This is a genomic window from Aquiflexum lacus, from assembly GCF_015476655.1.
In the GTDB taxonomy this organism is placed as follows: Bacteria; Bacteroidota; Bacteroidia; order Cytophagales; family Cyclobacteriaceae; genus Aquiflexum; species Aquiflexum lacus.
Window position 1 is genome coordinate 1 of record NZ_JABFHF010000008.1, and the last position, 115,343, is coordinate 115,343.

The window sequence follows — 115,343 nt, forward strand, 5'->3', positions numbered from 1 at the left end:
CTTCCGCAGGTGATCTGGTCATCGGGGCCATCGGAACAGTACAGCGGTTCAAAGGAGCCATTGACGACCTCAGGCTTTACGGCAGGGCACTGGACGTATCGGAAATAACCGATCTTTATAGTAATGAGACAAATGTCTTGAGAAAATCAGAAGGTTCTGCCAAAGGGCAAATCACTGACGAAGCTCAGTTGTCGGTAGAAGATCCTGAAATTGATACCCTATTCGGCTTCAAAATATATCCGAACCCGGTCGAAGACCGACTCCATATTCAGTTGAACAGCAGGGAGGAAACCACTGTTGAGGTTGTGGTGTATGATATGATGGGCAGGCAGTATCTCAATAGGTCGGTAGTGCCGGATAACGGAGAGATTGTTCTCGATCTTGCACCTTTAAGGATGTCTGCTGGCACATATCTATTAATCTTGGATGAGGGACAGGGAAGATTAAAGCAGATCAAGTTTATCAAGAAATAATTTTCTTATTAAATTGATTTTGAAAACCACCAAAAAGATTTCCTTTTTTTGGTGGTTTTCTTGACTAAATTAATAAAAAAATGCATTTTCTATTAAAAGTTCATAGCTAATCTAAAAATGAATGTATTATTTACTTTTATCTTTTGGTCTCTATTTGGTCTTTTTTCAAATTTTAATTCAAATAGTGGATTCTTTAAAGAGGACTTAATTCCTGCGTTCCCAGGAGCAGAAGGATTTGGAAAATATACTTCTGGAGGCCGTGGAGGTCGGATCTTAAAAGTCACTAACTTAAATGATAGTGGCCCCGGTAGCTTCAGGGAAGCTATAAATACAAAAGGTCCAAGGACAATTTTATTCGATGTTTCAGGGACAATTGAACTTAAAAGTACAATTAGAATAAGACAACCATATCTTACCATCGCAGGTCAAACAGCACCAGGTAATGGAATTACTATTTCTAATTTTCAAGTCTTTTTAGAGACTAATGAAATAATTATTCGTTTTTTAAGATTTCGCCTAGGTGAAAATAATTCAGAAAAGGCTTTCGATGCCATGGATGCTAAATATTGTAGAAACATTATTATTGATCATTGTTCATTCTCGTGGGGACTGGATGAAACAGCAAGCTTTCTCTTTAATAAAAACTTCACTTTGCAATGGAGCATTATTTCAGAAGCTCTAAACGTTTCTTTATGGACAAATATAGAAAGAGGAGACAGGGGCTATGGTTCACTAGCTGGAGGAAACAATGTGTCATTCCATCATAACCTCTATGCCCATAACAATCATAGAAATCCCAGATTCGCAGATCCTGGTGTATTAAGATCAGGTCAATCGCTGGAAGATTTTTTTGGAATAATTGATTTTAGAAATAACATAATTTACAATTGGGGCGGAAGCCCAACGCAAGGTGGCGCTGAAAGTAAAATAAATTTTATCAATAATTATTTCAAAAATGGACCTGCAACAAATTGTAAGTTTGGAAACCACCTTTTTTTTCTTGCAGAAAGGACAGCATCTTTTGGATATGGTTATTTCTTTATTAATGGAAATATAGTAGAGGGATATGAGGATGTTAACAAAGACAATTGGAAAGGGGTAATCGCCAGACAAGGTACCATTGAAGATTGGAAGAGAATGCAAATGAATGTCCCATTCGATTCAGATGTTTATCAGTTTGAAAATTCAGCCGAAGAGTCATTCCGATTAGTATTGGAAAAAAGTGGATCAAGCCTGTCAAGGGATATTATTGATAAAAGAATTGTTGAGGAAACAAAATCAGGCACCTATACTTTCAAAGGTTCAAGAGGAAGCTTAAACGGAATTATCGATAGTCAAAATGATGTTGGCGGCTGGCCACAACTAAAATCCCTTCCAGCAACAAAAGATTCCGACAAAGATGGCATTCCAGATATTTGGGAAATTGAAAATGGACTCGATCCCAATCTCAGGGATGACCGTTTTTTTGATCTGCATCCCCATTATACCAATTTAGAAGTTTATCTCAATAGTTTGGTGGATCATATTATCAAATAGAGTATTGAAAAGGCAAGATCCCAAACAAAATGAATTTTCTATATTTTAAAGGAGATTCAAATTTTGTAAACTCCGTGATGCAAGCTTATTTGGTTCTTTTGAGTTTCCTTCTGACGTTGTATTGACAGAGATTAGAGATAACTACAAGGCTTGCCTTCAACTTTTAGACTTCAGAATTGAATTTATAATCTCTATTTTGACAACTTGAACCCTAATTGAGAATATGGGGATTCCTTATTACATAACAATGACAAAATTTCGACGCGTCATGCAGAACGGACAGAAAGCCTTTCCTGCCCAATCCCAATAAATATTGTCATATCGGGATTCGGGGCATCTCCTGAGGTATTTGGAGATTCTTCTCCGCGATTATTGGGATTAGAAAAGTACGGCTATGATTGACCCAGAACCCGACGTCATTTCCCATTCTGTAAATTTTAATTTTCACTACCCGGAATGAAGGAGTTAGGAATATGCTATATTCGATTGAAAACTACTTATTCAGGTTATTTTTTATTTACATAAATTTGTCTGACTTGCCTTGAATTTTGGTTTGTATAACAAAGTTTTGGAATAAGAAAAAACAATCCTCAAAATTGAATTGATTTAAAAAATCATCACCCATACCTGAGCGCTTAATCACCCAATTCAAGCTTTCAGAAAAATCAATTGCGCTGACTTTTCAAGTCACACTGAAACCTGCATCCCATATTTGATAATATGAGGTAAAACACCTGTACCTATGAGATTGACATTAGTGATTTTAATTTGGTTCGCGAACTTCATATCAATAACAAATTCCTTTGGGCAAAATCAAACTATACCTGCATTTCCAGGTGCTGAGGGATTTGGAAAATATACTACAGGAGGTCGAGGTGGAAAAGTTCTGAAAGTTACGAACTTAAACGATAGCGGAATGGGAAGTCTTAGGGAAGCAATAGGAACTGAAGGACCTAGGATTATTATTTTCGAAGTTTCTGGAAATATTGAACTCAAAAGCCAATTGAGAGTTACAAAGCCAAACCTTACTATTGCAGGTCAAACAGCACCTGGAGACGGAATCACAATCACAAATTATAAGGTAGTCCTTGAAACAAACAATATCATATTAAGATATTTGAGATTCAGACTTGGAGAAAATAATTTAGAAGATGCATATGATGCAATTGACGGAAAATATTGTGAAAATTTAATTATTGATCATTGTTCATTCTCGTGGGGACTGGATGAAACAGCAAGCTTTCTCTTTAATAAAAACTTCACTTTGCAATGGAGCATTATTTCAGAAGCTCTAAACGTTTCTTTATGGACAAATATAGAAAGAGGAGACAGGGGCTATGGTTCACTAGCTGGAGGAAACAATGTGTCATTCCATCATAACCTCTATGCCCATAACAATCATAGAAATCCCAGATTCGCAGATCCTGGTGTATTAAGATCAGGTCAATCGCTGGAAGATTTTTTTGGAATAATTGATTTTAGAAATAACATAATTTACAATTGGGGCGGAAGCCCAACGCAAGGTGGCGCTGAAAGTAAAATAAATTTTATCAATAATTATTTCAAAAATGGACCTGCAACAAATTGTAAGTTTGGAAACCACCTTTTTTTTCTTGCAGAAAGGACAGCATCTTTTGGATATGGTTATTTCTTTATTAATGGAAATATAGTAGAGGGATATGAGGATGTTAACAAAGACAATTGGAAAGGGGTAATCGCCAGACAAGGTACCATTGAAGATTGGAAGAGAATGCAAATGAATGTCCCATTCGATTCAGATGTTTATCAGTTTGAAAATTCAGCCGAAGAGTCATTCCGATTAGTATTGGAAAAAAGTGGATCAAGCCTGTCAAGGGATATTATTGATAAAAGAATTGTTGAGGAAACAAAATCAGGCACCTATACTTTCAAAGGTTCAAGAGGAAGCTTAAACGGAATTATCGATAGTCAAAATGATGTTGGCGGCTGGCCACAACTAAAATCCCTTCCAGCAACAAAAGATTCCGATAGAGACGGTATGCCCGATGAATGGGAAATTGCCAATGGTTTGGACCCCAATACAGCGGATGACAGTCTCTATTCCTTAAGTCAGGAATATACCAATATTGAAGTCTATATCAATAGTTTGGTAGCGCATATCGTTGATTTGGAAACAACATCCATCGTGGATGTTTCCGGGATTGTCTTAGACCCAAAAGAACTCTCTTTGCAAACAGGTAAGACACATCAAATCAAAGCAAACATCTCACCTTCCAATGCTACAGATAAAACTGTAACCTGGACTTCTTCCAATCCTGATATTGCCACTGTAAATTCAAATGGATTGATAACTGGAATCAGACCCGGAACTTCAACCATCACTGCAAAAACGAAAGATGGTGATTTTACGAGTAGTTCCACGATAACTGTCATTGAATCGGACAAGGCATTGGCAATTGAAAGTTTTACCTTGGTTGATGGCGGAAAAAATACAGCATTACAACCCCTGAGCCAAGGAGACAAGTTAGATTATGATCAGGTAAAAAACATCAGTTTGAATTTTAGGGCAAATCCAAATACTACCGATATTGGCAGTGTTTGGATTTCTTTGGAAGGACCTGTCAATTCCTCAAGGACTGATAATGGTTTTACTTTTGATTTATTGAATAATTCAGGTCTGACTTTACCGCTAGGGAACTATAAACTGACAGCCATCCCCTATTCAGAACAAAACAAAGGCGGGATAAAAGGTACAGAAAAGGTTATTGAATTTTCAATTGTAGAACAGGTAGAAGATCAGACTATAAAAGTGGAAAGTTTTACAGTTATTGATGCTTCTGACAATAGCGATTTTTTTGAATTGTATGAGGGGATGAAAATTGATTCAGAATTGATTCAGGGTTTGAACCTGAATTTTCGGGCAAATACAAATCCCCTTACGTTGGGCAGTGTTCATTTGTCAATAGTTGGACCAATTAATCATTCAAAAACCGAAAATGAATCACCCTATGCCCTATTTGGGGATAGTAATGGGGATTATTTTGGCAAGTCATTACCCATTGGTGAATATACCCTAGCAGCTACTCCCTATACAGCGTCCAATAAAAGTGGGACAGTAGGTGAAACACTGTCCATAAAATTCTCTGTAACTGAACCTGAACAAATAATTGTTCCTGAAAAACCGATACTAATATCCCCGATTGATAAATCAAAAGATTTGGCAAATACCATAGATCTTCAATGGAATGTAATTGATAATGCAGAATCCTATCGCATCCAAATTTCTCAGGTTTCTGACTTTAGTACTATTTTTATCAATCAGGATGGATTAGGTTCCAATCAGATTCAAATCAAAAATTTAAAGGCCGGAACCCAATATTATTGGAGGGTAAGGGCTTCCAATGAAGCCGGCAACAGCACATGGTCGGCCATTTGGTCTTTTGAAACTAAGGCGATTACCAATATCGTGTTGGTGACAGGTATTTCACTAACGCCTTCAGAGACTACCCTCGAAATCGGAAGGCAATTGCAGCTTAAAGCATTTATCTCCCCCGCTGATGCAAGCAACAAAAATATTTTATGGACCACTTCAGACCCAAATGTGGCAACTGTTGATAATCAGGGCATGGTCAGTGCTTTACAAACAGGAAAGGTCAGCATAACTGCAAAGACGGAAGAAGGTGGACATGATGGCATTGCTGCCATTGACATTTACGACCCTAGAGAAAATTATAAGGCTGAAAGCTTCTATTTGGTTGACGCAGCATCAAACACCGAAAAGGAAGAAATTGTAGATGGAAGCACATTGGAATATGAGAAAATTAAAGACTTACTTTTAAATTTCAGGGTCAAGATCAACCCCAATGAAGTTGGGAGCGTATTTATTTCCTTGGAAGGGCCTATCAATTCCTCAAGAGTTGATAATGGATATACTTATGACCTCTTAGGTTCCAATGGTCTTGCTTTATCACTTGGTCAATATACCTTGACTGCTATCCCCTATTCAGAAAGAAACAGAGAGGGTGTAGCAGGAATTAAGACCTCCATTTCCTTCTCGGTAGAACCGCCTAAAAGTATTCCTGTCAGTGGTATTACAATCAACCCCGAAAATGTTACTTTGGAAAAAGGAGAATCTTTACAGTTTACTGCGACAATATCTCCTACTGATGCTGATAATAAAAATGTAATTTGGTCCTCTTCAGATCCACTCTTAGCCTCAATCAATGAGGATGGCCTTGTCACTGCCATCAAACTCGGCACAGTCACTATAACTGCTAAATCCCAAGATGGTGATATCAAGGCAACTGCCAGTCTTGTGGTGACTGATGCTGAACAAAATCTCGGTATAGCGGGCTTTACCTTGATCAATGCAGATACCGATAAAGATATGTTTACTTTAACAAATGGTTCTGAATTGGACATCAATCAGATGGGGGATATTAATTTGACCATCAGAGTCAATACCAATCCGCCAACAGTTGGAAGTGTTCATATTGTCTTAACAGGTCCGATCAATGATACAAGAATTGAACATGGACTTCCCTATGAATTGTTTGGTTATGATAACGGAAATTATTTTGGAAAGAAGTTTCCCTTAGGAGAATATACCCTTCAGGCAACACCTTACTCCGATAAAGATCTGACTGGAACAGAAGGGATAAACGAAACAATTAAATTTTCGGTTGTTGAACCAAAACTTGAAAATGCTCCAGTTACACCTATATTGACAAGTCCGATCAATCTCTCAAAGGATTTAGAAAATAACCTGAATTTTCAATGGAGTGAAATTGAAAATGCTCAAAGCTACGCCATACAGATTTCTGAAGACCCTGAATTTACCAGTCTATTTTTAAACCAAGAAGCGGTGACGACCAATCAGGTTGATGTGGACGGTCTTATTTCAGGAACCGAATATTTCTGGAGAGTTAGCGCCTCTAATCCGACAGGAGTAAGTGAATGGTCAGAAACCTGGTCCTTAACCATTAAAAAAGAACCCGTTGATGAGATCATTAAAGTGACAGGGATTTCTGTCAGTCCTGCCACTGTCAATCTACTAATCGGCGAATCCTTTCAATTGAACGGTAAAATTGAACCCACAAACGCGTCAAACAAAACAGTGATTTGGCTCTCTTCTGATACTGAAATTGCAACAGTTACACCAAATGGATTGGTGACTGCAATTGCGACAGGAAATGTAAGCATATCCGTCATTACAGAAGATGGATATTATTCAGACAACGCGATCATCAATGTTTCCGATCCGAATCAGGCTTTAGGCATCTCAGGCTTCACACTGATCAATGCAACCTCCAATACCGATATATTGACCCTTACTAACGGTGCGGTACTCGATATCAAAGAGATACGGGATTTGGATCTGAACATCCGTATCAATACCAACCCTTCCACCGTTGGCAGTGTGGTCATGTCTTTATCAGGTCCTTTAAATGAAAATAAAACTGAAAATTCCGCTCCCTATGCCCTATTTGGCCATAGTAATGGCAATTACAATGGTGAAAAATTTATTTTGGGGAAATATATTTTAACGGCTACCCCTTATTCCGGTCCGGATCAGACTTTGGTGAAGGGAAATCCAAGTACCATAGAATTTACGGTTATTGAGAGAGCTGCTGAACAATTACCTGATCAACCTATTTTAATTAGCCCTGATAATTCCGTAACCGGATTGGAAAATTCCCTAATCATGCAGTGGCAGGAAACAAAGCACGCGACAAGCTATACCATTCAAGTCTCTGAAAAATCTGATTTCAGTGATTTATTCCTGGAAAAAGGTCAACTTACCGAGACACAAAATCAGGTTGATGGATTAAGTTCCAGCACACAATATTATTGGAGGGTCAAAGCCCATAATAGTACAGGTGAAAGCAGCTGGTCAGATACCTGGTCTTTTACTACAAAAGAAAAAATAAAAGCCCCGAATGCTCCTGATCTATTGGGACCTGAAAATTTAAGCCAGAATTTGACCGGCACCATCACGCTGAAGTGGACCAAACCGGAAAATGCAGAGGTATATCGAGTTCAAATCGCCAAAGACCAGGATTTTGTCAGAAAACAATTTGATTTATATAATGTACCCACTGAATCCTTTGATATCGATAATCTTGAGGCAGGAACCACTTTCTATTGGCGGGTCAATGCCTCAAATGAAGGTGGAAGCAGTGCGTTTTCTGAAACATGGAAATTTGAAACTTTAAATGGTCCCGATGCTCCTAATTTAATTGGCCCAACAAATGGTCAATCAGATATGGATACCAATGTACAGTTGGAATGGGAGACTGTAGTTGGGGCGGATTCATACAGACTGCAAGTGTCCGATTCTAAAGATTTTTCTCAGCGAATCGTAGATCAGGCCAATATCAGCGAAAACCTGTTCGGGCTTGAAAAGTTGGAAGAGGGTAAAACCTACTATTGGAGAGTGAGGTCCATCAATAAAGCAGGTAACAGTGACTATTCCGAGGTTTGGAGCTTTACCACCAAAGTCTCCCTATTGGCACCAACAGCTCCGCAATTGGTAAGTCCTATACAATCCGCCATATTGAATGCGGCACGGGTGGATTTTGAATGGAAATCAGTGAATACTGCTGAAAAATATCAGATTCAGGTTTCTAAATATTCCAATTTCAGTCAAGCGATTGTGTTCAATAACAATGCGGTGACCACTACTACCATCAACATCACAACACTGGAACCTGATCAGGTTTATTTCTGGAGAGTGAGGGCGATCAATGCTGCAGGTTCAAGTCCCTACTCCGCTGTATGGCTTTTCAAAACAGAACCTTTGCCCAACTTAGATAACCCCCTATTGATCAGTCCGGCGGATGGCATGCTGATTGATACCATTTCTGTAGCATTTGAATGGGATATGGTAAGTGAAGCAGAAGATTATCAGTTGGAAGTGTCCAAAGACAGTACCTTCCAAGAAGCTCTCATGCAATTCAAAAACCTGAAGCAAACCGAATTTACTTTGGATAGTCTGGAACGGGGTGAAAAATACTTTTGGAGGGTACAGGCTTTTGGAAAAAGGCCGAGTAGTCAATCTGAAACCTGGAGTTTTGAGATCGTGGAGGACCAAAGTATTCTCAATCCATCACCTATTGAGGTAAAAACCTATCCAAATCCGTTTGAAGATGTATTGCATCTGGATTTTTCTAAAAAAATTGAAGGTGAGGTAAATATTACAATTTCGGATAATAAAGGCAATATTGTATTTGAGGCACAAGTGATGAACATCAATGAGAGCTTGACCTTGGAAATCCCTCATGGCTGGAAAAAAGGATTATATATTCTGAAAATTCATGCCTTTGGGTTATTGGAAACTAAAAAGATTATTAAGAATTGATGGGAGCGTTCAGGGAGACGGAAGTAGGGAGATTGGAAGGAGGAAGGATAAAGGTTGACTCCTTCATCCCGAGTGGAGAAAATTGGCATTTACTGAATGGAAAATGACATTAAATCGGGCTGCAGACCTCTCTCCACGATAGCTATCGGGATCGAGGTGACAAGGAAAAGTTATCTATAGTCTTGAATGCATTTTACAGTTCAAAGGTATAAATCTCCAATTCTGTCATTGGTAATTTGCGGATCGCTGGCCTATTGTTGTCCGAACCTTGTAGCTTTGTGACGCTGAGTAATAGCGTTTGTAACGCTACTGGTTTAAGGAGGAAACAAAGGTTGCTGAAAAACACCATACTAATAAACTTGCCCTCCATTTCAAGAAGAAGATCAATATTTCGATTGAAACTCTCCTTGCCATACAGGAAAGAGTAATAGACATGGAGTCAAAACCTCATGAAATGCAAAAAACAAACTTAGAATTTTAATATAAAAACTACCCAATCTCAATTATAATTCACCTCTCTTCACATATTATTTAAAATTCCCAAAAAAATAATGTCTGAATCACAAATAGGCAAAGTATTTGCTTATAAAAAAAAATCCTGAAAAAAGGATTGAAAATCAATTTATAAGCCTTAGTTATTTCTAACATGTTAAATTTGAATAAGTCCTTATTTAGGACCGTTAACCTCATTTTAATATTTTTTATTTCTCTTATCTTCAATTTAAAAGCCCAAAACTATCCTTTATCGGACTTTGACCCGAATCATCAGCAGGTAATTGCCTTCCCTGGTGCAGAAGGTTTTGGAAAATATGCCACTGGTGGAAGGGGAGGACAGGTACTTAAAGTGACCAATTTAAATGACGATGGCCCGGGAAGTCTCCGGGCTGCAGTCCAAACACCTGGAGCTAGGACTATTATTTTTGAAGTTTCTGGGAATATTAATTTAACTAGGCCAATTTCAGTTAAATACCCAAATGTAACAATTGCAGGCCAGACCGCACCAGGAGATGGTATTACCATAACTAATTATAAATTTATAATTAATTCAAATAATACGATATTAAGGTATATTCGATTCAGGTTGGGCGATAAATTTTTTATTGAAGATAATGATGCTCTGGAAGTGAGAAAATGCGAAAACGTAATCATTGATCACTGTTCACTATCTTGGGGTACAGATGAAACAGGATCTTTTTATGGAGTGAAAAATTTTACTCTTCAATGGTCTATTTTATCAGAAGGTCTAAATAAAACTAAGGCATATGGCGGAATATGGGGGGGGAACAAAGCGTCATATCACCATAATCTGTTCGCCCATTTTTCTGATAGAAATCCCCTCTTTGATCATCCTGGTTTATTTCAAAACCAGGAAGAAATTGACGAATATAGAGGAATTGTGGATTTCCAAAATAATGTGATTTATAATTGGGGAAATCGTGGTAGTATAGGTGGATCTGGAGGAACATTTAATTATCAAAATAATTACCTCAAGCCAGGACCAGCCACTATTGATAAGGTTGCATTTTTAAGACCAAGTAGTAATTCTCCAGATAAATATGGTAAATTCTTCATTTTAGGAAATTATTTTGATGGAAACAGTAAGATTACCAATGATAATTGGGATGGTGTTAGATTAGAAAATGGACAATTGACTGAATCTTATTTACATACTCTTAAATTATCTTCTCCACTTCCCAATCAAGTTTATGAGCAAGTTCATTCAGCCGAAAGTGCTTATGAAAAAGTATTAGAATCATCAGGTGCAAACTTAGTTAGAGATATAGTTGATCTTAGAATAATCAATGAGACTTTAGTTGGAACCTATACTTTTAATGGTTCTAATGGTTCGAAATATGGAATTATTGACAGTCAAAAGGATGTTGGGGGATGGCCTATACTAAAAAGCCTTGCTGCACCTTCTGACACAGACGGTGATGGTATTCCCAATAATTGGGAAATTGCCAATGGCTTGGACCCTAATATCCCAAATGACAAAGAATTCAATTTAAGCCCTTACTATACAGATATAGAAGTCTATGTTAATAGTATAGTTCAGGATTTAATAAACAAACAAAACCCCGGAGTTCCTATTAAAGTTAGTCCTACATTACCTAAAAACAATGAAACAGTTAGTCCTGTGGATATTTCCTTTGCTTGGCAACCATTAAGCAACGCTCAAGCTTATCGATTGCAGATTTCCAAAAACTCTGATTTCAGTAGCAATGTGATTACCATTAACAATATTAAAAACTATAGTTTGGTCTATCCTGAATTGGATGCCAATAGCACGTTTTTTTGGCGGATAAGGGCCAGCAATACCTCCGGGAATGGTCAATATTCCGCAGTACTTAGCTTCAAGACGGGCAACACGAACACAGTTCCAGGAAGGACCATTTTACTTTCCCCAGAAACACAAAAAGAGGGAGTTGGCCTCAGTCCGATTTTCAAATGGGCAAAAGTCCCCAATGCAGATTCCTATCGCTTGCAGGTATCAATAGCCTCCGACTTTTCTTCCTATGTCATCAACCAAAGTAATATTGAATTAACAGAATACCAGTCTATAAAATTACAAGAAAACAAAACTTATTATTGGCGTGTGAGGGCTTCAAATGCCATAGGAAATGGCAGCAATTCACTTTCAGGTAGTTTTAAAACCCTTAGCAATTCCAATACTCCAAAAGCTATAATCCCAGTTAGTCCGTTGAATAATGTATTAATCAGTCCGTTATTGATTCATTTAAATTGGGTTGAAGAGCCAAGTGCGGAAACCTATCAAATTCAGGTAGCGACAGACTCTAATTTTAACAATAGAATATACACAAATAGCGACTTAACAGAATCCCCTTTAGTCATTCCAAATTTGGATTCAAATAAAACATATTATTGGCGTATAAGGGGTAGGAACCGTTCTGGCGCAGGAATATATTCCTCGATCAACACTTTTAAAACCTCAAGCTATCCTTCTCCACCCGAGCAGGTTGAAATTATAAGTCCTGAAAATGATATTAATGTATTCGATACTAAAATATCTTTCCTTTGGAAAGAAGAACCGATTGCACAAAGTTACCGATTGCAACTCTCTACCTCTTCCAATTTCAATTCTTTTGTTAGCAATATTGGCAACCTTAAAAATACTACCTACACAATATCCAACCTTTCCTCTAACACACAATATTTCTGGAGAGTAATTGCTTCCAATGAGGCAGGGGATGCCCCTGCCTCCGAAATCCGAAAAGTCAGGACGGCTACATATTCAGGTCCGCCTCCTGCTACCAATTTGATTAGTCCAGTCAATCAGGCCGTTGTAGGGGCAACATCAATTGTATTTGATTGGGAAAATCAGCCAAATACAGAAACTTATCGATTGGAAATTTCTGAAAAAAGTGATTTTTCTTCATATGCCTTTCTTAATACTTCCATAAGGGGAACTTCTTTTGAGGTGAGAAATTTAAATGCGAACAAAACATATTTCTGGAGAGTAAGGACTGCAAATCCTGATGGCAGAGGAGAGCGAACTGAAACTTGGAGTTTCAAGACAATTGAAAAAGATCTAGACCTTTACCCACCTAGCCTTCTCAATCCTCAAAAAGCCAGTAATTTCTCCAATAATGAAATTTCATTTTCTTGGGAGTCTGTTGGAAATGCAACTGAATATCATCTTCAGATTTCAGAATTGACAAACTTTTCTACTATTTCTTATCAAAATGAAAATATTACAGGAACGAAAATATCGCTTAATTCGCTTTCAACTGAAAAAGCTTATTTTTGGAGAGTTCGAGCTAAATCCGATAATATTTTTTCCGCTTGGTCGGATTCATGGAATTTCAGTATCGGATCTGATAATATTTTGCTTAAAAGTGGCTTGGTAGGCTATTGGCCAATGGAAGAAGGAGGTGGAAACCAAATGATTGATCAGTCGGGAAATAAAAATAATGCCACGATTCAAAATACATCCGATGTCATTTGGGTCAATGGAAAGTCAGGAAAAGCGATTAGTTTAAATGGAAACACAGGAAGATTTGGTGTGATTCAGCATAATTCGACCTTTAACATACCAAGTGCTATTACCTTGGCTGGATGGGTAAAGCCAAAGGAGATAAAAAGAGGCACGATATTTTATAAAAGTGCAGGAAATGGTTTTGAATTTTGGTTTGACAATGACGGATATATTGAATTTAGACTTAACCGTAGTAACAATGGCACAAAGTATAGACTTAGAAGCAATTTTAATTATAGTGAATATACTGGGAAATGGATACATGTAGCAGCTACTTTTGATGGCAGCAACAGTAAAATTTTCATTAATGGAATGGAAGATGCCTCTGAAACTTATCAACCATTTAACATTGGCACCACTTCAGGAGTGTTGGTGATAGGTGCATCGGGAAGTATACAAAGGTGGACTGGAGAAATGGACGACCTTAGGTTATACAATAGGTCCTTGACCGAAAACGAAATCCTTAAATTAACTGGAGAAACTACGCCTTCTGTGCCATCAGCCCCATCTACACCATCCGAGAATCTCCTAGCATATTATAAAATGGATGAAGGGGGAGGAAATAAGATAATAGATCACTCGGGCTATAGCCATGATGCCATTATCCAAAACACTGGAGGAGTAGAATGGAAAACCGGAAAGTCAGGTCAAGCCATCAGTTTGAACGGTTTTTCTGGAAGATATGGATTAACCCCTCACAATAATAGTTTAGAATTGCCAAATCAACTCACTTTAACGGCATGGGTTAAACCAAGTATGGTAAATCGAGGGACAATTTTTCACAAATCTGATGGCAATGGTTTTGAACTATGGTTAGATAAGGATGGGAAAATTGAATTTCGCTTAAATAGAGGTAATAATGCTTCAGATTATCGTTTGAGGTCAAATTTTGATTATAGTAGTTGGGTTGGAAAATGGATTCATGTGGCCGCAACTTTTGATGGGAAGAACAGCAAAATCTTTATTAATGGGCAAGAAGATATTTCTGAAAGTTATGAACCATTTGGCATAGGCACTTCTTCTGGTGATTTAGTTATAGGTGCTCTGGGAACTATCCAAAGATGGCAGGGAGAATTGGATGAATTGCGCATTTATGACGTGGCTTTAAATTTATCTGATATCCAAGAAATTATGGATATTGATTCGAATCCAAGTCCAGTACCAATTGATGATAGCATAGTTGGATATTGGACAATGGAAGAGGGTTCAGGATCTAATTTGCTTGACCAAACTAAAAATTCGAACCACGCTAAATTGCAGACTATAGAAGGAATTGAATGGATTGACGGAGTATTAGGTAAAGCAATTGATTTTAAGGGTCAAAGTGGGGAATTTGCCATTGCACCACATAATTCAAGTCTAGAATTTGGTTTTGGCTTAAGTATTTCTGCTTGGGTTAAACCTAGTGTTGTAGGCAGGAATACAATTATGAGTAAATCGGCTGGTAAAGGATTTGAGCTTTGGCTAGACAAAGATGGTTTTATTGAATTCAGACTCAACAGATCTTTAGATGGGCCAAAATATAAATTGAAATCCTCTTTCAACTATCAAAATTTTATAAATAGTTGGTTTCATGTCGCTGCAACCTTTGATGGAAATACAGCCAGAATTTTCATAAATGGGCTTGAAGATGCTTCTAGTAACTTTGGTAAAGTAGACTTTGGAACACAATCCGGAGAATTGGTAATCGGTGCTATGGGTACTATTCAAAGATTTTCAGGAGGAATGGATGAATTAATTTTATTTAAAAAAGCCTTGCAAAGTAGCGAAATCTTGGACTTAGCCCAGGTAGGTACAGCATTCCGCATAATAGGAACACCTTCTAAAAATGTCAATGAATTGGAATTGTCAGTTGACCCTAATAAAGAAGTAAATACCGATCTAACAAAAAAGGAAGTCGAAGAGAAAGCCAAGCTTTACCCCAATCCCGTTACTAATGAATTAAATGTAGCGTCACTTTGGGTGGAAGAAGGAAAAGTTCAGGTTTATATTTACGATATAAAAGGATCTAATCTATTGGAAGGTGAGGCCCTAATTTGGCGACATTCTGTTAACATAGAAATTGAAGCTTTAAACTTGAAGCCAGGTAATTATCTGTTGGTTCTTCAGGATAATTTGTCAAGACAAGTTTTCCGATTTATAAAAAAGTAATAGGTTTATTCACTTTATTTTGCAGATCGAGTTTTGTAAAGTAGAAGTTCTTATAGTGTTAAAACTCCATATTTTGGGCAATGTACTGAAAATAGTTAGTGACTTTCATTTGAAAATTGGTTAATATGTACCGCTGTCTTGAAGAGGAATCGGGCTCTCGTGGAGACCAACTTTCAAGCAATAATGGCATTGCATAGAAGAAAAAAGCGGGGCTTGTTTTTAGATCGTCCCTACTTTTTTTTTTATGGTTATGGCTTGGAACAATCATTTTTTATAAATGAAAACTCCAAAAAGAACAATGTCTCACTGAGCATACATGGAAAAAACCCTTATACTGTAATTCTGAATATTGAACATCCGTGATTTTTCATTGCATTTAGTTGGACTATCATCAAAAGACAGGATCGGGAACTTGGCTCACTTTGCAATTATTCACCTAACAAGGTACTCCGATAAAACCTTTCTTTGTGAAATATGAACTGGTCTACATTTCTTGTAGGAATTAATGATTCATTCAAATACGGAAGCGATGTCAAGACTTAGGTCATATAGATATCTTGATTTCAGACTTTATTTCATTCAGTAGAATGAAAGACATTCTCAAAAACTGTTTTATTTAATAGTTTAATAATTGGTGTAACATTTACAATAATACTGCAAAATATTTTCGCAAATTTTATTGAATTTCACAAAGAGATCAAAGCTGTTGTAAATGGGAGTTATTATATAGAACCTGATGAAATTGGGGAAAAGGGTTTTTGGATTATACATTGGGTTTGGACCTATAAGACAGAATCAGCATAATTTTAGACTGAAAAAAATAATTCAAAAACATTTCGGAGTATTATTATCTTTGTTTAGGTAAAAAAATAAATCATATTTTATGTCAAAAATAATTTGGGTTTGTTCCAAAACAAAATTGGAGAGCCAGGTAGAATTTAAATTAAAATCAATCATAGAGTTTATCACACCAGATAACATAAATCCAAATAATCCTCACATTAAAGTTGATGACAGCGTAGCTTATGGCATTTTAAACCCAAAAAGTAACATTAAATATCACATGAACAGCGTTGCTTTGGGAGCAATAAGTTGGCCTGATACAAATTGGCATCAGCCCTTAAATAAGAAACCAGATGGGTCCTATGCTATTTTTAGAGATAATAAAAATTATTCTGAAATAATTACGGATGCTACAGGTTCTAGAACTATTTGGTATTACTTTAATGAAGATAATTTAGTTGTTGGAACTTCTCAGTTTTCGATTATTAAATATTTGGGAGATTTTGAATTTAATCAAAATGTAATTCCTTGGATGTTGAGTACAGGTACCTTAGGTCCAGATTATTCATGGGATAAAAGAATTAATAAAATACCCCCGGATTCTTCTCTTATACTTGATAAAAGAACATGGGAAATTGAATTAAAATCAAATCCAATTGAATTTAAAGTTGAAGACCAATCTGAAGAATTCTTTGAAAAAGAATTAATAAAGAGTTTAGATGATACAATAAAATCTTTTCATATTGATTACAATAAGTGGGTATTACCATTATCAGGAGGATACGACAGCAGAGGAATTCTATATTTATTAATAAAAAATGGAATCCAATCAATCAAAACAGTTACTTGGGGACTTCCTGATTCATCTTTTGATCCAAAGTCAGATGCCTTTGTAGCAAAAAAATTAGCTGAAAAATATCAGGTTGATAATCAATTTTATCCGGTCTCTTTTTCAAATGAACCTATAGAAAAAATCGTTACAAGATTTATTAGAAATGGAGAAGGAAGAATTGATCACCTAGGAGGATATTTAGATGGTTTTAAAATTTGGAAGGACTTACACGAAAAGGGTTATGAAGGAACAGTTAGAGGAGATCAAAATTTCGGATGGAAAAAGGTGTCGTCTGAAAAAGATGTAATAGAACTTGCAGGAATCCTCTTTTTAGAGGACTTTTCAAATATTTCAAAATATGATTTTAAAAACCAAAACATACAACAAAATCTTCCAATTTATTTAATTAAGAGAAAAGGCGAAACTTTATCACAATATAAAGATAGAATCATTATAGAGTTTAGACTACAGTCCATGAAATCTGCTTTATCTGATTTAAAATTTGCATATTTAGAACAAATAACCCCTTTGTTAACAAAAAATATCCTAGATAAAGTTAAAAAACATCCAGATCACTTGAGAGAAGGAAAATATTTATGGAAAAAAATTATAAATAAATTTGATAAAAAAATAGATATTTCAAATTTTGATTCGATTGCAACTTTCAGTGATATTTACAGGTCCAAAAGTATGGTAAAGTTCTTAAGGAATAAACTTTTAGAGTATAAAGATAATGAATTGTTTGAAATTAAATTTATTGAAAAAGTTAACAACAATCTAAAAGAAAATAACGAGCCCATTAATTTTAAAGAAAAAATTACACTAAAAAAAATTATCAAAAGGTTAATACCTTCTTCTTTCTTATCTCTTGGTAAAGAGAAATTTAAAATCAAAAAACAAATAGACTATAATAGAATTGCAATGAGAATAGTTATAATTATTACCATAAATAAATTATTCAAAAATTAAATTTAATTTTTGAATTTGCAATCATATTATTTTAATCTTTAAGGTGCTGCGGCATGACTGAAATGAGTTTCTTAACCAACCCGAAATTAATATGTCACTGGTGTTGAGATAGGCCTTCAAGAACATGAGTGCGAACACACCTTTGCCACCAAACCAGCTAGGGGTACCTGTTCCCGAGCGTTCTTCGGGAAGGCAGGAAACCAGGTCATCCCAAGGGATGGAATCATGTATCTGGCAACCAACAATGAATTCTTGAAAAAATGATACCTTGCCTATCGAAAAGGCAGGTTTTGGAAAAAATCCGTCGAAGTCTTTGAAAAGAGGAGACTGAATAATAGCTTTAAATTTTATTTAAGTCTGAAGCCTTAAAATAGAAAAAAGAAAACCCCGGAAAAAGCTCAAAACAGCCAAATCCGGAGTTTTTGTATTATGTTTTTGTAAGTTATTAACTGACAATTAGAATCTTAAGGGATTCGCAAGAAGCCCGCTTTAATTTGATCGAAATTCTGAATAGTTATATGCAATAGTATCAATTCAAAGGGAGATTATTCGAAATTTATTCAATACTCCTCTTTATATTTTAATTTAAGACCTAAACTAAACATTGATTTTTTCGAAGGTTTACTTTTTTCAGCCTTTTTCATGAATTTAATAAATGATTTTCTTTAATGTAATTAGAATTATGTCTAGGATGGTAAAAGAATTTTTTATTTTTTGAAAAAGGAATAAATAAAACAAAATAAATAATTAGGGAACTTGCTGTGTTTGTAAACCTGCCACTTCCAAAGAAAACTGCAAAAACCAAAAAAACAAATAGAAATTGAATAAAATCTTTTTTAGCCTTTAACCTAAACCAAACAGTTATAAACGCATATCCAACCATCATTGTATAAAGCAGCAAACCTAGTAAGCCGCTTGAATGTATAAGGACCATTAAATCGGTATGTAAAGGACGGTGACCAAAAATTCCCTTTCCATAGTTTTGACCTCCAAATTGAAAAAGTTTATACCCAAACCAAGGTGAATAGTCATAATGAACAAATAAATCTTTATACACAAGACCTAATTCTTGGTATCTTAATTCACTTTCAATATCTCTATTTTCAAGGTTTCTTAATTCATATCTTTCCCAAAAAACATCTAAAAATCCCGTAGAAAATACAACTAAAATTAGGACAACACTTAGGGATAAAATTAATATAAACATTTTCCTTATATTTTGGAAAGACATAAATTCATAGATACAAATTATAGATCCCAAAATAGAAAGAGCCATTACAGTCCTTCTAAAAGTAAGAATAGTGATAAATATGGTAATTAAATACACTAAAAGATAAAACAAATTTTTATCTCTTAGTGCTTTTCTGAAAACTATAAAAATAGCGAGCGGTAAAACATGAAAATCCGAATGAACAATATTTCCGTATAAAACACCACTGTTTATACCATACATTTGGTTAGGGTTATAATTGTAAAAAGTTGAAAAAAGGGAATTTGTACAAAAGATTAGTAAAACTAATATTGAAGCATTTGCAAGTTCATCGAAAACAACACTTTCAGAGTAATTTTTATAAATCTCAGGAATAATTCCAATCATTAAGAATAGCGTAATAGAACCAAAAAGATAAGGTCTAATCTTCTCAAAATCATCAGTATTTAAAAGTAATATAATGAAATAGAAAGAAATTAGAATTGTAAAGAAATTTTTCTTGACAAAGGTCAAATTATAAAACATGAAATAAAAAACAGTGAGAGTTATTATTAAATAGTTTACAGAAGCCGGTAAGGTCGAGGTGATTACGCTCCTAGAAAACAAAAATGGCAAAAAATAAACAACAGAAAGTTGTTTTTTCTTAACTATCATGAATAGAAAAAAAAAGACAATTAAAATTTCTATAGCCAAGAAGTATAATTTCATAAAAACATTGATTTATTCTTTAATTTTGAAAAATTTTAATTTTGATACAGAATCCCAAAGTATTACTCTTTGATACTTTCTAAGACCAAAGATCCAATAGACTAAAAATAAAATGACACAAGATAATCCTCCAAATAAGACCAAATATATCCATGAATTTATTTCTATATAATCTTGAATGTATGCACCAACACCAAAAGCAATTACGATAAAAAGTGATTGTCTTACGTTATCTAATTTAATTAAAGGTGAATTATCATTAATTTTTCTTTTCAATATTATTGGATAACCAATAGATAAAACCATTCGACCAATTAGAAAGCTAATACAAAATCCAACAATACCATAATCTCTAACTAATACAAACGCTAATAAAATAGAAATTCCTGAAGCAAAAAGAGTTATAAAAACTTTTCTTTTTAAATCTAAAGTAACATTTATTATTACGCTAGAAGTATAAAAAAATATATATTGAACAGTTAAAAACAGTATTAATAGATTCTCAAGATTCCCAGCATAATTTTCAGATCCTACCCAAAGAAATAAAAATGATCTATTGAATAAAATTATTGAACCTCCTATAGCAAATGTAAACAAATATATTATCGAATTAATTAACTTCGTCGAGTCAATGATTTTTTGATATTCCTCTTTTCCATAAAAACTCCCCAGTCCTGGAATCACACCCGATATAACATTATCAACTATTCCTTTCATTGCACTTGATGTAAACATTGTAAGTACGTAAAATGTGACAATCTCAGGTCCTGCTAAAAATCCAAGAATAACTTTTTCACTATGTAGAAGAGCCATGTTAGCAATTTTCGAAAGAAAAAACCAACCGCTTAACTTTCCGTATGATCTGATTTTTAAAAAACTAGTTTCCCCAAATCCAAACCAAGGGACATTCTTCTTTACTATCCAATAAAATGCTAGACTTGTAAATATACCTGAAATGACTTGCACAATTGCTAGTTCTATTAATCCATATCCTAATAATATTATGGATACTTTTAATCCACCACTAAAAACAATAATAAAAGACCTGACCCCAATTCCTTTAAAACCTAAGTTCATTCCTCTTAGGATTGATTCGAACAAATCATTAGCTTTGTAACTTATCATACCAAGAATCATGATTGAGGCTGTAATCCTAACAAGTTGGTGATATTGTTCATCAATTTTTGCTATAGATGGAGCATACCAAGCCAATGCTCCACCTGCAACCAGTACAATTGGTAGGACCAATAACATAATTGCCAAGCCTGTTGTAACTTCACTCCTTAACTCCTCTTCAGAGGCAATATTTCGTTTCCGCGCTATAGTCCATTTTAATACCTGGGATCTTGTGTCTGCAATATTAGCATATCCTGTCAATTCCAATAAAATTTGATAAACTCCATAAAAAGTACTACCTAAGCCTTTTACAATAAATGGACTAACAAAAAATCCAGTCAATTGCCTGGCACCATGATCCAGAATACTAGTCACAGAATTTAAATAGGCTCTCTGTTTATGATTTTCTTTTTTTACATTCATTTAATTCTTATCAAAACAAAAATTCACTTATTTATTATGGAGTAATTTTAAAGAGGAAACAGTAGTCTATAAAAATTCAACCTACATAGCTGCCTTATCTCTTCCTAAAAAGCCGAACTTTTTTTTCTTTTTACTTTCCTCATAGTAGCCATAATCAAATCCTTTATAAGTCAATTCCTTGGCGGGAACATCATTTAATATGGCATAAACATTGTGAATACCTCTCTTCTTTTTCATGGCATTTAATTCCTCAATAAAAGAGTTTTCACTAAAGTTATACCTTAATACATAGGCAATTAAGTCAACATGCTTAATTACTTCCAATGACTGAGAGATCAAACCAACTGGAGGGGTGTCTAAAATAATCACATCATACATCTTTTTTAACTCCTCTAATAAAACAACGAATCTCTGTGAAGCCAATAGGTCTGATGGATTTGGAGGCACAGCGCCTGCTAAAACTACATCGAATGATGCGAATTTGGAAGATTGAATAATATCAAAAGCTGAATTTACCTGTTGACTTAAATAATTAGAAAGTCCCACTTTCTTTTCCAATTTGAAATCCTTAAAGGAATAGGGTTTAAACATATCACAACTGATAAGAATGGTCTTTTTATTGTTCATCGAATAGATAGAAGCCAAATTAATCGCTGTAAATGTTTTTCCTTCACCTGAAAGGGTTGAAGAAACTGCTATGGTCAACTGCCTTTCCAAAGGAACAACAAAAGAAATATTTGTCTTCAATGCCCTAAAAGACTCAGCAATTGCGGATCTGGGTTCATTGATTACAACTAGAGCATTATCCAATTTGCTTTGAGGTATTTTGGCGATTAGGGGCATTGATAGTACCTCCTCCAATTCTTTCGGGTCTTTAATGCGATTATCGGTTAACACAATAACAGTAATAATAGCAACCGGTAATATAAATCCCAGGGCAAAGAATATCACATAAACAACTGTTTGTTTAACTTTAATGGGAGTTGCTCCCGACCTGGCATATTCTACTATTTTATTGGAAGAAAAACTGGAAGCCATAGTGATAGCTGCTTCTGCCCTACGCTGCTGCAAGTAGTTGTAAATGGATTCATTTAGATTTCTACCTCTTTCTATTCTGACCAAACTCTGTTCCGTTGAAGGCAATTGACTAAATTGTCTTTCAATGCTATTAATCCTTGTCTCAAAGTCATTAATACGCATTTGAGCATTATTGGAAAGGTTTTTTAGATATTCCAAAATAGAAGAGGACGTGTCTTGGATTTTTCTAGAAAGTTCCCTGACCCTAGGTGAGGCTTCTGTTTGTGAAACCAACAAATTAGAGCGATCAGATTGCAAACTTATTAAATTACTGATTAAATCATTCAGTGTTGGATCTGATATACCTAATCCGGCAGGAGCGATAATCTGTTCAAAATTGCCTCTTTGTAAATAATTTTTCAATTCCTCAAAATAATCTTTATTAAAACGCTCCTTTGATAGCTCTGCTTCCAAACTGGTGATTTGTTGAAATACCGTATTGCTTTCAGCAGCTACATCGTATGTCCTATTGCTGCTACGGAATGCTTGCAGGTTATCCTCAAAGTAACTTAGGGTGTCATAAACTCCTGCAATTTGGGAATCAATAAAATCAACGGTCCTTCTAGACATCCTGTTCTTTTCCTCTAATTCCATATCTAAAAACACTTCCATCAAAGTGTTAAGATAATCGGCACCTTTTTGAGGATGAGATGTATTAAGAGCTAAGCCCAAAACAGTTGAATTATTTTCAGTAGGAAAAACCTGAAAGTTATCTCCCGTATACTCCGATAAAAGTGACCCTTTTGGTCTTAATAAAATCAAACTTTCACCCACAGGAATATTTTTAATCAAAGTAACCTTGATTTTTAACCAGGGAAGTTGTGAGAAGTCTTTAAAATTTCCTTTATAGGTAGTATCTCCATCCATCTCAATTTCTTCATAAGAAGAACCGGGAACATAATGCATATAATTTTTTTCGGGAAAACTCACTGAATATGTACTATCATTTTCCCAACTGATCTTGATTTTTCCTTCCAAAATTTGTGAGTGTTCCCAATCCACCTGCACATGGATTGGAGCGCTTTTATATAATTCTGTGTCAGTAAATAATCCCGGCTCAAAGTAATCCACATTTAAATCTAACCTTGATAAAGCTCTTTCGGCAACAGGTCGAGACTTTAAAAATATTGCTTGATTAACAACCCACTGATCTGACTTCCCAGAAATAGATTTGGTTAGGCCTGTTAAATTTAAAATACCATTGTTATTTTCATCTTCTTTAATAAAAAACTTGGCACTTACCTGATAAAAAGGAGGCGTTGTTTTATTTACAAAAAAAGCAATTCCCACAAAAATAATAATTGAAACTAAAATATAAGGCCAAAATTTGAAGTATTTGAACAAAAATTTTATAGGATCAAATTGTGTTTCCTTTTCTTGAGGATTAAAATCCATATTGTTTGGCGTGATTTCCATACTCTTATCTATTAATTTGTAGTGGTGTACACTAATAATGCCAAGGTGGCCAATGAGGTCAATACTTGAAGGGTCTGAAGAAAAGTCACCCCTGTTCCCAATTCCCTTACCTTCATAGGTTCTACATAAATCATATCATTGGGCCTGATAAAATAGAATTCCGATGCCATGATACCATTGTCGTTTAGATTGACCCTATACGCTTTCGAGCCATCCGGATATTGTCTAATCAACATGATATTATCCCTCTTTGCTTGTATAGTCAAATCACCGGCATTGGCTATTGCTTCAAAAATGGTAACTCTGTTTTGGAGGATGGTATATTTTCCCGGCCTGACAAATTCTCCCAAAGCACTGTACCTTATACCACCAAGCCTTACTCGAACAAAATACTCATTGTCTCTGACAATTTTTTTCAATTCATTTTCTATGGCAACTTTTGCATCATCAGTATTTAATCCCACAATCTTAATCTTTCCAATAACAGGGAGTTCAACTATGCCTGCATCATTTAGGGTATATCCTGATAAATAAAATATATCACCCCCATTCATCATTCCTCCTCCCATCATCATTCTATTTTGGTTTCCTCCAGTATTGATATCAAATAAAGTATTCAATAGTGGGTCTGAGGTGGTAATGTTAATTTCAACAACGTCATTATACTGCAATAGATATTCTTCTGTCTTATTGGGAACCAATTCACCCACTTGAGTGATTGGATTTTCTTCCGGAAAGTCTTGCATGTATATAACTCTTTTGTTAGATATGCAGCTACTGAAAATTCCGAGAACAGTAAGTATGCTAAAGGCATAAAACAGGGATTGTTTTTGTATCATATTAAAATTCTAATAAAAGGAGATAGATGACAAGCTTAAATACGGCGCTAAATTACATATTTTTCACATAAAAAAAAACGCATTTCAAATTATTTTTTTTGGATTTTAAATATTTTATGCTTTTTAATTAAATTAATGGCAAAATTAAAGCAATTAATCTGATAGAAACAAGATTTTTATGTTTGATGTTCGTGGGATTGAAGGATGAATGAGGAAAGGACAAGGTTGGATGTCCGATGACGCCTGCCGATAGTCAGCTGTTCGGGATTTGCAATCCCGAATTTACCTGCCTTTGGTAGGCCCAGATAAGCAGGATTTACAATCCCCAAAAGAATCTCTAAATCCACCTAACCCGCTTTTTCTAAACTCCATTAAATTCCCCAATTCAATCTCTCATATTTTTGTAACAAAACCCTTGTTCCATTGGAAGACATCCACACCGTTTCAATTTCAAATATCAAATAGACTTATGTCCCAGATTTCGATAAAGAAGATCAGTCTCCGAAAATAAACTCTGTGACCAAAATTGCCTGAATCGCCGCTTTTCCCAAATCCTTCCCAACAACCATCGATTCTCACCTCCCCAATACTTAGGGCAATCTTTGTTACTTGGTACTTGGTACTTAGTACTTTGTACCCAAAATCTCGCTTCTCTCCTCCCCGATACTCAGGAGAATCTTTGTTACTTGGTACTTTGTACTTAGTACTTTGTACCTAAAATATCATCCCTCAACGCACCAACAATGGCCTTGATGCAGTAATTACATTTCCCATACTATCCGTAGCATAGAGGTACAATCTGGAAGGATTTGAAGGCAACTTGATTTCAACAAATTTTCCGTTCACTTTGGTATTCGTTATAGGGCTGCTTTTTTGCCAATCTTGGTCATATACTTCCCAACTATAGGTTAAATCTCCTTCATATTTATTGGTAATGGCAGCCGATAACCATAAGCTTTCTCCAGGATTTAAAAAGTTCCAATGCCCAACGATGGTGATATCGGGAAAGGATCTGGTTAATTCCTTCTTTTCTAACCAGGCATTTTGCAGGTAATAGTAAGCGGGTTTTAACCTACCCTTGTAATCGGTAATCCCAAACCAAGTGGCGGTCCCTTCATAGCGATCCATCCAACTGAAGGCTATCCCGCCCAAGTTTTTACCCTGATGTTGGGCAATATATTCTAACCACTGCTTCTTATACCACTCGGCCTTATTTAAAGCTGAATTTTCAATCAACAAGCTATCATTCCAATAATCTCCCAATTCTTTGTTCCAATACCCCTTTGGACCAAATTCGGTCACTGCATAAGGTTTACCAGGATATGCAAACCCCATGATTGAATCAAGTTGACTGATATTCTCCTCATAATAAGAGTTCACTCCTATCACATCAATATGCGGGGCATAAGCCCTATACTGATAAATGGTACCTATCAACCTTTCATTGTCATGCTCCTCCGAAGAAAATACCGGTCTTTCCGGATCAATTTCTTTGATCTTTACCGCCAAATCATCCAAAAATTCCAAATAACTTCGTCTGACTAAACTTAAGTATGGTTGGGCATAGTGTTTTTTTAAAAGCCCCCATGTTTCATTACCAATATTCCAGGCAATGATGCATTCATCATTTTTGTATTTTCGGACTTGGGACAGCACTTTCTTTTCATAAGCTTTGAGCGCCTTCTTATCTTTCAAAAAATCGGTTTTGGGATCAAACCAAAAACCGAACATTACTTTTAAATCGTAGTTTTTAGCCGCTCTCAGGATATTTCTATCGTATATGCTCGGTTCATACCTTCTGATGGTATTGGCCCCCATTTCTTTGATCAAAGAAAAATCTGTATCCAATTGCTTTATGGATAATGGATTAAAACCTTCTTCCCAATCGTGTCCTGTGTTGTAACAAATGCCTTTGATATAAAAAGGCTGACCCTCTACCAAAAGCTGATGTTTACCCTCCTCTTTTTTTAACATTTTTGGATTTGGTTCACCAAGGGTTTTGATGTTTGATGCGGTTTCATAATTCCTCTGCTCCAATAAATCAAATCCTGCAATTTCATCACTTATATTCCTCAGATCAAAAGTCCAATCAATAAAAGTTTCATTTGCGGCCGGCCGCCAGTCTGTAATCCAGTTCTTATCCAGATCACTGTAAAATAGTACAATGGATCTTATTTCAGGATGCTGATTTTGGATATCCTGAACGGATTCGCTTACCCATTTACCCCCATCTTCCCCATAAGAGGTAGATCCAAATTCAGCCAGCATCACCGGAAGATCAAATCCTTTTTGCTCGATTTGTTCTTTGAAGGGAAGATAGATTTCTTCAAAAGATTTTGAAGTTTTTTGCGCTGAGGCCAATCCATAATTCAATGCGGTCAATCCAATCCAATCCACATATTGGTTGATCGAACTGTCATTGCCATAAGGAAAATAAGATTCAAAGCCCTCGGTGGACCAAGGGCTCCATACCCAGGAAACATTGTGTGCCCCTACCCTTTCAAAACGGAGGTGTATATATTTCCAGGCTGCTACAAATTCTTCCGGGGTATTTCCACCGGACCTGGACCATGAATACATGGGATTTTCCATTTCATGGGCAAACCTTAAAAAAACTGGTGAATTAAGATCTCTAAAATTCATGGCCATCTGATCAATATAATCATCAAAATATCCATCTAAAATATATTGAAACACCTTACGGTTAAGTCTTAAGTCTTCAATATCAGTATAAGCCTCAAATAAATTGGACCAAGGTTCCCAGGTAACCATGGGGATGGCCCCATGGCTGATGATTTTTTTCCATTTATCAACCGAGGCCGGTTCATCTCCCCAAGAAACATAGGAAGAAATGATGGCCCATTGGTGACCTGATTTCTTTTCAAGATCATTGATCGAGGCAATTTCCGGTTCGATATCAAATTGAGGAAAGTATATTCCTGTGTAGAAGCCCCCCAACTCTTTTTCAAGAGGAGATTTTAATTTTGGATTAAGATAATCATCACTTCCAATTTTAAATGAGCTAATGACAAAAAAGGAAGTCGAAAACAACATGATGATGGCGACAACATGAAAGGATATCCTACTTACTCTGAGGTAAGACAGGTTTTTCTTTTGGATTGTCATCGCCTCCCTAAACTTATTCAGAGAACTTTTAGATCGGTACACCCAAGTAGACTGACCAATGGCAAAAGCGGTAATTAAAACCACTGCATTGATAGAAGCAAAAAGTGCCATCAACATGCTATAAGGTTGCCAATCATTGGATAATCCATAGATTACGGCAATTACTGAAATTGATGCAACCAGAAGATTGGGTAAGCCCAATAAAAATTCTCTTTTGGTAGAATGTTCTTTGGGGGTAGGGATGTAAGGAACTTTGATATTTAACAAAGTGTATACAAACCCAACTATAAATATCCACCAGGTACCAACCCTTAATATCCCTCCCATCAAATGTATGCCTTTTTCCTCTTGATGATTGAGCCATCCTTGAGCAAAATACCTGTAGATTAAGTTCAGTAGCAGAAAAGGTGTAAAAAATGCAAAAAACAGTTTGGGCTCCATCAACCAAGGATATTCCCCTGTAAACAAGGAATAAGCAGGAACTATAAAATCGATTATTCCGATTAGCCCAAACAAATAATAAACCGGCAATAGTCCATAGTGCAACTTTTGTCTCCAAGTGAATTTCGAAAAAAGCTTAGGATAAAGATTGAACCATAAATCAAATGTCCCCCTACTCCACTTGATTTGCTGCTTGTAATAGGCTGAAATACTACTAGGGACCTGCCCTCGCGACAAGATCACCGGTTCATATACAGACTTCCAGCCTTTGGCATGGAGCAACATGGAAGTATGCATGTCTTCAGTAAGGCCCGGTGCATGTCCTCCGATGGAATCCAGCGCTGCCCTTCTAAAGGTACAGTTAGCCCCAATGGCTTGCGCAGTACCATATTCTCCCATAGCCTGCATGTAAGGCCCATAAAACGTATAGGTCTGTTCAGCAGCTCCTTGGGCGATAAATGACTCTTTCTGATTGCCATAGGATTGGACTACCTGTACATAGCCTATATCAGGATTATCGAAATGATGCAGCACATGGTCTAAAAATTCCGGATAAGGTGCGTGATCTGGGTCTAAAATCACACAAATTTCTCCTGTGGCATGTTTCAGGGCATTGTTGATATTACCTGCCTTGGCGTTTTCATGGGTATCGCGGGTGACATGTACTACACCTAGATCAGCACATAGTTTTTTCACATATGCATCATCTCCTTCATCACAGAGGTAGGTGGTATGCGGATATTTTACTGCCACCAAAGCCCTTAAGGTATTCTCCAACATTTTATAAGGCTCTCCGGGGAAAAAGGTGGTGAGCATATCCACTGTGTAAGGTTTTAAAGGTGGCTTTGGCTTTTCTGATTCATCTCGGGGTTTTGGTAATCCGGCATAGTGATACCATTCAAATCCCACCTTTAGCAATTTGAAAAATAAGGAAATAGTAAGCAGGTAATATAGGACCTTATACCCTATTCCAACTTCCGTAAAAAAGCAATGTAAAAATATAATAAGTGATATAATACCAAGTATTAGAATGAATTTACCTTGCAGAAGTTTTTTGTTCATAAAAATAAATAGGGGTGATGATCAGCACGAAATACTTTATTTTATTTTTAAAATGCAATTTTATTTATATAAAAAATAATTTTGCTGAGAAATAATAATTATTTATCTAAATTTGGGCGACTCAACATCAAAAGTAGCAAAAGATGCTTCATTATTCAAAAGAATTAAAAACAACCTTATTTTTGATCTCTATAAGTCTGCTATTTTCTTGCAGTAAGATAGGACCTGAAAATCATAACTCCACCGTAGCAGTAAGGTATCAGGATGGAAGGGCAATGCTTTACAGGCATGGTGAACCATATTTTATAAAGGGAGCAGGCGGAACAGAACATTTAGATAAGTTAGCTGAATATGGTGGAAATTCCATTAGGACTTGGAGCTTGCATGATGCTGACAGTATATTGGATGCCGCCCATCAATTAGGGCTGACAGTAACGCTAGGACTTGAAATAGGTCGACCTTATTGGGGAAATGACTTTAGTTATTGGAAATTTTGGGAAGTTGATCAAAAAATAGAAGAGCTAAGGCCTGTTATAGAAAAATATAAAGACCATCCTGCCTTACTGATGTGGGGAGTAGGCAATGAAGTAAAAGAATATGGTGGGGGGAAAAGAGTCATGGTCTTTTACATTATCGATAAGGTCGCTAAAATGATTAAAAAAGTCGACTCCAATCATCCCACTATGACTGCCGTGGATGGTGCCATCTATAAAGACCGATTGGCTCTATATAAATTCATTATGCCAAACATTGACATTTTAGGATTCAATGCCTTCAATTCAATCAAAAGGATGTCTGATAATGTCAATGGAAAATTTGGGTGGCGCAAAGCATACATAATATCTGAATGGGGACCATCAGGTCATTGGGAAATAACGGATACCGAATGGGGGGCACCAAAAGAGTTGAATATGTCCCGGAAACAGGAGCTCATGGAAATAAACTGGAATACTATTCACCAAGACTCGGCCTTATTATTAGGAAGTTACGCCTTTTATTGGGGATTTAAACATGAGGCAACCCATACTTGGTTTAGTCTTTTTTCCGAAGATGGTGCAGAGTCCTCATTAGCCCATTTTCTAAAATATGCATGGTCTGGAAAAAAGGCTGACAATTTAGCACCTATAGTTGATAATCTATTTATTGAGACAAGCCATGGTTTGGCTAATGACAATGTGTACCTAACTGCCAATCAAGAATATATAGCAAGCGCGAGCACTAAGGACCCCGAAGGAGATTCTTTAACCTACCGTTGGGAAATCCGGCCTGAAGATACTTATTTCCTAAATCATCAAAATTTTAATTATAATATGGAGCATCTAATCCTGTCAGATAAAGGGGACAAAATTCAGTTTATCACCCCAATTGATGAGGGACCATATAGGATTTTTGTTTTTACTTTTGACCCACATGGCAATGTCGGGTCCCATAATATTCCATTTTATGTGGTTAGGAGGTGATTTTTGGTCACAGCGCTTTTTGAGATTTGTTATGGGATTTTAGGTCATTGGTATTAATCAACATTTTGGAAATATTCAGAAAAGGGAATGACATCAAGTTTCTCCTACCTACGGCATTCAGGCGTCATTCCGAGTTGAGAAAATTGGCATTTACTGAATGGAAAATAACATTAAATCGGGTTGCAGACCTCTCCTAACCTCGAGGTGACAAGGGAAAGTTATCTATAGTCTTGAATGCATTTTACAGTTCAAAGGTATAAATTTCCAATTCTGTAATTGGTAGGCACAAGGAATCCCTAGAGGTCCTATTTATGTTCAAATTTATTATTTCCTGAACCTCGGGAGATGCCCCGAATCCCGATATTTATCGGGACGGGACAGGCTTTCTCTACGTTCAGCATGACGCTCCGAAATTTTGTCATTGGCAGAAACTCTGACTTAATTTTTAAAAAAATCTCAAACCCCTTTATCAATAAGTTTCTGTAATGTATCTCCGAACTTTTCGACAAGTTCAGGATCATCAATCATTGAATTGTGATCTCCGCCGACTTCCACGGGAATCACTTGCCGGGCATATGGCTTCCATCCGTAGAACTCCTTATCCTTAACCAAAAAAGTTTTGATTTTAGCCTTGAATAAGATAATATCCCCATCGTAAGGTGACAGAATATACTCATCCATGGCTTTGTGGTTAATCTTTCTGATTTTTTCAATTGTCAGGAATAGGTCTGAGGCCTCCTTATCTTTTTCAATTCCAAACCATTTTTTCAGGAAATTACCTTTCCTGGTAAAAGAATTCGCCTTCATTCTTTTAAAAGCATCCGGATGTTGCATGGCCAAACTTACATCAACAACTCGTTTTTCAATTTCTTGCCCTACCTTCATTTTAACCTTTCCCCATTCTGTCAATTTTGTTTCAGATTGGTAAGCCGGAACGTCAAAAAGAATTATTTTTCCCACCAATTGTCCAAGCCCTTTGAGTTGCTTGGCCATTTCAAATGTCACATAGGCACCGAAAGACTGTCCTCCCAAATGAAAAGTTCCAAAAGGATGTACTTTTTTGATCTCCTGAATGTAATAGGAAGCCATTTCTTCAATACTGTTCAAGGGTTCATCCACGCCGTTTAATCCCTTAGATCGTATTCCGAAAACCGGTTGGTCCTTGTCCAGATACTTGGCCAAGCCATAAAATGAAGTAACATTTGCCCCTGCACCATGAATCAGAAAAATAGGTGGTTTTTTGCCTTCGGGTTTGATCGGGACAATTACTTGCCATGAAACTTGGGAATTCATCTCCGGCTCCAATAATTTACAGAAATCTTTCAGTGTTGGGTATTGGAATACACTGTTTACGGGTAGTTTTTGACCGGTTTCATTCTCTATTCCCACCATTAACTCTACTGCCATTAATGAATGCCCCCCTAAAGCGAAAAAATCAGATTCCAACCCTATATCCCTATTACCCAATACTTTTTGCCAAATACGGGATACTATTTTCTGAGTTTCTGTAACCGGATCAGTGAGTTGGCTTTGGGATTTCAAGTTTTTCCTATCAGGTTTGGGAAGGCTTTTCCTATCCACCTTGTTATTGTTGGTAAATGGAAGCTTATCCATAAAAACCCACTCGGTAGGCACCATGTATTCAGGTAAAGCTTGTTTGAGTTCATCTTTACACTTTTCAATCAGTTCTTCTTCTGAATACCCTATCAAGTCTTTTTTTCTTACCAAATAAGCCACCAATCTGGTATCCCCTGCTTCCGGTTCCCAAGTATTGACAGCTGCTTGTTGAATACCCTTAATCAGATTGAGTTTTGTTTCAATTTCACCCAATTCAATCCTATAGCCTCTTATCTTGACCTGAAAATCCAGCCTTCCCAAACAAACAATTTCTCCATTTAACTGGAATCTACCCAAGTCACCTGTCCTATAAAATCTTGTATTTATTTCACCGGAAAAATGGTCAGGAAGAAATTTATCTTTGGTGAGATCATCCCTTTTATGGTAACCATTGGCTACGCCAAGACCTCCAATACAAATCTCTCCTACCCTTCCAACAGGACAGGGCATTTGATTTTCGTCCAAAATATAGATTTGTGTGTTGGCAATAGGTCTTCCAATTGTAATCTGAGCAGCATTTCCGATTTTTTTGACTGTGGACCAAATGGTAGTTTCAGTAGGACCATACATATTCCAAAAGGGCCCAACCAAATCCAATAATTTTTCTGCAAGGTCCTGATTCAAGGCTTCTCCACCACAAAGTACTTTTAGATCCATGGGTTTAACCCATCCTGAAGTAATCAACATCCTCCATGTGGCCGGGGTTGCCTGCATGATGTCAATCTTTTGGCTTTCCATTTTCCTCAACAAGATCCTGCCGTCACGGGATTCCTCACTATTGGCTAAAACAACTGTACCTCCCGCTATCAAAGGCAAATAAAGTTCAAGTCCTGCAATATCAAATGATATGGTTGTAATCGCCAATAATTTTTCTCCGGCCATCATCCCCGGAGAATTCTTCATACTGACCAAGAAATTTAACAAGTTCAAATGGCTGATTCTGACTCCCTTTGGCTTACCCGTTGAACCAGAAGTATAGAGTATATAAGCCAAATCATTGGGATCAGGAGTTTCAATCTCGTGTAACTGATCCTCTCCTTGCAAACTTAAATCATCCAAGGTCAATTGCGCTATATCAGTACCCAACCATGAACTGTATTTCCTTACCGTTACCAGTAAACTTGCTCCCGAATCTTCCAACATATAGGTTAAGCGGTCAATTGGGAATTTCGGATCCAAAGGTAAGTAACAAGCTCCTGACTCCATGATTCCGAGCAGGGCTGGCAATAACATTTCATTTCGGTCAAGCATCATCCCTACCACATCCCCTTTACCAAGACCTTGGTTCCGGAGATTTTTTGCAATCACATTTGAATAAAGCCTCAGATCTCTAAAGGTGAACTCCTTATCACCTGCAATGAATGAAATCATTGAAGGAATTGATTTGGCTTGTTCATAAAAAATCTCTAAGAAGGAATATTGAACCGGAAGCTTCATAAAAGTTGCATTCCATTCCTTGAGTTGTTGAAAAACCAAACTTTCATTCAAAATCAGGTTTCTAATAGGCTTATCCGGATTATGCACTACCTGGGAGAGCATATCCTCTAATCCACGCATCCAGTAAGAAATGGTATCTTTATGAAAAAGGTTTGTATTGTAAGACCATTCTACCATCAAATTTTCTCCATGATTGGTCAAGTTCAAAAAGATCTCGAAGTTTTCAAATTTCCTTGGGTTGCTAATCAAGCTGTGCTCAAGGCCAGAAAAATTCACCTGATCGTCCATCCCCACATCAATATTGAATACTAATGGTACCAATGGAATTCTTGAGGCATCTCTCTCGAGGTTCAGTTTTTTGATCAGGTTACCAAAAGTATATTTTTGATGATCATAATCATCCAAAAGTTCGAGCCTCCTTTTGCCAAGGTATTCTTCAAAAGAAAGATTTTGGTCCACTTTTGCTCTGATTGGCAAAAGATTCACGCAATGCCCCATTAATACCAAATGATCCGTGGCCGCTTGGCCTGCGGCGGGCAAACCCAAAACTAAATCATCCTGACCTGTAATCTTGGAAAGAAAAATTTCGAAAGCGGCCATTATGGTACTGACTAGACTGCTTTTGAATTTTTTCCCGAGCACTTTAATACTTTTGACAAGCTCTGAAGGCAATTCGAAATCAATCCTTTTGCTTTTGAAGGTACGTTGATTAGGACGTGGCTTGTCTGTCGGCAATTCCAATTGCTCGGGGATTAGCTTGTACTTTTCCAGCCAATATTTTTCGGTGAATTGATATTCTTTGGAATGTGAAAAAAGCTCCATTTCATCTGCATACTGGCCAAATTGAAAAGCCTCAGGAAGTTCAATGGGTTTATTATTTTCTAAAGCATTATAAATACTCGCTATTTCCTCCAACATTATTCCAAAAGACCATCCATCTACAACCAAGTGATGCGCAGTTATGGTAAATAAAAAAGACTCGTGAGATAATTCAATCAATGAGAAACGGACCAAGGGACCATTTTTGAAGTCAAAAACAAAGCTTGCTTCTTGATCCAGAAATTCTTCCACAGCACTTTTTTTCTCCCCTTCAGTCAAGATTGAAAAGTTTTTTTGGATTTTAAATGACTCCAGGAGATTATATACCATGAAAAAATTCCCATCAGCCGAAAAAGACATCCTAAGAGATTCATGTCTATCCACTAAATAATCACAGGCTTCCCAAAGGCACTTTTTGTTTACACCTCCAGAAAACCTCAAGGATAAACTCAGGTTATAAGATAGATTAGCCTCATCTCCACCAAAAATACAAGAAAGCCAAATCTCTTTTTGCGCATCTGTCAATCTTGCAACCTTGATTATTTCTTTTTCCCCGAAAGGATCATAGTCCACTGACTCAAAATCAAAATCCCGGTCCATCTTAAATTGAGCTTAGGACCTTAATGAATTTTCCGGGATTATTTTCATCCCTTATAAACCAGGCAGGATTTCCCATGGGGTCTTTACCAAGTTTGGCGCCTGGCACCGGTGGTTCATTGTAGGTTGGTTTTTGTACCAGATCAGGGGATTGTAAGGAGCCTCCAAAAAAACCTACTTTCATCAATTCATCAATGGACTCTTTGAAAGCAGTGATGATGCTATCTACATCCTCTTCAGTAATCTTGTTAGTCAAGTAACATGGGAATCCATCATAAATATGAATGCCTTTTTCCCTCATTAAAATAAAAATCAAGTCTGTATAGGGTAATTCCTGATGGTATTTAAGTTTCCACATGGAACCAAAATGGGCAATATAGAAAGGCAGGTTTCTTGCTCTGAAGTAACTGCCCAAGGAGTTTGCAATTCTATCAGTTTTCTGTTTCAAATCGGCGTGCAATGCTCCGTTGTCATTTTTGAGGTATTCCAAAGAAGCTTTGGCTGCTGCTAAAGCTAAGGGGTGACGGACGAAGGTTCCCGCAAAATAAGTAACGCCCACCTCAGGCATGGAATCATCCCCATATTGCCAATATCCTCCATCCAAGGCATCCAAAAAAGTAGCAGAACCTGCAATAGCACCAATCGGCATACCACCACCAATTACTTTTCCATAAGTTCCAATATCAGCTTTGATATCAAAAAGCCCTTGAGCCCCTTGTAGATGGGTTCTAAAACCGGTTATAACTTCATCAAAAATCAATGCAGTCCCACTTTCCAGGGTGATTTCCCTCACTTTCTTCAAAAACTCTACGGGCTGAAATTCAGGTCTGCGACTTTGAACAGGCTCTACCAATACGGCAGCCAATTCGTCCTTTCGCTGTCTTATTATTTCCAAGGACTCCGCTGTGCCATATTCCAAGACCAGAAGATTCTCTACTTGAGAGGGCATAATGCCTGCCGCAGCAGGGTAGCTTTTTTTGTTGCTGCCTCTGACAATGACCTCATCAAATGTGCCATGGTAAGAATTGTTGAAGGATACCACCAAAGACCTTCCTGTAACTGTTCTGGCCATACGCAAGGCTGCCATAACAGCTTCTGAACCTGTATTACAAAGTGCAGCCCTTTCGTGCCCTGTAAATTCACAGATCAATTCACTTACCTCACCTGCCAAGACATGTTGTGGACCGATTTCAAAGCCTTTTTCCATTTGCTCCAGGACTGCTTTTTGAACAAAATCCGGTCTATGGCCAAATAGGATAGCTCCAAACCCATTCAAAACATCCAAATATTCATTGCCATCGATATCCCAGATTTTACTGCCTTCCGAACGGTCAACTACCAGAGAATAGGTGATTTCTTTAGTATTTGGTTTGAAGCCGGAAACCACCCTGGGGTCAGCCATATGAGCTCTATGTTTCTGGGTGTATTCTTTACTGCTTCTCGTCTTTTCATTGAACCGCTTGATAAGCTGTTGAATAAATGCATCCTGTACAGGGCTTGTCGCTGCTGAAACCTTATCTATTTTAGCCATGGCACCAAAGGTTTTTGGCGCATTTGGGGGGATTATAGCTGTTTCCTTTTTGACAGGGCTTTCAGCCATTTCCTGTTTTTGTTCGGAAACAGCAACATTCAACCTGGAATTATTTGTAGTCAATCTTCCACTCATCAAATTGATTTGTTGTGTCATCAATTCCAATTGTTTGGAAAGAACCTGCATGATTTCAATATTGTTCCCTGTCAAAGGCATTTGTTCCAATTGAGGAAACTGCGGGATTTGATTGTAATCACGAGAAGAAGGGGTCTCTATCTTTTGTGGAGTAGATGGTGGAATGCTTTCCGCGAACATTTCTTGTGGTAACTGATCGTCAAGATGCCCAACCAATGCCCTGACATCGCCTAAGGCATCACTTAATTGCCTAAAAGTAACATTGACCTTGAATTCCTGCTTGATGCTGGAAGCCAATTGGGTAAGGAGCAAGGAATCAAAGCCAAGCTCCATAAAAGAAGCTGACTCATCAGAAACAGACAAGCCTGTTCTGTCCTGTATCAATGCAGTAAGTTTTTCTTTGATTATAGACTTTCTGTCCATGATGGGGTGATTCAATTTGTTCTCAAAAATTTGGGCACTATTTGATACGGAAAAATTATCCCTCTTGTTAGCTATTTTCTCTGTTGAACTCGGGGCCTCTATCCATATTTTTTCTTTTTTAAAAGCATAAGTGGGTATTTCTGCTTTTATCGGATTCAAAGGCATTAGGTTTTCCCAATGGATTTTTTTCCCATTTTGCCACAATTGGCCTGCCTGGGTAAGTAAAAACTTAAAGTCAGAAACCTTGGGATTTTTAATTAAACTATTGTTAAAATCTTTTCCTTTTGACTTTTCATTTTGCCTTATCAGTGAAGTAAGGACATTCCCCGGCCCAACTTCAAGGAAAGACAATGGCAAATCCAACTCCAATAATGTTTGACAGGCATCTCCAAATCTAACCGAATTCCGCAGCTGATTGGTCCAATACTCAGCGCTTTGTGCCTGATCATCGGTCATAAAATCTCCGGTAACGGTGGAGACGATGGGAATCCTTGGCTTGGATTTTGGAACTGTCGCGACAAAATCTGCAAAATCCTCCAGAATGGGATCCATCATGTAGGAATGGAAGGCATGACTTGTCTGTAATATTTTGGAGGGGATATCTTTGGTTTCCAACAGATCCGCAAAATCAGCTATATCTTCTCTTTTACCGGCTACCACACATTGGTTTTCTCCATTCACACCTGCGAGTGAAAGAGAATCGGGTAAAAGGAACTTGATTTCTTCCTCCTTGCACCTGACTGACAACATATGCCCACCAGGCAAACTACTGATCATTTTGCCTCTTTTGGCTACAAGTTTCAGTGCATCTTCCAAGCTAAATACTCCGGATAAATGTGCAGCCACAAATTCTCCAATACTATGTCCACAAAGAATAATCGGTTTGATCCCAAGTGCAACCCAACATTGGGATAAAGCATATTCCACTGCAAAAATAGCTGGTTGGGTATATTGCGTATCCTTTAACAAGAGTTCTGCTTCCTCATTTTCCTTTTCCGGGAATATGATGTCCAGTATTTGGATCCCAGCAAATTCTTCTAAAATCAATGCACAGGTATCCAGCGATTTTTTGAAGACCTCCACATGGTGATAAAGCTCTTTGCCCATATTCAAAAATTGAGCTCCCTGACCAGGAAATAGGAAAACTGTTTCACTGATCACCTCAGGCTGTTTTTTCGCTGAAACAGGCTGGGCAAGTTTTTCTAAAAGTTCCATGCTATCAGAGGCAACTACAAACTTCCTAAATGGATATCCCATGCGCCTGTGCAGTAATTCAGCACTGATTGCTCCCAAATCCAAGAGGGGATTTTCTCTAACAAAATCAGAAAGTTTCAAGGCATAGTCTGCCAGACTTTCCTCTGATTTAGCTGACCAAGGGAACAAATAGGCTGGATAGGAATAAGTTTTCTCTACCTCTGAGGAAGTAGCTGTAATTGGGGCCTCTTCAAGTATAACATGTACATTGGTGCCTCCAACTCCAAATGAACTTACCCCTGCCATCCTTATTTGGTCCGTTTCCCAATCTGAAAGTCCGCTTGGTAAATAAAATGGTGTGCGCTCAAAATCAATGGCAGGATTCAGCTTTTGGAATCCTGCCTGTGGGAAGAATTGTTTTTCCTTTAAGGTTAAAATTGCCCTGAAAAGCCCGGCGATTCCAGCTGCCGCATTGAGGTGGCCAATATTACTTTTGGAGGAACCTATGACACAGGAATTTGATTTGGAACATTCAGAAAATGCCAGTTTCAAGCCTTCAATTTCCATAGGATCACCTAGAGGCGTAGCTGTGGCATGGGCTTCCAAATAGCCAATTTGATCAGGAGAAACGCCCGCATCTTGGATAGCTGCATAAATCGCACCTGCCTGTCCTTCGGCACTTGGAGCTGAAAAACTCCCTTTTGCCCCGCCATCATTGTTGATACCAATTCCTTTGATTACCGCATGGATTTGATCTCCATCTGCAATTGCCTGATCCAAGTCTTTCAGTAACACCATGCCCACACCATCCGAAAATACGGTACCTGTGGCAGCCTCATCAAAAGATTTGACATGACCATCTTTGCTGTAGACAGATCCTTCATCATGCAAATGCCCACTGTAAACCGGGGATTTGATGCTTGAAGCACCGGCTATTGCCATGGAACATTTTCCAGACCTAATTGCTTCTACAGCCTGCGCAACTGCCAACAATGCAGTGGAACAAGCCGAATGAACGCTTACAGCAGGGCCGGTCAGGTTCAGGTGATAAGCAGTTCTTGAAGCTAAATAATCCTTTTCATTCAAGGAATTGATCATAAATTCCCCGTATGATTCTATCTTAGCTTTGTTTGGAATAAGATTGTGGACAAAATAAGTATTTGGGCTGCAGCCGGCATAAACACCAATGGGTAGAGGTTCATCTATAGTCCTGTAACCTGCTGCTTCCAGGAGTTCGTAGGCGCATTCCAGGAATTTTCGTTGTTGTGGATCTGCGATTGCAGCCAATTTGGGATTCAGACCAAAAAAATTAGCATCAAAGGTATCATATCCTTCAATGATTCCACGGGCTGCGACATATTGGGGATTGTTTTTGAAGCTATCGGTAATACTGGCATCAATCTCTTCCTTACTAAAAAAGCGAATGGTTTCTTTTCCTGTCCTGAGGATTTCCAAAAAGTCTTGTATAGAATTGGCACCGGGAAATTTCAGAGACATCCCTATAATGGCTACTCCCCTACTCTCCTTGTCAGATTTTTTGACTTTCTGAACAATCAATCGAGGTTTTTTGGCTTGTTCAAAATATTGTGCAACCAAAGCAACTGAAGGAAACTGGTACAATTTAATGATTGGCAATTCCAAACCGAATCGTTGTTTTAATGCTGCAATTGTTTTTTGGGCTTTAAGTGAATTCCCCCCCATTTCAAAAAAATTATCATGGATACTGACCTTGTCATAATTCAATACCGATGTAAAAACGGTATTGATATGCTGTTCCAATTCAGAAGAGGGCGGAATATAGGTGTCCGCCCATTCGGGTCTCTCATGAAGGGGTTTGGGCAATGCTTTTTTGTCAACTTTTCCTGAGGAAGTTTTTGGGAATTCATCGACAGCAATAATATAATCCGGGATCATGTAGTCCAGAATTTTTGATTTTAGTGCAGTTTTAATTGTTGAAACATCTGCATTTTTTTGATCTGCAAATAAAACATATCCTGAAAGGAATTTCGCTCCTGAATCGTCCTGATCCAATTTTACAATAGCGTGTTTCACGTTTGGCAGGTTAATTAAGGCGGATTCAATCTCACCCAATTCAACCCTATTGCCCCGGATTTTGATTTGGTCATCCTCCCGGCCTTGAAAATAATACTGACCGTTTTCTTTGCATACAACCAAATCCCCTGTCTTATATAGTCTGAGTTGTTTTCCATCCGGAGATGTCCATGAGATGAAGCGCGATGCTGTCAAATCGGGCCTGTTGAGATATCCTTTTGCAAGACAGTTTCCTGCAATATGTAATTCCCCGATCTGACCTGATGGTATTTGTTCAAGCGAATTATTCAAAAGGTAAAACTCACATGCCGCCAAGGGCGATCCAATAGAGGGGATTTCCTCCCAAGAATCGGGATTACCTGTAAAATCAATATCAGAAGCCCACATGGAAGCCTCTGTAGGACCATAGTTGTTTTTCAAAACCGCCCCCGGAAGCTCTTTGAAGAATTCCCTAACATGAGGACTTATCTGCAATTGCTCCCCACCTGTATTCAGTTCAATAAGGCTTTTCGGATAAATTCCGGAAATTACTGAAGCATTTGTCAGATATTGGAGCGATACATTGGGTAGAAAAATAGTATTGATTTCATGGCTTTGGATATAATTGAGCAGGTAGTAGGCATCGAGCCTCTGCATTTCTTCTACCAAGTGCAACTCCCCGCCCGAAGAAAGGGAAACAAAAATCTCCTTCACCGATATATCAAATCCCAAATGACAAAACTGCAAGGTTTTGACACCCAATCCGGCAGCCCGAGAAGTTTTCAATTTGTATTCAATCAATTCAACTGCCCCTTGGGTGGTAACCATCACCCCTTTTGGTTTGCCTGTAGATCCGGAGGTAAAAAATACCGCATAAACTTCCTGCGGTTCAAGAGGTAAATCAATCTCCTCTTGCTTGCTTTGTGCATCAAATCCAATTCTTTTTAACTCAAGTTTACTCCAACATTCTTCCTCCTCCTTACCTGCCACGACATACTTGAGTGAGGAAATTTCAATCATATTTTTATGCCTTTCTTCAGGATAGGTTGGATCTATTGGCATGTAAGTCTTACCCGCTTTCAAAATCGCCAAAACGCCTAAGATCATTTCAATGCTGCGCGAAGTGCTGATTCCAATTATCTCTTCATTGGGAGCAATTTCCTTGATTGCTTTTGCCAAAACAGTAGCACGATCGTTCAAGTCACCATAGGAAATTGATTTTTCATTAAAAACCACAGCCGTTAAAGTTGGGTGATTTACGGCTACCTCAAGGAAACGATCTAAAATTCTCTTTTTCAACATGAAGATTTAGATATTAGTCAAGGAAAATTAAAACACTAAGAATTTAAATCGGATTTTTGTATGAAACAAATTTAATTTTTGAATTATTAAAAACAAATTATTTTATTTAAAATGTTTTTTTATGTATGTGAACATAAAATAAAATGAATTTTATTAATAAATATAAGTTTTTTAAAAATAACCACGAACTTATTATTAAAAATCAAAAGTAAATAAAGCCTGAATTACTATAATTATTTTCATAAAAAACAATAATTCCAATATTATTTCACTTTGCTTGAAACTCACCTATACCTCCATATCGTCCACAAAATCTTACATCCAGCTCCAAAAACTCCTTTTACTGTCCCACTGACTTTAGAAACACCTATTCTTTTTCTATAATCTACAGGAACTTCTGTTGTTTTCAATCCAGACTTTGCAGCTTTGATCTGCATCTCGATGGTCCAACCAAAATTTTCATCTACCATTCCAAGGGCCTTCAATTTATCCCACTTGATTGACCTGAAAGGGCCTAGGTCTGTGTAGTCCACCTTATATATCCATCTCATCAATGTGGTTGAAAGCCAATTTCCAAATACTTGGGGGAATGTCATGGAGCCTTTCTCTCTTTTACCCAAGGCCCTTGAACCAATCACCATATCAATGCCATCTTGGATTATTGGCCGGATGACTTCATTCATTTGTTCGGGATAGTCAGAATAGTCCGCATCGAGAAACACCAGGATATCGGGTTGCTGCTTTAAGCTTTTGATGTATTTCATTCCTGTTAGGCAGGCTTTGCCATAGCCTTTCTGCGGTTCATCCAACACAATTGCCCCTGCTGCTTCAGCCACCATTTTGGTGTCATCATGGGAGTTGTTATTCACCACAATAATGTTCCTGACAAAAGCCGGAATATCTTTGATTACTTTGCCTACGGAGTTTTCTTCATTGAAGGCGGGGATAAGGACGTCTATGGTGAAGTTGGAGGGGTTATCTGTTGATTGAGGCATTAAAGGGTTTTTCAAAGGTTTTTGATTCAGGTGTAAATTTATCAAAGATCAATGGGTTTTTGGTTAAAATTATGTCTTCTAACTCATCCCACTTTTTCATTTTTTTTATCAACGATTCTGGCAATTATGTCCGAAGAGTCTATTTATAACTCCGACCTTCTTTTTCGAAATATGGAGAGTAAGTTTTTTGAGAAGAATCTTAGTCAAAGCTATTTTAAGTGAGTGACGTCCAATTCATGTTTTTGTCTTTTTCTCTATTACTTTTTGTGCACGAATCCCGATAATTATTAGTGTTTTTCAGGGTGGAATTAAGTGAGTGAAGTCTTATTCATTTTTTTTATCTTTTTCTCTCTTACTTTTTTGCTTGACCAAAAAAGTAACAAAAAAGTCAAGACAATGGGATCCTATCCACCCACAAGGCCCAGCCGGCCCGGCCCATTGTCTTCCTACCCGCTACCCTACCGAATTAAGGTAGGTTTTGAAATCAAGATTTTTCTGGACAAGCCCTGTAGAGCCTGTACGAAGAATAGGGAGGGCTGAATATGATTAGCATCTGGAAAAGCTTTGCTTTTTGGTTCTTTAAACCTTCACTCTCCTAATCAACCTTTTTGAGATTGCCACGTCGCACGAAAGTATTTTTCTAACAATAAATCAAATTAGGAGTGCCCGACTACCCAAGGCAGGCAGGTGCAATTAACGACAACCAATCGTTTTAACCTCTACGTTCTCGCTTCTCCTCGGATCTTGAGTCTTGGTTCCCCGATACTCGGGGCAGGCTTTGTTTCTTGTTTCTTGGCTCTCTGTTCTTGGCTCTTGCATTTCAATTCCTGGCTTCCTTGTCTCACTTCTCTTCCTCCATAGCACAAATAAACCTCATCCGCCTAAAGAGATTGCCGCGTCGCACGAAGGATTATTTTAAAGTTTAACAGTGAATGTAGTGCTACCTACCAAAATCGGCAGGCAGGCTCGCAATGACGTGTCGATCTTGGTTTCCCGATGCTCGGGACAGGCTTTGATCCTTGTCTCTTGTCTCTTGTTTCTTGGCTCTTGGCTCTTGGTTCTTGGTTCTTGGTTCTCGGCTCTAATCTCTCGCATCTCGCTTCTCCCTACTACCCCACCCTACTTCCCCTAAAAGACTCCCAACTCACTAACCCATACCCTACCGCCAACATGGAATGAAATACCAACATTTCATAGGTACCTGTCTGAATGGACAAAATTACCATGGCTATAAATACCAAGGCCAATACCCCTTCCAAATAGGTGGTTAAGGGTATTTTCCATGAATTGTAGATGTTTTTGCTCCAGTTTTTATTTTCCTTCGAGAGGTTATACTTTGGCGTTCTGATAAAGGGTGATTTCTTGCCGGTCAAACCTTCCCAAACTGCCTGGGAATTGTGTAATGCCAAACCCATGCTTACCGATAGAAACAAGGGCAACTCCCAAAGAAACCTTCCTATGCCCCGCCAACTGTAATTCACCAAACTCAAATTGGCAACAAAGTAAACCAAAGCAATAATCACAAAACCAACCAAAAATACCGCAGCCCCCTGAAAATAACTTTCAGGAATCATGCCTTGATAAAAGGCCCACCAAACCGGGATACTGCTGAGACTTACCAATAAAACGGCAATGAAAATTACCGCATTCAACAAATGGGCTGTAGCATGAAATTTGACTTTGAACCCAAAGGGCTTTTGTAGGACATCTCCCAAATGTTTGGCAGCACATTCTGCCCCGCCTTTGGTCCATCTGAATTGTTGGGATTTGATGGCTGACATTACCGGGGGCAACTCAGCGGGTGATTTAATATCAGGTCTGTATACAAACTCCCAACCTTTTTGTTGGGCCCTGTAACTCAAATCCAAATCCTCGGTAAGCGTATCATCCTGCCAATTGCCAGCATCAAGGATGCAGCTTTTTTTCCAGATTCCCCCCGTCCCATTAAAATTGATAAAGGCTTCTTGTTGATTCCTTCCCATCTGTTCCACCATAAAATGTGCATCCAAAGCAAATGCCTGAAGTCTGGTCAAAATGGAATAATCCTCATTCAAGTGCGTCCACCTTGTCTGCACCATACCTACTTTTTCATTGGAAAAATGACCAATTGTCTTGGTCAAAAAATCAGGATCAGGTACAAAATCCGCATCGAAAATTGCAATGAATTCTCCCTTCGCCTCTTTCAGACCTTCGCGCAAAGCTCCGGCCTTGAAACCTGTTCTAAGCTTTCGGTGAATATATTGGAAATCAATTTCGGGATATTTTTGAATGCTGTCTTTAATTATCTCAGCAGTTTCGTCTGTACTGTCATCCAACAATTGAATCTCTAGCTTTTCTTTTGGATAATTGAATTTTGCTACCGCATCGATCAAGCGTTCGACCACGTACAGTTCATTATAGACAGGCAACTGAACAGTGACAATTGGTAATTCTTCCGGAATTTGATCTGTCTCTTGATTCGCTTTATTTTTAAATCTAAAAAAGTGATATAACAAATGTGCTTGGGCAAAGCTGTAGAAAAGGACAAACAGCATGGCCAGGACATATATAGTTAGAAAGAAATAAATGAGATACATTGACCTTTTTATCAGTTTTGTTGGTGATATATGTTGGAAACTGCTATTCTATGAGCGATCCTAAATCCTCTTACAAAAAGGACGGGAGACGGAAGACCGAAGTCGGAAGTCTGGAGAACCGTCAAATTCAGCATCTTCCGAGAATTGTATAGGATTGCCATTTTTATGTCAGTTTTGCAAAGACGTCTTAAAATTAAATGAGATTTTTTTTGGTTTATCTTAAATCTAATTTGCTACGTTTTAGAATCCTGTTATAAACTTATGAAAACCTTGATTCTAATTTGAACCAAAGTCCCATAGGGACGGAATATGGGTAGAATCAAACGATCAATCGGGCCTCTTTTGTGCCTTTAGGCCTGCCTGTCCGGTAGGCAGGTACAACATATATTACGTACCCGCCTGCGGATGGGCAGGCCTAAAGGCACGACCTACCATAACCGATTTTTTTCCTACCCATATTTCGCCCCTAAAGAGGCATTAAGGCCAACCTTAGCCGAATTTTTTTCACATTATAGAATTATATAATCAATATGAAAAGGTATCTTTCTTCTCTTCTCTATTGTTGAATGTAGAGTTAATCCACTTAATGTTTTGCAATTAAGATTTCAGGCTAATGGATTTGTTTCCAATGATGATCGGCAATTCATTGAGTCTTCCCGCTTCTTCTCCATTTTCTAGTTTAAGCACTCCTCGGGGGCATACTGCAGAGCAGACACCGCAGCCCACACAGGAAGCCCTTACGATATTTTGTCCCCGCTGTGCATACCAACGGACATCAATGCCCATTTCACAATAGGTGGAACAATTGCCACAGGAAATACACTGACCCCCATTGGTTGTAATCCTAAACCGGGACTTGAATCTTTGCACAATCCCCAAATAGGCTGCCAAAGGACATCCAAATCTACACCATACCCGGTTACCCATAAATGGATAAAATCCTGTTCCGATAACCCCCGCAAAAGCCGAGCCTATCATAAAACCATAAATCGAGTGCAGCTGATCTGTGGCCTGACCCAAAAGCCCAAATTCCATAAAGTAATTCACTATGGTCACCGCTGTCATGACAACCGCAAAAACCAAAACCCCGTGGACCATGTACCTTTCAATTTTCCAGGCTTTGAGGGATTTGTCGGACAGTTGCCGGTAAGGATCACCTAATGTTTCTGCCAGTCCGCCACAACCACAAACCCAGGAACAATACCATCTTTTCCCGTAAAAATAAGTGAATAAAGGGACACCCAATACAATCAAAATGATCCCCCATACCAACATAAACATGCCCAAAGCGCCTGAACTTACCATTCCATCTATCCTATATTCATAAAAGAATGAATAATCCAAAGGCCAGATATTCTTAAAATCATGCCAGGGCATATTCAATAATACCAGAATCTCCGGAATCAAAAAGGCAAATGCCAGTTGGAAAAACATCACAGAGACAGTCCTGATGGTTTGATAGGCATTTCCCTTATACTTTCTGAACATCCTGATACCCATCACTAAAATGGCAAGGGTATAGATAAATCCATATAAAAACCATTGACTTGCCGGGTTGCTTGAAAGTGCCATGCTGAGTGGATCAACCATCAAAACCAGATTGGTCAGGTATTCCGGAAACCAATACAAAATGATATAAAATAAGATCAACCAAGTTCCGGTGATGATTCCCAAGATCCCTCTTGATTTCATAGAGGAGAAATAAATCCCATCGTTTTTTATCCCATCTGTTTCTCCCTTGTGCAAAGGCAAAATATACAACAAAGCACCCAAAACTGCCAGTCCAATCGTTATGGCCAAATAAAAATAAGGTGACTCAGAAACAGGGCCTTGTGCCGCTGCTTTGGTTATTGGAAACACGTAATTATCCCATATCACATTATCCCAATCCTCTTCAGATTTAAGTTGATCATTGTAGGCATTGAAATTTGTATTAAAGTCAGCTATAAAAGCAAAATTGGAACCGTACTCCTTTCCAAACATGGGGGAAAGAATTTCGGTCATATTTTCAGCATGAATGTCCTTGACTTGTTCGATTACAATTTCTTTTTCCAGTTGGTAGGTACCAATAAAAGGCAGCAAACTAAAGCCTACTAATCCAATAATGAAAAGCGCTAACCCAATTTTTTGAATAGTTTTCATGCCCGTGAACCGATTAGTTTTTTCAAAAATGACGTTTTGCCAACTTTTAATTGCTTTCCTGTTTCCTGATTGTATTTTTTGAGAACATCCCGGTGAAATGCCTCAAAAAACTCAGGGTTGAAATTGGCTTTATTCAGGTTGACCATTACTTTTTCCAGCTTCCAACCATCCGTGATGGCTTTGTCGAAAAATTCATGTCTTAACCTCCAACCAAAAGCGTTCACTCCAACAATGGCCATGTCACTTTTTTGATAAAGAATCCGGAGACAAGCTTTGCCTCCCTGATGTTCCCAATAAAAACTCCCGATATACTCATCCCAAAAGGGCGGGACATGTCCATAAGTTTGGTATTCTATATCCAGGAATTTTGCAGAATTGAACCATATTCCGGGCTGATATGACACTGACTTTTGGTGGGTAAGGTTATGGGCCAAAGTTTCCCCGTGCATCCTACCCGTGTACCAAACTTGCTCAATATTTTTCCGATCGGAAGCAAGTGCTTCTTGAAATTCCGCACAATCCCCAATGGCATAGATATCAGGGATATTGGTTTCAAAATAGGCATTGACCAAAATACCACGCTGTATTTGTAGGGAAGGTTCATTTTCCTCCACAGGATTATTTTTCAGGAAATCCACATTGGGACTTACCCCGGCAGTCAGTCCTACAAATTGGCAAACAATGACTTCTCCGGTTTTTGTACTTATGGCCTTTACCCTACCACTTTCATCTGGTATAATTTCATGCAATTCGGTTTCCAGCCTGAGGTCTATATGGTGTTCTTTGATGTGTCTGTTGATCATTTGGGATTCCTCAAAGGGCAGTATATTGTCCCAAAAATTCTTTTCCCTGACCAAAAAAGTGACAGGAATATCCCTGCTTTTCAGCATCTCAGCCATTTCTATCCCAATCAAACCACCACCTACAATAACTGCCCTATTGATATTTTGAGTGTGTTTTTCCATGGATTCCAGATCCTGATAGGAATACAAGCCCTGCACACCTATCGAGTCCTGTCCGGGCCAGCCAAACTTATTGGGTTTGGAGCCTGTTGCCAAAATCAACACATCATAGTCCAGTGTTTTGCCATTTTGAAAATTCAGTTTCTTATTTCCAAAATCGACTTTTTCCACCCAACCCTTTACAAGGTCCAATCTGTTCTTTTCCCAAAACCAATCCTCATAGGGTTTGGTATGTTCATATTTCATGTGGCCCATGTATATGTACATCAGGGCTGTTCTGGAAAAGAAATGTTCTGTTTCACCCGACACAATGGTGATGGAAACACCCTCATCGTTTTTTCGGATGTACCTGGCACAGGTTACTCCTGAAATGCCATTTCCTATAATGACTATATGTTTGTGGGATTTATTCATTCAGGGACCAGTTGTATTCAAGGTAAGAAACTTTCGCTTTGGGATTGATTTTCACGGTTGAATATTGGTTAATGTAGTCAATTAAACTTCCATTTTTAGTGAAATCTCCTTGGAACCAAGAAAAAATCTTGGAAATTTCAAGTTGATCCTTACTGATTCTATTTCTTTTGGGGTCATTGATAAAGCCTTTGGCAACTTTATCCAATTGTGAATTTATCCGGTTGGGAAAAAATGCCTCATTCAAAAGCGGAGGACATGAAAAAGAGGCACAGTTGATCGCAAAATGGATGCGCGGCTCATCAAACTCCTTTCTCAGGATTTTATGTTCAATCTCATCAAGGTTTGCATCATCTCCCCCAATCTTGAAAAATTTAATGTGCCAAACTGTATTTACCAAAGGTATTTTTATTTTGGGATGCAGGTCCTGAATGCTTGCTACAGGATAATTGTCAATAATGAGCTTAACCGTAAAAGCATTATAAGCATTGATCCAATAAGCCAATTGCTCATTTTTTGTCCATTTTTGTTTGTCGGGAGCATTGTTGCTCAAAAGATCCAAATATTCGTCCAACTTCTCTTTGTCCTCAATAAAACCTTTATAGTTGACTACCCCTTCCTTGCTGACATGTTTTTTCAATAATTCATCGAAGATCAGATGAGATGGTGGAGTTGAATCTTTTTGGCCCAAATCAGACGCCTGACAGGACAAAAATGAAAAGATAAATAATAAATGAATTAATATTTTCATGAAGGAAGCTAAAATGGTTTTGAGAAATTACGGTATCTACCAAGTATCAGATTTCAAAATTAACCCATCTGAATAACAAATCCTGTCGCTTACATGACAATTCAATACACCTTTTTCCCTTTTTCAAGCCAAATCCCCCAAATGCGGCTGAATGCATGCACCTCTTCTGTCTCCTCCTCATTATTGTAAACAGGATTATCCTCATTTACCCAATGAAAAATTCCACCATACAAATTATAAACTTCCTGATAACCAGCAGATTTGAGTTTTTTTCCAATATCCTGACTTCTGGCACCGATAGAGCAGTAAACTACAATAGTCTCATCTTTAGGGATATCCTTTAAGCTTTCCATCGAAAAAGTCTCATAACCGACCCATGTCGCTCCTTTCAACTGACTGACTTCAAATTCTTCTTTCTCCCGGGTATCAAGTAAAATTGCACTTTCTAAAATCTTTTCCTGATCCGGGTAAACGACTGGAAAATCTTTGTCATAATATCCTTTAAGCAGGGTTTTGTAGGCAAGGCTTTGCCCAAAGGACAAAGAGCTAATTGCAAGAAATAAAATAATTAGGGTTAGACGAAGGTTCATGGCTTGACAACAATAACAGATTCAAAATGATTTCTGATATTTTAAATTCAGAAGGATCGGTGCCGTGTAAAATAGAAAATCATAAAAATTATACTTTGGGCGTCATTGAATAGAACGCTCCTGAGCTCAGTGAGCATTCAGGAAGTCCTGATGCTGATTTTCAGGATAAACGCAGATAAATAAATCTGTGCAAATCAGCTCTATCAGCATTCAATAATAAACCTAATCATCCATAAAAATCCGAAAGCCTCGCAAGTCCTTTTTTATCCAACACAATGATTTTTTTACCTTCAAATTCAATCAATTGATCTTTTTTGAATTCAGATAATAACCTGATGACGGTTTCTGTAGCAGTTCCCACCAATCCGGCAATTTCTTCTCTAGTGAGAATAATATCAATTTTCTCTCCCTCAGATCCATCAATACCATAAGTTTCACTCAACTTCAATAAAGTAAATGCAAGCCGCTCTCTGATTGATTTTTGGGTGGCATCGGTGAGTTTTTCCTCCATCACCCCCAAGTCATGGCAAAGTGCCTTGGTCACCCTCCTATGAAAGCCGGTATCTTCCGCCAGAACTTTAAGAAAAGATTCCCGGGGAACAAAACAAATCTTTGCATCTTCCACAATTGTCGCAGAATTGGAGTAAGACTCTTCTCCCAAAAGAGAAGAATATCCCAAGAAGTCTCCTTTCTTGGCCAACCTCACTATCTGTTCTTTACCATTTGAGGCAGTTTTATACACCTTGACAATACCGTCATTGATGCAAAAAACCCCAAGTGGTTTGGTGCCTTCATAAAAAAGAATCTGTCCTTTTTTATGGGTTATAAAGTTCTTGCTATCAGACAGGTGACAAAGATGTTGCTCAGAAAGATCAGAGAAAAGTGAGAACTTTCTGCTCATGCAAAGCTCACAGGGTGTGCTTTTTTGTTTGACTTTCATTGTTCAATTAATTATTGTTTTCGTCTCAAACTTATTGGTTAAAGATAACATAAAACATGACAGAAATCACAATTATCATAATTGAAATTGGGGTAGATCTGATAGTTGTTCATATTTTTGTTCATTTCTGATAAATGCCAAAAATATATGTTGCTTCCCGTTACTGATACCCATGTATGGTGCCCCAACGGTTTTATTGTACACTGCAACCTGTTCTACGGTCTTTTGGGATAATTTGACATCAGTGGCCTTACATTCAATCAATAGAAAGGGATTGCCACTCCTGTCAAGGATTAGGATATCGAATCTTTTTAAGAGGTTATTGTATTGTATACTTTTTTCAAGTGCAAAGAGGCTCTTTGGATATTGTTTGTATTCCACCAAAAAACTGATCATGTGTTGCCTGACCCATTCTTCAGGTGTCAATATCAAAAACTTCTTCCTCATTGCATCGAAAATGCTCAAGGTACCTTTGTGCTCCCTGATATTGAATTTGAATTCAGGGAAATTAAGTGGTTGCTGCATAAATGCATACTTTTCCGATACCATGGCGCAAATATGGTGGGATTTTGGAAATAACCGAAAATCTCCCTTCCAGAAAAATTTAGAAATTTCTTAATTTTAGTGCGTTCACTAATTAAACCCCTGAAGAGTTTGAATTTTTGTGAGAGTTTCGTACAAATAGTTCCACTGAGCAAACATCAAAACTCCAAATAAGGCTTTAACCTCTCCAACCATTCTTCATTAAAGATTTTAATTTTGAGAAGATCTTCGGCTTGAGAATAGGGACCGTGTTGTTCCCTGTAGGCCACTATCACCTTTGACGCACCATAAGTCAAATAAGGGTGTTTCGCCAAAGAAGCAGCATCTAATTGGTTAATTTTAAGTTTATTTTTTATCCCTGGCTCAAAATCAAAATACTCAAAAATATTCTCCATTACCTCCGGTGTCATCCCATAAACATCAAGCAACTGCTCCTTATCGTGTAACCCACCAATGTTTTCCCTGAACTTGACAACCCGGGCTGCCATGGTCTGCCCAATGCCCGGTACAATCTGCAGGACAACTGAATCAGCTTCATAGAAATCGAGTTTATTAAACTGTGGAGACCTGACTCTTTGGTATTGTCCTGCTCTTCGAACGGTATCTTGTCCGGATTTCATTTCAGAAATAAATGAAAAAGATTCATAGGGCTTCCATCCAGCTTGTATCAGACTGTCTGCTTTTTGAATATAGCGCTCATATCGCTCTTTATTTTGGTGGTGGAGGAACTGATTGTACACTGATGGAATTAGATACAAAAGGAATATGGCAGGAAATACCAAAAGCAACCCTCTGGATTCCCTCTGCGAAAACCCAAAATAGGATCTTAGAAAAAATAAAAACTTTGTTTTCATAAAAATCAAACATCTAAGATATAATCATTGACCGTATCTATTAGGGATAATTTAATACAATTGGTTTTAATTTCCAATTATTCCGAATATTGTTCATAAAATGAAGTATCGGAAGCCTTTGTTATTTAGACAGGTTTTAAATTACTCCGAGTATTGGTTAATTATTTATTTACTACTTAAACTGAATTAAATTTGTCACCGAATGAAGCCTGAAATGCAAAACAAGTTTAGAGCCTTAAGTTTATCCCATAAGAGTGCTCCTGTTGAAATACGGGAAGTCATTGCTCTTGATGAAGGTTCTATTCATTCCCTTCTGGTAAAAATGAAGGATTTTTTCAGTATTTCAGATACATTGATTCTTTCCACCTGCAACAGGACAGAAGTATACTATTCCCATGAATTGGACCTGAGTACTGAAATCATCAAGTTAATCGGTTTGGAAAAGGGACTTCCCAATGTGGTTGATTATTTGGAATACTTCAAAATATTCAACAACGACAGAGAAGGAATAGATCATTTGTTTAAAGTATCGATGGGCTTGGAGGCACAGGTAGTGGGAGACATGCAGATTTCAAATCAGGTAAAAAGGGCTTATCAGGCTTCTGCTGATTTGGATATGGCAGGTCCATTTCTCCATCGCTTAATGCATACTGTTTTTTTTACCAATAAAAGAGTGGTTCAAGAAACCGCATTCCGTGACGGTGCCGCTTCCATGTCTTACGCAGCTGTAGAGTTGATTGAGGAATTGACTTCCAATACTTATCAGCCAAGGATACTTTTGATCGGTGTGGGTGAAATAGGAGAAGATGTAGCCAAGAATATGGTGCACATTCCTGAAGCTAAAGTCACCATTACAAACAGGACATTTGAAAGGGCCGAAGCCCTTGCCCAAGAATTGGGTTTTGAAGTAATACCTTTTGAGGATTGTATTGAAGCAATGAAAGAAGCTGACGTAATCGTCTCTTCAATTATGAAATCGGAGCCTTTTATCACCAAGGCCTTGGTAAAGCAAATGGAAATCCCAAGCTACAAACTTTTTATTGACCTTTCGGTTCCAAGAAGTGTTGAAACATCTATCGAGGGTGTTCCCGGGGCAATATTATATAATGTTGACAATATCAGAAGTAAAGCGTCTGCCACTTTGGAGAAAAGATTAGCGGCCATACCGGAAGTAGAAAATATCATTGGGCAAAGTATTGATGATTTTTACAATTGGAAAAAAGAAATGATGGTATCCCCTACCATCAATAAATTGAAGAATGCCTTAGAACAGATTCGTCAAGAGGAAATGGAGCGTTTTTTAAAAAATGCTGACCAATCTCAGATTGCTGTTATTGATAAAATAACGAAGAGCATGATGCAGAAAATCCTCAAAGTACCTGTCGTACAATTACGGGCAGCCTGCCAAAAAGATGAGGCAGACAAAATGATAGATATCATTTCTGATCTATTTGATCTTGAGAAGGTCAATGAGAAGAAATCATAATCTTTTTAATGGTTATCCGCTTCTTTGCCAGTTACCCATAATTCTATTACAAATAGAATGGAAGACTGAAATTGGCATCAATTCAATATCAACCTGCCATTACCCTAGATTATTATCATTCCTTGTAACCTTCAAAAAGACCACAATTAATTTGTCCCACAACAAATATGGATAAGGTATTGAATTCCCACACCAATCCTTTTAAATTACGCTTTGAAGTTATCAAATATGAATAATCGCCAATATTGGGTAGCAGCCTGTGCCTCTACCCTATTGTTATTTTTGACGCTTACCAGTAGCTCTGCCCAAACTTATGAGATTTATGATCAGAATCTCAAACTTAAATCCCGTGTGGAATATGATGAAATCAGCATTTTAGGGGAATCGGTAAGAATAAGTTCATCAAACAAAGAATTAAAGCTACTCAGCAAAGAGTTAAAACCTTTTGTGAACCTGAAGGCAGAAACCGTGATAGGATACCATCAACCTTGGATCATCATTGAAGGTCCGAATGGGAAGGGTGTTTTTCATGAATACGGAGAAGAGGTTTTTTTGGCGGAGTATGATGATATTCAGACTTTTTACACACTTGTCTTGGCCAAAAAAGGAGAGCAATATTGGATTTATGATCATTCCACAAGAAACACAGCCCTCATTGGAAGTTTTGATCATGCTATCATGGCACGAAATGGTCAGGTAATTGCCAAAACAGAACAAGGGGATTATCTTCCTTTGTCAAAAAATCCGGAACATTTGTATTCGGAAATAAAGGAAATCAATGAGAATTTTCTGTTATCTAAAGAAAGCTCGGGTTATGGTCTGATCAATAGAGAAGGAGAGTATGTTTTGCAGCCTATCATCGACCACATTGCTCATATTGAGGATAATTATTTTTATGCTTTTGACGGAAACCAATATATGTTGATCAGAGGGCGGGAAGAAAAGGTTGACATTACCTATACTTCCTACCATAAGATTACGCTGGAAGACGGCTTGATGCTTGAATACATCCATGGGAAACTCAGAAGGGTAATGAAAAATGATGGGATTCTACTGGATCAGACTGGAATGGACAAGGTATTCAGGGTGGGTCAGAAGTATTACAATGTACTTTTAAAAGATAATCGGATTGGCTTATTGGGCTCAAATGGCTGGATTATCAACCCTGTTGACGGGAATTTAGAAACCATCCTTCCCGGCAACGAGTCTCTGTTTCCTGCAAAGGAATCCAACTTATTTGGTTTTATCAATCAATCCGGGGCATGGGTTATAGAAAATAGATATGAGGAAGTGAGAAATTTCACGGAAGGTTTGGCAGCTGTTAAAATTAACGGTGCATGGGAATTTTTAAATAAAGATGGAATCAACATTACCGCTTCTGCATTCGATCAAGTATCTGATTTTAATAACAGCTTGGCCTTAGTGAAGAAGAACGGAAAACATAACCTGATTGACCAAAGTGGAAATATCCTTTTAAACGAAGGATACGATAGAATCACAAGGGCTTTTGAAAATTACTACATATCAGAAAACAACAATCTATTTGGTTTGATTGCCCCAAATGGGAAGGAAATTGTTGAACCAAAATTCCAGGAACTTAGAAGGGAAGACCTAAATAAGATTCTTGTTAGAATAGGGAATAAATACGGTATCATTGATGAACGGGGAGATTACCTTCTCCCAATCTATTATAAAAATATTCTTTTTGATTTAGGTGGCAACCAAATATTGGCGGAAGATCAATATCAGTTTCTCCCTTCAGAACCTGAATCAAAGGGTCCTGCACCTAAAAAGAAAAAAGGAGAATGATTAAAATGCGCATTCGCTTCTTTGGCCAGTAACCCAATATTCTTCTACAAACAGTTCGCCTGCCTCTCCGAGAAACGGGGAAGTCCGAAGTAGGCAGTCGGATGGAATGGAAATTTCGGGTTCCTGACAAAAATTGTTTTGAATTACCATTTTACTGGAAACATTTCGTATATGCTTGATGACCAAAACATATAAATAGAAAAATCCCCGGCTCATTACCAGGGATTTTTCTAGATTATAATATTAATTACCTTATTACTTCTTATCTCCTAACTTTCCTTTTCCTCCTTCTGTCCCACTTCCTGAATCAGTGCCTGCAATAGATGATCTCATATCGGTGTCTGATTGGATATTTTCCATCCTGTAATAATCCATCACACCAAGTTTACCACTTCTGAAGGCTTCAGAAATTGCTTTTGGAATTTCTGCCTCGGCAGCAATCACCGTAGCCCTCATTTCGACAGTTCTTGCTTTCATTTCCTGTTCCAAGGCCACCGCCATTGCTCTTCTTTCCTCGGCTTTAGCTTCTGCAACTTTTAGATCAGCAGAAGCCTGATCAATCTGTAGTTTTGCACCGATGTTTGTTCCTACATCTATATCTGCAATATCTATGGACAAGATTTCAAATGCTGTTCCTGCATCCAATCCCCTTTCCAAGACTAATTTTGAGATTTTATCAGGATTTTCAAGCACACTTTTGTGGTTTTGCGCTGAACCTATAGAGGTGACTATACCTTCACCTACCCGAGCCAAAATGGTCTCTTCTCCTGCACCACCGACCAATTGGGCTATGTTGGCCCTTACGGTGACCCTTGCTTTGGCAATCAGTTGAATCCCATCGGCTGCAACGGCCGCTACATTCGGTGTATTGATCACCTTAGGATTTACAGAAATCTGTACCGCTTCAAACACATCCCTACCAGCCAAATCTATTGCCGTTGCCTGCTTAAAGCTCAGGGTAATATTGGCTTTGTCTGCTGAAATCAAAGCCCTGATGACATTGGGAACATTACCACCCGCTAAATAATGCGTTTCAAGGTCATTGGTTGTGAGATTTAGACCTGCTTTGGTCGCTGTAATCAGAGAATTGACAATAACACTTGGTGGAACTTTTCTGATCCTCATCCCTATCAATTCCCCTATACCGACTTTTACGTTGGAGAAAATTGCTGTTATCCATAAATTAACTGGGACAAAGTATAGAAAGACAAAAAGCAGGATCAGCGCGGCAAATGCTGAGAATAAAATAAAGGCCGAATTGGTCATATCCATGATTTAATTATTTACGATGATTGTATTGTTTTCCAATTTAGTAATTATAACTTTTGAACCGACAGAAATTAATCCCGAATTGGATTTCACTTCATAAATCCGCTCTAAGAACTCTGCTTTGCCAATCGGTTTTAGATCCGAAACTGCTTTCCCTTCCATGCCGATTTCCAGTCCTAAAAGCCTGTCATCAAAGGCCCTGCTCGTGATAGATTCTTTTAAGGCAAATCTCTTCCATACCCCTGAGCGAAAACCATAAAATAAAACTGAGAAATTCAATAACAATGTAAGTCCCAAAATTACCCAAGCTATCTGTGGATCAAAGGAGATAAAAGCATAATAAATACCTCCTATCGTAGCAATCAGACCAATTATGCCTACCAAGGTTGTTCCAGGAACAAAAATAATTTCTGCAACCACCAAAATTAGTCCAATTGCCAAAAGGCTGGTTAGAATAAACCAAGTCATAAGAATATTTTTTATGAAAATAGTTAGTTTTTCTCAGGTAGAAAAATCAGTGGGATGAATATTTTATTTAATCTGATTATATGCCTTGCTACCAGTTGATTTAGGACGGAAGAAGAAAAATCGTCCGATGACCGATGCTGGGGAAATGGTTAAAGTCTCACACCGACATTCTGAGTCCCCAACATTTTGAAAAGGAATGACATCAAGTCGGGCTACAGACCTCTCCTTACGTCGAGGTGACAAGGCAAAGTTCTATATAGTCTTGAATGTATTTTACAGTTCAAAGGTATATATCCAAATATGTCAATGGTAGTTTTTAAAATTTGGCATTTACAGAAAGGAAATGACATCAAAATGGGCAGTAGACCTCTCCTGACGTCGAGGTGACAAGGCAAAGTTTTATTATAGATTTAATGCTATCTGTAGTTCTAAACACTCGATTTCAAAATCTGTCAATGGTAACGAGCATACAAAAGCCTTCCCCAAACTTGGGGAAGGCTTTTGTTAAAAATGATTTTTAAATATCAATATGCGCGGGCAAAATAAACTCTTCCATGGGAAGGGTTACCACTGAAGATACACTTGCCTGATTCTTCCTTACGGTTCAATGGAATACAGCGGATAGTTGCTTTTGTCAATTCTTTGATTTTTTCCTCTGTTTCATTGGTGCCATCCCAATGCGCAGCAAGGAACCCACCCTTCTCTTCAATCAGTTTTTCAAATTCATCCCAAGAATTTACCTCAGTAGTCATTTCCTCTCTAAAATTCAATGCTTTATTATAGATGGCATCTTGAATGGTATCCATCAAGTCACTGATATAATCTTCGATTTGAATTTCACCGAGATGAATGGTTTCTTTTGTCAAAGTATCCCTTCGGGCAATTTCCACAGAATTATTTGCCAGATCCCTAGGCCCCATGGCAATCCTGACAGGAACTCCTTTGAGTTCATATTCCGCGAATTTCCACCCCGGCTTGTGGGTATCTCTATTATCAAATTTCACAGAAATTCCTTTGGACCTCAACTTAGCCATGATCTCGTTGGCTTTTTCGGAGATTTTAGACAGTTCTTCATCTGTTTTATAAATAGGCACAATCACTACTTGAATGGGTGCCAATTTGGGAGGCAATACCAATCCATTATCATCCGAATGGGCCATTATCAAGGCCCCCATCAATCTGGTACTTGCACCCCAAGAAGTTCCCCAAACATATTCCAGACCACCTTCTTTTGTTGCAAATTTAACATCAAAAGCTTTGGCAAAATTTTGACCGAGGAAATGAGAAGTACCTGCCTGAAGGGCCTTGCCGTCCTGCATCATCGCTTCAATACAGTAAGTATCTTCAGCACCTGCAAATCTTTCATTTTCACTTTTGACACCTCTTACTACTGGTAAAGCCATGTGCTCTTCTGCAAATTGGGCATAGATATTCATCATCTGCACTGTCTCTGCAATAGCCTCTTCTTTGGTAGAATGCGCAGTGTGTCCTTCCTGCCAAAGGAATTCGGTTGTCCTTAAAAACAAACGTGTCCTCATTTCCCACCTTACCACGTTTGCCCATTGGTTGACCAAAAGCGGAAGGTCTCTGTACGATTGAATCCAGTTTTTGTAGGTACTCCAGATCACGGTTTCAGAAGTGGGCCTGACAATCAATTCTTCTTCTAATTTGGCATCGGGATCAACGATAACTCCTTTTCCATCTTCTGAATTTTTCAACCTATAATGTGTCACAACTGCACATTCTTTGGCAAAACCTTCGACGTGGGTCGCTTCTTTGGATAAATAGGATTTGGGAATAAACAAGGGAAAATAAGCATTGACATGTCCGGTCTCTTTGAACATTTTGTCCAGTTGAGCCTGCATTTTTTCCCATATTGAATAACCATAAGGTTTGATGACCATACAACCTCTCACGGGGGAGTTTTCTGCCAAATCCGCCCTCTTAACCAATTCATTATACCACAAAGAGTAGTCTTCACTCCTTTTTGGCAATCCTTTACTCATAGTGTTTTTGTTGAATTCAAAAATCTAATTATCTTCGCTAATTACTGTAGGAGGCAAATATAAACCAAAATATTATAACCCTCTGATATATGCCTCGTATATAAGACTAAATAGTAAAATCCAAACAAATGAAAAACCTCAACAAAATATTGACCCTTGGAGCTGGAGCCATCCTCTTAATGTCTTCTTGCAGCACCAGCCAAAATGCCATGAGAGGCGGAGAATCCGACGATCTTTATTTTATGGCATCTGATGCGCAAATAGCTACCGAATTTGCCGTTACCAATAATAATCCCCAAAACTTCCAGTCTTTGAACAGTGTTGATGCAGCACAATTTGAGCAAGAAAATTTTTCAGCAAGAAATGTAAATCCTGAATACTTAGCCAAATATCAGTCTCAAAGCAATACAGGAGATACCGGAACGGTTTATTTTGATGAGGCAGGTGAGCAGGAAGAGGGAAATGTTAATGTATATAATAATTTTTACGGAAGTGGAGCCGGTCTAGCTGGTCAGGGTTTCAACAACAGCCGTGTTAATTTCAACGTTGGCCTCGGATTCGGAGCCCCAATGTGGGGAATGGGTTGGGGAATGCCAATGATGGGAATGGGCTGGGGCATGCCTATGATGGGAATGTGGGACCCTTTCTGGGGAATGCCTATGATGGGCTGGGGTATGCGCCCTGGTTTTGGAATGGGAATCGGATGGAACTCAATGTGGGGTTGGAATATGGGTATGGGAATGGGTATGGGCTGGGGAATGGGTGGAATGTGGGGTAACCCTTGGATGAACCCTTGGATGGGTGGCGGAATGTGGGGCTGGGGCCGTCCAGGAATGGGCTGGGGAGCTCCTGGAATCGGATGGGGCGGTGAAGGTGGCCGTCAAGTTGTCAGAGGTGCCAGACCTGGAAGAGGTTCAAGTTCTGCAGTCAATGGAAATAGACCTGGTACAAATTACCCCGCTACCACAAGAGCTGCAAGAAGAGATGCTGTGAATTCAGACAGAAGTGTGGGTTCAACTTCAAGAGCAACTGGCCGTGACTTCAGCAGGTCTCAAAACGATTACTATAATTCAGCAAGAACAAATAGCAGAGTAGCAAATTCTGCTGCGACAGGCAATAGAAATGTAGGTTCAGCAGCTGCAACTAGACCAAGTAGCAGAACAGGCATAAATAATGCAAGACCAAATTATAACAACCGTACAGGAACTACAAGAGGTTCTTCCTATGGAAATACGAACAGAGGAACAACTTCACCTAGCTTTAACAATAGAAATACACAGGGGACTAGGGGAACTGCAAATCCATCCTACAACCGAGGAAATACAAATATGAACAGGACTTCGCCTTCCAGAAACATGTCTTCCCCATCAAGGAATACAATGTCTGCTCCAAGCAGAATGTCTTCACCGTCTATGAGTTCACCGAGTAGAAGCAGTGGTGGTAGCATGGGAGGAAGCCGTGGAGGTGGGATGAGCTCCGGAGGTTCTAGAGGAGGAAGGGGAAATTAATTCCCCTTTTTTTTTAGCTTATACAGTACAGAAAATCTGGCAAAAATTTTGATCATGATTCGCTACCTTCGCTTAATTATTATTTCAATCATATGATTTCAGTAAAAAAGATATTCTTTAGCGCTATCGTACTCTCGGCATTTACTCTTGGAACATCCAAGGCACAAATAGGCTATTATGAAGATGCTTTAAGGTTTAGCCAATTTAGGTCCACAGGTTCAGCCAGGATAATAGGGCTCGGTGGGGCACAAATGTCTCTTGGAGGTGATATATCCAACATTCATACAAACCCTGCAGGCTTGGGCTTTTTTAGGAGGTCAGAATTTAGCTCTACCCCATCATTCGGTACTTGGAAAACTGAATCAAATTATTTGGGACAAGTACAGGAAGACAGAACAGGGAATTTTGCAATCCCTAACCTCAGTTTGGTCATCAGTAATCCTAAAGGCCCTTTGAATTCCGGTGCTTTTCGAGGAGGTTCATTCGGTATCAGCTTCAATAGATCAAATCATTTCAATAGTCAGTTTGGTTATTTTTCAGATTTTGAAGGAGAAACTTCCATCATCGATTTCTTTATTCAGGACGCAAGTGGTATACGGGAAAGTCAGATAGAAAATTTTGGGTTGACCGGGTTGGCTTATACTACATTTTTGATCAATCCTATTACGGAAGACGCTAATGGAAACCCAATAGCTGACCCCACAGAATACGATTCTTTTGTTCTTGGCTTTCCATTTCAGGACGAAACTGTAACCACAGAAGGCAGAACCAGTCAGACAACGGTGTCTTATGGCGCAAATTTCTACAATAAGATTTTTGTGGGAGGAGGACTTGGACTTACCTCGGTCAATTATACTTCAAGAAAAAATTACAGAGAAGAATTTTTTGATGAACCATTAATCACCACTGCCATAGATGAATTTTTGAATATATCAGGTTTTGGTGCGAACATCAACTTGGGTGTAATCTATAAACCTATAGATCAATTAAATCTTGGGCTTAATTTCCAGTCACCTACTTGGTACAGCTTCAACGAAAGGTATGAGGCCAGAATGGTCAATGAATTTGATAATTTCTTTTTTGAACCGGAAAATATAACCTTAGGAAGAGAAGAGGCTAGCACCCCTATTGTGATCGGCAGATACAATCTTAACACCCCACTAAGATTAAGCGGTGGTGCAACCATCTTTCTTGGAAAAAGCGGTTTTATTACAGCAGATATTGATTACCTAGACTACAGTGCAAGTAGGATCAATTCGAGGGATTTCAATCCTAGTGGTGATAATCAGGAAATCCGTAGATTGTTTGGAACCACCTTTAATTACAGAGTGGGTGCTGAGTTCAGATATGATATGTGGAGGTTAAGAGGAGGATACAGTTATTATGGCGATCCATTTGTCAACAGTAATTTTGACCGAAGCACGCAGCAGTTTTCAGGAGGTGTTGGAGTTAGGCTTAAAAAAATGTACGTAGACTTTGCGCTTTCTGCCAGTTATTTTGATCAATTATACAATTCCTACCCAGTAATTGAAGGTGGTGTGAATTTTGGCCCTTTCACCGAAATCAGACACAACATCACAACAGGCTCTTTGACTTTTGGATTTAATTTCTAAAGTACGTCATTATTTCAGACACTAAATGCTCAGTGGAAATATCATCACCACTGAGCTTAATTTTTGCCTGTCTATAGAATCTTTCCCGTTCTGCTTGAAGATTTTTTAATTTGAGGATGATTTCTCCTTCATCCAAACCTGCAAACATTGGCCTTTTCCCTAAATGATCTTTGTGCAGTCTGAGATATATTTCATTCAAAGAAACATCCAGAAAAATAGAAAGAGATTCTTTATTGATCAAATCCATATTGTCATTGAAACAGGGTGTTCCTCCACCTGTCGCCAAAATAAAACCTTCAATTTCACCAAGAGACTTTTCCAAGTAAAAACTCTCTAGTTCTCTAAATCTACCCTCCCCTTCTGTTTCAAAAATCTCAGCAATGGATTTCCCCGTTTCTTTTTCGATCAATTGGTCCAAGTCTAAAAAGACAAAATTAAGCTGTTGGGCAAGCTTCTTTCCAAACGTAGACTTACCTGAACCAGGCATTCCAACCAATACTATTTTCAATGGTGTTCTCATTGACCAAACAAAGCCTTGACTTCTTCTGATTTCGGTGTGTTCCTGAAATGATATTTTTTGACAACTACACCTTCGTCCAAAAGCATGATGCCCGGATTAGATCTCATGATGGTTTTGATTACAGTAGCATCACCTTGATACCCCTCAATACCCCATGCCCTTGACTCGATCAATCCTTCAATCTCCTCCTCTGAGGATGCAGCTACTAATACCGGCAGGATCTCCGTAGCTTTTAAACCCGCGATCATGGCATCAATCTCATCCAAATATGCGGTGTTAAGTTTGCTCATATTGGTAACCAATACCACTGCTTTTTTTCCTGAAAGAATTTCCTCAGTATAGTCTCCATCAGCATTCCATACTGCAAAATCAGAGATTTTTGGCAGGGCATCCTCATTGACAAGATTCATTTCTATAAACTCATAGGAATCATCTGTGGGATATTGATCGAAAACAAATTCCTGCCCATCCTTTTTCATCACGTAATTATATTGTAGTTGAGCTGATGGCTGCATCGCCTCAGGAATATTTACACCTTCTTTGTATGCCCTGAAATCAATAAAAGGGAGATTCCTGATAGCAGTAATGGCTATTACAACCGAAACAACCAAACTTATCCTGACAGTCCATTTGGCCCAAGATTGACTTTCATCGGAAAGGTCTTTTCGAAAGAAAAACAAGACTCCGATCAGTACCAATAAAATAACATCTTTGGTAAAGGACTCCCATGGTGTCAATTTGATCGCATCACCAAAGCAACCACAGTCCGTCACTTTGTTGAAATACGCGGAATAAAAAGTCAAAAACGTAAAGAAAACAATAAGAATACTCAAAGCCCATACAGTGAACTTTAACCTCACGCCCAATATCAGCATGATCCCAAGTACCACTTCTGCTACCACCAAGACCACCCCTAAGGGCAATGCGATATCTTTGAAAAGGTAAAAAAAGGAAGCTATATCATTGGAAAAAACATCAAAATACTCCTCCAACTTAATGGCAGTCCCAACAGGGTCATTTACCTTGATCAATCCTGAAAATATAAAAAGGCCACCTACCAGTAGCCTGATGATAAATAAAATCGTTTGTTTAATCATGGTATCCTAGTTTGATTAGGCAAAACACGGCATAATTGATCATATCTTGGTAATTGGCCTCTATTCCTTCTGACACCAAAGTCTTACCAGAATTATCTTCTATCTGTTTCACCCTATACAATTTCATTAAAATGATATCTGTAATCGAAGAAACTCTCATGTCTCTCCATGCTTCTCCATAGTCATGGTTTTTATTTTCCAAAAGCCCCCTTGTCGCAATTACCCAATGGTCGTATAAAGGTTCAACCTCCTCAAAATCCAATTCCAAACGATCATCCTCTTTTAGACTAACCTGTATCAAAGCTATCAGGCAATAATTGATAATACCAACAAATTCATCAGCGATTGGGTCATTCACTTTCTGATTGCCTTTTTCTTGGATGGATCGTATCCGTTGGGCTTTGATAAAAATTTGATCTGTAATGGAAGGAATTCTTAATATTCTCCATGCAGTGCCATAATCAATGGTTTTCTTCTTGAAAAGTTCTTTACAAAGGTGGATAACTTGATTATATTCGCTCGTGGTTTGCCTCTTCAAAGTATTTCTGTTTAATGGATAATCATTTACCTTTTTCTTCGAAAACCGAAGATATATCATTTAGCCCAAAAATAACACTTCATTCTAAAGGAAAGCTATTTTTGTTAAATGAGCCTTGGGTAATGGGAATCTTAAACCTCACCCCTGATTCTTTTTACGCAGGTAGTCGGGTAAATTCAGGATCATCTCAAATATTAGATTTGGCTGAAAAAATGATAACCAACGGTGCTGATATTTTAGATGTCGGCGGATATTCAAGCAGACCTTCAGCTGATTTTGTTTCGGAAGAAGAGGAATTAAGAAGAACTATTGGAACCATTGAACATTTGAAAAAGCACTTCCCGGATTCAATGATTTCAATAGACACATTCCGCTCCAAAGTTGCGCATGAAGCCGTTCTTGCCGGCGCTGATTTGGTCAATGATATTTCAGCGGGAGAACTTGACCCTGAAATGATCCCAACAGTTGGAGGACTCGGCGTACCGTATATTGCCATGCACATGAGGGGAAACCCTCAGACCATGCAAGAGAAAACGGATTATGGAAATATAATTTTAGAAATAATGAATTATTTTTCTAAAAAAATCAAAGATTGCAGAAAATATGGCATAAAAGATGTAATCATTGACCCAGGATTAGGATTTGCCAAAACTTTGGATCAAAACTATTGTATTCTCAGAAATTTAGCTTATTTTAAGACTATTCAAGTGCCAATTTTAGTTGGATTATCAAGAAAGTCTATGATTTATAAAAAGCTTGGTATCCAACCGGAAAATGCCCTGAATGGAACAACAGCACTTAATATGGCAGCACTGATAAATGGCGCAAACATTTTGAGGGTTCATGACGTGAAAGAAGCTAACGAAACAATAAAACTATATAAAGAACTCTACCCTTGACACTACTTTTCAAAATCGGATTTTTGGAAATCTCCATCGTAAATATCATCGATATTACCTTGGTAAGTGTGTTGTTGTATCAAGTTTACAAATTATTAAGGGGAAGCGTCGCGATCAAAATATTTTTAGGTTTTCTTTCCATATACTTGGTCTACCTCATGGTCAGTGCGCTAAGGATGGAGCTGCTTTCTATCATATTGGGTCAGTTTATGGGTGTGGGTGTTATTGCCGCCATCATTATTTTTGCTCCTGAAATCAGAAAATTCCTCCTTATCATTGGAAGAACGTCCTTCCTTTCCAATGAAAACTTCCTTCAGGAACTTCTCTTTTGGAGGAAAAGAGAAACTCAAGCATTTAATATCAATCCACTAATTGAAGCCTCCAAAAGTCTATCCGGCACCAATACAGGTGCATTGATGGTCATTTCCAGAAACTCAGAACTGAAATTTTATGCCGAAAGCGGTGATATTCTAGATGCACAAGTTTCCAAAAGACTATTGGTTTCCATCTTCAATAAATACAGTCCTTTACATGATGGGGCAGCAATCATTTACAATGGAAAAGTAAAAGCGGCAAGGTGTATTTTGCCTGTTACTGAAAGGGATGTTCCTGCCCAATTTGGACTTAGACATAGGGCAGCAATCGGCATGTCAGAAGCGACGGACACCTTAGTACTGATTGTTTCCGAAGAAACAGGACAGGTATCTTTGTCGAAAAACGGTAAAATCCTTCATAATCTTTCTTTCCAAGAATTGAGAGAAATGATCAACGATTACCTGACCGGAGTTGATATAGACGAGAAGTTTGAGCCTATATCGATTTATGAAAGAAGTAAACTCAAAAAAATAACGCCAACCAGTGCATAATACAAAAAGGCCCCAAAATTGAATTTCAAAGCCTTTTTCATGAGTACCTAATGATTAATCCTATTCTAATTTTTTGACATTTATAGCATTAGGGCCTTTCTTGCCGTCCTTTACATCGTAGGTTACTTTGTCATTTTGGGCTACTTTGTCGACCAAGCCTGTGGCATGGACAAATACATCACTTTGAGATTGGTCATCAACGATAAAACCAAATCCCTTGGCATCATTGTAAAATTTTACTGTTCCGGTAAGCATGATAAATATTATAATTACGTGGTTAAATGTATATTAAATGTAAATATACTTCATGAAAAAACAAAAAATAATTTTGTTAAATTGGCTAAATGAAAAAGCTTGTAATTATCCGCCACGCAAAATCATCATGGGATGACCCTTTTTTAGATGACCACAAGAGACCTCTTGCAGCGCGTGGGTTAAGGGATGCTCCTAAGATGGCAAACCGCTTGAAGAAAAATGAAATTCTTCCTGATGTCATCATTTCTTCTGATGCAGAACGCGCTAAAACCACTGCAATCATTACAGCTGAAATGTTGAATTTCCCTGTTCATAAAATTCAATTTACCCCAAATCTTTACCACGCCTCTGCCTCGACGATTCTAACTGAAATCAGAAAAACAGATGATTCAGCCAAAATTTTGTTTGTATTTGGACACAATCCAGGCCAAAATGACCTAATCTGGAAATTGGGTGGGGAAATTGATAATTTGCCAACCGCAGGTCAATTTGGTTTCAAATTCAATGTAGATAGATGGTCTGAGGTAGCTAGTAAAAATGCCAAGGTATGGTTTTTTGATTATCCAAAAAAAGGCTAAACTTACCATCAAAGTCACCTATGATAAATCCCTGCATTCTTAATGGAATCCATCGGCAATGTCTTTATAATGTGATCCCGAAATCGATAATTTAACGGATGAAAAATATTCCCGAAAACCGTCCATGGTAATGGGTAATTCACATTTCTTCCTTGAATCCTGTAGGTAATTTTTTTTAGGTTACTTGAAAAAAACTTTTCGGATTCTATCTTTTTCTCCCTTGGATGCTTACCCGGATACTTCTTTAAAAGCTCCATATTTTCATCCAGAAATAAATTCATATTTTCAATCAAAGCCTTAGAAAATGGAGTTTTATCCCTTCCGATCCATGACACGACAGAGATCAATTCTTTCCATAAATCAGGCATCCACCTTCCCTCTCCGTCATGAATCCTAGCAGGACCGCCTTCGATTTCAGGTTTTCCGATCAAATAAACCTTTTCTTCCGAAAATCCTTCCCATGCTCCTGCAAAACTTACTTTTGTAGCTTTAACATCATGCCAAGCTCCTCCATAATGATGCAAAAGATAAGCCCTGATGTAGTCAGACTGATGCACCGCGCTCAAAAAGGGAAAAGAAGGGTGTAAAGGGAAATCTGCGAGAATAAATTGTGTAATATTTTCGGGTGTTATCAAGCAAACCGGGACACCAATATGTTCTCTCAACAACCGAAAACTTAAGGACCTTGCATCATTCATAGTTCCTCCCGCCCAAAAGCACCAAACCACTTGGGGTACTCCATGAACCTTTTTAAGCGCGAGTAATTCTGATTTGTTTTTAATTAGCTCGATCATGACCAAAGATGATAAGTTTTGGAATTAATCTGTATGATGAAATTTAAAATTCTCTCACATCTTGTAGGACCTCCGAAAATTGATCGGTATTATTAATTAAAAAAAGCAATTTTTCAGCTGCATGATTTGGACTACTCAATTGGTTATTCTCCTTCAATGATTTGAATTTGGTCAGGGCGGAAAAACTGTCTTCAGATGCTGATCGGATTTCTGTTTGCATTTCAGTATCCACCACTCCCGGAGCTACAGCAAAAAACCTGATTCCATTTTTATCCAGTTCCGCTTCCAACTGAGCAGTTTTAGACATCATATCCAGAGCTGCCTTAGAAGCGGAATAGCCTGACCAACCATCAATGGATTTTTTCGCAGCACCCGAACTGATATTGACCACCACTCTTTCCGCATTGACCTGATTACTGTAATTTTTAACAAACCCATTCATCAAAATAGCAGGTGCGATGGTATTGATTTCAAAAATATTTTTAATGCTTTGATCTTTCAAATGACCAAAATGATCTATTTCTCCTATCCAGCCTGCATTATTGATAAGGACAATTTTTCTGAATTCTTTCTTGGGAAATATATCCCCCACCCTGTCGATCAATTCCTCTATTTGACCCAAATCTATTTCTAAATGTGTATAGTTTGGGTTTTCCTTTTTTACTTTTGATCTGGAAATTCCGATCACTTCACTGTCATCTTCCTCTAACAAAAGGTCTACTAAGGCCTCTCCTATTCCTTTACTTGATCCGGTAATGATGTATAAGGATGATAGAGACATGATAGTTTTGGGTTTTAAATATTTTATGCCCAATCTATGTTTAGGATTGGGCATTGATGATTCTTTAAAGGATATATTGGGAAAGGTCCCTGTTCTTCACGAGTGAGCTTAACCTTTCTTCCACCATTTCTTTGGTAATCATGATTTTTGAATTTGCCTCGATCGTATCAGGTACATCAAAGAGGAAATCATTCAATAAGTGGCTCATTACTGTATGCAATCTTCTCGCACCTATATTTTCTACCTCTTCATTGATTTTAAATGCCAGTTTGGCAATTTCTCTGATTGATTCATCATTGAAATCAAGAAAAACATCCTCAGCATCAAACAAAGCTTGATATTGTTTGGTCAGCGCATTCTTAGGCTCTTTCAAAATCCTGTAAAAGTCATCTTCGGTCAGGCTGCTAAGCTCCACTCTGATCGGGAATCTGCCCTGTAACTCCGGGATCAAATCAGAAGGCTTGGCCACATGGAATGCTCCTGCTGCAATAAAAAGCACATGATCGGTATTGACGATACCATACTTGGTATTGACCGCACTACCTTCTACAATGGGCAATAAGTCCCTCTGAACACCTTCTCTACTTACATCGGGGCCGCTGCCTCCTTTTCCGCTTTTTGATGCTATTTTATCGATTTCATCAATAAAGATGATTCCATTGTTCTCGGCCAATCTGAGCGCCTCTTCTTTTACTTCATCAAAATCAACCAACTTAGAGGTTTCTTCTTCCATCAAGATCTTCCTGGCCTCAGCAATGGAAACTTTTCTCCTTTTAGATCGCTTGGGCATCATTCCCGAAATCATGTCCTGTAATCCTGCCATACTTGCATCATCCATCATGCCGTTTCCAATCATTCCGACACCTACTGGTGGACTTTGCTTGACATTGATTTCAATTTTTCTGTCCTCCATTTCTCCGTTTTTCAATTTTTCACGAAAACGGTCCCTGGTACGCTCATTGAGGTCATCATCTGAAACAATATCAGGCTTGAAATCACTGGAAACTGAAGTTGTAGGGCGGGCAAATCCTGCAGTTTTTACTGGTGGAATCAGGATATCCAAAATTGCCTCTTCGACAGCATTAGATGCTTTTTCCTTTACTTCTTCATTTTTCTTTTCCTTAACCAAATGCACTGATTGTTCTACCAAATCCCTGACCATACTCTCTACATCCCTTCCTACATAGCCAACTTCTGTAAACTTAGATGCTTCTACTTTGGTAAATGGCGCATTGGCAACTTTCGCCAATCTCCTTGCAATTTCGGTTTTACCAACTCCTGTGGAACCTATCATGAGGATGTTATTGGGAACAATATCTTTTTGGATATCTCCTTTCACATTCATCCTCCTAATCCTGTTCCGGAGCGCAATAGCCACATTTCGTTTGGCGTCATGCTGTCCGATGATATATTTATCAAGCTCTCCTACAATTTGCCTAGGTGTTAGCTCATTGATTTCATTTTTCATTTTGTTTTCATTAAAACGTTCTCCATTCGTTGATTGCTGTGGTAACTCCAAAAACATTGGAACCACCTGGTATATTGTAAAACATCCTGGAATAGGATAGTTCAAATTTTTTGACCTTGAAAGCAAAGCCTCCAGTAAATCCTCCTGCCCCTGCTCCGGCAGAAGTGCCGAATTCCTTTCTGATGAGGTGATTATACCCCAATCGCACTGCTAAATTTTCACTCGGCAATACCTCTACCCCAAATACTGCCCTTCTGAACATCTTATCAACTGATGAAACAGCTTCTCTGTTTACTGATGGGTCAGGGAAAAAGAAATCCTCTTCTCTTCCATTCAAGTTCCTTAAGGTCATATGAAACCTAAACGGAGCATATTCCGGCTTGAAACTTCCACCAAACCTTACATCTGATGGGAGCTGAAGTTTTTGACCCTCGATGTAAGTACTCATGTTAAAACCAATATTCCTTACATTCAGTCCAAATACCAGATCTTTTTCGGGGTGGTGGTAATTTACCCCAAAATCAAATGCAAGGGCGTATGCCTGATACCCTTCCAACACGGATCCAAGTATTTTGGCATTGGCGCCATATCTGAAAACACCCAACTGTCGGGCATACCCAACAACAAGAGAGAATTCATTGGCTCCAAAATGGCCGGTCCCAATTCCTATGGCATCGAAGCCTTCAAAATTTCCGTAATCAAAATATTGTAACGCTATTCCAAAAACACCTCCATTTGATGCCTGAACATTATAACCCAAGGTCGCCACATGTATTCCTCCCGGAAAATTGAGGTAGTGAAATGCCGGGGTATTTATTGAAGTACTATCCAATAAAGCGGGATTTGACATGAACATCAGGACATCATTCCCAGATGTGATATTTACTCCTCCCAATCCAGCTAACTTTGTAAAAGATGGATTGTCAATAAAATTATAAGCTGATCTTGACGTTTGGGCATTTGATTTTTGGTGAACCATCATGAAACAGCCCAAATAAAAAACCAAAATGTATTTTAAGCAATTTCCCAAATTGTCCTCAGCCTTTACATTTCCATTAGATAATATTATCAGGATTCCAAAGATACGTTATGAACTTCCTTCGGGAATCGAAAAACCATCGCATCTTCCACCTTTGACTTCATCAAAGCGATCTCCAAAACCTCTTCGACTTTGTCCACAAAATGGAATTGAACACCTTTGATATATGCTTCATCTATTTCCTCGATATCTCTTTTATTATTCTGACAAAGGATAATATCTTTTATTCCTGCTCTTTTTGCGGCAAGGATTTTTTCTTTTATACCTCCAACGGGCATTACCTTACCTCTCAGGGTGATTTCACCTGTCATGGCTATTCTGGATTTTACTTTTCGCTGTGTATAGATAGAAGCCATTGCTGTCAACATAGTAATTCCCGCGGAAGGACCATCTTTAGGTACCGCTCCGGCAGGCACATGAATATGAAGGTCATAATGGTCAAACACCCTTTCATCAATTCCCAGTTTATAAGCCTTGGATTTTAGGTAAGATAAGGCAGTCATAGCCGATTCCTTCATTACTTCACCCAATTGGCCTGAAAGGGTCAATTTTCCTTTTCCTTTACTAAGAGAAGTTTCTACAAAGAGAATCTCTCCTCCGACAGAAGTCCATGCCAATCCAGTAACTACTCCGGCTACACTGTTATCCTGATAAAATTCCTTATCGAAAATCTCCCCGCCTAAAACTTTCCTGACCAATTGGGGAGATATTTTCTTAGTGTATTCTTCTTCCATCGCAATAGATTTGGCAACGTTTCTCACCACTTTACCTATTGCCCTTTCCAAGTTCCTTACACCTGATTCCCGGGTATAATCCTCTATTATTTTAACAATAGCCGTCTTATCAAAAGCTATATCTTTACCTTTTAAGCCATGTTCTTTCCTCTGCTTCGGTATCAAATGCTTTTTAGCAATTTCGATTTTTTCTTCCAAGGTATAACCCGTCACCTCAATCACTTCCATCCTGTCTCTCAAGGCAGGCTGAATGGTATCCAAAGAATTGGCAGTGGCAATAAATAATACTTTTGATAAATCATATTCAACCTCAAGGTAATTATCTACAAAGGTGCTGTTCTGCTCAGGGTCCAATACTTCCAAAAATGCCGATGAAGGGTCTCCTCTGAAGTCAGAGCTTAACTTATCTATTTCATCCAATACATAAACAGGGTTTGAAAACTTCACTTTTTTCATGTTCTGAATAATCTTGCCAGGCATGGCACCCACATAGGTCTTCCTGTGTCCTCGGATTTCAGCTTCATCATGAACTCCACCCAAAGACATTCTTACATATTTTCTCCCCAAGGCTGTGGCCACTGATTTACCCAAGGAGGTTTTCCCAACTCCCGGAGGTCCATAAAGGCAAAGAATTGGACCTTTCAGATCATTTTTCAGTTTTAAAACGGCAAGGTATTCGATGATTCTCTCTTTGACTTTTTCAAGACCATGGTGATCTCTGTCCAAAATAGTTTTTGCTCTTTTAAGATCAAAATTATCTACGGTATATTCGCTCCAAGGAAGTTCTACCAATGTCTCCGCATAATTCAGCGCAATTGGATATTCAGCTGCTGATGGATTGATTCGAAGGATTTTATCCAATTCTTTATTAAAATGCTTTGCTACATCCTTGGACCATTTTTTCTTTGCTCCTTTGGCACGTAACTCCTCCACTTCTTTTTCAGGTCCCTCTTCACCCAACTCCGTTTGGAGCACTTTCATTTGCTGACGCAGGAAATAGTCTCTTTGCTGCTGATCTATATCGGTATGTACTTTCTTTTGGATCTCGCTTTTTAATTCAAGCATTTGGATATCCTTCATCATAAATTCCAACAAAAGCGTGGCCCTCTCCACACCATCATTGATCTCAAGCAGTCTCTGCTTGGAGTCAACGGGTGCATTGATGTTGGATGAAAGGAAGTGAGTAAGGAAAGCTGTGTTGTCTATATTGTCCAGGGCTACTTGGGCTTCTCTTGGGATTTCGGGATTGAGATGCAAGATTTTTGCAGCAGCATCCTTAAGAGATTCTTCTAAAGCCTGAATTTTTTTACTGTTTTTTGGAAAATTTTCTTCAAGATATTCCACCCTCGCTGTGAAATATGGATCCTCAGTCAAAGGCTCTAAAATGCTGAAACGCTTTTTTCCCTGAATAATGATAGTCGTATTCCCATCAGGCAAAACTATCATCTTGATGATTTTGGCCAATGTACCTACATGATATATGTCTTCCCATGAAGGATCATCATTTTGGGGATTGACCTGTGCACAGACACCAATCAGCTTATTGCCTTTTTGGGCTTTCTTCACAAGCCTGATAGAGCGCTGTCTTCCAACTGTAATTGGAATTACTACTCCAGGGAATAAAACTGTGTTGCGTACAGATAAAATAGGTATTTCATTGGATAGGTCTTCCGGATGTTGGGCCGAATCATCTTCATCATCAGTGATAAGTTGAATAAGGTCACCTTCTCCGGCATAATCGCCCACCAAAAAGGTTTGATATAATTGGTTTTCGTAATTGTTCATAAAGGACAATATGACTGTCGTAATGTCATGTTAATTATTAAAAGAAATAAGAACCTTCAAGTTAACAAGGTTCTCCCAATAAAATCAATGTATATGCCAAGGTTTATTTAAGCACAAATTGGCAGGTAAAAATAGATGAAATTTTAATTGCCCATTATGCAGTGACTTTATCACTCTATCAAAATCAAAATTTAATGGCTGCATTAAGGGAATAAAATGTTAGAAGAATTCAGGATCAACTTCAGCAATGATATAATACCCATCATAAATGTATATCCTGTTGGTAATGCCTACTGACAACAGAGGCCTTAAATAGTTCGCACTTGAATATTCAGTAACCTGATAATTCACTAAATTAAAACTAAATAGTCCCCTTTCGAATAAAGCGAACGCTTCCATTCCTATAACAAAAACCTCATTGGATACCGGAAGACCTGGTAAATCCAAAGCCCCTACTTCATTCCATTTTTGAATAGTTTCATTGAATTCATAAAGGAATGTACTGTTATCCGATTCATTATCAAGCCCAATCATGAATAATTTTGCATTATGCCTGTAGGTTAAGTGACTTCTCCTGTTGGTACCCATTTCGAATTCAGCATCATTTATTTTGGACCAAGTTTGGGAAGCAAAATCAAAACGCCAACGCTCATTGGATGGAAAAGCTCCCTCCCCCTCTGTAAAAACAAAACCTCCATCATAATACAAGTACTTATCTGTGGCATATACAGCCAATGGGGAAGTAGACCTAGTCGGAATATTTGGTAGTTTGACAATCCTTTCGGTCAGTGGGTCAAACTCAAAGAAATCCACCAAACCTCCATCTTTAGTAAGGTTGTCTGCTCCAGTGTAGATTTTGCCGTTGGGTGCCAATAATGCAAATTGATTGCTTAGGCTAAATACACTATTGGACTGACTTTGGGTAACCAAAGTAAACCCTTGTATTTCCGGAGTCAATTTAAAAACCTCTTTTCCTGCAAAAAAGTATCCCTTGTTTTCCATCGAGACAGCCCTAGATCCATTGGCCGTTGCGACATTATAAAACCTTTCTGGAATCCTTGTATGAAAAAGGGAAGGATTGGTAAGATTGACTTCAATAAAATTTTCCGAAAGTTTCCCAAAATTATTAAAATAAAAACGATTATTACGCTTCACTCCATCTGTCATATTTATAACAAATCCTACTTCATCATCTTCAAGTAATTCTTCTCCAGTCAATTCTACAGGACTTTGAAAGTCTGATGCAATTATCGAGTTATACCATAAATTGTGTATATTCTTATTAATAACTTTTGCAACGATAAAATCAGCGCTGTTCACAGAGAATTGTTGTCCTGTAACAAACTCAGTAGGGTTTATCTCAAATGAATTCTCGATAAGATAAGGCTCTCCTCTTATAACCACTTCAATTTTTGGACTACTTTGAGAAAAAAAGGTGGAAGGATTAAAGCCTATTCTTGTTTTTGAATTAAAGTTTCCATTTAATTGGGTCTTTCTTTCTTGGTTTTCTACATAGTACACTTCAAAAAAACCTGCCGACTCCATAAAATCCCCCTCAATAAAGACAGGCTGATTGTAATTGACTTTCTGATTGGGAATGATCCTGAATTCTGGCTTTTTGAAAGTGAATGGTGATTCTACCTGCAATAATTTATCACCTATTTTTAAATAGAAAAGAAAGGTTTTGTCCATGACAATCCTTCCATCGAATAAAATCCCATCGGGAAGCAAAAATTTAAAGTAATCATCACCAATCTCCACTACTGTAGCTATTTCACTCTCTACAATAACTGTATAATTGTCAATCGATCTGCTTAAATTACTGGCAAAGACAGTAATGGTATCCCTAAAGTACAAAGGAGTGGGAAGTTCAATTCGCTGAAATATAAAACCTTCAGAGCCTTTACTTTCAAATTCCACCGGTGCTGAATAAATATAACCCGTAGCAGTTCTCATAAAAGCAGCTACGTTGTACTTTTCTCCGAGAGCCATGGAATGGGTCGCTTTTATTTCAAATTGAGCAGCAGGTTTTCCTTCTTTTTTTACAATCTCTGAATTTTCTATTCTAGGCTGAAAAGATTTTCCGTACACAAATCCGTATTCGAGGATTTCTTCATTTCCAAATTCAAAAACATTGGCCGCAAACTGAGCACCTGATGCATCTAGGTTCTGTACAAATGCAATACTAAACCTGGGATTTTTTCTAGGTTCAAGGGTATCTTTCTCACAAGCAAAAAGACCAATAATCAAACAGAATAGTACTATTTTGGATTGAATTTTCATCTTAGTGGCAGTTAATATCGAATAGCAAAAAATAAAGAACCCATAAGCTGATTATAAGAGGCTTTATTAAGTCCCAATTGAGCACTGAAAGCGGAGGGAGCATACTCCATCTGCAATTCGACCAGAAATCCTAATGGCTTACCTGCATTGATATGAGTGCCAATCTTAATAGAAGGATTTACCATGGACTTCTTCCATGTTAAAAATGAGTGCTCTTCCAATACTGTGGCAGCATTATAGTTCGTTGTCAAATCTCTGATGGCATAAGTTGGGGCCGTGGTATTGAATCTAAAAAAGGCACCTAAACCAAGATAAGATTCTATACTTTTACTTTTATGGAAAGAATAATTTAAGAAAACAGGGGCATAAACAGATGTGAATTTAAATTCTTCAGTACCTGTAAATGTCACTTGAGGGTTAATATATTCAGAATCAAGTCTATTATTCGCAAATGCAAAACCCAAGCCCAGATCAAAACCTATTTTGGGAAGATTTCTGAATTGATATACTTTTAAACCCATAAGGACAAAAGGCATTCCTGCATTTTCCAATACATCTTTTCTTCCAGAAGTCCTGTTATTGACGGATGTCTGCGTTAAGGTATAGCCAGCTCCTAAATACGGTGAAAGTCTTACGCGCTTGATCTGAGCAATATGAACTTTGAAATCCAACCCCTCACATAAATGATATTTGGACAAAATCTCAACAAAATCCTGCTCGGAGTAATTGGTTCTATTGATGAGATTGGAAAGTTGTGTACCACAAATACCGGCCATAAGGATTTTCAAGGTCCCAATAAATGGTTTTTTGTAAGTCCGAAGCGTGCGGCTATCGAATTCTATTTTCTCATATCCGGCAACCAACTCCGTAATTTCCTTTTCCCCTTCGATAAAGAAATTACCTTTATAGCTTAAAAGACTAAGGGACCCCGTTAACATTTGCTGAACAAATACCTTCTCCTGCATCCCCGGTAAAATTTTGCTGTAAAAAATTCTTCCATTATCCAAGCCAAAACCTTGTATATCCTTTGGTTGATAGGCAAATTTTTCACCTAATGGGTTTATAAAATTGATCACCCTATACTGACTGTAATCAAAATCCCTAATGACCTGACCATAGACTTGCTGTCCCGAAGAAAGGATCACAAAATCACGATAAACGTCCTGTGCTCTCAATGAGTTTGTTAAAACCATCAGCCAGACAATCCCTGTCCAGCAGATGAGAAAACAGTGTTTCATAAATAAAGAAAACTTGTCTCTAATGGATTATTAAAATAATTTTAACTGTTGTTATCTGCCCCAAAGATCAATGCAAATTACCTTCAAAATATGAAATGAATAATGAAGTTTTAAGACTTCTAATCCCATCATTACTAAGAAAGTAGACAATTGTAAATAAAAATCTGAATAAAAAAAATAAGGATAAGCCTTGTGAGGCTTATCCTTATTTAACTTATTGATATTCAGTTTATTTAATTTTTCAACCCGTAAAAATCTTCAAAATATCATTCCCAATGGCAAAAACCATTAAGGCCAATAACATCACCATACCCACCTTTTGAGCATTCTCCAGAAACTTGTCGGAAGGTGCCTGACCGGATACCATTTCATATAACAAAAACATCACATGACCGCCATCCAATGCCGGAATTGGCAATAAGTTCATAAAAGCCAAAATCATGGAGATCAGACCTGTAATACTCCAAAATTTCACCCAATCCCATCTGCTGCCATAAATCTTTGCCATGCCTATTGGGCCGCTGACATTTTTGGCAGAAACCTCACCTGTAAACATTTTACCCAATGCTCTTGCATTGATGATAACCACTCCAAAAGCCCTTTCAGTACCTTTGACAATAGATTCTCCTATGGCATATTTTTGGACGACCGGGTCAATAGGCGCATTCAAAAATCCCAAAGTACCTTGTTCGCTAACCTGAACTTCCTTTTCAATTTTTTGACCATTTCTTTCAAACAGTAAATTTGCCTGTTCCCCTTTCAGTTGGGAAAGTGTTGCCTGCAATTCGTTGATATATGAAACTTCTTGTTGATTGACAGAGAGAATTCTATCTCCAGTTTGAAGGCCTGATTTTTCAGCTTCGCTCCCAGGGGAAATTTCCATCACCTTAATAGGATGTCTGATGTCCAGGAATTGCCCCATACTTTCTTCATTGGAAAAAGAATTGATAAAGCCTCTTGGGATTTCAATTTTAACTGTTTCCCCACTGCGGTCAACCGTGTAATATCCCTCAGAACTGAGAAGAGCATTGCCACTGCTGAGGTCTCCAAGGGTCTTGTATAGCTCACCACTGATATCCAAAATCCTATCCCCATCTTGAAATCCTATCTCTTGGCCAATTTCATAGGCCACTATTCCATGCTCGATTACCTGATCTCTGGAATAATAAGTTTCACCTCTTTGATGCACCAAAATCACAAAGATCACGATCCCTGTGACAACATTGACAATGATTCCCCCCAACATGACGATCAGGCGTTGCCATGCAGGTTTTGACCTAAATTCCCATGGCTGTGGTTCAGAGGATAACTGTTCAGTATCCATGGACTCGTCCACCATACCTGAGATCTTGACAAAACCTCCCAAAGGAATCGCTCCTATGGAATACTCTGTCTCCCCCCACTTGAACCCAACTATTTTTGGCGGAAATCCTATGGAGAATTTTTCCACACGCATACCAAACATCTTGGCCGTCAACAAGTGACCCAATTCATGCAATCCAACCAAAATTGACAATCCCAGAATCAGCTGGGCCACCATAATCAATGTATCCATTATATTTTACTCTTAATTAATTCTTCCGTTATTCTTCTGGACATGCTGTCCGTTTCTATATAATCCAATAAACTAGGTTTCTGGATAAATGTTACTTTTTCTAAAGCGTTCTCTATCAATTCTGACATTTCCAGAAAACCGATTTCATCTTGCAAAAATGCAGCCACCGCAATTTCGTTTGCAGCATTTAGTATACATGGGGCATTTCCTCCTCTTTCCAGCGCCTTAAATGCCAATCCGAGATTTCGAAAAGTTTCCATGTCGGGTTTTTCAAAAGTCAAACTAGGATAATTGGCAAAGTCAAATCTAGGGAAGTCAGCTTTTAACCTTTGAGGATAGCTCAAAGCAAACTGTATAGGAATACGCATATCCGGTAATCCGAGTTGCGCTTTCATCGAACCATCCTCAAACTGTACCAAAGAATGGATAATGGATTGGGGATGAACTACTACCTCAATCTGATCTATGGAAAGCCCAAACAGCCATTTTGCCTCAATGACTTCAAGTCCTTTGTTCATCAGGCTAGCTGAGTCAATTGTAATTTTAGCACCCATATCCCAATTGGGGTGCTTCAAAGCCTGAGCTTTGGTTACATTTTCCAAAAACGTTTTATCTTTCCCCCTAAAAGGTCCACCCGAGGCGGTTAGAATGATTTTTTCAATAGGATTATGAAACTCACCAACCAAGCACTGAAATATTGCTGAATGCTCTGAATCAACCGGATAGATATTCACACCTTTTTCTTTGGCCAATTGTGTGATTAACTCACCTGCTACGACCAAAGTCTCCTTATTGGCAAGAGCGATCTGCTTTCCAGCTTCGATGGCCTTCATGGTTGGAATGAGCCCTGAATAACCTACCAAAGCAGTTAGCACCAAGTCTATTTCTCCCATCGTAACTATATCCGCGATTGCTTTATCTCCCGCATATACTTTGATATCGTGGGTTAATAAAGCCTCTTTCACTTTATGATATAGGCTTTCATTCCCGATAACCACACAATTTGGCTGGAACTTCAAAGCCTGTTCAATCAGTAAATCTGCATTATTTTGGGCAGTCAGGACTTCTACTTGAAAACTTTCGGGGTGGGCTTGGATGACATCCAGGGTTTGGGTTCCGATACTACCTGTTGAGCCTAGGATGGCTACATTCTTTTTTCCTGACATTAATTCAAGTTGCATATAAGGGACTTCTCCAAAACAATAATTGGTGACAGTCCCCAATTTTTAATCTGACAAAATTACAATGTTAAAAGACTTTTCCTTCAATTTTTTAAGTCTTTTTGTAAGTTTATCGATTTGGCATTTAAATGGGTTAGGAAAAACCAGCTTATTTTTATTTGTATATTAACCTAAAATTGAGAAGTCCGTAATGGAGAATATGCTTAAAAATATTAGAATCATTCTTTTGGCCTTTACAGCTGGTATTGCTGGTGCATGGGCATTTCAACAATTTTCAAACAATGAAATGGTCACCGAGACCAATGAAATATTACAGAGGGAGACCCCGAAGTACCAAGTTGATTATTTGGAATCGCCACGGGAAATTGTCGAGAATCCGGTTTCATTTGTGGAAGCTTCAGAAAAAAGTACCCCATCAGTGGTTTTTATCAAGAATTTTTCGGGAACTGACCAAAGAAGATATAGTATATTCGATTATTTTTTTGGTACTGGTCCACAACAAAGGGTAAGTACAGGTTCTGGTGTCATTATCAGTAAAGATGGCTATATCATCACCAACAACCATGTGGTAGATAGGGCAGAAACTATTGAAGTGGTCCATCAAAAAAGAACCTATCCTGCCAAATTGATCGGCACGGACAAAAATACAGATATCGCGGTGTTAAAAGTGGGAACTGATAACCTGCCGGCTATTCAACTGGGCAGTAGTAGAAACCTCAGAATCGGTGAATGGGTCATCGCAGTAGGTAACCCCTTTAACCTTACCTCCACAGTGACTGCAGGAATTGTCTCTGCCAAAGAAAGACAGATCAACATCCTAGGAGGTGAATTTCCTTTGGAATCATTTATTCAAACGGATGCCCCCATCAATCCTGGGAATTCAGGAGGTGCCTTGGTCAATATCCAGGGTGAATTGGTAGGGATCAATACCGCGATTCTTTCCCGAACAGGGTCTTATACTGGATATGGATTTGCGGTACCGGTTGATATTGCCATGAAAATCGCCAATGACCTTATCAAATTCGGTGAAGTACAAAAAGCCATTCCGGGAGTGGAGGTGGTGGAAATTACACCTGAACTCGCAGAAGAAATGGGACTTAAAACCTTGGATGGTGTCATCATCACGCATGTGGTCAGAGAAGGTGCAGGTGAAAAAGCAGGACTTCAGCGCAATGATGTCATTACCAAGATTGAAGACATTAATATTACTGGAAAAGGAAGTTTTGAGGAAGTTCTCTCATACTATTATCCCGGAGATAGAATCAATGTTCAGTTCCAAAGGAAAAATGACAATAAAACCGCAAAAATTGCTTTACAAAACTTGGAGGGAGGAATTGGAATTATCAAACGAGAGTTTTACTCCTCAGCTTTATTGGGTGCCCAACTGGAAGCTGTGAATACCCTAGAAAAAGATCGACTTGGAATTGATTTTGGAATAAAAATTACCGGTATGACCCGAGGCTATTTGAGGGATTTGGGACTTAATAATGGTTTTGTCATCACCCAAATCAACGGTGACCCTGCGAAAAATCCGGAGGAAGTCGGAAAACTCCTTGAAAAATTCAGCGGAAGACTCAGGTTGGAGGGGGTATCTCCAAATGGTCAACCCTTTATGCAATCCTACAATGTGAGATAAATTGCTTAAATTAAAGGCATGCAAATAAATCTTGAACCCTCCATTTTAGAAATGTTAAAACTTTAATCCCCAAGACTACCATGAAAATTCTCCCTCCTACTTGTGAAAAATGTTTTGATGATTTCCAACAAGCTTTAGATGAATTGAGGGAAGTAATCAGACCTTTTAAGAATATCCCTCTTGATCCTAAAACCCAACACAAAGTCATCAGAACCTTTGAATTGACTCATGAACTTGCATTGAACACAATGGGTGAATTTTTTAAAAAACAAGGAAGACGCCCATTTTCAGGCTCAAGAGATGTGACAGTAGAAGCTTTCAACGAGGACTTGATTGACAATGGCAAAGGTTGGTTGGACATCATCATAGAAAGAATAAAATTCAATCCTTTATACCCTGAGGACTATGAAGCTGAATTCAGTCATAACATTATCAAAAAGCATATACTTTTATTGGAAAACTTTGAGAGGAAAATGATTGGAAAATTGAACAATTGATAAGCTGAAAAAATATTTTAAAAATATTTGATCTGACTTGTCGCACTTATACAAAATTTTTCGTCAGGGGAGAGTAGCGTTTTTACAATATCATTTTCTTTAACCGTTATTTGCCATGAAAACAACCCTACTTTCCCTTATCAGCCGACCGCTCAATTTGGTTTTGGCGCTCATGATGTTTTTGGTTTTACCTTCCTGTCATGATGAAGTAAGCAGTACAGTAACGTACAGAACTTCCATCCCCGTTTATCTTGAAATGAGTACTGTCAGAGCTTCAGACATCATTATCGAACAAGGAAGAGAACTGGACAATCCAGGCAAAATTTACATTTATGGGGATTTTTTATTTATCAATGAACCCAATAAAGGAATTCACATCCTTGACAACTCTAACCCTGCTTCTCCGGTAAATATCAATTTCATCAACATCCCCGGAAATGTAGATTTGGCTGTGAATACAGATATTCTTTATGCCGATAGTTATGTGGATTTACTTGCTTTTGACATTTCAGATCCAAGAAACATCAAACAAGTAAACAGGGTTGAAGATGTATTTATGCATATGTACAGCAACCATGCGACCAATACCATAATCACCTGGAAAGACACGGTAATGACTGCTGACTCGGATATGATGTGGGGTTGGCAGGGAAGATGGGGTGGGATGTGGATGGCTGAGTCTTCTGATGCGAGTTTCAGCGGTAACAGAGGAGGTGCTCAAAGTTATGGCCAAGGTGGTTCTATGGCGAGATTCACTTTGATGAGTGGTCACCTTTATGCCGTGGATGAATATAGCCTTAGGGTATTTGATGTCATGCAAGAAGATGATCCCAAACATCTCAAAAACATAGATTTGGGTTGGGGAATTGAAACAATCTTTCCATTCAAGGACAAACTTTTTATCGGCTCAAACACAGGTATGCATATCTATGATGCCAGCAATCCATCTGATCCAAAAGTCATGTCAGTATACCAACACATCACTGCCTGTGATCCTGTGGTAGTAAATGATGTGCATGCATTTGTCACGTTAAGATCGGGCATGTTTTGCAGGATGGGAGTAGATGAACTTCAAGTGGTCGACATTACGAATTTATATCAACCCACTTTAGTCAAGGCTTACCCCATGTTGAATCCTCATGGATTGGCATTGGCAGGAGATTATTTATATGTGGCTGAGGGAGAACATGGGCTCAAAAGCTTTAATGTGGAAGATGTTTTCAACATTGACAAAAACCAATTGGAGTTCCTGAAATCTATGAAATCGGTGGACATCATTCCAGGTCCAAAATCATTGATCGTCATAGGACCTGATGGAGTTTGCCAGTTTGATTATTCTACCCCGTCTGTGCTAAAGCCATTGAGTTGTATTCAGGTTAAAAACCCGGTCATTGTTTGATCATATAATTCCTTCCAAAGGTTAGACCCTATGGAATGTTTACTTTAATTGAAATCCAATCTTTAGAAAGTAAAATTTGATGAAAAAAGAAATTCCAATGTTACTTTTTATGGTTTTCCTATTAGGTTACAGCCCTGCATTTTCTCAAAATGGGAACTATATAAATCATACTGAGTTCGGGCCTATGATTGGCAGGTTAAAGGTTTGGGATAATAATTTTGAAACACGAGTGAATTTTTCATTCCAATCCTTTAATGGTGTAAGAATTGACAAGAACCATGCAGTAGGATTTTTAGTGGGATTGGATACTTATCCGAATTTCAATTTGGTCCCCATGGCTTTTGGTTGGAGGGGATTTTTGGACAATGGAAAAAGGAATACTCCTTTTGCAGGTTTTGATATCGGAAAGGGATCAGCGATTTTGGAAAAAAGAGATGTCAACGAATGGAGTGAGACATGGTATGAAGGCGGATTTTTGGTCAGTCCCCAAATAGGTGTCAAAAGAAACTCCAAAAAAAGAAACCATGCCTTTACTTGGAGTTTGGGATTTAAAAGACAGCATGCCTTCTTTTATGAAGGGGTAAGGGATTTTTTTGGTACCACAAACAGTCCAGGCAGCAATTTACCGCTGGGTTTCAGTTCTGTCCGGGAAGAATCTTATGTATTCAATAGTCTATTGCTTAAATGGGGGCTTATGTTTTAAATAAAAGAGGGTGTTCCAAAATCGGAAACACCCTCTTTTTTTAAATTTTATAATTTTTAATTCCGCCACTTACCTCCACCTACATAAAATCCAAGTGCTACGCCCAAATAACTGTTTCCGGTTTCACCGATTACTGTACCTTGTGAATTGACCAAATCAGATTTTGGAACCAAATTATAATCCAGAGATAATCTGAATTTACCAGCTTCAAAACCTGCTCTAAGTACAGGTGCAAATGCAGTATTAGCAGACAATCCTCCATAATCGTCAGGGTCATTTGTTGTATCTACCTCCACAGAAGCAAAAGTCATCCAGCCTAGTCCTGCGCCCACAAAAGGCGCAAAATTGCTACCTTCCGACTTGAAATAATAATCGTATGTCAAAACATACGAACCATTGACACTCACTTTTCCTGTGGCATCATCAGTATTGGAAAAATAAACCAGATCCCTTACCATGGCAGCACCTCCTATTCTTAAACCAATATTCATATTGTCCTGAATGTTGTATTTGGGTTCCAAATAAAACAAAAGCCCTCCTCCACCTGACATCGGAACGGTATAACCTAGATCCAACCCAACCCGGAACTTACCTTTTTCCTGTGCATTCACCGTGGTAATCACACCAAATAAGAGCAATACGAAAACTACTATTACGTTTTTCATAACATTATTTTTAAATTAAGAATAAGGTAAATTTAACATTTTTTAACTTAATCGAGCGAAAATATGATTGAAATATTTTGTTTGAAAAATGACAATTTCTTAACCTAAACATACTAGTAGTTAATGGATTGGTCAAAAAATATGGAAAACATAATGTCGTCAACAAAATTACTTGCCAATCGGATGGAGGAGAAGAAATCAGTTTATTAGGCTTATATTTTTATTGCTTAATTCCTCCACTTACCTCCACCCACATAGAATCCAATTGCAATTCCCAAGTAGGCGTTACCAGTTTCGCCAATTACAGTTCCTTGTGAATTAACGAGGTCAGATTTTGGTACAATATTGTAATCTAAGGAAAATCTGAATTTTGCCGCTTCAAATCCCGCCCTTAAGACCGGGGCAATGGTAGATCTAGTACCCAAAAAACCAAAATCTTCCGGGTCTGCTGTAGTTTCCCAATCTAAACTTGCAAATCTCATCCATCCTATTCCCCCTCCTACAAATGGTGCAAAACTACTTCCCTCAGTTTTGAAGTAATAATCATAGGTCAAAACATAAGAGATATTGACACTTATTTTTGCTGAGCCAGCATTTGTGTTGGAAGAATATACAATATCCCTTAACATGGTAGCACCACCGATTCTCAAACCAATATTCATATTTTCTCGAATATTGTACTTAGGCTCCAAATAATACAAGAGCCCTCCCCCGCCTGCCATTGGAACGGTATATCCTAAATCCAATCCAACCCTGAATTTCCCCTTTTCCTGGCCATTGGCAGTAAAGGTAAAACCAAAAATCAGGACAGCTAAAACTACAATTACGTTTTTCATAGTATGATTTTTTATAGTTAAAATAAAGTAAATCAAAGTAAAAATAACAATTTTAGACTCAATGGAACACAAATACAATTGAAATGTTTAATATTTGAAAATTAAAATTTTTATTCTTGAGACATGTTAGACGTAAATGGTTTGGTCAAAAAGTACGGTAAGCAAAACGCCGTCAATAACATTACCTTTCAATTGGATGGAGGAGAAGTAGTCGGTTTATTAGGTCCCAATGGTGCTGGGAAAAGCACGACTATGAAATGTATCGTTGGGTTACTTAGAAAAACTGCCGGTGAAATCACCATCGGTGGACATGACCACTTGTCGGTGGCTGCCAAAAGACTTTTCTCCTACATTCCTGAGACTCCTCACGTATATGACCTTTTGACCATCAAGGAACATTTGCAATTTATTGCCCAAGCTTATTCGGTCAAAGATTGGCAAGCCAAAGCCAAAGAATGGATGAAACTCTATGACCTTACTGATAAACAGGACAAACTGGGCCGGGATCTTTCCAAGGGCATGAGACAAAAAGTTTCCATCTGCTGTGCCCTGCTGCCTGATCCTCAGGTTTTATTTTTTGATGAGCCCATGATCGGACTAGATCCAAAAGCCATCAAAAATACCAAAAGAATTTTCAAGGAATTGAAAGAAAAAGGAAAGACCATTTTGGTAAGCACCCATTTGATAGATGGTGTAGAAAACATTGCCGACCGGATCATGATTATGAAAGATGGCAATATCATTGGCAATGATACGCTAACAAACCTTAAGGCCACTTTCAACAGTGGTGCAGATTCATCTTTGGAGGATTTATTTTTAGAATTGACAAAGGATGAATGAGTTTAGACTTTTGCTCCGAAAGGATCTTTTTATCCTGATCAACAATATCAAACTGATTCTCAAGAATCCCTTACGATTATTGCCATATCTATTTGTAGTTGGCTATTTCAGCTTTTTTTACCTCAGAAGAGGGACAAGAAAAACAGATACAGGAGACTTGGATATGGATCAGTTCCAGGATGCAGCAGATCAGATTGGCGAAGTTAGTTTTGGGCAACAGAATCTCTTGGGAGGAGTCACGTTGTTAGCTTTGGGCTTTTTGATGTTCCAATTGTACAAGGCTACCAAAAAGAATGTCAGTTTTTTCAGCATGGCAGATGTCAACCTTTTGTTCACTTCTCCTGTGGCTCCTGCAAAAATCCTGCTTTACTATATGATCAGATCGATCTTCCCGGCAGTGGGTGGCAGTTTTATTTTTGTTTTATACAGCACCGCCCAACTCAATGAAATGTATGATTTCAACATTTGGAACCTCTTGTTGATGTCAATGGGATTGACCTTATTTTTCTTTATCCTCTCCCCTATCCGGTTTTTGGTCTACACCCTCAATACCAAATATGATATTTTACCTTATGTCAAAAACGGGGTTTTCGCATTGGGTGGAATTTTATCTTTGATGATATTGATTCCAGGTATGATGGCGGAAAAATTCTGGCAGGGAATGTTTGCTTGGATTGGGTCCAAATGGTTTGATTTCTTCCCTTTGGTGGGTTGGAGCCGGGGAATCATTACCTATTTAGGACATGAAAATATCTGGATTGCTTTTGGGTTCATTGCAGTTTATGTGCTCTCATTCTTGCTGATCTTGAATCTCGTGATTGTCCATTCAGGATATTATTATGAAGATGTGTTGGAATCCACCAAATCCAATGAGGAAGTCAAAGAAAAAGTAAAGGGCAAGCGGGAAGCTTCAGAGTCTTCCATGAGCCTTAATACCAAAAAGAAACTCGACCTCAAGGATTTCGGAACCGGTGCGGTTGCGCTTTATTGGCGAAATTATGTTCACAGTTCAAGACAGGATTTCCATCCACTTTTTGGGCTGTATGGGTTGATATTTGCGGGAATTGGTATTGTGATGGCCGTCCTGTCCAATTTTGACTGGTTCAATCACGCCATCATCTATGGGTATTTGGCCACCATGCTGGGATTTTATTTTCTTTCCGGAATGGGCCGTACCAATGTAGGAGACCTTAAAAAACCGTTTTTTATCCTAATCCCTGCTTCCTGGCCTTCCAAGTTCTGGAATATTATCAAATTGGATATTTACCAGACTTTAATCTTTGCGGTGATCCTGATCATCCCAACAGTCCTTATTGCACAGTTGAGTTGGGGGTTGATGGTTCTTTTTCCATTTTGTTTGGGAACATTTTACATTGCCGGGTTTGCTATTACCCTGACAACTCAGGTAGGGTTTGACGAGGGTTGGGACCGGAAATTAATCAAGCCATTGATTGTGGGTGGGGTTATATTTTTCGGTATTCTACCCTCAATGGCTGCAGGAGTTTTTGCGTACATCATCTCCAAACAAGTAGTTTATGCTTTTCTGGGTACAGGAATGGGAATGACCTTAGTCGCAGCAGTCATGCTTCATGTAGCTTTAGATATTGTGAGTAGGTTGGAGTTTAAGGAGATTTGAAAAGGGTTGTTGTTGGATGTCCGATGACGGATGACCGATATTGAGTTAGACTGAAGACAGAAGACGGAAGACGGAAGAATCCGCACCCAGAACCCATAATTATGAAACCTTTGAGGTCTTCCCATCCGCGACGTCAGGACCTCGAAGGTTTTAATTCTAAAAAAAACATCTAAGTTCCCAAATAAGCGTACTCCTTACCCTTAAGACCTTCGAGGTTAAAAAAAACCTCAAAGGTCGCTTCTCCTTCTTTCTTGGTTCTTAGCTCTTGTCTCCCCGATATTCGGGACAGGCTTTGTTTCTAATCTCTCGCTTCTCGGTTCTCGCTTCTTTCTCATTTCTCAAATCTTAAATCTAAATTCTACAATCTACAATCTGATCCTCACTCCACCACAATCCCATACTTTAGCAACAATCCCGGCAATCCATTCAAGGCAAACTTTGCTTTTTTGATCCTGTTGGTTTGGGGATCGATGATGAAATTTTTGGCATTTCTGAGATCAGCTTTTTCCAGAATAGTATTTTCAAATATAGCTCCATTGAGATCCGAACCTTGAAAATCAGCTCCAGTTAAATCCGCCTCAACAAAATCAGTTTCAAACAATCGGCAGTTCTTGAATGTGATATTTTTCAACTTGCATTGATAAAATGAGGTGTTGTCCAACAGGCAATTTTCAAAATCAAGATCCAAACCTATCCCTTCACATTTATCAAAGCGCAAACCCAAAAGCTTACAATCCTTGAATTTCACCTCTTGCATGGCAGTTTTAAAGAGTTTGGCCAAACTCAGGTTACATCCCAAAAACTCACAATCCAAAAATCTGGAACCTGAAAGATCGACTTCTGAGAAATTGCAGTTCTTAAAAGTACAGGATTCATATTCTCCTTTTTGGAATAAGGTATGAGTAAAACCCTTATTGGAAAAAATCTGGTCTTGGTGGTAGTCTGACATCTTTGCAAATATTTCATTTCTTTTGATAAATGTAGGTCACTCGCTTGAATATTTTTATCCCTCATCCCTATTTTTGACTAGCGTTACAAACGCTTTACTCAGGGTCACGAAGCTACAAGCTACGGACAACACCGCGTTTCTTGAAATCATTTCTAATCGTTCATCATCCAAAGAGATTGCCACGTCTCACTTAATTGTATCCCACAAATAAAGCCTCAAGAGGTGCTCCTCGCAATGACGTAAGCCTCTTTTTCCGTCCTACCTTACATCGGTCATCGGTCATCCGACATCAAACAATTCATACCTCTAAACTTTTCCGCCAAAAATCCCTATTTTTATTTTTCAACAAAAACCTATCAAACCTATGAAAGCACTTGTCCTGGAATCCTACAATAACCTAGTCTACAAAGATGTACCTGAACCTGAATTTGCACCCAGTGAAGTGTTGGTTAAGGTAAAAGCCTGCGGCATCTGTGGCAGTGATGTGCATGGAATGGATGGCAGTTCGGGAAGGAGAAATCCCCCGCTGATTATGGGACATGAAGCATCAGGGGTAATTGTAGAAACCGGAAGTGAGGTGAAATCCTTTTCCGTTGGTGATCGGGTGACTTTTGACTCCACCGTCTATGAACTCAATGATTGGTACACGCTGAAAGGGAAATACAATCTAAGTGACAATAGAAAAGTCCTAGGGGTCTCCCCTAAAGAATACCGCAGACACGGTGCATTTGCAGAATACGTGGTGGTACCCGAACATATCCTCTATAAAATACCCGATTCAGTTTCCTTTGAACAGGCGGCCATGGTAGAACCCATAGCCGTCTCAGCCCATGCAGTCGATCTCACTCCTATCAGTCTGATGGATACGGTGCTTGTGGTCGGAACAGGAATGATCGGGCTCTTTCTGATTCAGGTACTCAAACTTTCCAATGCGGGAACCATCATCGCGGTTGATTTGGATGACAAAAAGCTTGAATTGGCCCAGAAATTCGGTGCTGACCATACTTTTAACGCCAAAGATGAATCCTTACAGCAATCCATTTTAAGATTAACCCATAACAGGGGTGCTGATGTGGCATTTGAGGCTGTTGGCATCGGTGCTACGGTGAAAATGGCCATAGAGAATGTCCGAAAAGGCGGGACGGTTACTTTGGTCGGTAATCTTGCCCAACAGGTGGAATTCCCCCTTCAGGCATTGGTGACAAGGGAAATTAGGTTGCAGGGAAGTTGCTCTATAGCGGGAGAATACGACAAGGTATTGGAGATGATGGAAAAAGGACTGATTGATGTAAATTCCCTTTTGAGTGTCAAGGCACCCTTGAGTGAGGGGGTAATCTGGTTCAAAAAGCTGTATGACAAAGAGCCCGGATTAAACAAAGTAGTACTCCAACCCTAAGCCATCATGTACAAAACAGGAATAATCGGTTGCGGTAAAGTTGCCCACCTTCATGCCAAAGCATTGCAAAACGCTTCCCAATCTGAGTTTACCGCTGTCTTTAGCAGGACATTGGATAAGGCCAAAAGCTTTGCAGCTACTTATGGTGTCAAAGCTTATGACGATATCACCGAGATGGTGGAAAAGGAAAAACTTGACCTCGTCATGGTCTGCACCCCACATCCCAACCATTTGGAACCCACCTTGGAAGCCATGGCTGCCGGGGCACATGTGATCGTGGAAAAACCATTGGCTTCCACTTTGGCGGATTGTGACGGCATGATAGCCACCTCAAAAAAGTATGGCAAAAAACTGGGCGTGATCAGTCAAAGGAGATTTTATGAATCGGTGCAGCGTGCCAAAAAAGCCATTGAGGATGGGAAAATCGGCCAACCTGCTTTGGGAACGGTCACCATGTTGGGTTGGCGGGATGAAAATTATTACAAATCCGACCCTTGGCGGGGTTCATGGGAACATGAAGGAGGCGGAGTCATGGTCAATCAGGCTCCACATCAATTGGATGTATTGCTTTGGTTGATGGGAGAAGTGGACGAAGTATATGGCACTTGGGCCAATCTCAACCATCCCTACATTGAAGTGGAAGACACGGCTTTGGCCATAGTCAAATTCAAAAACGGAGGCTTGGGCAATATCCTGCTGACCAATTCCACCAAACCCGGCATCCATGGCAAAATCCATGTCCACGGCAGCAATGGGGCCTCTGTGGGAATCCAACCCGAAGCAGGCGCCATGTTTATAGCAGGCATGTCGGGGATTTCCGAACCGCCCCAAAATGACCTTTGGACCATTCCCGGCGAAGAGCATTTACTAGCTGAATTTATCAAAGAAGATACAGCCATCTTCCACAAAATAGATCCCACCGTCCACTATATCCAATTACAGATTGAAGAATTTTTGGATGCCTTGGCCCAAGGCAGGGAACCCTTGGTCACCGGAGAAGAAGGCCGCAGGACCGTAGAACTCTTTACTGCCATCTACCGCTCCACCCGTGACAATATGCCGGTGAAGTTTCCATTGAAGGCTGAAGAAGGAAGAGGAGATATGGATGGGAGGTTGAGGTAGGGGGTGTTTAGAAATGTAAGGTGTTACGGCGGTCAGGTGTTTTTTGTATTAATAATTCCTTTTAAATCTTCTTTATCAAAAAAATAAGCCCCACTTATTTCTAATCGACCTGGATAATCAGGTCCAAACGATCGTCCCCCTGTTATTAGTTTTTCTCCTAAAACAGTCCAAATCATTTTATAACTATTTTCCTGTAAAAACTTTAAAATCGGAGACTTCTTAACAAGCAAGTATGATTTTGAATCATGATAAACATTTGGCGCAAAGCATTGTACCTCACCAAAGCTATCAAGAAATTCACCTTCTTTATAACTATATTTTAATTTCAGTCCGTCGTAAATTAATTTACTTGGCTTCAGAAAACTAATGGTCTCTTCCTTCGATTTATCAAACCCTTTTTCCCATAAAAATCCTTGAGCAGTTACATGAATTTGCGATATATATTTCCCAAACTCCCTGTCAAAAACTTCTGTCCATTGGTTACCTCCATTATATTCAGTCATAAAATAATTTTGAGCTGGAGACCAGTAATATTCTCTACTGAAGATTTCATGTCTATCACCACTTTCAGGCATCCAACGACCCATGAAATCCTGTTTAAATGCCCAATTTTTAAACAATTCGAATTCATCATCATTCACAATGTAGCTTCTTAGGTGGCACCAAAGCTCTTTATGTGGCTGATCCCATTTTTCTTCACCTATTTTCTTAGGCTCTGACCATGATGGATAACCTTCAAGTATCAACCATTCTTCTCCATTATTATCTTTTACTTGTAAGATTTTTTCAATACTTGGTAAAGCTGTATGATTATTTATCCACTCATCATTTGTACAATCCCAATTAAATAACTCATTCCTAGCCCACCAAAATTCTTGAGGTTGCTCGTCGTCATACTTTCCTGTTTTACTAATAAGTGTTGTTGGGTCTATGTCTCTAACAAAAGGATCCCAAGGTCCTAGATATGGACGTTCTATTTCCTTATCAAAATCCCATGATTCATATTTCCTGAAATTATCAGATACTCTAGCCATCATTTCATGAAATGCTAACCACTGGTATTTTTTACCGATACGTTCTATTGCTGAAGTTTGCCTATTGTGTGAACTAGTATTACTGTCATACTCTCCATGAAGCTCAACATCGTACCCATATTTTTCAAAAATCCATTCTAAAGCTAGATTCTTTAGATCATTAATATTTACATTCCAGTATTCAAGTGCACTTGAAAAAGTGTAGCGGCCAAAATCACCATAATTTGTGCCTGTCTTCATTGAGCTGAGAATGGAATTTTGTGACGAATAATACCTTTTGAAATCCTTATCTTCATAATCAAATTTATATTTATCTTGAATCTCAACATTCGTCATGATTTTTTTAGGGAATGAGCTTTTATATGGTGGCCTCACTTCCTCAAAATCAAATGGTAATTCGAATCCAGAAAATTTAGTGAATTCAATTACTCCTCTTGCATAATCACGAAGTAGAACATGTGGGTAAACTTCAGTTTTATTCTCAAAGATCGTTTGATATATATAATTACTGAGATTAACTAACCCTTCCTTTCTACTTGTCCTTATTGAACACCCATAGGAAACTGCAAACAAGCGTTCATATACATAGGGATCATTAACCCCTTCAAATTTTTTCAGTAATTCTATTAATACATCAAGCCTATTTTCAAATAAACAAACTAATGCCTTTGTCGAACAATCTCTAAGTTTTCTATTTGTTGAAGTATGAAACCACGCTAAAGTGATACCAGATAGCAAAACCGATTCATCAGAGATATGTGATTTGTCTGTCTTACTCCAAGCCCAATCTATTAGTCTTTTTACAGATGAATCATCATCATATCTGTTTTTGAGAAATTTTGTCCAATATGCATCTCTTTCTGCAAGTGAAAATTTTATTAAATTTTTATGGAGGGAATGAGCATTAAAGAAATGACCTGGGATTCCAGTAACTGCTATTATGGTTTCCCAAAAAATATCATGTGTGCCTTGATAGGAAAACACAAATTCATTAACATAATTCCTCGACTCTTCATTAATAGTATCAACCTTTCTCCAAAGTAAACTTTCAACAAAAGATTCTATAAAAGGATATTTGTCTTTTAATGATGGAGCAAGGGTATAAAACTCATATCCATATTTCTCAGGGACTTGTATTGAAAATGCATCAATCAAACCTTTGTGCATATAAACCGCATTTTCTTCTTTAACAAATCTGTGAAGCTCTCCTCCCTCGATAAATGCTCTTTCTAATTCAGGATATTGTTCAATTAGATATTGGGCTGTCAAGTGGTCTTCAAATCGCTCATAAGTTAAATATACTCTCTCCTCAAAATCACTTCCTTCTTTCAAATAAAGGTTTTTTGAAAATACACCCTCTTCAATCAGATAATTGATAAATCCCTTTTTATCAATAAAAATCGATATTGATTCATCAATGACCTGATAAGCTGATTCGTATGATACCGAATTAAGCTGATTGTCGACTTTGAATTTAATTATAGCATAAATCGACTTTTCTACTAAGTTTAAACTATCTGAGTATCCAACTCTATTTGGCTTAGATAGAACATTATTTACCTTTTTAATGAAAAAGTTAAAGATTGAAGTGATTCCTTGTAAACCGTCAGGAACTCGAGTTAATCCAGCTTTATGGATTCCTTCGCAAAATAATTTTAAAAAGAGGGGATTTTGAAACTCAGGATGTAACAATGGAACATTAGGCAATTCAATATTGTAATTATTAAAAAACAGCTTGATTGCTTCATATTCATTACTCCTAAACCCATAGTGCTGGTGTTCGATAACATCTAAATTATCTCTTTCATCTTCCGGGAAAATTAAATTTTTATAAGAAGATCTTACGGTCATTACAAGCCCAAGCCATTCATATTTTTTTATCTCGTTAATGAAACTTTTCACAAAGATGTTCCAGAAGTAGTTACCCTTTCCTTCATTAATTGCATCAATAAATAGGACTATTCTCTTTCCTGATTTCTGAGCTCGTTGATTTAATTTTCTAAGAAAATCCTCCGACTTCGAATTGATTTGAAGTCTTTTAAAAATCTGGGTCCATGGATCTTCTTCTGTTACAAAATGCTGCCCGAGAAAAAAAACACTTTCATACTCTTTGGCAATTCTTCTAGAAACTATGTCTCCAACTAAATGAGATTTACCAATACCCGCTTCACCATCTAAGAGTAAAAAAGGATTATTTGCAAGCTTGAATGCAGATCCATTAATTAATCTTCGGAAATTAGATGACTCATTTTCAAATTCCCGAATTTTTCTTAACTCATAGCCATGTTTGTGGTAATACTGATAATCATTTTTCCCTTTTTGGAGTTTTCTTTCTTCCTCTATGTAATAATCGTAAATTCTCCGTACTGAATTCTGAGCTTTATCCAATAAACTTTCAAATTTTTCAATTGGAATGAAATTAGTACCTAAAAAGTCTGTATCGTAAAACAATTTATATAACTCATCAAAGTCATTTTCTAAACTCTCAAGATTCTCTTTTAATTCAGGTTGATCCCTCAATATCTTTTTCCCTTTTATCAAAAATTGATCAAAGAGCTTGGTTACTTTCCTTTTAAAATCTTCAGTTCTACCTAGACCTTCAAAAATATCAGTTACTTCAAGTTTTACATTTAACTCCGGCGTGTATCTTTTTCCAAGATCATAAATTGAGGAATCACATTGGTTCTTAAACCATTGTTGATTAGGTTGAAATGTTAATTCTGATTTTATTACCTCAAATTTATGATCAATCTCCTTAGAAAGGCGGTTGAAAATGCTATTTGTAATACTTACTACTGTTATTTCAACACCCAGATTTTTAGCCTTTAACTCCTGTAAGTAAACGTAGGTGAATAAAAGAAGCATTATTATAATGAGAATAAGGCTCCACCAAGGAAGATTAATACTAAAATAAATGTTAGCAGTTTTCCAAAATAGTTTAGACCAATACCCTTCAGATCCATCATAAAGTTCACTTGTTGCTTTCACAAAAATATCTAGTTTCTTTGCGAACTCACCAATTACAAATAAACCTGTCGGAACTGCAATACTCCAATACGTTTTTCTTAGTCTTAGTTTAAGGACCCATGACAGTACCCATTCAAGAAATGACTTTATTTTTTTTATTTGACTCATTTAAATCTGAGTTAGTTTACTTCATCTAAATAGTAGGAACATTACCAAAATCACCTTTCACAATATCCCAAAATATTCTATACTATACCATCCCCTGTTTATGGTATTTTTACTGAAATCTTGGGAATTAAAGAAGGATTTGAGAATTTAATCCATAGAAATTTGAATTCAAAGACATAGGCATTATAAAAACGTGTTGATTTTGATACTACACAAAAAAACCATTGAATCATCTTCAAAGAGTTTTTTATTTATCTCTTGGCTCTAACCCATTTATTTCACACTCTTCAATTGGTTCAACAACAAAGCTGTCATGCTATCCATACGGGAAAAGGCAAACCATTTCTTACCCAAGTCTTTTAGGGATGCACCTATATGATACAAATCGGTTTGGTCTATCAGCAAAAAGCGGTCATGGCTTTGGATAAAGGTTTTCACATGTATTTCTGGGTACTGTGCATGGTGTTTGTCCAAATCGAGTTGTAGGGTTTTGGAGATGCTCTTAGTATAAATGGTGGCAGTCACGTGTTTTTGGCGTTTGCTCAGCAAAGTGAGCACACTTTCGTCTATGAAATTGTCTATCAGGATTATTTCTTTTTTGGCCTTTTTAATCAAATCGGAAACAAAAGCATAAGCATCAAACACCTGTCCATCAAAGAATATTCCTTTGTCTGATTCGGGTCGTCCTGCTTCTAAAGCCTTAAATATCTGGTTAAACTTTTCATCGCTTTGGATTTGCCTGATTTCCAATTGGTCCAAGCGTTGGAATACGGATGCATTCTGAAGCAGGAATTTGCGCATAGTGACAAAGGCTCGCATAATCTCAACATGCACCTTTACGGCTCTTTCACTTTTTAAAATCCCAGATAATCCTGCTACACCTTGTTCTGTAAAAACATATGGTAAATATTTCCTATGTTGCCCCCGCTTTACCTTTAAAATCGCATTTTGTGATCTTAAAGCTCTGTGATTAGGCACAGCATTTTGCGATAAGACTTCCTCCCATTCTTGCTCACTTAACTGAAACATAAAATCAAGTGGAAACCGATCTTTATTCCTCTTCACCTGTTAATTGAGCCCGCCAGTGGATACTTGATAAAGTTCTGCAAGATCACTGTCAAGCATTACCTGCTTGTTCCTGATCGTAAATATCTTATTTTCAATATGTTCTTGATTAATCAATTCCATAGTACAGGTTTAATTCTAGCCCATATATCCCAGTCAAAAGTTGTGACAATTCAGCAAGGACTTGATTCTACTAAGCCAAACGATTATTTTATTTGAATTTCAAGCAAGCGCGCTTGGTAATAAAAATTCTAATTTAATAGTTGTGCATGAGAAAATAATCTCCTACCTAATTGTCCTCCACAATATCCCAAAATATTCTATACCATACCATCCCCTGTTCAGGGTATTTTTACGGGAATCCGGTTGATTTAAGAAAGATTTGAGACTTTATCTCTTGAGAAATTGAATTCGAAAACACGTGCTTCGATTATTGAGAAGTTAGGTGGGAAATGTGAGAATGGTTTAATAAGAAGTAAGAGACGGGAAGCGAAAAGCGAGAGACGAGAACGGAGAAGTCTTCAATCAACTTGGAATCAATCGAAGCTACTCCCCCTTCACCACAAAGCCATCTCAAATCTCACGTCTCATATCTCCTCTCAAATCCTCCCCTTCTTCTTCAACTCAATATCCGTCAACTCAGCGATTCTTACAGGACGGCCGCTTTCTATACTGGTTCGGGCGGCGATGCCTACTAAGATGGACATGGCTCCGTCTCTTGTTCCGGCGGATTGACGGTAGGGATCGGCCATGTTGGGGTCTTTGAAGAGTTTGTCTTTTAGACGGGTGTCTCCTCCGCCATGGCCTCCGCCTCCGTGGGGAATGGTGATGATTTCTGTTTCTCCAAAATTCTTTGTGAGGCGAAGTTCATCATGGGCCATTTCCTGCCATGGTTGGCTTTCCTTGATCCAAGCCTCCAAACGGCCTTTGGTACCATTGAAAGCTATTCTATATCCTTCATAAGGCGAATAGGTGGTAAGGGAATAACTAACCTGCACTCCATTCATATAGCGGATCTGAACCGCCATTTTATCATAAATATCGATGTCTTCCCTGAATACACAACCATCTCTCAGGTAACCGTCATGCTGTTCATTGTTCACATATAGATCTACCAGATTTTGGCTTTTGGTGATATCCCAGTAAAAATCACATTTTCCTTTATGCGGGCAGGGTCTGCAATGGGTGTGGCGGAATTTGCCGTTTTTCCCATAAAACTCAAGGGCACCATAAGCAAAAACTTCCTCAGGATCGGAATCCAGCCACCAGTTGAGCAGGTCAAAATGATGGGTGGACTTGTGTACCAATAGGGTCCCTCCTTTTTCTTTGTATCCATGCCATCTTCTGAAATAATCCGCCCCGTGGGAAGTATTAAGGTACCAATGAAAATCCACAGAGGTGACTTCACCGATTTCACCCGAATGGAGGATTTCATACATGCGCTGACGATGGGGGGAATAGCGGTAATTGAAGGTGACAATGACTTTCTTACCGGATTTGCGCTCTGCATCCAAGATGGCCTGACACTTAAACTGATCCGTGGTCATGGGCTTTTCGGTAATTACATTACTCCCAAAATCAAGGGCCTTGATGATGAATTCATGATGGGTATTGTCAACCGTAGTCACTATGACAACATCCGGTTTACTTTCAACCAACATTTTGTCAAAATCAGTGTATAGCGGGCATTCTACCCCAATATATTTTTTCCCATGCTCCAATCGACCCGGGTTGATATCACACAGCCCGACGAAATCTATCTGCTCCTCATAGACTCTTTTCACATCCCTTCCAAACATATTTGTCCCCCTGACCCCAAGTCCTACAAGGGCTATTTTCATTTTTTCACTTGGGTTGTTATGAAGCGTCAAAGCTTCTGAAATGCTGTTCAAAAAAACTGTACTCGCAGCAAGTGTGGCGGATTTGGCCAAAAATTTTCTTCGGGATGGGTCGGTCTTTTTGGTTTTCATGGGTTTGGATTAAAGGTTGATTTTAAAAATATCAAAATAAGTTTAAAAGTCCATCCTTTACTGTGGTGTAAAAAGCAATAACCATGACTTTTATCAGGTTTGGGCAAAGTGATGGTCATAAAAACACTAGGTATAAAACGTCAAATTTGTGCACTATCTATGAAGATTATGACTACAATTTCTCCCAAACTTTTGCAAAAGTATAATGTCCCCGCACCACGCTACACTTCCTACCCTACTGTACCGCTTTGGTCTGATGACCTGAGTGAAAATGGATGGATCAGTTTGGTCCAAAAGGCATTTGAGGATTTTGGAGAATCTGAGGGAGTCACGTTGTACATCCACCTTCCCTTTTGTGAAAGCCTTTGTACCTATTGTGGCTGCAACAAGCGCATTACCAAAAACCACAATGTAGAAACTCCCTATATCACTTCCATCATGAATGAATGGGAGGCTTATCTTAAAATCTTTGATGACAGACCCAAACTGGCAGGTATTCATTTAGGAGGTGGAACCCCTACTTTTTTCTCACCGGAATCATTGAATGAGATGCTATCATTTATCATCGGAAGTGCTGAGGTCATGCCTGAAGCGGAGTTGAGTTTTGAAGGTCATCCGAACAATACTACCCGCGACCACTTGCAGACTTTGTTTGATTTGGGTTTCCGTAGGGTGAGTTATGGCATACAGGATTTCAATGAAGAGGTACAGAAAGCCATCCATAGGATCCAGCCTTTTGAAAGGGTAAAAGAGGCCACCGATGTGGCAAGGGAGATTGGTTATGATTCGGTAAACTTTGATTTGATCTATGGTCTGCCGCATCAGACATTGGAAACGATTAAGGCTACATTCCAAAAAGTAGCTGAGTTAAAACCGGATAGGATAGCTTTTTACAGTTATGCCCATTTGCCAACTGCATTTCCGGCGCAGCGGAGCTTTGAAAAGTTCTTGCCTTTGGAATCCGAAAAAAGAGCCCTTTACGAAGGGGGAAAAGTTTTACTATCTGAAATGGGTTACTTCGAAATCGGCATGGACCATTTTGCCCTTCCGAATGACCCTTTGTACAAAGCCAAGGTAAACAAAACCCTGCACAGGAATTTTATGGGCTATACCACCTCTCCCTCCAAAATATTGATCGGCTTGGGCAACAGTTCCATTTCTGATGTGTATTACGCTTATGCCCAAAATACCAAGGAAATTGACCTGTACAAGGAACAAATCAGCTTGAAGCACTTTGCCATCAGCAAAGGACACAGGATGAGTAAAGAGGATATAAAAACAAGACATTTGATCCTAAACCTGATTTGCAACCAAGTGGCCGAATGGGATTTTTGCTATTACTCCCTTCTTGGCAAAAAGAATTGGGACAGGCTCAAGGTATTCAAGGAAGAAGGATTGATCGAATTTGATGCAAAAGGGATAGAAATCCTCCCTGCAGGTTTACCCTTTATCCGGAATATCTGTATGGTATTTGACCTCCGCATGCAGGAAAAAGAATCAGCGAAGTTTGGTTTTAGTAAGTCGATTTAAAAATACTAGTAGATTGTTAAATTTAGGTTGGCAATTTGTTGGATTCATTTCGGAAATAATCTATAAATATCTCTTCGGTGAGCTATTAAAATAAATCTTATCGTATCATTTCCTACCTGTTCAATTCCTATCCTGTATTCACCTAACCTGATTCTATAATAGGTTTTAAATCCTGTTAATTTTTTTATGTTCGGAATTTCCGATAAAGTTTTTACGCTTTCGCAGGTTGAAATGGTTTTTTCGATTTTGATAAAAACTGATTTATTCTTGATCTTATCAAGTGATTTTTCAAAGATTTATCAAACTCGACTATCACCTCTCCTTTAATTTCTGCATTATAGATTGAGGATCAACAGTCTCACCTGTTTTTAATTGATCCATTGCTGTGCCAAGTACAAGATCTTCAAATTGTTCATCCTCTAAATTAATAACAGTCCCTCCTAGTTTTTTGGCAAGTCCAGAAAGTATCTTGTTACTTTTGTTGTCTGCTCGAATAATAATAGCTCCCATAATTAAATTTTTTATAAAGATACATATTCTATTTATTGTTTTGACTCAACCTTTTAGGTGTCTTTTACTATTCTCTTTGGAAAAAAACACCTAAAATATTCAAACTCCTTTACATAAAATCTGATTCATTCCTATTAAGGAATCTTGAGAACCAATTCAGCATTCAAATTAAAAGCTAACTTCTTCGCCTGTTTGACAGCCTTATTCTTTTTTGAATAAACAAACGAAAACACAGGTTTTGAAGCATCCGAATATAGGAATATCCTGAAATCCGTAACCTTTCCCGAAAAAGTCGGACTAATGCCATTCGGTATGTTGGTAATTACATAGCTGTTTGAAATTACTTTTACTGTCGATATTTCAGAAAGTGTTGTCCACTCTCCAAATTTGAAACCAACAATTGAAAAATATTCCTTGAATCTTTTTTCGGAAAAATCGATAAGCGTACCGCTGTAAGAAGATACAATTCCAAGACCAATAACGATAGCACCAACTCCTACCCCTATAATCTTTTCCATAGAACTTTCACTCTCCAAAAAAAATGGGCTCAGCAAAGCAAATAAACCTGCAATTATCAAAACCGGTCCCAAAAGGTGAGGGCCGGAAATCAGGTTTCTTTTTTTGAAGTTGAAATTATTCATGGGAGGGTTTATTGTTTTTTTTAGGTAACCGGAATCGTTTCATAGTATTTTCTATTCACCTAAATGCAAAATGGTCTTACCGCCTAATTGGATAATTTGTTAAAACCTCGAATTCAATAACAGTACCTAATTCAAATATTTTATTTGCCTCTGCGTCGGACTGTCATTTGTTTTTAAATAGTTACCTGCAGTTTTCCTTTTGGTCAGCCATCCTTTGATAAATTTCAATATCAGTCATTACCCCGAATTCAATTGTTGGAAAGCATTTCGTATGATTAAAAAGTATTCCATAAGCTCCATTTTCAATCTCTTCTCTATCAATGAAAACCATACCATTATCAGAGTCCATTGCAATAATTCTTTCCGTTTTAAATTCTATTTTAAGATCAGCAGATGATAGAGAATCATTCACTTTACTAGCGTAAAAACCGAAATCAGAATCTACTTCATAAAGTCCAGAATCTTCACCGTGTACTTCTAATAACCGGTTGAATTCTTTTTCATTTGGGCGTAGAAAAATCAGGTCATAATTTTTTGCGAAGATAGTATCTACATAGGTCAGCTGAGTTTCTGCTACCCTCTCATTTTTTAACTTCTCCAATTTTCTCTCTTTCTTGTCATTTTTACAGGAAATGATGCTGAGAAGTCCAAATAGAATGAAAATCATTTTAATTGTAGTTTTCATTATGCAGGTTACTTATCAGTCAGAAAAAACCAGACTAACTTGTTAAATATAAAGAGAAAACTCTTATTATTCATTTTTATAGATCCAAACCTTAAATTGGACTCGTTTACTTTAAATTAAGTTTAAAGTTTAAAGCCAAAAATATAACTTTCCTTTACCCTCAGGTTTCTCTCACTCACACATCGTCATCTCCACCTTTTCAGCCCCATAGTCAAATACCTGCAGCTTGGGACTTACATAGTGTATTCCTAAACCCAAACCCCTGACAATAAACAAAATCCCAATAAACATCGCAAGATAAGGGAGTGCATTGGTCAGTTTAGTCCTGAGAGACAGAGAGAGGATTTTGCCGGAGACCATCACAGCGATCAACATGGGTATGGTTCCGATTCCAAAAAAGAACATGTACAAAGCTCCATATATCGGACTTTGAAGTGCCAAGGAGGCTACCAATGCAATGTACACCATGCCACAAGGCAACATTCCATTTAATAATCCTGAAGCGAAAAAAGCGGGAGTTCCACCCTTTTTCAAAAAATAACCCAATGAAGATTTCAACTTGGAAACTGCACCAAAAAGGCCGGACCGGGTAATTAACCTTTCGGAGCTTTTGTAAAAAAATGCCATCAATAATATCAAAGCTCCCATCAAAATGGAAATCCATTGTTGGATTCCTGCCAGGGCCAAAGAAAAACCAATCATACCGATGACCGCACCGAGTATGGTATAAGTAAGCGTTCTACCTAGGTTATAGATGATTTTATTGCGTAAGAATGGGGCATTGTCTTTGGCTGATACCGCCAAGGCGATAGGTCCGCACATCCCCAAACAATGGAATGAACCCAAAAACCCCAATAAAAACGCCGTCCAGATCACTTAGATGTTGATTTTTTTCTCTTCGTAAAATTCCTTTCCATCCTCAGACCAACTCAGCTTAATTCTCCAATAGCCTGGCTTCAGGTCTTTGACATCTACCGAACTCTTGTTGGTTTCTGTAATATCAAAAACAATCTTTTGATCAAGTCTTGCATCAGATGGTCTGAACAAGTGGAGGATTCCTTTTGCTCCTTTAGGCAAAAGTAAATCCACTTTTTTGAGTTGGTTATCATAGACCAGGACATTGTAGCCAATTTCACTGGCATTGATCATTTTGTCAATTTGATCTTGATATTTGATTTCCTCCTCATAGTAATTCTGTGTTACCAGATGGATATCGTCCTGCTTTACACAAACTACTACTAGGCTGATCATAAAAATCACAAAAACTACTATTGTTATAAATATTCCTTTTCCCCAGTCCATGTATTTTTTGTTTTAATTGTTGTAATTGAATTAGTTGTTTTGCGGACAGCGTATATTTTTTTTAGGTTGTCCTGGTTTGTCATTTCGAACGAAGAGAGAAATCCGTTCAGCTTAAGGTTTATAGACCTCTCTCCCGATAGCTATCGGGATCGAAGTGACAAGGATAGGTTTTTGTTGGTTTCGAATGTGGTTTTTATTTCAATTGTATCATAGACTTCTCCTTGTCATTTCGAAAGTAGAGAGAGAAATCTGCCTCCTTAGGTGTTAAGTAAGTTCCTATTGTTATCAAACTTTTCAATCCAACTTAAAAGCCTCTCGCTTCTCGGTTCTAATCTCTCTCCTCTCCTTTTTTTCTCATCTCCTGGCGCAAAACCTTCGAGGTTTTAAAAACCTCAAAGGTTTATCCCTTGCCTCTTGGTTCTTGCCTCTTGGTTCTTGACTCTTGGTTCTTGACTCTTGGTTCTTGACTCTTGGTTCTTGGTTCTAACTTCCTCCTTCTAACTTCCTCCTTCTAACTTCCTCCCTTATAAACCGGTCCCATAAAGCTGGTATTTATCTTATCGATTTCTTTTCCGTTTTGGAGCAACAGCAATTTGATCTTTTCCTGAGGCATTTTTACATCTTCATTGTGTTTTACAATAAAGAACCTCCCTTCAAACTTTGACTGCCCATCCAAAGTCCAATTTTGATCCCCGACGACCTCTACCCTAAAGTCAGGATTCTCGGTTTTCAACTCTACAGTCTGTGGATCAAAGGTTTTGTTGATAAAGGTCACTTCGTACAAATTACTGATTTCACCGGTATCCCGGGCCTGATAGGTCATTCCCCTAAATCTTGTAACCGTAGCACCCAAATCATCTCTAGTCGCAATCAAAGCCACAAATGCTCCCATTAAGATTATCAACATCAATGAATACACTTTTACTCTTGTTGTAATCAGCTTTTGGGTTCTTTTTTCTACACTGTTATCGGAGGCATAGCGGATAAGCCCCAAAGGCCTGTCCACTTTTTCCATGACTTCATCACAGGCATCAATACAGGCGGTGCAATTGACACATTCCATCTGAACACCATTCCTGATATCAATACCCGTAGGACAAACCTGAACACAAAGACCACAGTCAATACAATCTCCTTTTGGTGTTTCTTCGACCTTATTTTTGCGGATTGGAGCTCTTGGTTCTCCCCTGACATGGTCATAAGTCACGTTGATGGAATTGGCATCCAACAAAACGCCCTGAAGTCTTCCATAGGGACAAACCACAATACAGGCTTGTTCCCTAAACCAGGAAAAGACAAAAAGAAAGATTCCAGCAAAAGCCATCAATCCAATAAAGCCTGCCATATGTTCTGATGGTGGCTGACTGACGATCTCCTTTACCTGATCCACGCCTATCAAATAAGCCATGACCAAATGGGCTATTGCAAGGGAAATAATAACAAATAGTGTCATTTTAAAGCCCTTTTTCCAGATTTTCTCCCCGTTCCATTCCATAGCATTCAGCTTGCGCTGTTGATTGGCATCACCTTCGATCCAATATTCTATTTTACGGAAGACCATCTCCATAAAGAGGGTCTGCGGACAAAACCATCCACAGAATATCCTGCCGAAAACCGCTGTAAAAAGGATAATGAATACAAATAAAATCAAAAGCAAAAAAATGAGTAAATGGGTATCCTGAGGCCAGAAAGCTGCACCGAAGATAATGAATTTCCTCTCAAAGATATTGAACAGCATGTAAGGCCTCCCTCCAACTTGGATAAAAGGACCTGCAAATAGAATAGCCAACAAAACCCAGGAAAGATATGTCCTCAAACGGTAAAATTTACCGGACACCTTTTTGGGATAGATCCAGTTTCGTTTTCCATCTTCTTTTACACTTCCAAGGGAATCCCGAAATTTATCAGGGTCAAGCTGAGGGTTACTTTTACTCATTTTTTCAGTAATAAATCCCCCTGAAGTTTTCATACCGAATGATCTCTTCAGGGGGTTGAATTTTATTTTATTGAACTTCTCCTTCTACTGATTCAAGTTCCAAATCATCTTCAGAGAGTGCGTCGATCGGTTGTTCTATAGCAGGTTCATACTTTTCTCCTTCAGGTGCTTTGGGGTTTAGAGGAGTAGTTCCCACCAAGGTCAGAATATAGCTTGAGACATTTTGCATTTCTTCCGGGCTTAACTGGTCCTGCCAAGGAATCATTCCTTTTTCCACCACACCATATTTCACTACGCTGAATATTTCGCTTATAGATCCTCCATGTATCCAATACTCATCGGTCAGATTTGGCCCTATGCCACCCCCACCGTCTGAAGCATGACAAGCCACACAATTAGTATCATATATTTTTTGACCAGATTCCAAGGCCTGAGGGGTTGCGTCAAAGGTCACTGTATTTTCATCAATACTAGTCAGGGCAAGTGCATTCCAATCTGCGATCTGTATGGCGGCAATTCTTTGCTCTTCCGAATACTCCTCTATCTGAGTTTTGCCTATTCCCAACACGGTATAATAGGTAAAATAGATAACCCCGAATGCGATGGTCACATAAAAGACGTTTACCAACCAAGGTGGCAAATGGTTATCCAGCTCAACTATACCATCATAGGAATGATCGAGCAGGAGTGCTTTTTCCTCTATGCTTCCAGCCGGTTTTAATCTACCGGTGATATGTTTCAATTTAAACTCATCCCACCAAGATGGTTCATTGGCTGTTTCCGGATTCTCTTTTTTGAATACCGCCACCATGAAGGACATGAGATAAATCATCAAAATCAAAAGCAGCACAATCACTCCAAGTACGACAGCCATGATTACCAATAAGGTCAGCTGAGTACTTTCCATTTGCTGGAGTTGTGAAAACCAGGACGTTTCATTGGTCTGGGCCATTACTGGCAGTGAACTGAAAATCCCTGCCAATAGGATTAATATGGATTTAAAATTTTTCATAGCTGCTGTTCTTTGGCGTTTCATCATCCAAAGGCATTTCCTTCATATGATCGATATACTTTTTGTCAACTCTGATTACCCATATAAACATCCCCACAAAGAAGATCACAAAGATCAGTAAGGATATGATGGGATATATTTCTATGTTCTCAATAGAACTTAATATGTCTTTTTTCATAGCACTGGTTGATTAAGGATTAGAAACTGTTGTTTTCTTGATATCAGTACCCAATCTCTGCAAATAGGCAATCATCGCAACTATTTCAGAATCTGGCAATACCTCTACACCTGAAGCCTTTAGATTGGCTACTATTTGGTCTGCCTGAACAGACAAATCTGAATTGGCCTGCTGATCATACCCTTCAGGATATGGGACCCCTAACTTTTGCAGGGTCCTGATTTTGGCAGGCAAATCTTGATGATCCATGATATTAGTGGACATCCAAGGATAAGGAGGCATCAATGAACCGGGAGACATTGTCCTTGGATCCACCATGTGGTGATAATGCCAACTATCGGGATATTTTCCTCCTACTCTATGTAAATCAGGTCCTGTTCGTTTGGAACCCCAAAGGAAAGGCCTGTCATAGACAAATTCACCGGCTTTAGAATATTCACCATAACGCTCAGTTTCTGACCTGAATGGACGAATCATCTGCGAGTGACATCCTACACAGCCATTGGAAATGTACAAATCTCTACCCTGTAATTCCAGAGGTGTATAAGGCGTCACGCTTGAAATGGTGGGTACATTGGATTTTACCAAAATTGTAGGGATGATTTCCACAATACCACCAATCAAGATGGCTACAGTAGCCAAAATTGTAAAAAACAATGGTTTTCTTTCCCATGCCCTGTGCCAGTACTCTCCTTCATAATCAACATGTGGTTTCAATGCCGGAGCTTCATCGGCTTCATAAGCAACAAATGTTCCTTGCTTGGCAGTTTTAATCATATTGTACACCATGAGAATGGCGCCGGCAAGGTAAATAAATCCACCAAATGCCCTCAAAATATACATTGGCACAATCTGAACAACAGTCTCCAGGAAGTTTGGATAAGCCAATCTACCGGCCTCTGTGAATTCTTTCCACATCAATGACTGAGTCAAAGCAGCTACATACATGGGTAGCGCATAGAATATAATTCCCAAGGTTCCCATCCAAAAGTGGGTCGTAGCCAATTTGGTCGAATATAGATTAGTCTTCCACATTTTAGGCCATAGCCAGTACAGCATGGCAAAAGTGAAGAATCCGTTCCAACCCAATGCTCCAATATGCACGTGTGCAACGATCCAGTCTGTGTAGTGTGCAATGGCATTTACATTTTTCAATGAAAGCATTGGACCCTCAAATGTTGCCATACCATAGGCCGTTACAGCCACCACCATAAACTTCAAAACTGGATCAACCCTCACCTTATCCCAGGCACCTCGAAGTGTCAAAAGACCATTGACCATACCGCCCCATGAAGGGGCAATCAACATAACTGAGAAAACAACTCCCAGAACTTGCGCCCACTCAGGCAAAGCTGTGTAAAGCAAGTGGTGAGGTCCCGCCCAGATATAAAGGAATATCAAAGACCAAAAGTGTACAATTGAAAGCTTATAGGAATAAACTGGCCTATTGGCCGCTTTTGGCAAATAATAATACATCAATCCCAAAAATGGCGTGGTAAGGAAAAACGCCACGGCATTGTGTCCATACCACCATTGTACCAATGCATCCTGTACACCTGCATAAGCAGAATAACTTTTGAACATAGATACAGGCAATGCCAATGAATTGAAAATATGCAGCACAGCAATTGTCACGAAGGAAGCCATATAAAACCAGATGGCCACGTACATGTGCTTTTCCCTTCTTTTGATCAGGGCACCGATCATATTTGCACCGAATGCCACCCATACCACCGCAATCAAAATATCTATCGGCCATTCCAACTCTGCGTACTCTTTGGAAGAAGTCAATCCCAAAGGCAGGGTGATTGCGGCCAATAAAATAACAGTCTGCCAACCCCAAAAATGGAACCAGCTCAATGCCTTGCTCCACATGGGAGTTTTCAGCAATCTGGGCATTGAATAATAAACTCCTGCAAAAATCGCATTACCGATAAAGGCAAAAATCACCGCATTGGTATGCAATGGTCGGATCCTGCCATAGGTGGTATACGGATTTCCAAGGTTCGCTTCGGGGAGAAAGAGCTGGATGGCCGCAATCAATCCCACCAGCATTCCCACGAGGCCCCAAGCGATGGTGGCGACCCCGAAGTACTTTACGATCTTATTATCGTAATTGAACTGTTCCAGTGTTGTTACTGACATACTTACTTCGATTTAGTTGTTGATGGTACTTGTTTTTTATCTTTTGTTTTGGTTTCATTTTCAAAAAGGATCCTGATGGCAGGAGTATGGTTGTCATCAAACTGACCCGACTTCATGGCCTTGAAAAACAGGAACAGAAACGATCCTGCTAGCATTAGGCTTATGGCAATTAGGATAAAGATTACTTCCATGGTTATATTATTTTTTCTTTAAGGCCTCTTTTATAGGCCAGATAATTTGTAGTTAATGTAGTAAATACAACGACAGAAATACTACTAATCGGCATTAAAATCGCACAGAATACCGGACTGACAAGTCCTTGAACCGCAAAAAACACCCCTACAAAATTGTAGGTAAAACTCAGCCCAAAACTCGCTTTGATGATGTTTCGACTGGTATGGGTAAATCTGAGAAATGCAGGTAATTTTTGGATCATCGAAGCATCCATAATCGCATCAGAAGCAGGAGAGAAATTGGTGATTTTATCTGTAAGTGCAATGCCGACTTTTGCCTCTCTCAAAGCACCCGCATCATTTAGCCCATCTCCGATCATCAGCGTATTGGCTCCATTCTGATTCAGTTGCTTTATATAAGCTAGTTTGTCTGTCGGACCTTGATTGAAATTCATCAAAACCTCATTGCCAAATATGTTTTTAAGATTGACACGTTCATGGTCTTGATCACCTGAGAGAAAATGAACTAATCTTGTCTCCTGAATATTGTTCACGACTTCTTTAATTCCCTTTCGAAGTCCGCTTTGGATAAAGAAATATCCTAAAACCGAGCTTTCAATAGCAAAAAATACCAAGTTCCCTCCTTTCGGCAAATCACTATTGCCTTCACCTACAAATTCTGCAGAACCCAATTTTATCTCTTGGCTTTTATAAATGGTACGGATACCTTTTCCCTGTACTTCTTCCACTTCTTGTAAATCCAAGCCTTTGACTCCATCCAAAAAGGTATTGATCCTGTTGCTAAGGGCATGTGTAGATTGATTGACCATTGTCTTGATCAGGGATTTTGACTCAGCCGAAAGCGATTCTCCAAAATATTTTACCGAAGCCTGGGAAGGAGCTGTCAGAGTGCCTGTTTTATCAAAAACCACAGTATCCACTTTTGCAAGTCTCTCAATTACTTGAGAATTTTTAAGGAAAAATTTTCCTTGTCCAAAAACCCTTAGAGTATTACCCAATGTAAAAGGAGTAGACATCGCCAATGCGCAGGGACATGTAATGATCAGCACAGAAGTAAAAGACAGCACGCCCAAAGCTATCTGACCATTCCAACTCCAATACACCAAAGCAGAAAGTGCAACCAATAAAACCGTAACCGTAAATTTCCCGGAAATCCTGTTGGCAAGTGATTCCAATGAATTGGCCTTTTCTTTCTCAAAGGAATCATTATTCCACAAATCTGTCAGGTATCCTTGTGATGGAGATTTCTGAACTGTTAACAAAAGGGATTTACCTTTTTGTCGACCTCCTGCATAAATCAATTCGCCTCTCTTTCGAATCACTGGCACTTCTTCTCCTGTCACAAAGCTATAATCGATAAAAGCTTCACCCTCCAAAAGAATACTATCAGCGGGAACCAACTCCTCATTCCTGACTTTGATGATATCCCCAACATGGAGTTTGATCAAGGGAATCACTTCCTCTTCCTCACGGACTATTTTGGTAACCGCGACAGGGAAATAAGATTTGTAATCTCGGTCAAAAGATAGGGTATCATAAGTCTTTTGCTGATAGTATTTGCCTATCAGAAGAAAAAATATTAACCCTCCCAAGGTATCCATGTAACCTTCATTGCCTAGACCAAAAATATCATAAAGACTGTAGGTGAATAAAGTGAATATTCCTACTGCAATGGGAACGTCCATATTTACGCCTCTATTTTTGATCGCAATCCAAGCTGATCGGTAATAATCAGTTGCCGCATAAAAAAACACAGGAAGTGCCAATAGCACATTGAGATAATTAAAGGTTTTTTTGAATCCATTTCCCAATAATTCAGCTTCTGCAAAATATTCCGGGAGACTGAAAAGCATCATATTGCCAAAGCAAAAACCCGCTACAGCCAATTTATAAATGAGTTTTTGGTCACTGACAGCGGGTGCCTTTTTATCGACATCTGCCAGATTGATACTGGGTTCATAACCAATTCTGGATAGTAAGCTCACTACCTCTCTGAGACTTATATCTCTTTGATGAAATTTGATTTGTACCTTTTTCTTAATAAAATCTACTCTGCCAGAGACTATTCCTGCATTGATCTTGTGGAGGTTTTCAAGCAACCATATACAAGAAGCACAATGTATCAGTGGAATGGAAAATGTAACATGGGTCTCTTCGTGATTCTGAAAATCTACCAGTTTGCTGATGATATCCAAATCATTCAAATAGTCAAACCTATTGTTTCTTGAGGAGATGGATTTTTGGCTTAGGCCAGGATTATCCGCAATTTCATAATAAGAACAGAGGTCATTCTCATTCAAAACCTCATAAACCAATTTGCAACCTGTGCAACAGAATTCCTTTCCGTCAAAAGGAAGAATTTCTTCTTTGCAATCCTCGCCACAGTGATAACAGGTAGATTTGGAAGGTTGGGTTACTATTTGGTTAGGCTTAATCATTGGCTCAAGTTACTTTACTAAAATAGTTAAAAGCATGATAAAAATCATCTTTTGACAATATTTAAAAAGAAAGATAAAAAGATAAGCGATCGTACCACATACCACCCTTATAGAAATGAAATAAGACTTTTGCCAAATCTGATTGGTTGTTTTTAGAAGTTACCAATAAGGTGCATTTATGCTTTACCGCATAAGACCAAAAGTCTCCTATTCGATTGAAGTTGAATTTAATAAATGATGTCTCTGATGTAGCATTGCTGACTAATTGAACCAATTCCTGTTCTTCTCTAAGTTTTGATCTAGGGATAAAGCAGGGCGATATGATAGTAGCTTTACTTCCTTTTATATTTTCGGAAAATAATGAGATGAATTTTTTGATCAGTTTTGCAGAATCCGGTGTTCCGTCATAATGAAAAAGTATTCTTTCGGTAGACATTTCTTTGTCAAAAAGCAACAGCGGAATTTTGCATGGCTCGTTTTCCAATGCTCTAGGTTTTTCTAAGCCGTGAAGCCAATCCAGCACCTTTGGCAAATGCGCAGTAAATAATGTTGGTCCTTGTTCAGGACTACACATTATACTTTTCCCTCCTTTAGTAAGGTGGTTGGAAAAACCCGATGGCAACTTATCGCAAAAATGTGATGCAATAATTTTTTCAGGCACTGCAAAGTTTTCCAACTTTTCTGTTCTCACTTGCATAGCTTCAATCATTTATACAAAACTATACTTAGAGAATAATTTGCGAAGTGATATAAAGAAGGTGCAAATATGACTTTAATCATGTTTTATTTGACATGATTATCCGCTGTTGTGTCAGTCCTGTAAACTCAGTTGATGTGAATCGAAACTTTTATCCTTTTTTTTTGGATTTATTTACCTTTTTATGGGTAATAAAGAATTAAAATAATGGTAAATTAAATGAGCTTTAAATATGAATATGATTATCCGACTATATGCAATTAGCTTTCCCTTTTTCAGGAAAATGTTTCGAATCTAGCGTAGCTATCGAGACGAAGTTCAAAGAAACCGGAAATTCAAGATGCTATCGGAAATTATTTAGAATTTGTCACATAATTGTGTCTACACATAAATATGAAAAAAACCTGAAAACAATGAAAACGATTTTCACCTTACAACTAATCTCATTATTTCTTTTTGGTTTAAATGCATCCGCCCAATCCACTTCTTTGTTTAACCATGAAAACTTGGATGGTTGGCAAATAGATGTACCTGATCTGGAAAAAGACAGTAGCCTCAGAATTCCCTTTATTGTCAGAAAAGGAATGTTGGTAAGCTTGGGGACCCCTCAGGGGCATTTGATTACAAAAAAGGAATTTGAAAATTATAGACTACTTGTAGAATACCGTTTTCCCGATGAACCCGGAAACTGTGGGATTTTGGTTCATGCTTCAACCCCTAGGACCTTGTACAATATGTTTCCAAAATCCATAGAAATTCAAATGATGCATGAAAATGCAGGGGATTTTTGGTGTATCGGTGAAGATATCCAAGTGCCCGACATGGAAAAAAGAAGAGGCCCAAAAGAAAATTGGGGAGTCATCGAGGGAAAAGGAAGGCGAATTCTCAATTTGACTGATGGTTCAGAGAGGCCGTTAGGGGAGTGGAACCAAATGCTCATTGAATGCCAAGGAGATGAGGTCAAAGTCTGGGTAAATGGTGACTTGGTCAATGATGGTTTTGGGGCAACCGCATCAAAAGGGAAAATTGCCATTCAGGCTGAGGGTGCCGAAGTTGAATTCAGAAAGCTTGAAATTTCTTATTTGAAAGAATTACATTCTAATAGCTGTCCAACAATATGAGCCCGTGGACAAGAAACTGACCCAAGAATTTTAAGCCTCGAAATCAATCAAAAAAGAGCCGTCACCTGCATTCTACCGATATGCACCAATCTTCCCAAGCCTTCAGAATTCCTACCTTCATAAACCATATTCATTTGTAACCCCTCCCCTATTTTCTGAAGCCAGTTTAAGGACCATGTAAGGTTATTTCCTGGCGTCAAAGCCTGTAACATTTCATAGCCGGTCGGGGTATTTGGCTCTCCGTTGTAGTCAATGAAGGTATATTTGAAATTTGCGTTGATGGTAGTTTTAATGGCTTGGGCATAGCGTAGGTCCAGCCCCATTTGATGGAGTTTAGCCCTTTCTTCAATTTCCTGATTGGCCAGATTGAGCTTGTCAGTATATTGATAAGTCACTGTAGTCCTGAATAGGCTGCTGGGTTGCCAAGCCAATTCAGGCCCCAAACCATACTGTTCAATATTGAAATTCCTGTTATCCAGAAAATCGGAGTTTGCAATTCTGTTTCCTGTTTGAAGTATAAGTCTAAGGTTGACCATTGAATTAAAATTGTACCTTGTATTAAGTCTCCAATCTTTTTGTACAAGGTCATCAAATCCACCTGCAAGCAATTGCTTGTTTTGACTGTCAAAAAGAGAAAGATCAAAACCATATTTGGCAGAAGAGCGGTTGAAGAAAAAGGAGGAACGTAAAACCTGTCTGACCGAAAGTAACTCTTCTTCCAAAAATCCTCCTACAAATGGATTGATCCTATCCCAAAATTCATCGGAGGTGATTTTCTTTTCTATACTCAGGCTTGTGGTATTCGAGAACTTTTGTAAGAACTGTCTTATCCCTTTTTCTTTTCTCCATTCGTCGGGGAATTTGGCATTGAGCCGATAATTGAAAATAGTATTGAAAGCCTGCACAAATTCAGTGGTGGGAACAAATACTTTAATAAAGTTCTTTTCTTCAGGGTTGATGGCAATATAAAACTCATTGAGTTGCTGAATCCCATCATCATTGTCATCTCTCCAGGCATGCGTACCCTCTCCGGTAGGTACCGGCAAAAAGACAAACTCCCTCCTGAATTCCCTGCCATTGCCAAGCGCATAACTGAGTTCATTCCTGATATTCCCTTTCCACATGGTTCCCAGATAGTCAATCTTACTCAACACTGTGGTCTCTGCATCTTGGACGGTACGCAAAAATTCCAGTTTCCTATAAGTAAAAGTACCCGTCAGGTCATGTGCACCAAATCTTCTTTTTAATCCAACCATGGTTTGAAATGCCTCAGTATCAGGGGTCAATTGACCAAGAACAGGGAATTTATCTTCCCTTACCGATGCATTGGCAAAGAAAGAATAGGGCAGTGTATCATTGCTTTCAATAAAAAAGAAATGCTCCAGAAAATTCATAGCAGTACTCACCACCGAATCTCTTTCTACATTTCTCACTGCATTTCTATCCAATATCAATCTATATCCGGGAACCAAAACTTTGGACTGATACCTTAT

At 38.3% G+C, this 115,343-nt stretch carries 74 protein-coding genes and 1 pseudogene (1 of these 75 running past the window's edge); 23 read left to right on the top strand and 52 right to left on the bottom strand.

Features of this window, described 5'->3' with window-relative positions:
- The 5 genes from HMJ38_RS09125 to HMJ38_RS09145 all read left to right on the top strand — a co-directional run.
- Window positions 1–473: T9SS type A sorting domain-containing protein (locus HMJ38_RS09125; RefSeq protein ID WP_194974084.1), on the top strand; the 473-nt coding region annotated here is incomplete at its 5' end.
- A gap of 117 nt (window positions 474–590) precedes the next feature.
- Entirely contained in the window at window positions 591–2,009 is a 1,419-nt protein-coding gene (locus HMJ38_RS09130; protein ID WP_194974085.1) for a pectate lyase family protein, read from the top strand.
- 742 nt (window positions 2,010–2,751) lie between these two features.
- Window positions 2,752–9,348 (top strand): Ig-like domain-containing protein, encoded by a 6,597-nt coding sequence (locus HMJ38_RS09135; RefSeq protein ID WP_194974086.1) that lies wholly within the window; start codon window positions 2,752–2,754, stop codon window positions 9,346–9,348.
- A gap of 655 nt (window positions 9,349–10,003) precedes the next feature.
- Window positions 10,004–15,496: a LamG-like jellyroll fold domain-containing protein gene (locus HMJ38_RS09140; RefSeq protein ID WP_194974087.1), complete on the top strand. Its 5,493-nt coding sequence runs from the start codon at window positions 10,004–10,006 to the stop codon at window positions 15,494–15,496.
- 883 nt (window positions 15,497–16,379) lie between these two features.
- Window positions 16,380–18,080 carry a hypothetical protein gene (locus HMJ38_RS09145; protein ID WP_194974088.1) on the top strand — a complete coding sequence of 567 codons (1,701 nt, stop codon included), beginning with the start codon at window positions 16,380–16,382 and terminating at the stop codon, window positions 18,078–18,080.
- A gap of 640 nt (window positions 18,081–18,720) precedes the next feature.
- Here HMJ38_RS09145 and HMJ38_RS09150 read toward each other — a convergent pair.
- From HMJ38_RS09150 to HMJ38_RS09170, 5 genes are all read right to left on the bottom strand, one after another.
- Window positions 18,721–19,998, bottom strand: a complete 1,278-nt coding sequence (locus HMJ38_RS09150) for a hypothetical protein (protein ID WP_194974089.1) — start codon at window positions 19,996–19,998, stop codon at window positions 18,721–18,723.
- 12 nt (window positions 19,999–20,010) lie between these two features.
- Window positions 20,011–21,537, bottom strand: coding sequence for an MATE family efflux transporter (locus HMJ38_RS09155; protein WP_194974090.1), 1,527 nt, complete (start codon window positions 21,535–21,537; stop codon window positions 20,011–20,013).
- 81 nt (window positions 21,538–21,618) lie between these two features.
- Window positions 21,619–24,030, bottom strand: a complete 2,412-nt coding sequence (locus tag HMJ38_RS09160; protein WP_228779979.1) for a GumC family protein — start codon at window positions 24,028–24,030, stop codon at window positions 21,619–21,621.
- A gap of 11 nt (window positions 24,031–24,041) precedes the next feature.
- Window positions 24,042–24,776, bottom strand: a complete 735-nt coding sequence (locus tag HMJ38_RS09165; RefSeq protein WP_194974091.1) for a polysaccharide biosynthesis/export family protein — start codon at window positions 24,774–24,776, stop codon at window positions 24,042–24,044.
- A gap of 822 nt (window positions 24,777–25,598) precedes the next feature.
- Window positions 25,599–29,252, bottom strand: a complete 3,654-nt coding sequence (locus tag HMJ38_RS09170) for a glycosyltransferase (RefSeq protein ID WP_228779980.1) — start codon at window positions 29,250–29,252, stop codon at window positions 25,599–25,601.
- A gap of 389 nt (window positions 29,253–29,641) precedes the next feature.
- Here HMJ38_RS09170 and HMJ38_RS09175 point away from each other — a divergent pair, with 389 nt between their 5' ends.
- Window positions 29,642–30,958, top strand: a complete 1,317-nt coding sequence (locus tag HMJ38_RS09175) for a glycoside hydrolase family 2 TIM barrel-domain containing protein (RefSeq protein ID WP_194974093.1) — start codon at window positions 29,642–29,644, stop codon at window positions 30,956–30,958.
- Window positions 30,959–31,414: 456 nt separating this feature from the next.
- Here the strand turns inward: HMJ38_RS09175 and HMJ38_RS09180 are convergent, their stop codons facing one another.
- The 11 genes from HMJ38_RS09180 to HMJ38_RS09230 form a co-directional block, all read right to left on the bottom strand.
- Window positions 31,415–35,431, bottom strand: a complete 4,017-nt coding sequence (locus HMJ38_RS09180) for a non-ribosomal peptide synthetase (protein ID WP_194974094.1) — start codon at window positions 35,429–35,431, stop codon at window positions 31,415–31,417.
- A 1-nt stretch (window position 35,432) separates the two neighbouring features.
- A complete protein-coding gene (locus HMJ38_RS09185) occupies window positions 35,433–42,044 on the bottom strand; it encodes a polyketide synthase (RefSeq protein ID WP_194974095.1) in 6,612 nt (2,203 codons plus the stop codon).
- A gap of 284 nt (window positions 42,045–42,328) precedes the next feature.
- Complete coding sequence (locus HMJ38_RS09190; RefSeq protein WP_194974096.1) at window positions 42,329–43,039, bottom strand: glycosyltransferase family 2 protein; 711 nt, start codon at window positions 43,037–43,039, stop codon at window positions 42,329–42,331.
- Window positions 43,040–44,148: 1,109 nt separating this feature from the next.
- A complete protein-coding gene (locus HMJ38_RS09195) occupies window positions 44,149–45,615 on the bottom strand; it encodes a cellulose synthase family protein (RefSeq protein WP_194974097.1) in 1,467 nt (488 codons plus the stop codon).
- A 597-nt stretch (window positions 45,616–46,212) separates the two neighbouring features.
- The gene (locus HMJ38_RS09200) at window positions 46,213–47,757 is read right to left on the bottom strand and encodes a 4Fe-4S binding protein (RefSeq protein WP_194974098.1); all 1,545 of its coding nucleotides are present in this window, start codon (window positions 47,755–47,757) and stop codon (window positions 46,213–46,215) included.
- Window positions 47,754–49,133 carry an NAD(P)/FAD-dependent oxidoreductase gene (locus HMJ38_RS09205; RefSeq protein WP_194974099.1) on the bottom strand — a complete coding sequence of 460 codons (1,380 nt, stop codon included), beginning with the start codon at window positions 49,131–49,133 and terminating at the stop codon, window positions 47,754–47,756. The genes HMJ38_RS09200 and HMJ38_RS09205 overlap by 4 nt, the downstream gene beginning before the upstream one ends.
- Window positions 49,126–49,881, bottom strand: a complete 756-nt coding sequence (locus tag HMJ38_RS09210; protein WP_194974100.1) for a DUF547 domain-containing protein — start codon at window positions 49,879–49,881, stop codon at window positions 49,126–49,128. Before HMJ38_RS09210 ends, HMJ38_RS09205 begins: the two co-directional genes overlap by 8 nt.
- A 101-nt stretch (window positions 49,882–49,982) precedes the next feature.
- Entirely contained in the window at window positions 49,983–50,471 is a 489-nt protein-coding gene (locus HMJ38_RS09215) for a rhodanese-like domain-containing protein (RefSeq protein WP_194974101.1), read from the bottom strand.
- 226 nt (window positions 50,472–50,697) lie between these two features.
- On the bottom strand, window positions 50,698–51,411 hold the full coding sequence (locus tag HMJ38_RS09220) for a Crp/Fnr family transcriptional regulator (RefSeq protein WP_194974102.1): 714 nt from the start codon (window positions 51,409–51,411) through the stop codon (window positions 50,698–50,700).
- A 75-nt stretch (window positions 51,412–51,486) separates the two neighbouring features.
- On the bottom strand, window positions 51,487–51,936 hold the full coding sequence (locus HMJ38_RS09225; RefSeq protein ID WP_228779981.1) for a type I restriction enzyme HsdR N-terminal domain-containing protein: 450 nt from the start codon (window positions 51,934–51,936) through the stop codon (window positions 51,487–51,489).
- A gap of 176 nt (window positions 51,937–52,112) precedes the next feature.
- Window positions 52,113–52,808 (bottom strand): ComEA family DNA-binding protein, encoded by a 696-nt coding sequence (locus HMJ38_RS09230; protein ID WP_194974104.1) that lies wholly within the window; start codon window positions 52,806–52,808, stop codon window positions 52,113–52,115.
- A 214-nt stretch (window positions 52,809–53,022) separates the two neighbouring features.
- Between HMJ38_RS09230 and hemA the strand changes: the two genes are divergently transcribed.
- Together hemA and HMJ38_RS09240 are read left to right on the top strand one after the other, a co-directional pair.
- Window positions 53,023–54,294 carry a glutamyl-tRNA reductase gene (gene hemA / locus HMJ38_RS09235; RefSeq protein ID WP_194974214.1) on the top strand — a complete coding sequence of 424 codons (1,272 nt, stop codon included), beginning with the start codon at window positions 53,023–53,025 and terminating at the stop codon, window positions 54,292–54,294.
- Window positions 54,295–54,522: 228 nt separating this feature from the next.
- Entirely contained in the window at window positions 54,523–56,103 is a 1,581-nt protein-coding gene (locus tag HMJ38_RS09240) for a WG repeat-containing protein (RefSeq protein WP_194974105.1), read from the top strand.
- A 255-nt stretch (window positions 56,104–56,358) separates the two neighbouring features.
- Here the strand turns inward: HMJ38_RS09240 and floA are convergent, their stop codons facing one another.
- From floA to proS, 3 genes are all read right to left on the bottom strand, one after another.
- Window positions 56,359–57,375, bottom strand: a complete 1,017-nt coding sequence (floA, locus tag HMJ38_RS09245) for a flotillin-like protein FloA (RefSeq protein ID WP_194974106.1) — start codon at window positions 57,373–57,375, stop codon at window positions 56,359–56,361.
- A 3-nt stretch (window positions 57,376–57,378) separates the two neighbouring features.
- Window positions 57,379–57,840 (bottom strand): NfeD family protein, encoded by a 462-nt coding sequence (locus HMJ38_RS09250; RefSeq protein WP_194974107.1) that lies wholly within the window; start codon window positions 57,838–57,840, stop codon window positions 57,379–57,381.
- 524 nt (window positions 57,841–58,364) lie between these two features.
- Window positions 58,365–59,846: a proline--tRNA ligase gene (proS, locus tag HMJ38_RS09255; protein WP_194974108.1), complete on the bottom strand. Its 1,482-nt coding sequence runs from the start codon at window positions 59,844–59,846 to the stop codon at window positions 58,365–58,367.
- Window positions 59,847–59,974: 128 nt separating this feature from the next.
- Here proS and HMJ38_RS09260 point away from each other — a divergent pair, with 128 nt between their 5' ends.
- Both HMJ38_RS09260 and HMJ38_RS09265 read left to right on the top strand, forming a co-directional pair.
- Window positions 59,975–61,354: a hypothetical protein gene (locus HMJ38_RS09260; RefSeq protein WP_194974109.1), complete on the top strand. Its 1,380-nt coding sequence runs from the start codon at window positions 59,975–59,977 to the stop codon at window positions 61,352–61,354.
- 92 nt (window positions 61,355–61,446) lie between these two features.
- Window positions 61,447–62,967, top strand: coding sequence for an OmpP1/FadL family transporter (locus tag HMJ38_RS09265; RefSeq protein ID WP_194974110.1), 1,521 nt, complete (start codon window positions 61,447–61,449; stop codon window positions 62,965–62,967).
- Here the strand turns inward: HMJ38_RS09265 and HMJ38_RS09270 are convergent.
- The 3 genes from HMJ38_RS09270 to HMJ38_RS09280 are packed head-to-tail and all read right to left on the bottom strand — an operon-like array spanning window position 62,957 to window position 65,122.
- Window positions 62,957–63,487 carry a shikimate kinase gene (locus tag HMJ38_RS09270; protein WP_194974111.1) on the bottom strand — a complete coding sequence of 177 codons (531 nt, stop codon included), beginning with the start codon at window positions 63,485–63,487 and terminating at the stop codon, window positions 62,957–62,959. The genes HMJ38_RS09265 and HMJ38_RS09270 overlap by 11 nt on opposite strands.
- Entirely contained in the window at window positions 63,484–64,584 is a 1,101-nt protein-coding gene (locus HMJ38_RS09275; protein WP_194974112.1) for a BT_3928 family protein, read from the bottom strand. Before HMJ38_RS09275 ends, HMJ38_RS09270 begins: the two co-directional genes overlap by 4 nt.
- On the bottom strand, window positions 64,577–65,122 hold the full coding sequence (locus tag HMJ38_RS09280; protein ID WP_194974113.1) for a DUF1599 domain-containing protein: 546 nt from the start codon (window positions 65,120–65,122) through the stop codon (window positions 64,577–64,579). Before HMJ38_RS09280 ends, HMJ38_RS09275 begins: the two co-directional genes overlap by 8 nt.
- Window positions 65,123–65,136: 14 nt before the next feature.
- Between HMJ38_RS09280 and folP the strand changes: the two genes are divergently transcribed.
- Entirely contained in the window at window positions 65,137–66,021 is an 885-nt protein-coding gene (gene folP, locus HMJ38_RS09285; RefSeq protein WP_194974114.1) for a dihydropteroate synthase, read from the top strand.
- Complete coding sequence (cdaA, locus tag HMJ38_RS09290; protein ID WP_194974115.1) at window positions 66,018–66,887, top strand: diadenylate cyclase CdaA; 870 nt, start codon at window positions 66,018–66,020, stop codon at window positions 66,885–66,887. The genes folP and cdaA overlap by 4 nt, the downstream gene beginning before the upstream one ends.
- Window positions 66,888–66,947: 60 nt before the next feature.
- On the opposite strand, the gene HMJ38_RS09295 is transcribed toward cdaA, so the two are convergent.
- Window positions 66,948–67,142 carry a cold-shock protein gene (locus HMJ38_RS09295; protein WP_194974116.1) on the bottom strand — a complete coding sequence of 65 codons (195 nt, stop codon included), beginning with the start codon at window positions 67,140–67,142 and terminating at the stop codon, window positions 66,948–66,950.
- A gap of 89 nt (window positions 67,143–67,231) precedes the next feature.
- Here HMJ38_RS09295 and HMJ38_RS09300 point away from each other — a divergent pair, with 89 nt between their 5' ends.
- Window positions 67,232–67,720, top strand: coding sequence for a SixA phosphatase family protein (locus HMJ38_RS09300; protein ID WP_194974117.1), 489 nt, complete (start codon window positions 67,232–67,234; stop codon window positions 67,718–67,720).
- A gap of 14 nt (window positions 67,721–67,734) precedes the next feature.
- Here the strand turns inward: HMJ38_RS09300 and HMJ38_RS09305 are convergent, their stop codons facing one another.
- The 9 genes from HMJ38_RS09305 to HMJ38_RS09345 all read right to left on the bottom strand — a co-directional run bounded on the left by HMJ38_RS09305 (window position 67,735) and on the right by HMJ38_RS09345 (window position 80,563).
- On the bottom strand, window positions 67,735–68,514 hold the full coding sequence (locus HMJ38_RS09305) for a capsular polysaccharide synthesis protein (protein WP_194974118.1): 780 nt from the start codon (window positions 68,512–68,514) through the stop codon (window positions 67,735–67,737).
- Between the two features lie 43 nt (window positions 68,515–68,557).
- Entirely contained in the window at window positions 68,558–69,295 is a 738-nt protein-coding gene (locus HMJ38_RS09310; RefSeq protein WP_194974119.1) for an SDR family NAD(P)-dependent oxidoreductase, read from the bottom strand.
- 64 nt (window positions 69,296–69,359) lie between these two features.
- Window positions 69,360–70,763, bottom strand: coding sequence for an ATP-dependent protease ATPase subunit HslU (hslU, locus tag HMJ38_RS09315; protein ID WP_194974120.1), 1,404 nt, complete (start codon window positions 70,761–70,763; stop codon window positions 69,360–69,362).
- A gap of 10 nt (window positions 70,764–70,773) precedes the next feature.
- Window positions 70,774–71,793 (bottom strand): type IX secretion system protein PorQ, encoded by a 1,020-nt coding sequence (gene porQ / locus HMJ38_RS09320; protein ID WP_317174514.1) that lies wholly within the window; start codon window positions 71,791–71,793, stop codon window positions 70,774–70,776.
- 38 nt (window positions 71,794–71,831) lie between these two features.
- The gene (lon, locus tag HMJ38_RS09325) at window positions 71,832–74,321 is read right to left on the bottom strand and encodes an endopeptidase La (protein ID WP_194974122.1); all 2,490 of its coding nucleotides are present in this window, start codon (window positions 74,319–74,321) and stop codon (window positions 71,832–71,834) included.
- A 219-nt stretch (window positions 74,322–74,540) separates the two neighbouring features.
- The gene (locus tag HMJ38_RS09330) at window positions 74,541–76,604 is read right to left on the bottom strand and encodes a Kelch repeat-containing protein (protein WP_194974123.1); all 2,064 of its coding nucleotides are present in this window, start codon (window positions 76,602–76,604) and stop codon (window positions 74,541–74,543) included.
- Between the two features lie 11 nt (window positions 76,605–76,615).
- Window positions 76,616–77,842, bottom strand: a complete 1,227-nt coding sequence (locus tag HMJ38_RS09335; RefSeq protein WP_194974124.1) for a hypothetical protein — start codon at window positions 77,840–77,842, stop codon at window positions 76,616–76,618.
- Window positions 77,843–78,083: 241 nt separating this feature from the next.
- Window positions 78,084–79,397 carry an RIP metalloprotease RseP gene (rseP, locus tag HMJ38_RS09340; protein WP_194974125.1) on the bottom strand — a complete coding sequence of 438 codons (1,314 nt, stop codon included), beginning with the start codon at window positions 79,395–79,397 and terminating at the stop codon, window positions 78,084–78,086.
- Window positions 79,397–80,563 (bottom strand): 1-deoxy-D-xylulose-5-phosphate reductoisomerase, encoded by a 1,167-nt coding sequence (locus tag HMJ38_RS09345; RefSeq protein WP_194974126.1) that lies wholly within the window; start codon window positions 80,561–80,563, stop codon window positions 79,397–79,399. The genes rseP and HMJ38_RS09345 overlap by 1 nt, the downstream gene beginning before the upstream one ends.
- A 205-nt stretch (window positions 80,564–80,768) precedes the next feature.
- Between HMJ38_RS09345 and HMJ38_RS09350 the strand changes: the two genes are divergently transcribed.
- The 4 genes from HMJ38_RS09350 (at window position 80,769) to HMJ38_RS09365 (ending at window position 84,813) form a co-directional block, all read left to right on the top strand.
- On the top strand, window positions 80,769–82,214 hold the full coding sequence (locus HMJ38_RS09350; protein ID WP_194974127.1) for a trypsin-like peptidase domain-containing protein: 1,446 nt from the start codon (window positions 80,769–80,771) through the stop codon (window positions 82,212–82,214).
- A gap of 80 nt (window positions 82,215–82,294) precedes the next feature.
- Complete coding sequence (locus tag HMJ38_RS09355; protein ID WP_194974128.1) at window positions 82,295–82,711, top strand: nucleotidyltransferase substrate binding protein; 417 nt, start codon at window positions 82,295–82,297, stop codon at window positions 82,709–82,711.
- 115 nt (window positions 82,712–82,826) lie between these two features.
- Window positions 82,827–84,110 carry an LVIVD repeat-containing protein gene (locus tag HMJ38_RS09360; protein ID WP_194974129.1) on the top strand — a complete coding sequence of 428 codons (1,284 nt, stop codon included), beginning with the start codon at window positions 82,827–82,829 and terminating at the stop codon, window positions 84,108–84,110.
- A gap of 79 nt (window positions 84,111–84,189) precedes the next feature.
- A complete protein-coding gene (locus HMJ38_RS09365) occupies window positions 84,190–84,813 on the top strand; it encodes a hypothetical protein (protein ID WP_194974130.1) in 624 nt (207 codons plus the stop codon).
- Window positions 84,814–84,869: 56 nt separating this feature from the next.
- On the opposite strand, the gene HMJ38_RS09370 is transcribed toward HMJ38_RS09365, so the two are convergent.
- Entirely contained in the window at window positions 84,870–85,478 is a 609-nt protein-coding gene (locus HMJ38_RS09370; protein WP_194974131.1) for an OmpW family outer membrane protein, read from the bottom strand.
- A gap of 227 nt (window positions 85,479–85,705) precedes the next feature.
- A complete protein-coding gene (locus HMJ38_RS09375) occupies window positions 85,706–86,314 on the bottom strand; it encodes a hypothetical protein (protein ID WP_194974132.1) in 609 nt (202 codons plus the stop codon).
- 123 nt (window positions 86,315–86,437) lie between these two features.
- Here HMJ38_RS09375 and HMJ38_RS09380 point away from each other — a divergent pair, with 123 nt between their 5' ends.
- Complete coding sequence (locus HMJ38_RS09380; RefSeq protein WP_194974133.1) at window positions 86,438–87,154, top strand: ABC transporter ATP-binding protein; 717 nt, start codon at window positions 86,438–86,440, stop codon at window positions 87,152–87,154.
- Window positions 87,147–88,790 carry a putative ABC exporter domain-containing protein gene (locus HMJ38_RS09385; RefSeq protein ID WP_194974134.1) on the top strand — a complete coding sequence of 548 codons (1,644 nt, stop codon included), beginning with the start codon at window positions 87,147–87,149 and terminating at the stop codon, window positions 88,788–88,790. The genes HMJ38_RS09380 and HMJ38_RS09385 overlap by 8 nt, the downstream gene beginning before the upstream one ends.
- Before the next feature lie 379 nt (window positions 88,791–89,169).
- Here HMJ38_RS09385 and HMJ38_RS09390 read toward each other — a convergent pair whose 3' ends face one another.
- Complete coding sequence (locus tag HMJ38_RS09390) at window positions 89,170–89,739, bottom strand: pentapeptide repeat-containing protein (RefSeq protein ID WP_194974135.1); 570 nt, start codon at window positions 89,737–89,739, stop codon at window positions 89,170–89,172.
- A gap of 364 nt (window positions 89,740–90,103) precedes the next feature.
- Between HMJ38_RS09390 and HMJ38_RS09395 the strand changes: the two genes are divergently transcribed.
- Together HMJ38_RS09395 and HMJ38_RS09400 are read left to right on the top strand one after the other, a co-directional pair.
- On the top strand, window positions 90,104–91,135 hold the full coding sequence (locus tag HMJ38_RS09395) for a galactitol-1-phosphate 5-dehydrogenase (protein WP_194974136.1): 1,032 nt from the start codon (window positions 90,104–90,106) through the stop codon (window positions 91,133–91,135).
- 6 nt (window positions 91,136–91,141) lie between these two features.
- Window positions 91,142–92,257 carry a Gfo/Idh/MocA family protein gene (locus tag HMJ38_RS09400; protein WP_194974137.1) on the top strand — a complete coding sequence of 372 codons (1,116 nt, stop codon included), beginning with the start codon at window positions 91,142–91,144 and terminating at the stop codon, window positions 92,255–92,257.
- A gap of 32 nt (window positions 92,258–92,289) precedes the next feature.
- On the opposite strand, the gene avs2 is transcribed toward HMJ38_RS09400, so the two are convergent.
- From avs2 to HMJ38_RS09415, 3 genes and pseudogenes are all read right to left on the bottom strand, one after another.
- Window positions 92,290–96,426 carry an AVAST type 2 anti-phage system protein Avs2 gene (gene avs2, locus HMJ38_RS09405; RefSeq protein ID WP_228779982.1) on the bottom strand — a complete coding sequence of 1,379 codons (4,137 nt, stop codon included), beginning with the start codon at window positions 96,424–96,426 and terminating at the stop codon, window positions 92,290–92,292.
- Between the two features lie 273 nt (window positions 96,427–96,699).
- A pseudogene (locus HMJ38_RS09410) lies at window positions 96,700–97,614 on the bottom strand (ORF6N domain-containing protein).
- A 476-nt stretch (window positions 97,615–98,090) separates the two neighbouring features.
- Window positions 98,091–99,461: a Gfo/Idh/MocA family protein gene (locus HMJ38_RS09415; protein WP_194974138.1), complete on the bottom strand. Its 1,371-nt coding sequence runs from the start codon at window positions 99,459–99,461 to the stop codon at window positions 98,091–98,093.
- A gap of 168 nt (window positions 99,462–99,629) precedes the next feature.
- On the opposite strand from HMJ38_RS09415, the gene hemN reads away from it, so the two are divergent.
- Window positions 99,630–100,991: an oxygen-independent coproporphyrinogen III oxidase gene (hemN, locus tag HMJ38_RS09420; RefSeq protein ID WP_194974216.1), complete on the top strand. Its 1,362-nt coding sequence runs from the start codon at window positions 99,630–99,632 to the stop codon at window positions 100,989–100,991.
- A gap of 44 nt (window positions 100,992–101,035) precedes the next feature.
- Here the strand turns inward: hemN and HMJ38_RS25780 are convergent, their stop codons facing one another.
- The 13 genes from HMJ38_RS25780 to HMJ38_RS09480 all read right to left on the bottom strand — a co-directional run bounded on the left by HMJ38_RS25780 (window position 101,036) and on the right by HMJ38_RS09480 (window position 112,729).
- Entirely contained in the window at window positions 101,036–101,287 is a 252-nt protein-coding gene (locus tag HMJ38_RS25780) for a type II toxin-antitoxin system RelE family toxin (RefSeq protein ID WP_394355064.1), read from the bottom strand.
- A gap of 16 nt (window positions 101,288–101,303) precedes the next feature.
- The gene (locus tag HMJ38_RS09425; protein WP_194974139.1) at window positions 101,304–101,501 is read right to left on the bottom strand and encodes a hypothetical protein; all 198 of its coding nucleotides are present in this window, start codon (window positions 101,499–101,501) and stop codon (window positions 101,304–101,306) included.
- A gap of 134 nt (window positions 101,502–101,635) precedes the next feature.
- Window positions 101,636–102,142: a hypothetical protein gene (locus tag HMJ38_RS09430; RefSeq protein WP_194974140.1), complete on the bottom strand. Its 507-nt coding sequence runs from the start codon at window positions 102,140–102,142 to the stop codon at window positions 101,636–101,638.
- Between the two features lie 181 nt (window positions 102,143–102,323).
- The gene (locus tag HMJ38_RS09435) at window positions 102,324–102,827 is read right to left on the bottom strand and encodes a hypothetical protein (protein ID WP_194974141.1); all 504 of its coding nucleotides are present in this window, start codon (window positions 102,825–102,827) and stop codon (window positions 102,324–102,326) included.
- A gap of 171 nt (window positions 102,828–102,998) precedes the next feature.
- The gene (locus tag HMJ38_RS09440; protein WP_194974142.1) at window positions 102,999–103,703 is read right to left on the bottom strand and encodes a sulfite exporter TauE/SafE family protein; all 705 of its coding nucleotides are present in this window, start codon (window positions 103,701–103,703) and stop codon (window positions 102,999–103,001) included.
- Window positions 103,704–104,129 (bottom strand): FixH family protein, encoded by a 426-nt coding sequence (locus HMJ38_RS09445; RefSeq protein ID WP_194974143.1) that lies wholly within the window; start codon window positions 104,127–104,129, stop codon window positions 103,704–103,706.
- Window positions 104,130–104,640: 511 nt separating this feature from the next.
- On the bottom strand, window positions 104,641–106,065 hold the full coding sequence (gene ccoG / locus HMJ38_RS09450) for a cytochrome c oxidase accessory protein CcoG (RefSeq protein WP_194974144.1): 1,425 nt from the start codon (window positions 106,063–106,065) through the stop codon (window positions 104,641–104,643).
- A gap of 67 nt (window positions 106,066–106,132) precedes the next feature.
- Window positions 106,133–107,077, bottom strand: coding sequence for a cbb3-type cytochrome c oxidase N-terminal domain-containing protein (locus HMJ38_RS09455; protein WP_194974145.1), 945 nt, complete (start codon window positions 107,075–107,077; stop codon window positions 106,133–106,135).
- Entirely contained in the window at window positions 107,064–107,255 is a 192-nt protein-coding gene (locus tag HMJ38_RS09460; protein WP_194974146.1) for a CcoQ/FixQ family Cbb3-type cytochrome c oxidase assembly chaperone, read from the bottom strand. Before HMJ38_RS09460 ends, HMJ38_RS09455 begins: the two co-directional genes overlap by 14 nt.
- Window positions 107,256–107,267: 12 nt before the next feature.
- Entirely contained in the window at window positions 107,268–109,400 is a 2,133-nt protein-coding gene (ccoN, locus tag HMJ38_RS09465; RefSeq protein ID WP_194974147.1) for a cytochrome-c oxidase, cbb3-type subunit I, read from the bottom strand.
- Between the two features lie 2 nt (window positions 109,401–109,402).
- Window positions 109,403–109,591 (bottom strand): cbb3-type cytochrome oxidase assembly protein CcoS, encoded by a 189-nt coding sequence (gene ccoS, locus HMJ38_RS09470; protein WP_194974148.1) that lies wholly within the window; start codon window positions 109,589–109,591, stop codon window positions 109,403–109,405.
- A 2-nt stretch (window positions 109,592–109,593) separates the two neighbouring features.
- Complete coding sequence (locus HMJ38_RS09475; RefSeq protein ID WP_194974149.1) at window positions 109,594–112,032, bottom strand: heavy metal translocating P-type ATPase; 2,439 nt, start codon at window positions 112,030–112,032, stop codon at window positions 109,594–109,596.
- Window positions 112,033–112,093: 61 nt separating this feature from the next.
- Complete coding sequence (locus HMJ38_RS09480) at window positions 112,094–112,729, bottom strand: hypothetical protein (RefSeq protein ID WP_194974150.1); 636 nt, start codon at window positions 112,727–112,729, stop codon at window positions 112,094–112,096.
- Window positions 112,730–113,142: 413 nt separating this feature from the next.
- Here HMJ38_RS09480 and HMJ38_RS09485 point away from each other — a divergent pair, with 413 nt between their 5' ends.
- Window positions 113,143–113,850 carry a 3-keto-disaccharide hydrolase gene (locus HMJ38_RS09485; RefSeq protein ID WP_194974151.1) on the top strand — a complete coding sequence of 236 codons (708 nt, stop codon included), beginning with the start codon at window positions 113,143–113,145 and terminating at the stop codon, window positions 113,848–113,850.
- Window positions 113,851–113,897: 47 nt separating this feature from the next.
- On the opposite strand, the gene HMJ38_RS09490 is transcribed toward HMJ38_RS09485, so the two are convergent.
- Window positions 113,898–115,343: the 3' portion of a hypothetical protein gene (locus tag HMJ38_RS09490; protein ID WP_228779984.1), read on the bottom strand. 2,043 nt of this gene lie beyond the right edge of the window; only the last 1,446 of its 3,489 coding nucleotides appear in the window; its start codon lies beyond the right edge, outside the window; its stop codon occupies window positions 113,898–113,900.

Excerpts from the sequence above, each read along its gene's own strand:
- HMJ38_RS09130 (WP_194974085.1), top strand. The coding sequence starts at position 591 with ATGAATGTATTATTTACTTTTATCTTTTGGTCTCTATTTGGTCTTTTT.
- HMJ38_RS09135 (WP_194974086.1), top strand. The coding sequence starts at position 2,752 with ATGAGATTGACATTAGTGATTTTAATTTGGTTCGCGAACTTCATATCA.
- HMJ38_RS09145 (WP_194974088.1), top strand. The coding sequence starts at position 16,380 with ATGTCAAAAATAATTTGGGTTTGTTCCAAAACAAAATTGGAGAGCCAG.
- HMJ38_RS09150 (WP_194974089.1), bottom strand. The coding sequence starts at position 19,998 with ATGAAATTATACTTCTTGGCTATAGAAATTTTAATTGTCTTTTTTTTT.
- HMJ38_RS09155 (WP_194974090.1), bottom strand. The coding sequence starts at position 21,537 with ATGAATGTAAAAAAAGAAAATCATAAACAGAGAGCCTATTTAAATTCT.
- HMJ38_RS09160 (WP_228779979.1), bottom strand. The coding sequence starts at position 24,030 with ATGGAAATCACGCCAAACAATATGGATTTTAATCCTCAAGAAAAGGAA.
- HMJ38_RS09165 (WP_194974091.1), bottom strand. The coding sequence starts at position 24,776 with ATGCAAGACTTTCCGGAAGAAAATCCAATCACTCAAGTGGGTGAATTG.
- HMJ38_RS09170 (WP_228779980.1), bottom strand. The coding sequence starts at position 29,252 with ATGCTCACCACCTTTTTCCCCGGAGAGCCTTATAAAATGTTGGAGAAT.
- HMJ38_RS09175 (WP_194974093.1), top strand. The coding sequence starts at position 29,642 with ATGCTTCATTATTCAAAAGAATTAAAAACAACCTTATTTTTGATCTCT.
- HMJ38_RS09180 (WP_194974094.1), bottom strand. The coding sequence starts at position 35,431 with ATGGACCGGGATTTTGATTTTGAGTCAGTGGACTATGATCCTTTCGGG.
- HMJ38_RS09185 (WP_194974095.1), bottom strand. The coding sequence starts at position 42,044 with ATGTTGAAAAAGAGAATTTTAGATCGTTTCCTTGAGGTAGCCGTAAAT.
- HMJ38_RS09190 (WP_194974096.1), bottom strand. The coding sequence starts at position 43,039 with ATGCCTCAATCAACAGATAACCCCTCCAACTTCACCATAGACGTCCTT.
- HMJ38_RS09195 (WP_194974097.1), bottom strand. The coding sequence starts at position 45,615 with ATGTATCTCATTTATTTCTTTCTAACTATATATGTCCTGGCCATGCTG.
- HMJ38_RS09200 (WP_194974098.1), bottom strand. The coding sequence starts at position 47,757 with ATGAAAACTATTCAAAAAATTGGGTTAGCGCTTTTCATTATTGGATTA.
- HMJ38_RS09205 (WP_194974099.1), bottom strand. The coding sequence starts at position 49,133 with ATGAATAAATCCCACAAACATATAGTCATTATAGGAAATGGCATTTCA.
- HMJ38_RS09210 (WP_194974100.1), bottom strand. The coding sequence starts at position 49,881 with ATGAAAATATTAATTCATTTATTATTTATCTTTTCATTTTTGTCCTGT.
- HMJ38_RS09215 (WP_194974101.1), bottom strand. The coding sequence starts at position 50,471 with ATGAACCTTCGTCTAACCCTAATTATTTTATTTCTTGCAATTAGCTCT.
- HMJ38_RS09220 (WP_194974102.1), bottom strand. The coding sequence starts at position 51,411 with ATGAAAGTCAAACAAAAAAGCACACCCTGTGAGCTTTGCATGAGCAGA.
- HMJ38_RS09225 (WP_228779981.1), bottom strand. The coding sequence starts at position 51,936 with ATGCAGCAACCACTTAATTTCCCTGAATTCAAATTCAATATCAGGGAG.
- HMJ38_RS09230 (WP_194974104.1), bottom strand. The coding sequence starts at position 52,808 with ATGAAAACAAAGTTTTTATTTTTTCTAAGATCCTATTTTGGGTTTTCG.
- hemA (WP_194974214.1), top strand. The coding sequence starts at position 53,023 with ATGCAAAACAAGTTTAGAGCCTTAAGTTTATCCCATAAGAGTGCTCCT.
- HMJ38_RS09240 (WP_194974105.1), top strand. The coding sequence starts at position 54,523 with ATGAATAATCGCCAATATTGGGTAGCAGCCTGTGCCTCTACCCTATTG.
- floA (WP_194974106.1), bottom strand. The coding sequence starts at position 57,375 with ATGGATATGACCAATTCGGCCTTTATTTTATTCTCAGCATTTGCCGCG.
- HMJ38_RS09250 (WP_194974107.1), bottom strand. The coding sequence starts at position 57,840 with ATGACTTGGTTTATTCTAACCAGCCTTTTGGCAATTGGACTAATTTTG.
- proS (WP_194974108.1), bottom strand. The coding sequence starts at position 59,846 with ATGAGTAAAGGATTGCCAAAAAGGAGTGAAGACTACTCTTTGTGGTAT.
- HMJ38_RS09260 (WP_194974109.1), top strand. The coding sequence starts at position 59,975 with ATGAAAAACCTCAACAAAATATTGACCCTTGGAGCTGGAGCCATCCTC.
- HMJ38_RS09265 (WP_194974110.1), top strand. The coding sequence starts at position 61,447 with ATGATTTCAGTAAAAAAGATATTCTTTAGCGCTATCGTACTCTCGGCA.
- HMJ38_RS09270 (WP_194974111.1), bottom strand. The coding sequence starts at position 63,487 with ATGAGAACACCATTGAAAATAGTATTGGTTGGAATGCCTGGTTCAGGT.
- HMJ38_RS09275 (WP_194974112.1), bottom strand. The coding sequence starts at position 64,584 with ATGATTAAACAAACGATTTTATTTATCATCAGGCTACTGGTAGGTGGC.
- folP (WP_194974114.1), top strand. The coding sequence starts at position 65,137 with ATGGATAATCATTTACCTTTTTCTTCGAAAACCGAAGATATATCATTT.
- HMJ38_RS09295 (WP_194974116.1), bottom strand. The coding sequence starts at position 67,142 with ATGCTTACCGGAACAGTAAAATTTTACAATGATGCCAAGGGATTTGGT.
- HMJ38_RS09300 (WP_194974117.1), top strand. The coding sequence starts at position 67,232 with ATGAAAAAGCTTGTAATTATCCGCCACGCAAAATCATCATGGGATGAC.
- HMJ38_RS09305 (WP_194974118.1), bottom strand. The coding sequence starts at position 68,514 with ATGATCGAGCTAATTAAAAACAAATCAGAATTACTCGCGCTTAAAAAG.
- HMJ38_RS09310 (WP_194974119.1), bottom strand. The coding sequence starts at position 69,295 with ATGTCTCTATCATCCTTATACATCATTACCGGATCAAGTAAAGGAATA.
- hslU (WP_194974120.1), bottom strand. The coding sequence starts at position 70,763 with ATGAAAAATGAAATCAATGAGCTAACACCTAGGCAAATTGTAGGAGAG.
- lon (WP_194974122.1), bottom strand. The coding sequence starts at position 74,321 with ATGAACAATTACGAAAACCAATTATATCAAACCTTTTTGGTGGGCGAT.
- HMJ38_RS09330 (WP_194974123.1), bottom strand. The coding sequence starts at position 76,604 with ATGAAAATTCAATCCAAAATAGTACTATTCTGTTTGATTATTGGTCTT.
- HMJ38_RS09335 (WP_194974124.1), bottom strand. The coding sequence starts at position 77,842 with ATGAAACACTGTTTTCTCATCTGCTGGACAGGGATTGTCTGGCTGATG.
- rseP (WP_194974125.1), bottom strand. The coding sequence starts at position 79,397 with ATGGATACATTGATTATGGTGGCCCAGCTGATTCTGGGATTGTCAATT.
- HMJ38_RS09345 (WP_194974126.1), bottom strand. The coding sequence starts at position 80,563 with ATGTCAGGAAAAAAGAATGTAGCCATCCTAGGCTCAACAGGTAGTATC.
- HMJ38_RS09350 (WP_194974127.1), top strand. The coding sequence starts at position 80,769 with ATGGAGAATATGCTTAAAAATATTAGAATCATTCTTTTGGCCTTTACA.
- HMJ38_RS09355 (WP_194974128.1), top strand. The coding sequence starts at position 82,295 with ATGAAAATTCTCCCTCCTACTTGTGAAAAATGTTTTGATGATTTCCAA.
- HMJ38_RS09360 (WP_194974129.1), top strand. The coding sequence starts at position 82,827 with ATGAAAACAACCCTACTTTCCCTTATCAGCCGACCGCTCAATTTGGTT.
- HMJ38_RS09365 (WP_194974130.1), top strand. The coding sequence starts at position 84,190 with ATGAAAAAAGAAATTCCAATGTTACTTTTTATGGTTTTCCTATTAGGT.
- HMJ38_RS09370 (WP_194974131.1), bottom strand. The coding sequence starts at position 85,478 with ATGAAAAACGTAATAGTAGTTTTCGTATTGCTCTTATTTGGTGTGATT.
- HMJ38_RS09375 (WP_194974132.1), bottom strand. The coding sequence starts at position 86,314 with ATGAAAAACGTAATTGTAGTTTTAGCTGTCCTGATTTTTGGTTTTACC.
- HMJ38_RS09380 (WP_194974133.1), top strand. The coding sequence starts at position 86,438 with ATGTTAGACGTAAATGGTTTGGTCAAAAAGTACGGTAAGCAAAACGCC.
- HMJ38_RS09385 (WP_194974134.1), top strand. The coding sequence starts at position 87,147 with ATGAATGAGTTTAGACTTTTGCTCCGAAAGGATCTTTTTATCCTGATC.
- HMJ38_RS09390 (WP_194974135.1), bottom strand. The coding sequence starts at position 89,739 with ATGTCAGACTACCACCAAGACCAGATTTTTTCCAATAAGGGTTTTACT.
- HMJ38_RS09395 (WP_194974136.1), top strand. The coding sequence starts at position 90,104 with ATGAAAGCACTTGTCCTGGAATCCTACAATAACCTAGTCTACAAAGAT.
- HMJ38_RS09400 (WP_194974137.1), top strand. The coding sequence starts at position 91,142 with ATGTACAAAACAGGAATAATCGGTTGCGGTAAAGTTGCCCACCTTCAT.
- avs2 (WP_228779982.1), bottom strand. The coding sequence starts at position 96,426 with ATGAGTCAAATAAAAAAAATAAAGTCATTTCTTGAATGGGTACTGTCA.
- HMJ38_RS09415 (WP_194974138.1), bottom strand. The coding sequence starts at position 99,461 with ATGAAAACCAAAAAGACCGACCCATCCCGAAGAAAATTTTTGGCCAAA.
- hemN (WP_194974216.1), top strand. The coding sequence starts at position 99,630 with ATGACTACAATTTCTCCCAAACTTTTGCAAAAGTATAATGTCCCCGCA.
- HMJ38_RS09425 (WP_194974139.1), bottom strand. The coding sequence starts at position 101,501 with ATGGGAGCTATTATTATTCGAGCAGACAACAAAAGTAACAAGATACTT.
- HMJ38_RS09430 (WP_194974140.1), bottom strand. The coding sequence starts at position 102,142 with ATGAATAATTTCAACTTCAAAAAAAGAAACCTGATTTCCGGCCCTCAC.
- HMJ38_RS09435 (WP_194974141.1), bottom strand. The coding sequence starts at position 102,827 with ATGAAAACTACAATTAAAATGATTTTCATTCTATTTGGACTTCTCAGC.
- HMJ38_RS09445 (WP_194974143.1), bottom strand. The coding sequence starts at position 104,129 with ATGGACTGGGGAAAAGGAATATTTATAACAATAGTAGTTTTTGTGATT.
- ccoG (WP_194974144.1), bottom strand. The coding sequence starts at position 106,065 with ATGAGTAAAAGTAACCCTCAGCTTGACCCTGATAAATTTCGGGATTCC.
- HMJ38_RS09455 (WP_194974145.1), bottom strand. The coding sequence starts at position 107,077 with ATGAAAAATTTTAAATCCATATTAATCCTATTGGCAGGGATTTTCAGT.
- HMJ38_RS09460 (WP_194974146.1), bottom strand. The coding sequence starts at position 107,255 with ATGAAAAAAGACATATTAAGTTCTATTGAGAACATAGAAATATATCCC.
- ccoN (WP_194974147.1), bottom strand. The coding sequence starts at position 109,400 with ATGTCAGTAACAACACTGGAACAGTTCAATTACGATAATAAGATCGTA.
- ccoS (WP_194974148.1), bottom strand. The coding sequence starts at position 109,591 with ATGGAAGTAATCTTTATCCTAATTGCCATAAGCCTAATGCTAGCAGGA.
- HMJ38_RS09475 (WP_194974149.1), bottom strand. The coding sequence starts at position 112,032 with ATGATTAAGCCTAACCAAATAGTAACCCAACCTTCCAAATCTACCTGT.
- HMJ38_RS09480 (WP_194974150.1), bottom strand. The coding sequence starts at position 112,729 with ATGCAAGTGAGAACAGAAAAGTTGGAAAACTTTGCAGTGCCTGAAAAA.
- HMJ38_RS09485 (WP_194974151.1), top strand. The coding sequence starts at position 113,143 with ATGAAAACGATTTTCACCTTACAACTAATCTCATTATTTCTTTTTGGT.